The following is a 115,343-nucleotide window of genomic DNA, read 5'->3' on the forward strand; positions in this document are numbered from 1 at the left end:
GCGGCTCCCTAATATTCTCTGGTTCAACCACCAACCAAGGACCTTTTAATGGGGATAGCGCAAGCAATAAAATTAATTTTTACGACGAAACGCAAACCAGCAATAAGTTTTTCGACAATCAAAACACCACGCCAACTAACACCGTGCGTACTGCGTTTGTGCGTCCAACAGAACTGGATAGCCCAGAAACTTGCACCAGTAGTTATAGAAACTTTGCAAATCCCAATAGTTATGACTTTGGTGATGCGCCTGCCAGTTACGGCGATGCCAGCCATGTGATTGTCGCGGGTCTTAAATTAGGTACGAATGCGCCCGATTCAGAAAGTGCCAGTCAACCCACTCACAACGCCAGTGGTGATGGCGCTGATGAAGATGGCGCACCCAAAGCGCCATCCAATAGCAGCATCACACGCTTTCCGTTGCTAAAACAAACCGATACCAGCTATAGCAGCACTTTCAAAGTGACCAATACCACGGGAACCGCAGGTAAGCTCTACGGTTGGATCGACTTCGATAAAAACGGCACGTTTGAAGCGGATGAGGCCACTTCGGTCAATGTTCCCACCGGCGCTAATGACAGCAGCGTTACCCTCAACTGGAGCAGCATCCCTGCGGATATTAAACCCGGTACAAGCTTTATCCGCTTGCGCCTGACCACGGATACGGCGGTAACAACCAGCACCCCAACCGGCAATGCCAGCAATGGTGAAGTGGAAGATTTCCCCATTGCGATTGCATTAAGCCTGCCCCCCAATAGCCCCAGCGTCAGTGTTACCAAAGGTACAACACCGACCTCATGCACCACCACCGTCTTTAGCGACAACTTTAATGATTTGACCGGCGGACAGTATTTTGCAGAAAACCGTCCGGGCGCTACCCCGATACGTAACTGGGTAGCCAGTGGCGGTGGGGCAGACACCCGTAATCGCACAGATGGTATGCACAATGCTACCCACGGCACATCTATTTACATGGATAGCGGAGCCATTCGGCGTATTTTTCCAGCCATACCCGATACGCCCAGTGTCGACAGTAACGGCGTGATCACTACCCCCCCAACAGCGCTTGAATTGCGCGACACTGCCGATGACTTAACACCCAACACAACCAGTGGTGATTCACACTGGGGGCCACTCCCACCCAGCCTCTCGCGCACCCTCAACACGACAGTGGGGCAGCGCTATCGGTTGTATTTCGAATTATTGCCAGAAAATGATGGCAATGGCTGGCGTAACGGGATGCTGCGGGTCGATACGCCCAGTGGTTCCGTACACTTGCAAACCCCCGCAGGCACTGGCAGTCCTTACCTCTATCAAGTGGATTTCACTGCCAATGCAGCGACCTCAACCATCAGCTTTGTCAACTACAGCCGCTTAGCGATTGACGACAACTGGTGTGATCCCCTGACAACAGCATGGTGTACAATTGATGGTTTAAGCACGACACCGAAAACCAGCGAACCCATGATTGATAACGTCGTGGTGGCGTTAGAATCTGCTTGTGTATCGACCAGTACGCAAGACTACGGTGATGCGCCTGCCTCATACGGCAACCCCAGCCATGTCATCACACCCAACCTGATGATTGGCAATCACGTTGATACCGAGAGTGGAGCGCTGCACAGCGTTAATGCGGATGGCGATGACAACAATGGCAGCACGGATGATGAAGATGGCTTGCATAATCCGGCAATTATTCCTACCACTCAGGGGCAAACGTACACCCTAACGACTTACGTCAAAAACGAGACCGGTTCAACCGCCTACCTGAGAGCTTATCTAGACTTTAACCGCGATGGTGACTTTCTGGATGCGGGAGAACAGGCTGATACCCAGCATGTTTACTGGAACGGTTATTTTCAATCGACATTCACCGTTCCTGCTGGCACAACGGCGGGCACAACCTACGCCCGTTTACGCTTAAGCCAAACCAAATCAGAAGCGGAAGTATCCATCGGCTCGGCGACCAGCGGCGAAGTGGAAGATCACAAGCTAACGATTTCTGCTGGGCCTTTTTATGATTTCGGGGATTCCCCAGCCAGCTATGGCAGTGCTCGCCATACCATTCTGAACAGCTTGTTCTTAGGTGCAAACCGCCCAGACAGTGAAACAGCCAGCCAATACAGTTACAACGCTATCGGTGATGGTGTAGATGAGGATGGTGCACCCAAACAATACAATAATCCTACTATCACACTGTTCCCGATTTTAAAAATGACCGCTACCAGCTACAGTGTTGACATTAGAACAACCAACACCACTGGCTCAGCAGGCAAACTGTATGGCTGGATAGATTTTGACAAGAGTGGCACATTTGATGCGGATGAAGCAGCTTCCGCCAACGTCGCTAATAACACCAATGGCACGGTGACACTAACCTGGAACAGTATTCCAACGGATATTAAGCTGGGTACAACATTTATCCGCTTGCGCCTGACGACTGATCCAGCCGTTACCACCAGCACGCCAGCCAACAATGCCAATAATGGTGAAGTGGAAGACTTTCCGATTGCGGTGGCAATAGACGTGCCGCCGGATAGCCCCGATGTCACCATCGTGCGCGGTGACGGCCAAACCTGTAGCAGCACGATTTTCACCGACAACTTCGATGATTTAGCCAGCGAACAATATTTCGGCGCGAATACGTCTGCGACACCGTTTGTGATCCGCAACTGGACAGCCACTGGTGGTGGTAGTGATACCTATGCGCGTACCGTGGAAGTTTCCCCGTTTGCGGCAACTCAGGGGCGCTCAATTTACTTCGGCAATGGCATGATGCGCCGCTTTTACCCCGATACCAGTGCAGTATTAGCATTTGATGGTAACGGTAGGATGCTGGAACCACCGGATGCGGTGGAGTTGCGTGATGACGTTGATGATGTCAGCCCCGGTGTCAATATTCATGAATCTCATTGGGGTCCAGAACCCGTCACGCTATCGCGTACCTTTGCGTCAACGGCGGGGCAACGTTACCGCCTGTACTTCTCTGCCATTCCTGAAGGCGGTGATTGGAACTCCGGCATTATGCGGGTGGATACCCCTAGCGGTTCGGTACACTTCAAAGCACCGGGCAAAGATGAGGGAATCCAGAAATACCGCATCGAATTTACTGCAACAGGTGCATCATCCACGATTCGTTTTGTCAACTACGGGCATATTGGCACAGATGGCGGCTGGTGTGATCCCAACTCCATCATTTCCGGGCCCTGGTGTACGGTAGGTGGTTTCCCAACGGATAAAAAAGGCAATGAGCTAATCATTGATGATGTCACGGTGGCTCTGGCATCCGCCTGCCCCACTAGCGGTATTTCCGGCACGGTGTATACCGACACTAACGGCAACAATGCTTTCGACGGGGCAACGGAAACCGGTTTGGCGAATATCAGTGTTTCGCTGTATGACAACAATGGTACAACCGCTACGACCAGCGATGACAACTTGATGGCAACCACGAGTACCGCCGCCAATGGCACTTACAGTTTTGCCAGTATCAGCCCGACACTGCGTTATCGGGTTGAAGTCGATTCCCGCGATGCTGACCTTCCTGCCAGTGCAGTGATTGGCACGACCAATCCGTTAGCCAATATAGCGGTTACTGCTGGCAACACACTCAGCAACCAAAACTTTGGGTTTGATTTGGCATGTAATGCCAGCGCGGGTCAGTTTGGTGGAATTGCCTTCCGCGATTACAACCAAAACGGGATTCGCGAACCTCAGGAAGAAGGGATTGCCGGTATTACTGTTACCGCTTACAACAGTGCGAATGCGGTAGCCGCTACCGCGACCACGGATGCACGCGGCTGGTATACCTTGAATGGGTTGACGAATGGCACGCAATACCGACTGGAATACACCAATTTACCCAGCGGGCTTTACCCCGGTGCAGCAGGCACGGATACCGCGAGTACCGTGCGTTTTGTTACCGCCAGTGGCAGTTGCGCGGCGAACTTAGGCATCAGTGACCCTATCGAATATTGTCAAGCAATCCCGCCGGTTGCGGCATTCAACTTCGTTAACGGCAACCCTAGCATTGCCGATATTGGTAACTATGCCAGCCTGTTCACGTTCCCTTACGATGCGACAGGGGGTGCTTATGACCAAACGCCACCCGCGATTACCAAAGCGAACACCAGCCAAACGGGTGCACTGTGGGGGCTGGCTTACCAGAAAACCACCAAGACGTTGTATGCATCGGCGGCGATGCGACGCTTCAGTGGTTTCGGTGCATTAGGTACGGGTGGTATTTACAAGGTTGATATGACTGACCCTAATGCGGCTTATACCGGCGCATCCACTTACGTTGATTTGCGGGCGATTGGTATTGACACCGGCAATGATGTGCGCGTGGCTACTGACAGTTGTAATAATCTTGCCACGGGTGTTTGGTCGCCATCACACGACGTTGCCGCGTGGGATAAAGTTGGCAAAGTTGGGGTGGGTGACATCGACTATGACGAACCCAATAACCGTTTGTGGCTAATCAATTTGAATGACCGCAAGCTTTATGGGATTGGCAATGTCAGCCCCACCACTGCGCCCACCGCAGCGAATGTACTGGGTGGCTATGCAGTCAACCTGCCCTCCCCTTACGCTTGTACTTCCGGGACATTCCGCCCTTGGGCAGTGAAATACCACCGGGGTTATGTGTATGTGGGCGGTGTGTGTGATGCTGCAACTGACCCTTACAATTTAAGTAAAGTCCGAGGCTACGTATTGCGCTTTAACCCCGCGAATACAGCGGCTGGTTTCAGTCATGTGAAAGATTTTGCCATTAACCAACCGCGCAGTGGCTTTGGGTATACCAATATTGGCGAATGGTCAGGTTGGTTGCCGCAAGCGGATGCTGTCAACGTGCGCCCGCAATTCCATTCCCCCATCGTGGGCAACCTCGAATTTGATACCGATGGCTCGATCATTGTGGGGATTATTGACCGTGCGGGTCTGCAAAAAGGCACGAATTCGTATGACGAACCTGCGTGTGGTGATCCAACGATTGATTATGTCGACACAATGGGTGACGTATTGCGTTTGTGCAAAACCGATACCGGCTATTTAAATGATTCTGAACCGGGTTGTAGCACCGCGATTGCCACCAACAGTAAAACCACGGATGAATATTATTGGGGTGATTTAGGTCCATCCAATAATGCCTGGGAGGGCATGAATGAAATCGCCGCCGGTGGTTTAGCACTTGCGCCGGGTAAGGAACATGTGTTGGCTTCCGCTTATGACGCAAATAGCTGGGGTTCTAATGGCGTGGTGTGGTTAAACAATCGCACGGGTGCTAAAGACAATAGCTACCACGTGTCATGGTCAACGCTCGGCAAAAGTACCGGCATGGGTGAACTGGAAGTGCTGTGTGATCCTTCCCCCGTTGAAGTGGGCAACCGCGTATGGCTGGATGCGGATAAAGATGGCCTGCAAGATGCAAACGAAGCAGGCATCGCCAATGTCACCGTCACACTGGCTTGCGGCGCGGATAACGCCACGACTACGACCAATGCACAAGGCGAATACTACTTCTCGAATAAAGCGGGCGGCAATGCCACCTTCATGGGCAGCGGTGAAAGCTGTAGCTTGAGCGTCAACACTACGCAAACCAGCCTCAATACTTACACCCTAACCACACAAAACGCCGACAACAAAACGGATAACAACAGCCAAACAGATATTCGGGATTCGGATGCAACGGTTAGCGGTGGCAATGCGGTCATCAATTTTACAGTGGGTAGTTCAGGGCAAAATAACCACGGCTTAGACTTCGGGTATCAAGCGAATACCAGCACAGAGCCACCAACCTCATGGACAAGCCAGCGCATCATTGATGACTGCCACGGCACATCCTCCTACAACCCCAATGGTGCAGACGGTGCAGAAAACGCCCCCTGCCAAAGCTATGCGCAGGATATTTATGAAAACTGGAATCCAGCCGTTGCGGGGGCAGGCGACACAGACATTAAGCAGTGCCGCTTGGGTTACTACGACGGTACTGAACAATATTATTTCTTCGCCTGGCAATTCCGTGAAAACTGGAACTATGACAATACGGGGGCAAGCCGCGAGTATCATCTGGAACTGGACACTGATCACGATGCTACGTCACCAGAAACCCCCGCACGCAGCGATTTGTTTATACGGGTGCAACCGCGCAGTACTTACCAAGGCAGCACATGGCACGCCGTTGGCAATGGCGATGCCATCATTTACAAGGATGCTAACAACGATGTCGGTTGTGCGAATCCGGGACAGAAAGACACCAAAGGCTGCTCAACAGGGTATGAAGCTGATTATTCCATCAACCAAGGGGATGCATTTGTCCGCATTTTGAACGGACAGGTGGAATTGGCTATCAAGGCGGGTGTTGTCGATGGCCTGAATAACGTTAAAGCGCGTTGCTATGCCTCACAAACCAGCACGTTATCCAAAGACAAGTTGGACTGGCATGACCAAAATGATGCATCAGATTTGAGCAGCTATACTTTTGATTCGACAGGCTTTGCGGAAGTCGGGCCGAATGCAACCGCAGGAACTATTTCAGGCACGGTCTACACCGACAGTAATGGTAACGACACCTTCGACTCCGCAACAGAAGCCGGTATTAATGCGATCAGCGTGACCCTGTTGAATGCAGCGAATAACGCGACGGTTTCCACTACCGACACAGCCGCGAATGGTGCTTATAGCTTCAATAACATCAGTTCCACACTAACCTATCAGATTCGGGTGAATACGGCAGATGCTGATCTGCCAGCAGGCGCTATGCTAGGAACAATCAACCCACTGACTGGGGTTACGGTCACGGCAGGCGGCACAACTGCCAACAAGGACTTTGGCTTTGATCCAGCCCCAACGACCATGGCAGAGTGCCTTGGTGTATTTCCCGGCCCAATCAATATCCATGACCCGGCTGGCTCCATCACGTTGGGAAGTTCAGGGAAAATCTACGGGACAACCAACAATACCCTCATCACGCCGACGCTGATCGACACCACAAACACCAAGTGTGATGCTGCCACTTGCAAACAGTCAGGGACTGTTGCCAAGAAGCTGGCTTTCAATGTTAAACGCGGCGATGGTTCCGACGGCCCCCTGAATATTGCTGGCTCATCAACCATCAATATTGTTGGGGACAAAAACTATTCTGCCGTGACAGTGGATTCGGCGGTGACAATTAACATAACCGGCCCTGCCATTATCCATATCGTTGGCAACCTTGATGGCGGGGTCAAAAACAGTAATAGCTCCACCACGTTCAATATTACGGGTGATGTAGAGATTCATGCTGACAAGATAAAGCTTGGGTCATCCAACAAATTCGAGCTTGGAACTACTGGTTCCCTCCGCCTGTTTGCCAACTCCATTGAAGCCACGAGTTCCGCCGGTAATGCCGGTGTCCCTGCTTGGCGTTTTGGCGTGTTCTCCAAAGGCGACATCACTGTTGTCTCTTCTCCAAAACTGAATGGCTACTGGTATGCAGGTGGTTCAATCATTGGACAATTAAGCTCTGTGACCATGAGTGGTAGCTGGACTGCCGCCTCAGTCACAGCAGGATCATCCATGAACCTGACCTACGCAGGGGACAATAACACCCTGTGTGCGCTTTTGGCACAACAAACGGGGGGCATTACAGGCAAAGTCTTTGAAGACATGAATTACGGCGGTGGCGCAGGTCGTCCATTCGGCACTGCGGGGACAGTGGGTGTCTCTGGCGCACGGGTTGAGCTGTATAATGCCGCCGGTAACTTCATGAGCAGCACTACCACCGATACTAGCGGTGTTTACAACTTTACTAGCGTTACTGATGGGGCATATTACGTGCGAGCCGTCAATGATACGGTCAAATCGACCCGTACTGGCGCAAATGGCACGGAACGTGGCATTCAAACCTTCCGCACCGATGGTACAACCGATGTCGTCAACGAAATTGGTGGGCGCAAACCAAGCAGTGCGGATGCACCCGCAAATACCACTAACCAGACGCTGAACACTGCTACCTTCACCCTCTCCGGTGGTGGTCAGGCACAATCCGTCCAACCGATAACGATCGCAAGCACTGACATTACCGGCGCGAACTTCGGCTTCAACTTCAACACCGTGGTCAACACCAATGACAGCGGGCAAGGTTCATTACGCCAGTTCATCCTCAACGCCAACCTGCTAGGCAACGACAGCACACTGGCACAAACCGGGCGCACCGCTGGCAAAGACAATGCCATTTTGGAATTATCCACCAGCGACCTTAACTACAATGCCGCCAACCAATACTGGAGCATTGCGGTACAAAGCGCCCTGCCCGCGCTGGGTAATGACATTATCCTCGATGCCTCTACCCAACCGGCGCGGACGACTGCCCCCACATTCACCTTCGCCAACCGCCCCGTCATTGAATTGAATGGCAGCAACGCCGGAGACTACACCAATGGTCTTGCATTAAATGGCGCGACCAATGGCAGCACGGTGAAATACTTCGCGATCAACCGCTTTAAAATGGCGGGTATCCAAGTGGTGCAATCTAAAAACAACCTGATTGCCTCAAACTACATCGGTACTGACCCAACAGGTGCTATCAACCGGGGCAATGGCGATAGCGGCATCACCGTTATTAGCCCCTTAGGACCAAACTTAATCGGCGGTAGCAGTAGTGCTGGCAATCTGATTGCCTACAACGGCGGGGATGGCATCAAAGTCGGCGGCACAGATGGCACTAAAGCGACCAGCATGTTAGGCAACAAGATCTACGCCAACGGCAAATTAGGCATTGACCTCGGTGGTAACGGTATTACCGTGAACGATGCCAATGATGCAGACACCGGTACTAACGACCTGATCAACTTCCCCATGCTCGCTACTATCACTGAAAGTGGTGGCAACCTCACCCTCAAAGGGTGTGCGCCTGCGGGAGCAACCATTGAGCTGTTTGAAGCCGATGTCAGTGCAGGCGGCAAAGCCACGCCGGGTGCTAACAAATTCGGTAAATCCAAGGACTACGGCGAAGGCCAGACCTACCTTGATACTTTCGTGGAAGGCAGCGCCAGCGATACCGACACCGCAACGTGCGCCATTGCCACCGACACGGATGGCAACAACCACACCGGCATGAACGCCTTCACTATCACCATTCCAACTCCGGCAGGGTTTGTAACGGGTGACAGCATGACCGCCACCGCCACACTCAGCAATTCCGGCACTTCAGAATTCTCCCCCACTGTTCTGCTGCTGGAAGCGTACAATGTTGCCGGTAAAATCTACGAAGACGTGAATTACGGTGGCGGCAATGGGCGGGCGTTCAATGCGGCAACGGCTGGCATGACGGGTATCAGTGGTGCCAGCGTCGAGCTACGCGATGCCAGCAATAACGTATTCGCCACCACCACGTCGACAGCCGACGGTAGCTATACCTTCACCAACATTCCAGTGGGTGTATACAGTGTGCAAGTGGTGAATGCCAGCGTGCGCTCGACCCGCTCCGGCTCAAACGGTTCCGAACGCGGGGTGATCACCTACCGTACTGACGGCGTGAACAATGTGAGTACCGCGAGTACGGCATTCAGCCAAGCCATTACGTTAAGTAATGCCAACCTCAGCAATGTCAGTTTCGGCTTCAACTTCGACACCATAACCAACACCAATGACAGTGGAGCAGGTTCTTTGCGCCAGTTTATCCTCAACGCCAATGTGTTGGGTGATGATAGTTCATTGGCACAAGTCGGGCGCACCGCAGGTAAAGAAAATGCGATTCTGGAACTCTCCACTACCGACGATCCGAATTACAACACAGGTTATTGGAGCATTCCTCTGCAAAGTGCTTTGCCCCCAATTACTGCACCGATTGTACTCGATGGTGCACTGCCACAGGGATCTAACAGCAACCCAACATTGGAGCTAAACGGCACGAATGCCGGTGGTGCTGCTAACGGTCTTGCCTTGAGTGCTGGAGCCAGCAGCAGCACCCTGCGCAAACTGGCAATCAACGGTTTTAGCGGCGCGGGTATTTACTTAAACGGCAGCGACAATAATTACCTACTCGCCAATTATATCGGTATTACCCCAGCAGGGATTCCACGCGGTAATACGGGTTCAGGGATTCGTCTGGATACCGCCAGCGCTAATAAAATTGGCAGTACTATCAACGGTGATGGCAATATCATTGCCAACAACACCGGTAACGGCATTACGATTGCAGGCTCAAAAGCAGATACCCTGCTGAACAGCATTCTAGGCAACAGCATCTACGCCAACGGTGGGCTGGGGATTGATTTGGTTGGCGGCACTGAAATTGGCAGTGTCACAACGAATGACACTAAAGATATCGATGAGGGGCCCAATCACCTGCTTAACTACCCTGAGGTTAAAGTCAATTCCTTCGGTGTTAATGGTACGAAGATCGTGACCTACGACTTTAACCTAGATGTGCCAGCCGGTGATTACCGTCTCGAATTCTTCGTCAGTGCAGACAAGGATGATTCAGGCCATGGTGAAGGGCAAACCTTTATCGGTAGCAAGGACATCAGTCACCCCGGAACCGAGTCACTGAATTTCAAAGGTACGTTCAATGCCAATATGACAGTTGCCAAAGGCACATTTATCAGTGCGACACTCACACAGAAAAGCAACGCTACCACGTTCGGCTCAACCTCAGAGTTTTCCGGCATCCAAGATGGCATCACCACACAGGTGTGCGATAGCCTGATTACCGGCACGGCGGGCAATATAGTGATTGATGAGACTAACACTGCAACTATTATTCAATTATTAGAAGCCAAAGATAGCAATGGCAACCCAATTACTTACGTTATTAGTGGCGGTGCAGACGGTAACTTCTTCACCATAGTCAACCCGACGCCCGGTGCAACGCTGGATTGTGCAACCGTGAAGTTCCTGACCAGCAATGTCATTATTACCAAGTCAGCCCGCGATAATAACGAAGCTGAAGCACGTGCAACCCTACCGGGGACTTTACCACCTGCTGGGAACTATGAGTTGCCGCTGGATAAGGATCAGGATAACGTCTATGAATTGCAAATTACCGCAACCACTGCGGATGGCAAGAAATACGTGCGTGATCTCAATGTACGCGTCATGGATATTAACGAAGCCCCTAGCATCACCTCTGCATCACTGGTACTTACCAATGAGGACAGTAATGCGGATGTCATGATGGTTCAAGCGCAAGACCCTGATGTGGGTGACAAACTAACTTACCGTATTAGCAGCGGTGCGGATAGCAGTCATTTTGAGATTAACGCCACCACTGGGATTCTGCGCTTCCGTGCTATCCCTGACTATGATGCGCCGATGGACGCCAATCGTGACAATACCTATGAAATAGAAATCACCGTGACTGACAAAGGTGGCTTGAGTAGCAAAAAACTGTTCCAAATCAGGATTGTGAACAACACGGCTGACGATGGCGTAGTGATTAATGTCCGTGCCTTATTACAAGGGCCTTACGACAACAAAACAGCGCTCATGTCAGCAAACTTGAACACTCTCGGCTTACTACCGAACAAACACCCCTACCAAGCATTCGGTCATGCGGGGGCTGAAACCCTCAGTACCATGCTGAAGGAAACAACCGGCAATAATGCGGTAGTGGATTGGGCATTGGTTGAATTGCGCACAAGTCCGGGCAGTGTGGTAGCCAGCCGTGCTGTTATCCTGCAACGGGACGGCGATTTGGTTGACGCTCAAACAGGCTCACCTAACCTGCACTTCGCTAACATCAAAGCAGGTAACTACTACGTTAGTGTGCGCCACCGTAACCACTTAGGTGTTGTCAGTGCCAGCCCGGTCAGTTTGGACAACAGTGCGAAAATGCTCGACTTTGCTGCCAGCTCAACCGTTGTCAGAGGCGAAGAGTCACGCTTCGTCAGTGGCAAACTGGCATGGATGTGGGCGGGTGACATTAATGGTAGCCATACCCTAACGGCTAATGGCCCCGGCAACGATGTCACTAGCCTGTTAAGTGGGGTGATTACCAGTATGGATAACCTCCAAGGCAACACCAACCACATTTTGTCCGGTTATCTGGCTACTGACTTAAACTTTGATGGCAAAACGCTATTCACAGGCCCCGGTAACGATACCAGCTTGTTGGTGGGCAATATTCTGTTACACCCACTCAATACCGGGTTTGCCGCTAATTACATTGTGAAAGGTGGATTGCAGTAATACGCTGCACCTAACGTAAAAAAGGGCGGTTCGTTAATGTACGAATCGCCCTTTTTTCATGCGCCTAGCGAAGTGTTCTTACTTATCACTCACCAAACGGGTATAACAAACCCAGTTTGCAGTTGGATAGATGGATAAACCATCCTGCACTTCACCGTGCAACCTTAAGGCAACTAAAATGCTATTTTCCAGATTAGGGCGCGTTTGAACGCCATCTATCAGTGGCATTGTGAAATCAACCCCTTGATAATTATGTTCAGCATCCACACCAGTATTCGTATTCATGGAACAGTAAGCTGACTTTCTGGCAATCTGAGCCGTATCAGAAAAAACTGACAAATTAATATGCGGGGGAGTACCACCTGTATTGATTTGCGCAATACTTCCCAACTCACCATTCACGGGTAAACGCCAAGTACCTTTCCTGCCACAGATACCTTGGCTATTGATTGTTTCCATATAGCTGTACGCGTCACAAGAACCGAGCACTGCACATAATGTGGAACCGTCATAACCGCTCACGGTTCCCCAATAGCCGCTATAGTTATGAAAGTGCCGATAACGCCAGTCTTTATCCCGCAAACCACCATCATTGGTTTTGATTTCCCAGACTAAATTGGTTTGTATGTCTTTAACGCATGAATAGTTCGTAGCGGTCGCTGCCAGAGGCTTGCCGGTATTGTCCAACTTAACATAACGCCCTGCTACCCTCTCAGCATTAGCAGGTATTTCAGGAATAGTTGCCATTGACGACTCAAGGTCAATGGCTGCTTTTATCTGATATACCGCCGTATATGTATTCTGCAAGATTGTTTCAGTGGCATCGTGAGCCGTTTTTGCTTTGGCAGCAGCAGCTTCAGCGTTTTTAATCGCCTGCTCTATGGTAGCTAAATCCTGCGAATTTTGTACCTTAGCTTTTTCTTGTTCGGCGATGGTTTGTTGGGCTGTTGCATTAATCACTTCTTTAGCAGCTTGTGTCACATAGCCCTTAATATTGGTCATTGGCTGTGATTGTGCTATTGCTGGGTAAGGTGCAGCGGCTTCTCCTGCTTGTTGAGCCAAATTTGTAATAGCACCATTGGCTTCTTTCGCAGCTTGTGCTTCACTCACTACTTTAGCGATTACCGTACTAAGCGACTCCTGAGCCTTAGCCAGATTCGCTGCTAAGGTAGCGGCTGCTTGTGCTGCGGCTGCTTGTGCTGCGGCAGCTTGTGCTGCGGCTGCCGTCTGATTAGCAGCAGTCTGGGCAGAGGTTTCAGTAGCGGTGGAAGTGTTAGCGGCAACTTGAGTCGTTGACTGGGTTGCTTCTTGTGCTTGCGTTGAAGTACCACCACCTCCGCCACAACCTGTTAACAGTGATACAGTCAGAATACTAGTCATCAACAACACATTATGCTTACGGTGCGAACTGTTAAACAGATTAACAACCAATGGGTTTGTGTTCATTACGCTATCCCTCGATGAACAATGAAACTTTGGGGTAAAATAGCCAAGGCTATGTGGTCAGAACCTTCTTTGATAGAAATAATTAAATCACCAATAGATGGTTTAATATGTGTTAGCGATCAACATTTTCATTTAAATTTATTATCGTAAATACATTAATTTTATTAATTGGCGGGTTTGAGCCGCTATACGGCACAGAATCAAAATGAAAAGGGCGGCCTGTTAACAGGTCGCCCTTACAGTGACAGTATACAAATTTACTGGGTCACCAACCGAGTGCTGCAAAGCCAGTTAGCAGCCCCATAAGCATAATCCTTCCCATCAGCCACTTCACCGTAGTGACGTAATGCCACAGCAATACTGAGTTCGAGGTGAGGTCGGTCATGTGGCAGATTTGGTAAAAATTCGTTACCAAAATCCACACCTTGGTAGTTACATTCGATGCGCCCATCAGGATTACGTGGGACAGGATTAGGAATGGGGTTGTATCCACACTGGGTTACATCCGTAATCATGTTTTCAGAACAATAAGCCGCTTTCGCATCAGGGAGATCTTTGAAAATACTTCTTTCAATATGCGGTGGGCGTTCATCTGCATTAATCTGGGCAATAGAACCCAATTCGACCATTTTAGGTAGACGCCAGTTATTCTTACCACATAGCCCAACCTGCTGATTCATCATGTCAATGTAGCTGTAGGGATCACATGAAAATATACCGTTGCAAAGCGTTTTCCCGTATAAATCCGTTGTAATGGCATAACCACCAGAATTATGCATGTGTTTATAACGCCAACTTTTATCGCGTGGACCAGGGTTCTTAGGATCATCGGTTTTCATTTCCCAAATTAAACCGGTGGTGTTGTCTTTTACACAAGCCCAAGACGGCGCTGAAGCTGGCAATGTGTTACCACCGGCATCCAATTTGGTATAACGTTTAGCTGCATCAGCCACTTTCATGGCAGCCGTTAGATTCGTAACTGCCGTTTGAGCATCCTGCAAGGCTTGTTCTGCGGCTAGGCGTGCTTGTTCTGCCAAGGTAGCAGCCTGCTGCGCTTGCTGGGCTGCTTTTTGAAGTAACGCTAAATCTTGAGAAGCTTGGGTATCGGCTTGCAACTTAGTGACCAGTGCTTGCTGTGCCTCTGCCTGTGCTGCGCTTTCAGCCGCCTGTGTAACATAGCCTTTCAAGGTGTTAAGCGCAGCCACAACATTCGACTCTTGATAAGAGGTCGCTTGTTGTTCCACGGGTGTGGCTAGTGCTGCCACTGCGGCACTGGCTGTTTTTGCATCACTAGCACTTTTAGTAACTTTAGGAACGGTCGTACTGATGATCTCTTTAGCAGAGGCAACGGTTTGCGCGGCGGCAGCGGCTTGTGCAGCCTGATCTTCTGCTGACAGTCCACCGCCTCCACCGCCACATCCCGTTAAAACGGATAGTATGACGACACTAATCAACACTCTATTCATATCCATAGCTTATCCCGCATAAGTAGTTAATCTTAGTTTATGGCATTAATAGGGCATTATATTAAATTAATGGGGAAAACATTAATCAAATATATTAATGGCTAGTTTGACCGGGTATCCGGTTCGGTAGTGGCACAAACCCCCACAACCTGCTACTTTATTGCGTCCCAATCAGAACTAGCCAAAGACAGCCATGCAACCAAGAAAAATACTGATCACCAGCGCCCTGCCCTATGCCAACGGCCCCATCCATATTGGTCACATGGTTGAATACATTCAGACTGATATTTGGGCACGCTTCCAACGCCTGCGGGGCAACGAATGCCACTATGTGTGTGCTGATGACACCCACGGCACACCGATCATGCTGCGAGCCCAGCAGGAAGGCATTACCCCAGAACAACTAATTACCCGCATCGGTGCAGAACACCAACGTGATTTTGCAGGTTTCACTATTGCCTTTGACAACTACTACACCACGCATTCGGATGAAAACCGCCACTTTGCCGAATTCATCTACAAAGCAGCGCGTGATAACGGTCATATTGAAAAGCGAATCATAAAACAAGCTTATGATTCGCAAGCACAGATGTTCCTGCCCGATCGTTTTATCAAAGGTGAATGCCCTCGCTGCGGTGCAGCAGACCAATACGGTGATAACTGCGAAGCCTGTGGAGCCACCTATTCGCCTACCGACCTGAAAAACGCAGTTTCAGCGATTTCAGGTACGACACCGATTGAAAAAGAAACTGAACATTATTTCTTTAAGCTGGGGCATTTTGAAACGTTCTTACGCGAATTCCTCGCCAGTGGCGCGGTACAAAAAGAAATTGCCAACAAGCAAATGGAATGGTTTGAATCCGATCAAGGACTAAGTGATTGGGATGTTTCCCGCGATGCACCTTATTGGGGCTTTAAAATCCCCGATACCGACGATAAATATTTTTATGTATGGCTGGATGCACCGATTGGTTATTTAGCCAGTTTCAAGAACCTGTGTGACCGCATTGGGCTGAATTTCGATAGCTTCTGGAAACCCGAATCCACCGCCGAGGTGTACCACTTCATTGGTAAAGACATCGCCTATTTCCATACGCTGTTTTGGCCTGCCCTGTTGCACGGTGCGGGCTTCCGTACCCCCAGTGCCGTACATTGCCACGGCTTTTTGACGGTAAATGGCGCGAAAATGTCCAAATCACGCGGCACATTTATCCAAGCGGAAAGCTACCTCAAGCACTTAAACCCAGAATGGTTACGCTACTATTTCGCCAGCAAACTCAGCAATGGCGTGGATGACATCGACCTTAACCTCGAAGATTTCGTGGCACGGGTGAACAGCGATTTAGTCGGTAAAGTGGTTAACATTGCTTCACGTTGCGCGGGTTTTATCAACAAGCGTTTTGACAACAAACTGGCTGATACGCTGCCCGACACCGCGTTATATCAGGAATTCAGCGATGCCTCTGAACGCATCGCTGAACTTTACGAAACCCGCCGCTACGGTCAAGCCATGCGCGAAATCATGGCCTTAGCCGACAAAGCCAACCAATACGTTGACGAACAAAAACCGTGGGTACTCGCCAAAGACCCAGCACGCCTTGCTGACGTACAAAGCGTTTGCACCCAAGGCATCAATATGTTCCGTGCGATTGTTGGCTACCTCAAGCCAGTGCTGCCACAACTGGCTATCGACGCAGAAAGCTTCCTTAATGCGGGCGAACTGACCTGGGCAAGTGTGGCTACTCCCCTGACTAGCTGCGAAATCACGACATTCAAAGCCCTGATGACCCGCGTTGAACCGGCGATGGTCACGGCGATGCTCGAAGACAATGCTTCGGCTACGCTCAGCAACCAAAGCAGCTCCCTGAGCGAAGCCGAAGGGAGCGACAGCAAACATCTAAGCGCTGATCCCATCAGCCCCACGATTGACTACGATGATTTTGCTAAAATTGACTTACGCATTGCCAAAATCGTTAAAGCAGAGCACGTCAAAGGCGCAGACAAACTGGTACAATTGACCCTTGATCTAGGCGGCGAAACCCGCAATGTCTTTGCTGGGATAAAATCAGCTTACGACCCAGTCGACTTGGAAGGCCGCTACACCGTCATGGTTGCTAATCTCGCGCCACGCAAAATGCGGTTTGGCGTTTCCGAAGGGATGGTATTGGCAGCAGGCCCCGGTGGCAAAGATCTATTCATCCTGACACCCGACACAGGTGCAGAACTTGGAATGCGCGTAAAATAACGCAAACAATAAGACGACATTAAACATTATGTTAGGGAAGTTCTTTAAACCTAAATGGCAACATCATGATGCCAATGTTCGCTTAAAATCACTGAGCAGCCTTGCAGGTAACAGTGTGGAACTAATCAAGATTGCGCAGAGCGATCCTGATAACGATGTACGCATGGAAGCGATTACCCGGTTACAGCACCTCCCGACATTGGTGCAACTGGGGCATACTTCTGGCTCTATTGGTGAACGATCCCGCCAACGCGTGATTGCTTTAGCGGCAACGGATCACCATCATGACTACCTGCTAACAGAGGTATTCGCATGGCTGCAAAATCCAGCACTACTGCGTAGCATTGCCCGTGATCAGCTCAGGGGTGTTAAATTGCGCCACCAAGCCATTGCTAAGCTTGATGATCAGGAATTATTGTTCGCAATTGCCAGCAACGATACCTCTAAAGAAATTCAGTACATCGCCGCTACACAAATCCACGATCTTGAAAAGCTTAAAACATTAGAAAAAATTCACGGCAAACAAAACAAGCGTTTACGTCAACTCCTTAAAGAACGTGAAGACGCAGTTCAGCATGTGTTACAACAACAAGCGGCGATCGACGCGCTCTGTACTGAAGCAGAAAATCTCGGTCAAACCGGACGTTGGCTACAAGATAAAACGCACGCAAAAGTGCTGGAGCAACGCTGGCAAAAACTCAGTAAAACCACTAACGATACCCAACAACAACGTTTCCAACAGGCATTGGCAGACTTTCAGCAACACCTGCAAACATGGGAAACACGACAAGCCCAGCAACAGCAACAACTTGCTGAGCAAGCCGCCGCACAAGCGCGTCTCATAGCGGAAGCCCGACAACAGGCAGAGGCCAGCGCACAAGCCGCTCAAGAACAACGAGAGCGCGAACAACAGCGCGAAGCCGCCGCACGTAATCAGCGTCAGCAACAACAAACTCAACAACAACAAGCGTTACAAGTATTACATAACACCCTGAAAACACTAGAAGCTCACCTAGAGACTGAACAATACAGTGAAGCCATTGAGGTACATAAATCACTCAGGGAAAACCTCAAAAATGCAGCGCATCTCCCCAGTAAAGAACAGGCATTTTTCCAACGACGTCTCCAAGCACTAGCGCCTTTCCTACGCGAAATACAAGACTGGCGGCGCTGGGGTACTGATCAAGTACGTAAACAACTGATCGAAACGGCAGAACATTTGCGTGCTGACGAGGAGCTTGACCCGCAAGAACGTGCTAAAAAAATTCACTCCCTGCGCGAAGAATGGCGCAAACTCTCACAGCTTGAACCCGGTCAACAACATACCCTTTGGAAAGCGTTTGATGCCAACGCCACGGCGGCCTACGAACCCAGCAAACAATACTTTGCCGAACAAGCACAGCAACGCAGCGCCAACCTAGAGCAACGCAACACTATTTGCGCCCAACTCGAAACACTAAATGCTGCAACTGACTGGGAACACGCTGACTGGCGGGAGCTACAAACCACGATGAATGAGTGTCGCAAACAATGGAAAGCGGCAGGAACGGTCAGCCACAAAGATTGGAAAAGTGTCAATGAACGCTTCAATAACGCAATGGATGCACTCGAAACACACCTCAAAGTAGAACGTAACCGTAACTGGCAGGAACGCACCCAATTGCTTGAACAAGCCAAAGCCTTGCTAGATTCACCTAATACCGCCCAAGCCATTGAGCAAGCCAAAGTTTTACAAACACAATGGCACATTACGCTCAGTTCACGCCCTGCCGATGAACAACGTTTGTGGAAACAATTCCGCGAACCGATGGACACCCTATTTGCCCGCGCCCGCGAAGAACGCCAGCAGCAACAGCAAGAACGCAATGCCCAACTGGCTGAAACAGCACGCCAGGCAGAGGAACAACGTCAACGCGAACTGGAACGCCACCAACAGCAACTCACAGCATTGGAAGCACTTGCCGTACAATCCACCCTTTATAAACAAGCAGATACCAGTGCCGACGAACAGATCAGCAACCGCAGCACGGGTGAGTTACTCTGTTTGCAACTGGAAATTCTCTTAGGGCTAGAAACCCCCGCTGAATTTCAAACAGCACGCCTAAAATACCAGGTGTCGCAACTCGCTGAGACCATGAGCAGTCGTAAAGATAATCACGCCCCCAACACTCATGCGCTATCCGTATTAAAACAATGGTATGCCTTGGGAGGAATGCCCGCGACTGCACTGGCAAGCCAGACAGCGCGGATCGAGACTGTTAAGCAGGCTCTGCAATTTCTGTAACGGCCGTAAAGCACTGCATTAAGTCAGCCAACAACTGAGTGACTTCCCCGGTCATGAGGGTGAATTCGATATCCAGTTTTTCAGCGTGAGATTGCGGGTCGGCATCCTTCAGGTTGTCGGCCAGCACATCCAAGAAGCGCACCTGACGCACCCCTAAATCTTCGGTCAAAACGAAACTAATCTTGTCTGCCCAGATTAAAGCGAGTTTAGATACCGTTTTACCCGCTGCCAGATTCGCTTGAACTTCTTCTGCCATCAGTTCATGGCGCTTAAACGTCGCCACACTTTTTGCTTCGCCCTGCCCTTTTAATTCGCACGCTTCGCCCAAGGTAAAGGGCGCAGGCAAGGTGTGATCATCCGCCAGCCATTGCGTCATCAGCACGGCTGGACTCATATCAGTTTTCGGAGGAGTAACAGGCAAACTGCCCAAGGTATTGCGCAACAAATGGGTTAACCGTTCGGCAGGCGTGTTGGAAGAGCTGTTTATAATCATCCAGCCATTGGATAAATCCAACCAAGCATCCATTTTTTTGGTGCGAGTAAATGCCTTAGGGAGTAATTCAAATTCAATTTCATCGCGCAAATCTTGCTTTTCGCGCTTGCCCATCTTACGGGCTTCTTTTTCTTCGATTTCGGCAATCAAGGTATCGAGTTCTTCACGCACCACCGAAGCCGGAAGCAGCTTTTCCTGATGCGCCAAAGTCAGCAGCATACAACCGTTCGCCGCGAGTACCAGTTGCTCACTGTTACGCCCAAACGGCGACACCCAACCGCTGGCTTCCCGTAATTCATTGCCACACCCTAGAAAGGGTTTACTTTCAAGGGCTTCGTGTAGTGCTTCGGGCGTGAGGGTAAAATCACTGCTCAAACGCAGCAGATACAGGTTTTTGAACCACATGAGGATGCCTTTCTATAATACTTAGGAAGGCGGATTATGCCGGAAAGCCGTTCAGACTTAAACAAACGGCAACGTACCAAACTGACCCCATGGATTAGGCTGACCTAACCAACGTTGGGCAACCGTACCGTAAACTGAACGGAAATCAACCGTGTGTTGCGGATTGCCATCACCATCTAAATGACTAAGATCCAGCGGCTCACCATACAGTCCACCGCGAACCTTGCCTCCCATGACCAATTGCACCCCAGCAGTACCGTGATCAGTACCTTTGCCGTGGTTTTCCTGCACACGCCGCCCAAACTCTGAGTAAGTCATGAGCATGACATCATTCCAGCGCCCGCCGCGTTGCATCGCTTGTGCAAACGAATCCAGCGCTCCCGCCAATTGATGTAACAAGTTACTTTGTACCGCATTTTGGTTACTGTGCGTATCAAAGCCATCCAAAGTCACCATATACACCGCAGCATCGACGCCGGTAAGGATCATTTTAGCCACCGCTTCCAAATCACGCCCTAACTTACTGGTGGAAAAAGGGATTCCCAACGTCACCGGGCGCTGTAATTTATTACTTAATTGTTCACCTGCCGCATACAACTGGTGATGCACATTAGTCACATGCGCCAGTACAGAATTCGTGGCAACCGGCTGAATATCTTCCAACAAACTGATTTGGCTGAGAAACGATTGCGGGCTTTGCATCGCAATGGTATTGCAATTTTTTCCGGACATCGGGCCACTATTTTCGCCAATCGCAATCCCGTGCAAACCGGGCTTACATTCGGGCAGTAAAGCACCTAACCAGCCAGTATCGGTATACTGACTGGCATCCACAGCGGTTTCCCAAATATCACTGGAGCGAAAATGAGACAGCGTTCCATGCGGATACCCCACACCTTGCACCCAAGCCATGTTACCGTTGTCCCACCAAGGTTTGAGCGCCTTCAGGTAAGGGTTTAAACCATGACTTTCTCCAATATCCAACACCTGATGCTTGGGAACACCAATACTAGGACGGTATTGGTAATACAGCGGGTCAGTATGCGGAATCAGGGTATTCAACCCATCGTTCCCCCCTGCTAACTTCACTAACACCACAATACGCTGTTGTGGACGCGCAGGTACTGCCAACACTTCCGCTGGTAAAGCCCCCAACCACGGCAACAATGCTGCCATTCCCATAAATTCGCGACGGTTCATGTAATCAACATCCGCATAAAGTGTATCAGGTGACTTGAAACGCTGGATCAAGCAATAAAGAGCGCACTAAACGCCGTGCTCCCGGTATTTCCGGCAAGGGTTTTAATGGCTTAACGGGCAATAACCATTCGACCAATTGCCCGGCAGGCACATCGGGGAGTTTTACCCCATTAGCGACTTTTTCATTTAAATTGCCGCGTGACAATTTAGAGAGGTAAGCATTGCGCACCAGCAAGGTTTGGGTACTGATCCAGTGTTCACCGCCCGCCCAGCCTTTGACGTTCGGCGGGTCAAATAATTCTTGCCCCAATAAACGGCACAGATTCAGCATTTCCTGGGTAGATTCGCGGGGATACGGCAACATGCGTACTGTGCCAATCACCAATTCCACTGGGGATTTTACCAAAGTACCACGGTTTGCCGTTGCCCAGAATGCTTCACTGTTCAATACCGTGCGCATTAAACCCTTGATGTCGTAATTCGATTGCCGTAATTGTTGCGCCCAAGTACGAATCAGTACCGGATCAGGCCGATTGCTGACGAACGCCAGCCAGAATTTTTCCGTCAGGCGTTCAGCAGTGCGGGGGTGTGCTAACAACAGCTTAACAATGTCATCGCCGTTGAAATGCCCGGTTTTGCCTAAAAAGGTGAGTTGCCCTGCGGAGTGTTCGTCAGTACGAATCACAAACTTACCCGTTTGATGATCGACGCGCCAGCCCGTAAAGGCTTGCGTTGCCGCTTTCACATCGGTTTCACGGTAATGCCCCCGTCCGATGGTAAATAACTCCAATAATTCGCGGGCAAAATTTTCGTTGGGCTGATTTTTGTTATTTTGATGCCCATCTAAATACATCAGCATAGCAGGGTCACGCGCAATGGCTTGCAATAATTCCGCAAAACTCCCCAGTGCATGACGGCGGAATAACAGATTTTGTTGGTGTAACAGGCTGGGCTGCAAGGTCTTTTGAATGGAGGATGTGAAGTGATTGTGCCAAAACAACGTCATGCGTTCGAGAAATGGCGTTTTGCTAGTCAACATCTGCTCTACCCACCACGCCTGCAAGCTTTTGCCCTCGCGTTGTGAGATGGCCCAGGCAGAATTACGACTTTTCATATCGTTCAAACGCATCGGTTCTAACTTCAGCCAAGGCGTCATGGCTGGAGCAGGTTTCAATGCCTCAGGTTTTGGATGCAACACCAATTCGACAGCATCTTGTGTAGAGCGACCTTCCAAGTGTTTGATAGCATCCCATTCTGCGCCTAAGCCAGTGCGTGATACCAGATGTGCTGCATCTTTAAAAGCAAGTAATCCCATAACCTTACTGCGCTAGAAATAATATTAATAGTAACGTAACTGAAGGGTAAGTTTAGACCAAATTTTAATCTTAACGGCAGATTAATAAGATTATTTTTCAAGCTTTATGCCGCTAAGCGAAATGAAAAAGGCGATAAGCGATACTAGTGATGCCAAAGCACTGATGAATAACTCAGTCGTTTTACGCAGCACCCGCACCGTACCCAACGCACTTTTCCCTAAAAACTTCATGATACCCTTGGTGTGCACGCCATACTTTAGGCTAATTTTTTCCAAACGGATTAAATCTTCGCCACTTTCAACGTATTTCAACAAATGTACGGCATCAGCAGTAGAACTGGCCTTGCGAATGCTATTCACCTGTTCCGCCGTTTGTTTCAGTGCACGCACCGCTTGCGGGTTATAAGCCTTTAATCCTGCTTTACTGATACCATCCAGATTTTTTTCAATACGCGCTGCTAATAGAAATCCTTTATAGTCGAACACATCTGAACCCTGCCTGAGCAGAAAGCGCTGAAATCCCGGTGTTAGCCTGCCAGCGCGTGCTGCCAATTTTGTGGTAGAAATACCACTTTTTGCGGGCGAAGCTACTCCTGCACTCGCCACGGTCGCTGCGGTTAACCCCACACCGACACCCGCCAAGGTGACAATCAATTCGTTGACTGGCTCACCCTTGGCATACAATTGATATTGCTCCCACAAATCGCGGGCATCCCCGACCACGGTGAAATCGGCGGTAATTGCCCCCGCCACACCTGCGCCACTGCTGGCTTCACCGTCTAAAAAACCACTGGCGAAATCATTGACAGTACGGCGAGCGGTATTGAGCGGTGATTCCAAACGTTGCAATTCTGCCTCAAATTCAGCCGGATCAACGGCGTAACCGAAGGTATCAGCAAGACTTAAATACATCCGCGCATCGGCGGGATTGTTGTTGGCAATGGCTTCCTGCACTTGCTGGCGCACCTCTTCCGCACTGACTTGATGCAACATTAATTGCGCCACGTCTGCCGCCATTTCATCGTATTGCCAATAATCCAGCAATGCCTTCAAACTGCCGACTAATAGCACTAATGACACCAATAAAACGGTAAAATTCCAAATTTTCATTATCTTAGTCTAGCGCATTCCCAGCGTTTGACGTAAACCTAAGGGGTCATTGGGGTCGACACCTTCCATAAATGGCTTACGGCGGTCGTTATTGGTAATCTGGTAAACCTTGCCGATCCAATTGCTGTAAAACACTTTGGCGGTATCGCGCCAAGTATTGTGCAACATCGGCAGCAACAAGGTTTCGGGGAACTCCGGCAAGGGCTTGCCTTGGCGTTTGGCGGCTTCCTGTGCCAAGCGGTATTCGGTGAGAATCGCTTTGGCTTTGGGGCGCAAATAGTTTTCGGGAAAGGGCGGGTAATCCTCCCGTATCCCGTCAAACCAACGCAGGGTTTCACGGCGGTATTCTTTCAGCAAACTTACCTGATCGTATTCGGGGTGCGCTTGCAAAAAAATCATGCGGAACAGATCAGGGCTGACCGCCATGTGTACGCCCGCCTCCTGACTTTCCACCAATATTTGCACACCGACAGCTTCCAGTTCCGCACGGTCAATTTGATTGAAACGCGAATGTGGCACGTCAAAGCGCGTATTCAAATCATTCACCAGCGGGTGTTCCGGCATAGTCACGGCATGGCTGTACACGCCCCAACGCTTGAATCCCAGCGGGCGGCGGCGGATTCCCCACAAATGTTGCACCAGCGCATGGCTTGCCAAACACGAACACAAGGTAGAGGTGACATTTTCCTGCGCCCAAGCAACCACCTCGCACAAACCATCCCAAAACGGTTCGTCTTCCAAATGTTGCGCGGCAGGGTTTGCGCCGGTAATGATCAGCGCATCCAAACCTTGTTCCTGCAAATCGGCAAACTTTTCGTAATACTGGTCGAGGTAGGCTTGCGCTTTGGCACTGCGCGGCAAACTGTCCAGCGTAAACGGGTGGATATGAAATTGCGCAATCAGATTGGATTCGCCTACTAACCGGAAAAACTGGCGTTCGGTTGCTGCCAACGCCGCATCCGGCATCATATTGAGGAAACCGATATGCAGCTCGCGAATATCCTGATTGAAGGCGTAATCTTCACTCAGAATGGTTTGGCCTTCTTGACGCAGGCGTTCAAACGTTGGCAATGCAGTGTGTGCAACTAATGGCATAGGAATCCCTCCCCTTACCCAGCAATCTTAAGCATGACGCGCAATCGCCATTTCAATCAAGGCATTGAAATCGGCTTCATCACGCACTTGCGCGGCTTCTTCCGACGTAACCGTGTAGCCGTAGTCGTGCGCAATCGCCTCGTAACGCGGCAAACGTGAATGGAACAAACGCGGGAATACCCAGCGGGTGAAATCATCCGGGATCATTTCGGCAGCGTATTGCAGCCCTTGTTCTTGCAGGTATACCGCCAAATGTTCGCGCAAGAAATTCGGGCGGTAATACAACGGCTTCGGGTCACTACGGGCGCGGTCGATTAGCTTTTGCTCTTCATCTTTAGTGGTGACTTTGATGTACAGAATCAGGGTATTTTCTGCCAACAAATCAAACACGCCCGGTTCTTCCAACTCGCACAAGCTGCCGCCTGCGTCATTGACGAAATGCGAATAGCCGTAAATCGTTTGGGCTTTGCGAATGAATTCCGGCACGTCACGCATGGCGGCAATTTCGGCTTCGCGGTATTGCGCTTGGCGTTGAATGAACGCATCCAGCGGTACGCCGCCGAGTTCGGGATTGCCTAATTTGCCAACGAATGACAGCACCGGCCCCAGATCATTCACGCGGATATTGTTGCGGATGTAGATCCAATCATTACGCAATAACTCGCGCAAGAACGGCACTTTCATCGCCTGTTCTTTAATCAAATCAAGAATGTCTTCATCCAGATAGCACGTACCAATGCGGTAGTCACCGGAATAGTGGAACCAGTTATGGTTACGCAGCATACTGGAAATATGGGTTTTACCAACACCAGACATGCCCAACAGCGTGACTTTTTTGTGTTCCCATTGGCGGTATTCTTCTACGGTTAAACGCACACTAAATCTCCGTACAGGTAGTTTCTTATAGGGCAGATACTTTAGCATAACCGGATTGTTTTGCCGTGTTAAACTGCACGCCCACGATACACTCATGAACACGATGAAAATTGGCGCTTACACACTCGATAACAACCTGATTGTCGCCCCAATGGCAGGCGTGACCGACCGCCCGTTCCGTACCTTATGCAAACATTTTGGTGCAGGTCATGCGGTCAGTGAAATGATGTCGGTGGATGCGACCTTGTATGCGCAGAAAAAATCCTTGTACCGCGCCGATTTCGAGGGGGAACTTGCGCCGATTTCGGCACAGATTGCGGGGTCTGAACCGGAAATGTTGGCGGAAGCAGCGCGTTATCAGGTGGCGAATGGGGCGCAGATTGTAGACATCAATATGGGCTGCCCTGCCCGCAAGGTTTGCCGCAAGCTGGCAGGCTCGGCTCTATTGAAAGATGAGGATTTGGTTAAGCGGATTCTGGATGCGGTGGTGTCTGCGGTGGCTGTGCCGGTGACGTTGAAAACCCGTCTGGGGTACGTCAATGGCGAGGAAAATATTCTGCGGGTTGCGGACATGGCGCAACAGGCGGGCATTGCGGCACTGGCGATTCATGGGCGCACGCGCGAACAAATGTACACAGGTGAGGCGCGTTATGAGCTGATTCGCGAGGTGAAACGCCACGCCACGATTCCCATCATTGCCAATGGCGACATTGATAGCCCGCAAAAAGCCAAAGCGGTGCTGGAGGCGACTGGCGCGGATGCGATTATGATCGGGCGGGCAGCGCAGGGGCGACCGTGGATTTTTCGGGAAATCGCGCATTATTTGCAAACCGGCGAGGAATTGCCGCCGCCGAACATTTCCGAAGTCCACGCGGTATTGCTGGGGCATTTAGATGATCTGTATCAGTTTTACGGGGAATATTCGGGGTGTCGCATCGCCCGCAAGCATATTGCTTGGTACACCAATGGGCTGCATGACAGCAATGCGTTTCGGCAGGCGATGTATGCGCAGGATAGTACGGCGGGGCAGGCACGGGCGGTGGATGCGTATTTTCAGGCGTTGTTGGTGCGGGATGAACGGCTGAATTATGAATCGAGTTCAGGCCAGAAATCATCAGCCATAAACTGCTCGTAATCCCACGGACACGTTTCGGGGAATATTTCCGGCGCAAGCCCAGTTTCACGTACTGCACCAGACACCGCATAACGGTAAGCAGATTCAATTAAAGCAGACAGCTTGCTTTTTAAACCGGGATTCTCTTTGAGATGCCCGACAATCCGTTGACGCTGTTCAATGATCGTAAATTTCCAGCTTCGCCCCTGATATGCTGGCTGATATTGCCATTTCAACAGGTGCATGAGTAAGGTTTCTAAAAAAGACTGCAAGGCACGTTTTTCCGACTTACTCATGTCCTCAACTTCCTCGATGATGTGTTCCCAGTCCACTTGGTCAAACTTGCGTTCGCGCAGTAGCGCTGCCTGTTGCAAAGACCATGTGTAGAGGTCTTGATCGTAAGCGACATTCGCCATGTTGACGCCTCCTCAATAATTGCTGATAGGCGAAGAATAACATAAATGGGTGAAGAAACCCCATCGGCAAGCGTTCGGCTCTGCCTACTAGCATACCGTGGGGCATTAGCTTTTCGCCGTAATGCAAGACACCACGGACAGGGCAACAGTCTGGTCAAGTGTCGCTGCTGCTGACATTTGAGCTAGGAGAGGACGAGGCGGAAGCCTATGTTGTTGTTCCGATTATCCGGCGTGTTGTTGTTACGGTTATCAGTACCTTTAAAACGCCGTTGCAGTAAATCATGCAGAATCTGATGGTCAATGCTGGGGAAATAGCCGGAAATATCGGTTTTGACGAACCACGGGTAACGCCGCAGGTTGGCTTGCACTTGGGCAATGGCACGGTGTACGCCCTTGCCCGGGCGGCAGGCGTAGGTGGTGGGGACGAGGGTACGTTCAAACACCGGCTCGGCAAGGTTCATGATGGCGTGGTGCAACACCCGGTCTTCAAAACAGGCTGCGTGGATCAGGCGTTCTTTGGGGTCGTGGATGTGGAATTCGCGGTAGCGGGCATAGGGGGCTTTAGCCTGCAAAATGTCTGCTGCCAGTTTGTTGAGGTTGTAGTCTAGCCGCTGAGTGAAGTGGATAACATCGGGGCGGTGGTGTTTGCCGCGTGCGGCTTTCCACACTGCCAGCATCAAATTGTCGATGGCGGCTATGTCAGCCAGCCGGATGCAATGACGTTTCATCGGCTTGGGTTGTCCGTGTAGGAGCTTGCCCTGCAAGCGATTCCCCCGAAGAATCGCCAGCAAGGCTGGCTCCTACAGAAGAAGGAGGGGCAGCGGATGACTGGAACTCGGTTTTCAGCAGGGTGAGGAAGCGTTCGCCGTATTTTTCCAGCTTAGCGTCACCCACGCCGTTAATTTCACCCAAGGCGGCGGCAGTCGTCACGCGCTTTGTCACCATATCTGCCATTTGGGCATTGGAGATGATGGCATAGACCGGGGTGTTTTCGGCTTCGGAGATGGCTTTGCGCAAGTCCCGCAGTTTGGCGTAGACAGCGAAATCTTCTGCACCCAGAATCTCACGGTAATCGACTTGCCCGCGTTTATCGACCGCTTTGGTGGGTTTGCTGGGTGAAGATGAAGGCTCCAGATAGGTCACGCACACTGACCAGTAGCAAAATTCACTGCGCTCGACAAAGCGTTTATCCACTGACACCAGCCGATGCCGGGTGCAGAAATCGTCGATGGTTTCCTGATCGCTATCAGGCTCCAGCGCATCCACGCTGAAAAACTGTAATTTCATAACCTCTCCCTTCCTTGGTAAAAATAAATTGATCATTGCTAAAAAATCCGCGACGCAAGGGGCTAAAGCCCCCTGCACCCCCAAAGAGTGGCGTGCCCTGCTCCACCAAATGCTGGGCTACTCTGATAACGCCCTGCATTTGGCTACGCTGGTCACGCCACAAGAGCCGCCCCGGCGGCCTGTGCTTTTCCTGAGCAGCAGCCTATTGACCTGAGACGAGGCGGAACCCGAGGCTGCTGCCCCGATTACCCGGCGTGAAGCTGAAGCGGAGAGCGGAACGCACGAACCGTGCATCGTCGTACCAAGAACCACCGCGCAACACGCGGGAGGCGCTCCCACCAGATTCCCAAGCACTACCATCCACTGGCGCACCTTTGTAATCACCGTGCCAACTGTCCTGTACCCATTCCCATACATTGCCGTTCATGTCATTAAGACCATAGCCATTCGCTGCAAATTTTCCGACAGGCGCGGTATAAACCCATTGATCCTTACCGCTCGCCAACCCATCACAACATTCATCCTTGCCATAATTGGCAAACTCATGGCTGGCTTTTTTACCCCAATGATAAGCGCTATCCGTACCACCTCGCGCTGCATATTCCCATTCTGCTTCAGTCGGCAGACGGTAAGGTTTACCCGTTTCCTTACTTAACCACTGCGCGTAAGTATTGGCATCATTCCAGCTCACACCGACTATCGGATAATTGAAATCGGACAAGCCCACACCTAGTTTTTTATAATAATCAGGTGCATTCGGCTCCAACCATTCAGGAGCAGGGCAAACACCGACATCCACACATGCCATGTATTGACCTACTGTCGTTTCAGTTTTTGCCATTTGGAAAGCACTAATAGTAACTTCGTGAGCAGGTGTTTCATCACCACCACATGCCGCTACGCCCTCTACATTGTCGCGCCCATCCACACAACCCATGGTGAAAGTGCCCGCAGGGATAGGGAGCATAACTGGCTCAACAACTTGGCTGTTCCCCGCAACAGGAAGCGAAGCAGGCGGCTCAACCACAACAACAGGCTCTGGAGCAGAAGCAGGCTTTGGAGCAGGTGGCTTCGGCTGCGGCATCACACATTTACCTTTTTTCCAATCACCGCCTTTCTTTTCACACTTTTGCTGTAATTCAGCAACGCGGGCAGCTTCGGCTTTTGCAGCAGCGGCTTTGGCTTTATCAGCAGCTTCTTTAGCTTCACGCTTTACCTTTTCATCATACTGGCGTTTTTCTTCAGCCGCTTTTTCCTGCTTTATTTTCTCAACATCCTCAACAGCAAGCTTATCGAGGTCTGTTTCAGCACACACAACGCCAACACTCAAAATCAAAGTAGCAAATAAGTAAGCGCCCCAACCATGCAGGCGGGAAGATGGTTTAAGGACATATTTTGGGGTCATCAACTGCCTCCTTTAATTGCTTGTATAGATCGTTAGCTTTAACGTTATCTCGCTCAGCCGAGTCTTTATAAAATTTACAACTGGCTTTTATGTCTTTATCTGCGCCTCGCCCCTTCTGATAAACAATCCCCAACAGATACATCGCCTCACTTTCCCCTTTCTTTGCCAGATCAATCAGACGATCAACAGCCGAAGGCCATGCAGTTTCGTCGTCTGCTGCCAGCGTGGCTTTGGCTTGGGCCAATTCATTGGCTTGGGCTTCTTTTGCCTTGCGTTCAGCGTCGGCTTGCACTTGGGCAGGGTCAATGGTAACGGGTGGGGTAGCCACTGCTGTAGAAGCCTGCCTTGCAGGCGATTCTTCCTTCACAGGGTCAATTTGCGTGGACTGCCAATAAATACCACTACCGCCAAGCACCGCAGCAGAGATAAAGAGTGTCGGCAACCAAGGGAATTTTTTAGGCGGCTCTGGCTGCCGAGACGGTGGCACAGACTCACCGGTTTGCACAAACTTGATGCCGCGCAGTAAGCGCTGGAAATTCGCGTCATCCGCACTGCCCCGCCACTGACGCAAATCGGCGATCTGAATCGCATTAAACGGTGTCGGTATCTCGGTATCCTTACCCAGCACACTGATGAGATTGCGCTTGTTAAATGCCCACAAACATTCTGCCCGCACGTAATCAGATGCCACTGAGTTCGGCGTCCACACCGCCACTGTGCAGCTTGCCCCGTGTAACGCCTTTTGAATCACATCCTGATAATGTTGCCCCGGCAGGATTTCAGGATCCCACCACACTTCATAGCCGTGCGCTTCCAACCCTTTGGCAAGCCGTGCAACCCACTCACGATCTTTGGAACTGTAACTGATAAAAATGTCGGTCATTTGCTTAACTGATAGCCCGTTGCTGATAAACGGATAGTAAACGATATTAAGCAAAATGACCCATACAAAATTGGGGGTGTGAACAAAAGTGTGACGTTGCTCCAGCCATGACACTCCGAACCATCCCCCCATCCACGACCCATCCCCCGCAAGGAGGGTGTCGCAAAACCCCGAAGAAAATCCTCCCCCAGCCCCTCCTTTTGCAAAGGAGGGGAGTAAGACAATGTATCTACTTGATTTTTCAAGGTTCTGTCTGGCCTCCCCCTTTGAAAAAGGGGGATTGAGGGGGATTTTCTTCGGAGCATTCCAGTGTTGCGACACCCTCCTTGCGGGGGATGGTTCGGAGAACAGTAGTCAAAATTGGAGAGGCTTAATCCCCATTCAACCCCAACGCTTCCCGCACCAACGCCTGCTGCTGGCGCTGGTGCATATACAACGATCCCACCGCAGGCGCTGCCATCGCCGGGCGGCTCACGCACACCACTTCGGTATAATCATACGCCTCGAAACGGTGTTTAATGCCGTTCCACGCGCCTTGATTGACCGGTTCTTCCTGACACCAAATCACAGTTTTGACGTTCGGGTAATACTCCATCACATCCACCAATTCTTGCGCGGGGAACGGGTAAAGCTGTTCCAAGCGAATGATGGCAGTATCCGTCAACGCCTGTTTGCGGCGCTCTTCCAACAAATCGTAGAACACCTTGCCACTGCACAAAATCACCCGCTTCACCTGCTCTTTCGCGTCCACATCAGTGATGTCCACATCATCCAGCACCACTTCAAACTGCCCCAAGGTGAAATCTTCCAACGGGCTAACCGCCAACGGATGGCGCAACAAACTTTTCGGCGTAAACACAATCAACGGCTTGCGGTACTTGCGCATCATCTGCCGCCGCAACATGTGGAATACCTGCGCGGGATTGGACGGAATGCAAATATGCATATTTTCCTGCGCCGCCAACTGCACAAAGCGTTCCAAACGCGCCGACGAGTGTTCCGGCCCCTGCCCTTCCAAGCCGTGTGGCAAGAACATCACCAGCCCGCACAAGCGCTGCCATTTCTGTTCGCCGGAACTGATGAACTGGTCAATTACCACCTGCGCCCCGTTCACGAAGTCGCCGAATTGCGCCTCCCAAATCACCAAGGTTTCTGGTTCAGCCGTCGCATAACCGTATTCAAACGCCAACACCGCCTCTTCGGAGAGCACCGAGTCGATCACGGTAAATTTGGCTTGGAAATCAGCGGTATGTTGCAACGGAATCCACTGTTCACGGCGTTGCTGGTGGTGCAATACCGCGTGGCGATGTGAAAACGTGCCGCGTCCGCAATCCTGCCCCGACAAACGCACGTCAAAGCCTTCTTCCACCAAGGTCGCATACGCCAGCGTTTCGCCGAAACCCCAATCCGCAGGCTGTTCGCCGCGCCCCATCGCCGCACGCGTTTCCAGAACTTTGAGCACACGCGGATGCACCACAAAATCGGCGGGAATATTGCTGATCCAGCGAGCGCTAATGCTTTGAATGCGTTCTGCGGTGCACGTCGTGTCAATGTGTTGTCGCCAGGGTTGCCCAACATACACTTTCCAGTGCGTCTGCAATTCGGCGGGCAAACCCGTGCGCGTTTGGCTGTTACAACAGGTCACACCACCATTCGACAGTTTGGTGCGGTAAGCGTCAATCAAGCCTTTCGCCCCGCCTTCACTCACGACACCCGCTTCCGCAAGGCGCATCGCGTATTTGGCACGGGTTGTCGGTAAGCTACGAATCGTGCTGTACATCACCGGCTGGGTCATGTTCGGCTCATCGGCTTCGTTATGCCCCAAACGGCGGTAACACACCAAGTCGATTACCACGTCTTTCTGGAACAACTGGCGGTATTCGAGCGCTACTTGCGTGACATAGACCACGGCTTCGGGGTCATCGCCATTGACGTGGAAAATCGGCGCATTGATCATTTTCGCCACGTCGGTCGGGTAATACGTCGAACGGCTATCCGACACCGTGCTGGTGGTGAAACCAATCTGGTTATTGATCACAATGTGAATCGTGCCGCGAGTACGGTAGCCACGGGTTTGCGCCATGTTAAAGGTCTCCATCACCACGCCCTGCCCTGCAAACGCGGCATCACCGTGGATCGAAATGCCCAATACCTGGTCGCCGTCTTTGTCTTCACGCCGGTCTTGGCGGGCGCGTACCGAACCTTCCATCACCGGGCTGACGATTTCCAGATGCGAGGGGTTGAACGCTAACACCAAGTGCATCGGGCCGCCTTCGGTGCTGACGTTGCCAGAAAAACCTTTGTGGTATTTGACGTCGCCGGTGTATGTTTCCTCAACCTTGCCCTCAAATTCGCCAAACAAATCGCCCGCAGGCTTGCACAGCACATTAGTGAGCACGTTTAAACGCCCGCGATGCGCCATGCCGATCACGATTTCCTGCAAGCCTTGTTTGCCGCCTTCGTGGATCAGGGTTTGCAAGAGCGGAATCAAGCTTTCACCACCTTCCAGCCCGAAGCGCTTTTGCCCGACGTAACGGCGGTGCAGGTATTGTTCAAAACCTTCGGCGGCGGTGAGTTGTTCGAGGATTTTGCGGCGTTCAGGGTGGGTCAGTTTGCCACGCCCCATGTTCGGTTCAATGCGTTGTTGCAGCCAGCGTTTTTCTTGCACATCCAAAATATGCATGTATTCAAAACCGATGGTGCGCAAATACGTTTCGCGTAGTGCGTGGACGATATTGCCGAGCGTCGGTTTGGCGGTGAGATTAAAAGTGCCGGGATCAAATACCGTGTCAGGGTCGACATTTTCTAAGCCATGATGTTCCAGCATTAACTGGGGCACACCAACGGTATAGGCGTAATCACCTAACGGATTAGTGTTGGCCTCCAGATGCCCCAAATAGCGGTACGCATTGATCAAGCGCGAAACGTGTAATTGTTCACTACGCTGTGCCAACACTTTACCGTTGCCACTGCTGCTTGGCTTATGGGAGACAGATGTAGCATCTAAGCGCTGAAAGTAGGCTTGCCATTGCGGGTCAAGACTTGCCGGATCTTGCTGGTATTGCGCATAGAGTTGTTCAAGGAAAAGGGCGTGCTCCCCGTCGAGGAAAGATTCATCCATCATACCCGATTGTCCATCCGTTTAATGTTTCTTATGCATTGCTATGAATGGCTGCATTATAGCCCACGTTAGCCGGATTGGTAGCGGGTATTCAGTTTCCCTTTGTCAATACACTTGCCGGGCAAACAAGCGCTCAAGCCGGTGCTGAAAACGTTGTACCCGTTCGCCACGCTGTAGCTGCGGAACATATCCCACCCGCCGTGTGCGTAACCCCTGCCGGAACAGCAGGGGAAGTTTATCATCGTATTTGACGGTTTCTGTTGTAAGACTCATGTTGCGCCACACTCCTGTTTATCATTTTGCTAAATGCTTTTATAAGCATAACGTGCAAATGTGCAGAAAGTGTGTAGAGCCGATGGAAGGTTTTTGCAGCAGCCCTTATTTGCGGTTAGCGGCTGATTCTAAGGGACGAATGTCGGTCGCCACTTTGTCTAATACGCCGTTGATAAACTTGTGTGCTTGTTCAGCACCGTACTTTTTTGCCAGATTCACGTATTCATTCACCACCACTTTGTAAGGGGTTTCAAGGTGGTTTAACAACTCGCACGTCGCCACCCGCAATACCGCGTGTTCAATCGGGTCAACTTGTACCAAACTACGGTCAAGATGCGGGGTAATGCGGTTGCTTAGCTCGTCACCGCCCTCAATCGCACAGCGCAGTAGTTTATGGAAAAATGCCGGGTCAGATTTGCGAAAATCTGCCGCTAATTCCAGTTCTTCTTGAAAATACAGGTAGATGTCCTGAAAGCTGTTACCGGTGATCAACCACTGGTAAGCACCTTGCATCGCCAGCCGCCGCGCTACGCGACGACGGGCAATTAACTGCTGGGACTCAGAGAGGGGTTTGCGTCCTGCCATGTTATGCGGGTTTCCTGATCTTACGCAGCAAAGACACCATTTCGATGGCTGACAACGCCGCTTCTGCGCCTTTGTTGCCTGCTTTAGTGCCTGCCCGCTCGATGGATTGTTCGATGGTATCAGTGGTCAATACACCGAAAATAACCGGCAGCTCGTGTGTCAAACCCACTTGCGCCAGCCCTTTGGAGGCTTCACCCGCTACATAATCAAAATGGGGTGTGCTGCCACGGATAACCGCACCCAAGGCAATAATCGCATCGTAATCACCGTTAGCTGCCATAGCCTGTGCCACTAAGGCCAATTCATAAGCACCCGGTACACGCACGACGTCGATGTCTTCCTCTTTCACGCCGCCATGACGCTTAAGCGCATCGACCGCACCGGAAAGCAGGCTTTCGACGATAAAACTGTTGAAACGCGCAACCACGATGCCGTATTTGGCTTCTTGCGGGGCAAAATCACCTTCGATGACATTGAAACTCATTGAACTATCCTAAACTCATTGCAAAAGAACGATTAAGTAGGACTTAATCCTGAACATAATCCACAATTTCCAGACCAAAACCGGCAATACCGTGTAAACGGCGGGGAGCACTCATGACACGCATCCGATGCACACCCAAATCCGAAAGGATTTGCGCACCAATGCCATAGGTTTTCAATTCAGCCGGAGATGAACGGGTATTGTCCTGCACAACTGGCTGAGATTCAAACCCTTTCAAACGATTTAACACATCTTGTGTTTGGATAGGCTCACGCAGAATGACGATAACACCCTTACCTTCCTTTTGGATGCGTTGCATGGCACTGCGTAACGGCCAACCACAACCCGGTTCATTCAAGGCCAATAAATCACACAATTCGTTTTCCAAATGCACCCGCACCATCACGGTATCATCAGCGGCAATGTCACCGTTAACCAAGGCTAGGTGAATGTCGTGTTTGGCTAATTCTTTGTAAGCCACCAGATGGAACGCACCGTATTCAGTTTGCACGTCTTTCTCAAACACGCGCTCGATACTTTTTTCATGCTGCACCCGGTAACGAATTAAGTCTTCGATGCTGCCCATTTTCAAGCCGTGCTTCTCGGCGAAAATTTCCAGGTCGGGGCGACGTGCCATTGTGCCGTCTTCATTGAGGATTTCTACAATCGTTGCCGCAGGCTCGAAACCGGCTAAACGCGCGTAATCACAACCTGCTTCGGTATGCCCTGCCCGTGTCAATACACCCCCTGGTTGCGACATCAGCGGAAAAATATGCCCAGGCTGTTCAATATCGGAGGGCAACGCATTCGGCGCAACCGCTGTACGGATGGTGTGCGCACGGTCATACGCTGAAATACCCGTGGTCACGCCTTCCGCCGCTTCAATCGAAACAGTGAAGTTGGTGGTGTGTGCCTCATCCGTGCCGGAAATCATCAACGGCAGATTTAACTGCTTGCAGCGTTCACGGGTCAGCGTCAGGCACACCAGACCACGCCCTTCTTTCGCCATGAAATTGATGTCTTCGGGGCGCGTTAACGAGGCAACCATTAACAGGTCGCCTTCGTTTTCGCGATCTTCGTCGTCCACGATGACGACCATTTTACCTTCGGCGAGGTCTTTAAGGATTTCTTCTGTGGTGTTGAATTGCATGGTTTCTCACTTCATAAAGCCGTGTTCGGAGAGGAATGCTTCGGTAATGTTGCTGCCGCCGGTGCTGGAATAGGCGGCTTTGTCGCCTAGCAACAGGCGTTCGAGGTAACGGGCGATCACATCGACTTCCAGATTCACCTGTGTGCCGCTGCGGTAATCAGCAATAATGGTTTCTTCCAGCGTGTGCGGGACGATATTAAGTTCAAAGGTGCTGCCATCCACCTTGTTGACGGTGAGGCTCGTGCCATCGACGGTGATTGAACCTTTCGCCGAAATGTATTTGGCGAGGTGGTATGGGGCGCGAATGCTGAAACGCACCGACCGCGCATCGTCGTGACGGCTAATGATTTCACCCAAACCATCGACGTGACCGCTGACCAAATGCCCACCCAAACGGGTTTGCAGGGTCAGGGCTTTTTCCAGATTTACTTTTGAACCGCGTGACAACTCACCAAGGCTGGTCAGGGATAAAGTTTCGCGGGAAACGTCGGCGCTGAAACTGCTGCTATCAAAAGCAATCGCGGTCAGGCACACGCCATTCACCGCAATGCTATCGCCAAGGGCAACATCACGCATATCCAATTTGCCGATAGCAATCGTCAGGCGCATATCGCCACCGATAGGCTGCATATCGCGGATGGTGCCGATGGATTCGATAATGCCAGTAAACATGCAGGTTAACCTCTGGTTTTGGGGCTGATAATCATACGCCAATCTTGCCCGACTGCGCGAATATCACGAATTTCCAGCGGAATGCGTTCACGCATTTGGGTAAGATGCGGTAAGTTAAACAAAGCACGGGCGTCAGACCCCATCAAATGCGGCGCAAGGTAGATCACCAGCTCGTCAGCAAAGCCTTGTTCCACTAATGCACCGCTGAGGGTTGCTCCGGCTTCAACATGAACTTCGGTAATGCCATCGTCTACCAAAGCAGTCATGACATTGGCAAGCACGAGTTTATCGCCGGAAAATCGGCGGATTTTAACACCTGCCGCTTCCAATTGGGTAATTTTCGCAAGGTTGTCGCTACAGGTGTAAATGAGAATGTCGCCTGACAATTTGAGCATGGCAGCATTCAAGGGAAACTGTAAACCAGAGTCCAATACTACCCTAACGGGTTGACGTACTTCACCACGAATACCCAGCGCGTCTGCCGTTAAGCGCACATTGAGGGAGGGATCATCCGCCAACACCGTACCAATACCGGTCAGAATTGCGCCAGCTTGCGCTCGCAGAAACTGCACATCACGCCGCGCTGCCTCACCCGTGATCCAGACACTTTCACCCGATGCCATCGCGGTACGTCCATCCAAACTCATGGCCATTTTAATGCGAATGTAGGGGCGGTTGCGTTCCATACGCGAGATAAAACCGGGGTTAAGAGCGCGGGCATCGCTTTCTAACAAACCGGATGCGGTGACAATGCCCGCTTGTTGCAAAATCCGTAAACCGTTGCCTGCCACCAGTGGATTAGGGTCAACCATGGCAACCATAACGCGGGCAACACCTGCTTGCACCAACGCATTTGCACACGGCGGGGTACGCCCGTAATGCGAGCAAGGCTCTAGGGTAACGTAGACATCTGCACCATGTGCTGATTCACCCGCCATGTGCAGGGCATGGACTTCTGCATGAGGTTCACCAGCACGTTCATGCCAACCTTCACCAACGATTTGACCGTTACGCACAATCACACAACCGACACGCGGATTAGGCTGAGTGCTATACAAGCCACGTCGCGCCAGTTGCAGCGCCCGTGCCATGTAGCGGTGGTCTTTTGGGGTAAAACTCATGCCTTGGGGGGGACGGGCAGTAAGTTAATCTGGCGGTTGCGTTGCTCTGGCGTGGGGTCACTTTCCAAATGCTCAATCATGCTACGAAATTCCTCAATCGCATCAAAACGGCGATACACCGATGCAAAGCGAATGTAGGCAACTTCATCCAATTGACGCAATTCATCCATGACCAATTCACCGATCATGGATGAGGGTACTTCACGCTCCCCGCTAATGAGAATGCGTTTGCGGATGTGACTTAACGCGGCCTCAATACGATCAATCGACACCGGGCGCTTTTCCAATGCCCGCATAATGCCACCACGCAGCTTGTCATCATCAAAGGGTTCACGCGCTGCATTGGATTTAATCACACGCGGCAACGTCAATTCTGCCACTTCATACGTCGTAAAGCGCTCATCACAAGCCGAGCAGCGCCGCCGACGCCGCACTTGGTCGCCTTCGTTCGCCAAACGCGAGTCAATGACCCGCGTATCATCAGCACCGCAAAAAGGGCATCGCATCAGCAGTTACGCCGGATGATCGCCAAATGTACCGGAACGGTAAACGGGGAAACGTTCACAAATATCAAGCACCTGCCCTTTTACCCGATTGATAGTGGCGACATCTTCAACATTAGCTAACACATCCGCAATCCAGTTAGCCAATTGGGTACATTCAGCTTCTTTGAAACCACGGGTGGTAATAGCGGGTGTACCGATACGAATCCCACTGGTGACGAACGGTGATTGAGGGTCATTGGGTACGGAGTTTTTATTAACCGTGATGTTCGCAGCACCCAGCGCTGCATCTGCTGCTTTACCGGTAATACCTTTGTCGATTAAATCAATCAACATCAAGTGATTGTCTGTGCCACCCGACACAATTTTATAACCACGCCCCATTAAGGTTTCTGCCATGATTTTGGCGTTCTTGGCCACTTGCTGTTGATAAATCGTGAATTCAGGCTCCAGCGCTTCCTTGAAAGCCACTGCTTTTGCCGCAATGACGTGCATCAAAGGGCCACCTTGAATACCTGGGAAAACCAATGAGTTGAATTTCTTTTCCAGATCAGGGTTGGCTTTGGCGAGAATAATACCCCCACGCGGGCCACGCAAAGTTTTGTGCGTGGTGGAGGTTGTTACGTCAGCAATTTGCACCGGGTTGGGGTAAACACCCGCAGCGACCAAACCCGCCACGTGCGCCATATCAACCATCAAGTATGCGCCAACTTTGTCAGCGATTGCGCGGAATTTGCCCCAGTCAATCACACGGGAATAAGCCGAAAAGCCAGCCACAATCATTTTGGGCTTGTGTTCCAATGCCAGACGCTCAACTTCGGCATAATCAATGTAGCCGTCATCGGTAATACCGTACTGGACTGCATTGTAGATTTTACCGGAGAAGTTAACTTTTGCACCGTGGGTCAAGTGACCACCGTGTGCCAAACTCATGCCTAATACCGTATCACCGGGGTTTAACAGTGCCATGTAAACCGCAGAATTGGCTTGCGATCCGGAATGCGGCTGCACATTAGCATAATCAGCACCAAACAATTGCTTCACACGATCAATAGCCAATTGTTCCGCTTTATCAACGTATTCGCAACCACCGTAGTAACGCTTGGCAGGATAACCTTCTGCATATTTGTTAGTGAGCACCGAACCCTGCGCTTCCATGACGCGCGGACTGGCGTAGTTTTCAGAGGCAATCAGCTCGATGTGCTCTTCCTGACGGCGCACTTCGGACTGCATAGCACTCCACAATTCATCATCGTAACCTGCGATTGTCATCTGGCTGGAAAACATGCCGCTTTTCTCCTGCACGTTGAAAGCTAAAAAAGCGTTATAGCATACCACTGTTTTCAGGCTCAACCTATGCTGTTTTGTAAACTGACATGCCTCTCAAACCAAAATTATCGACGGTTTAGTACATGCTAACCGGTGGTTTAGCTTCCGGTGGTGTTTCATCTTTTGGAGTTTCTGCATCTGGCCCATCAAACTTTTTGCCAAAAATCACGGAAGGCTCGCCACTACGATTATAAAAATGCAGGGTATTGCCAATCGTTTCCACACTACCAGCACGCTGGAGTGTGCGCAGATAAGCCCCCTCCCAATCACCAACATTGATGGTTTGCTTACCTGCCTCAGGGCGCACAATCGGGCAACCGTTCCGCCCTTTATCAATGCTTGTGATCATAAAACCGGTATGCCCAACCTGTTTAAAATTAGCGTTGTAATCATTACATCCAGCAGAACCCGATAACGCCACCTCACCTACTTTCATACTGATATTCAATTCATTAGGTACTGTGTTGCCATACACCGATAGCAAACGCCATTCTGTATTCAGTAGCGACGGCCCGCCACTATTCAATGGACAAGCACCTGCTGGCAATGGCGTGACAGAAGTATCAGGGGGGGTAGTCGTATCTGCATGAACGCAAACACTACCTAATACTAAAGGAAGCAGCAGCAAAACGCGGCGAACCTGAACAAAAAGACAAGACTGGGCAGCATTCATTTTCATAAGTTTCCCTCAATCATTGGTGATGGTTATGTGGGGTGAATGATACGTCACATGTATATGACACCCTACTAAGTATAGGAACAATGCTAACCTTTCACCACATTGAATATTTTCTACCCCCTAGTGTTGTATTTATACAACACCTTATTAGCAAGCAACGGCTGGCAATGCCACTCCCAAACGCTCACTCAAACGTTTCCAATCAAAAAATGGTCCTGGATCCGTTTTACGTTCCGGTGCAATATGTTCATGCCCCGTAATATCGGTCAAGTTCAACGTTGGATAAGCATCCACCAAAACGGGGAGAAATGTTTCAAGCTGAACATATTGCGCCTCCGTAAATGGTTCAAAATCTGAGCCTTCGATTTCGATCCCCACCGAAAAGTCATTGCAGCGCTCCCTGCCTTTGTAGCTAGAAATACCAGCATGAAAAGCACGCTTATGGAAAGGTACATACTGGACAAGCTCGCCATTTCGCCGAATCAGCAAATGGCTTGCCACCCGCAAATGGCAAATATCCGCAAAAAAAGGGTGAGCGGTAGGGTCAAGCTGATTGGTAAACAAATGGTCGATCCACGGCCCGCCGAATTCGTAGGGTGGCAGACTAATGTTATGCAAGACGATTAATTCAGGGATGCAACCTTGCGGGCGTTCGTCATAGTTAGGGGATGGACATTGGCGTGCATCGTCCAATAAGCCAGTTTCTCGGTCTATATTCAAGGTTCATCCTCGGCTGGCTGTGATAGAGCAGTTTGAATCGCTGTGTGAATACGGGCAGGCAACGGCTCACAATGCAATTCGCAGTGGTAACGCCCATCAACGTACAAAAAAATAGCGGGCAAATGGAAAATATCGAACGCATTCACCAACCCACCGTTGTGAACAGCATCCACTTCAAATAGCGGCAAGGGTGGGTATTCGTGCAAGTAGCGTCCCAAGGCCAAATTGAGATTGCGACACGCGCCGCAGTTGGGTGCTGTGAAAAATACCAGTGCAGCGCCGGGGGTTTCCGCCAGCACATGGTGAAAGTTCAGATCAGTCAGGCTTACAATGTTTTTCATGCCGCGCATTATACATCCACTCGCGGGTAGAAACCGACAGCGTGTACAGCCTCTAGCCGAAATTTGCTATAATCCCAAATCTTTCTCACCGATTGGCTAACCCGCATATTCCGACCCTATGAACGGACTCAACCCCCAACAACAAGCCGCCGTCACCCACCTCGGCTCTCCCCTCCTAGTCCTCGCAGGCGCTGGCAGTGGCAAAACCCGCGTCATTACCCAGAAAATCGCCTGGATGATCCGTAAAGGCGTGCATTCTGCCGACCAAATCGCGGCAATCACCTTCACCAACAAAGCCGCCCGCGAAATGCGCGAACGTGCCACCCAACTCCTGACCAAAGAAGAAGCCAAGGGACTCACCGTTTCCACCTTCCACACCCTTGGTTTAAACATTATCAAGCGTGAAGCCAAACGCCTCGGTTACAAGAAAAATTTCAGCATCCTCGACGCGCAAGACAGCGAAGCCATCCTCAAAGAACTCGCCCACAAAGAGGACGTAGAGGAAGCCGACAACCTGCGTTGGATTATTTCGCGCTGGAAAAACGATTTCATCTCCGTCGAGCAAGCCGCATTACTGGCAAATACTACCGATGAGAAACTCGCCGCGATTTTATACGAAAAATACCAGCGACAGATCAAAGCCTACAACGCCGTCGATTTCGACGACCTCATCGTGTTGCCCGTACAACTTTTCGAGCAACACCCTGACGCACTGCAATACTGGCAAAACAAATTACGCTACCTGCTAGTGGACGAATACCAAGACACCAACGCCTGCCAATACCGCCTGATCCGCTTGCTGGCAGGCATTCGCGGCGCACTCACCGCCGTGGGTGACGATGACCAATCCATCTACGCATGGCGCGGCGCACGCCCCGAAAACATTGCGCAATTGCAGCAAGACTACCCCATGCTCAAGGTCGTCAAGCTGGAGCAAAACTACCGCTCCACCAGCCGCATTTTACAAAGTGCCAATAAACTCATTGGCAATAACCCACATTTATTCGAGAAAAATCTGTGGAGTACCCTCGGCGAAGGCGACCCAATCCGCATCATGCCCTGCCGTACCCCCGAACACGAAGTTGAAAAAGTTGTCAGCGAAATCCTCAAAGCCCGCTTCCGCGACCGTGCTGATTTCAAGGATTTCGCTATCCTCTACCGTGGCAATCACCAAAGCCGCTTGTTTGAAAAGGCTCTGCGCGAAAATAATATCGCCTACAAAATCAGCGGCGGCACCTCGTTTTTCTCGCGAGCCGAAGTCAAAGACATCCTCGCCTACTTGCGCCTGATCGCCAACCCGGATGACGATGCCGCCTTCTTACGCATTATCAACACCCCCAAACGCGAAATCGGCACATCCACACTGGAAAAACTCGGCGAATACGCTCACGAACGCAAAACCAGCCTACTCACTGCCGCGCAAGAACTCGGCTTTGCCCAGCGCGTGTCCGCCAAAGCCACCCAACGTATCGAAACCTTCTGCTTCTGGCTACACGAAGTCACCCGCGCCGCTGAAAACGCCGACCCCACCAGCATTGTCAAACAAGTCATCAACGACATCAGCTACGAAGACTGGCTCAAGAACACCTGCAATACCCCCAAACAAGCCGAATCGCGCATGAAAAATGTCTGGGAAATCGTCGAATGGATACGCAAACTCCACGATGATGGCGCTGGCAAAGAAACCCTGAGCGACATCATTGCGCACATGAGCTTAGTCGACATGCTGGAGCGTAATAGCGAAGAAAAAGAACAGGATGCCGTCGCCCTCATGACCTTACATGCTGCTAAAGGACTCGAATTTCCCAATGTGTTTTTGGTCGGTGTTGAAGAGGAACTTCTGCCCCACGCCAATAGTGTCGACGAACACAGCATCCAAGAAGAACGCCGTCTTGCCTACGTCGGTATTACCCGCGCTCAGAAAAACCTCACCATCAGCTACGCCAAAACCCGTTCGCGCTACGGTGAAGCCTCCACGGTCGAACCCAGTCGCTTCCTTGAAGAATTACCGCCAGAACATCTGGAATGGGAAGACAAAAAAGCCGCGATCACACCAGAGGAGCGTCAAGAGACTGCACGGGCGTACATTTCTAACTTACAGGCATTGCTGGGGGATTGATTGGCTAATTGGCTGGGGCGCGTTGGATCGCGCCCCACTCCACCCATTTTTCAATCACTTTTTTACCTTTGAAACGCACCAAAAACCATTCCGAACCATCGTCATTTTCACGGTAATCCAACAGCGTAACGGTATCGCCTTTGATCAAATACTGTTTGGTTTTGCTGGCAGTATTGGGCTTGCTATACAGCACGGCTTTAGCAACAGTGATCTTGCGGGTAGCCGCAACACTTTTATCATCAACGTCAGAGGCATCTTGTGTGTCCGCCACGACTTTCTTAATAAGCTTGCCTACCGAATTATAGATTTTGACGAAAAATAAATCGCCTTCTGTCCCCACCATCGTGCCTTCCGACCACACATAGGGCTTGCCTTTATTGAAACGGTAATCCGTGCTGTACCAACGCGGCCCCGAACGTTGTGCCGTGCTGAGAGTTTTGGTTTCAGGGGTCAAGGTAGGGTTGCTGATGGTTTCTTGGTATTCCTGAAACTTACCCGTTGCTTTATTCCAAAGATACAGGCGGTAAAATAGGTTTACGCCACCGTAGCCAACACCATCCAGTATGGCAACATCGCCCAGCCCATCAAAGTTAAAGTCGGCTTGTAATACTAAACCATCAATCGTTTGACTGCCTTCTGGTACATCGGGCATTTCCCCCAATGCTTGGGATTTACCACTGGGCAGTTTGGCACTAATGGTATTGCCTTGCTGAGAAATCACCACTTCTGACTTAGCGGTGGGCGAGAACGTGACAGGTAATGTGGCGTAGCCTTGGGGTGTCGTGAAGGCTACAGCATTCAGGCTCACCCCCAATAAGACTAACCCAAGGTTGATAGGCATCTGCATACTTGCACCTCATGACATTATATGACTGGATATATGACTGGATAGAACTCGACCTGCCTGCCTGTTTAGACCCCAAACATTCACTTCGTTCAGATTAATCTGGGTATAATACTGCAAGTGCTGATTCTTTGGCGTGTACCGTTGGCGATGACTGGAAATCTTGCAGTGCCTGCCACAAACCAGCACCTTTCCAACCACCACTACTGCGCCCGTATAACACCGCATTCAGCGCATCAATCTCAGCCTGTAAACGCGGGGATGCCTGCGCACGCAATGTCGTCAGCACGGCGGGGCGGATATTCAAACCCACATCAATCCATTGCAACAAAGCTGCGTGAGTCGCTTGCGGTTGATTGTGTTGACACGCCTGTTCCAAACGTTTCCACACTGCCTTAACGTCTGGTTTATTGGAAACCTGCCCCCCCCCGCTACGGAAAGACCACCAGCGCCACCCTAACCAAGCAAGAGATACCATACTCCACACCAACAATAACGCTGCTGCGAACCGACGCCATGAAAACCATGACGCCTCAGTTATCACCTTATCCGACACCAGGGCGGGGTTAGATGGAGAAGGCGTGATGGCCTGAGGCTGACTAGGTGTAGGTATTGCGCCTGCGGGGGCAGCCTGACCACCTGTCACCACCATTTTCACTGGCTCAACCCGTGCGGTTTCCTGCTGGCTCGTACTGGTATTCCACCAATCCACTGCCACACCCGGAAACGCATACTCGCCATTGTAAGGTGCAACGACCACCCATTTTTCCTGACGCACCCCAACGACACCATTTTTGCCAGCATCATTACGTAATTCTGGCTGGTCGGTATAGGCTTTGATGCCGTTAGGCACGGCTATTTCCAACTTAGGTAACTGCTCGGCAGCCAAACCATCTGCAACAATCGCCAAGGTCAGCGTCACAGGTTCACCGGCTTTCAGTTTGTCTGCCGGGATTTGCCAGTGAGCATTCAACGTGAGGCTATTCGCGGGCAACCATTGCTTGCCGGTGTAATTCGCAGGTTGTTCCTGAATGTGAAGCGTCAATGGTTCAGAAAAACGGCGAATGCGCTTGCCACTCAGACCAAATGGATCAAAATTGCTACTCGCAGCGCCCGGTTCGGCAAGCACGCCTTCAAAGGTAGTACGCCCCAGCGTCAAGCTGCCACTTTGCTGCGGGATCAACGCATAACGGCGTTCAATCACTTGATAGTTACGCCCGTTACGCAGCATCGTGGTATTGCGTGTATTACCAACTTGCTGGATGTTACCTTTACCACTGTCAATCGGTGGATGACTCAAACTGGCCTGTGACTCCAGTGGTGTGATGTGAAACATGCGTTGGGTAATGATGGTTTGCTGTTGCACAAACGGCTGTTGCGGCTCGGCGGTGAGTTCAATGAAAATATCGGGTGTACCGCCAGCAGCAGGCTGAGGTTGTTCCGTGACTTGCAAATCCAGTGCCTGGCTTTGATCACTCCCAAATGCAATGGCAGGAATCGGCAATGTCCCTGTTTTACGCGGGTATAAACGCAATTCCCATTGCGTATTGACCGTGCTAACACCATTAATGACCGTGAAACTGTTGCTTTGCGAACGCCCGCGTATCTCAAAATCCTGTTGCAAGGGGGAAAAATCGGGTTCGCCTGAGACCATACCGTCCACCGTGAACGTGAGGACGACTGGATCACCTAAAGCCACAGGGTTACGATCAAGCTGAGCAATAATAGTAGCAGCATTGATACTCAGTGACAGACACCACAACATCGCAAACAATAACCACCTTACCATTCATCACCTCGCGTTTGCGCACCCCGTTGTTGGTATTGATACTGAAATTTACGTCGCCACAAACCGGAGGGATCATCAGGAATACGCCGTAACCATTGTTCCGTCGCCTGTTCTTGCTCACGCTGTTGCGGATCTTCTTTGCCTTCCGCTTCGTCTTGCTTTGCCTTATCGGCTTGCTCTGGCGCGTCTTGTTGCTGTTCCTGTTGCTTGGCTTGTTCCTCAGCCGCCTTAGCTGCATCTGCTTGTGGTTGCTGTTCCTCAGCAGCCGATTGCTGCTGTTGTTCTTGACCTTGCTGGCCTTGCTGACCTTGTTGCTGTTGTGCGTCTGCACCAGACTGTTGCTGATTTTGCTGCTGGTTTTGTTCAGGCTGTTGCTGGGGGTCGCTTTGCTCCTGTTGCTGTTGTTTTAACGCATCCTCAAGGATTTTTAGGTTATGTTGCGCATCAGCATGATTCGGATTAGCCGCCAACACTTGCTGATAAGCCGCTATCGCCTCTTGAAATTTACCTGCCTTGGCTTGAGCATTACCGTAATTGTATTGTGCATCAAGGCTATTTTGCGTGGCATACAGTTGCGCTGCTGTGGCGTAATCCTTATTTTTGTAGGCAGCAGCACCTTTCCAATCAGGATTTTGAAATAAACCAGCAGCACGTTCTAACTCACCATTCTCCAGCGCGGCTTGTGCTTGTTGGTCTGGTGTTTGCCACAATTCATCCCAACTAAAAGCGTAGACGGGTTGCTGTTGTGGCAATAAAACGCAGACCACGACAACCCCCAACCAACCACGCCGAAATGCTAACGCCACAACAGGCAACAGCAACAATACCAGCCAGTACCCCTCATTGACCCAAGTATCGGTCTGCAAACCTTTGGCTTGGGTCAACATACCCTTGTCAATGGTCTGCCAACGTTGGCTCAACGCACTCACATCAGCATCGCCCAAGGCTGCTTTAACGAATATACCGCCTCCGGCATCAGCAATCCGTTCCAAATCATCCAGATTGACCTTAGCAATTACCGTTTTGCCAAAACTATCGAGCAGGAAACCACCTTTAGCACGGGCAATCGGCGATCCCTCTGCTGTACCTAACGACAATACCGATACCCGGTAGCCCAAACCTCGCACTTCTTCAGCGGCGGAAAGCGCGGCTTGCGTATCCGATACTCCGTCAGTAATCAGTAAAATATCGCCCTGCTTCATACCCGACTGTTGCAATAATTCGACTGAGCGTTGAATAGCAGGCGTTAATAAACTACCGGGTGCAGGCATGATTTCAGGTGATAGGTTTTTGACTTGTTCTTCAATCGTATCAATATCGTCTGTTAGCGGTGTAACGGTAAAGGCATCCCCCGCAAATACCACTAATCCATTTTGTGCATCTTTGCGGGAATGGAGAATATCCAGCAGTTTAAAACGCGCCAAGGTAATCCGGTTGGGTTTTTCATCTTCAGCATACATAGAAGCAGAAAAATCCATCGCTACCACCAAGGCTTGTTGATTGCGAAACACCGGAACTTCCCGCTTATCCCACGCAGGACCTGCCATGGCTAAGATGCCGATCAGTAACACCAACGAGAGCCAGACCAATGCCCCCCACCCCAAACTGCCTGCTGAACCACTCAATACAAACGGCATCAATTGCTTATCAACAAGCCGCTCCCAGCCCCCTTGCTGGCGAGCATGGAATACTTTTATGCCCCAAACCAGCGGAATGACACCTAACAACCATAACCATTCCGGGTGCAGAAAATGCAAATCGTTCACCATCATGCTATCCCTCCCGCCCTATCCGCAACGCGACGGTCAACAATGACAGTAATAACGCTACCAACAATGGCCAACGAAATAGTTCTTGCTGCGGACGCCATTGTTGCGCTTCTTTTTCTACAGGTTCTAACCGATCAAGTTCCTCATAGATTTTGTGGAACTCTTCAGTATCGCGGGCGCGGAAATACATCCCCCCCGTGCTAGAGGCAATCGCTTTCAAAGTGCGCTCATCCAAATCCGCTGAAGGATTCATGAGTTGAAAACCGAACACACTGCGCATCTGATCACTTTCCGAACCGATTCCCACCGTATAAATTTTCAAACCCACGGCTGCTGCCATTTCAGCCGCCTCTAAAGGGCTAACACTACCGGCCGTATTCGCGCCATCCGTCATCAAAATTAACACCCGATTTTTTTCCGGGCTATCTTGTAAGCGTTTGAGCGCAAGGCCGATCGCATCGCCAATCGCGGTACGTTCACCTGCCAAACCGATTTGCGCTTCGTTCAACAATTGCAATACAGTCTGACGATCAAAGGTTAACGGTGCTTGTAAATACGCTTGGTCACCGAATAACACCATACCGATACGATCCCCGGTACGCTTGCGGACAAACTCGCCAGCCACGGCTTTGGTCGCCACCAGTCGGTCAACCACCTGTCCGTTAAGGATAAAATCTTGTTCTTGCATACTGCCGGACAAGTCCACCGCTAACATCAGATCCCGTCCTGACACTGGCATCGCCAAACTATCACCAACCCATACCGGACGTGCAGCCGCCGCTACCAACATGACCCAAGCCACACTTGCCAGCAATAAGGCCAGCAATCCAAACCACGAACGCCCCAATACCTTGCCACCTTGCTGAAAATCCTCCAAAAAGGGGACTTTCAAGGCAAGGCCTTGTTTGGGTTCAGCAGGCTTTAACCACCAACGCACCAACAGGGGCAAAGGTAACAACAAAAACATCCACCACCAGAGAAACTCATACATGCTGTTTCCCTCGTTGCAACTTGATCCACTCACGAATGGCTTGCAACACCGCCTTCGTTTCGGCTTGTGTTTCGGGGCGATACGGCACTTCTGTCAACAAATGTGCCAACTTTCCACTGAATAGCGGTTTGCCCGCTTTTTCATCTAAAAACTTGACCCAAGCTGCGCCTGTCAAACCAGAAACCCTTTGTCGCCCGTATTCGCTAATCGCCACACGACGCAATAGCACCGACAATTCACGCAACAACGCTTTCGTATTAGCCCCGTATTGACCTTGTAAACGCTCCAACTCCAACAAAGCTGTTTCCAAACGCTGTTCGGTGCGTTTTTGCTGCTGCCAACGCCAGAACAACCACACAATGACAAACAGCATCAAACCAGCCATGAACCACCATCCTATTGCTGGCGGCCACCAACTAACGGGTTCAGGCAGGTGAATATCGCGTAACGGTAATTCATCCGGGTTCATCGCAACCCCCGTGATACTTTCAGCAAACGCTCATTGTCGCTATCAGCAGTGGATAATTGTACTAACGGAATACGCTGGCTACGGCTAAACTCCTGCAATATTTTAGCGGATTGGGCAACCCGATTGAGGTAACGTTCACGCCACAGCCGCAACCCCAAATTCAGTAACACATGACGTTTGCCATCAGTCAAACGCAGACTACCCGTCTTGGGCAGATGCTCCTCAAACGGGTCATGAATCGAAATCAAGGTCAGTTGGGAATGTTGTGCGATCATCGCCAGTTGCCGCAAAGCACCGGGAGTGACCTGCCGAAAATCGCTCAGAATAAAAAGCTGACTACCGGGTTGTGTCACCCGCCGTAACCGTGTCCAACTGGCTTGCAAATCGCTTCGACTGAGCGTAGCCGAAGCGCGGGTCATATCACTCAACTGGCGCAACAGATGCAAAGCAGCGGAGCGACTACGCGATGGCTTGAATTCGGCATGTTGACCATTTTGCAAAATCCCGCCAATGCGGTCACCATCATCAAGGGTTTTCCACAACAGCAATGCCGCAATTTGTGCTGCCAACACGGATTTAAAACGCCCACGGGTAGCAAAAAACATCGACGGACGTAAATCCACCCACAATAACACCGGCTTTTCACGTTCTTCCTCAAACACTTTGGTATGCACACGTCCACTACGTGCCGTTACCCGCCAGTCAATGGTACGAATATCATCACCCGGCTGGTACATCCGTGATTCCGCAAAGTCCATGCCCCGACCTTTGTGGACTGAACGGTGCAACCCTGCATGACGTGAACGAATGTGTTTTTTCGCCAAATGCAGTGTCCGCACCTGCCCTTGCAAACGCAATAGGGATTGCAAGGAGCTAAACACAATACCCTCACCTGCCTGATTGTGGGTACGTTCAACCGCTGCCTGTGCCATCAGGGTACTGCCACCAACGCGAGTAATTCATCAATAATATGATTAGCCGTCATGCCATCGGCTTCCGCTTCAAATGTTAGCAGCAAACGGTGGCGTAATACGTCATGCGCCACAGCCTGGACATCTTCCGGGCTGACAAAATCACGCCCCGCCAACCACGCATGAGCGCGGGCGCAACGATCCAAGGAAAGCGTCGCTCGCGGGCTACCGCCATAAGCAATGCTACCCGCTAAAGATTTGCCGTAACGTTCAGGGTTGCGGGTAGCCAGTACCAGTTGCAACAAATACGTTTCCACTTTGTCGGTCATGTAAATATTCAGCACATCCTGACGCGCCATTGCCACATCTTCTCGGCTAACCAAGGGTGCAACCGCTTCTTTTTCATGACGGACTTGTTGCATTGCTTCTTTACGCCCCAAATGCAGGATGACTTTTTCTTCTGCCGGGGTGGGGTAATCCACGATAACGTGCATCAGGAAACGGTCAAGTTGAGCCTCTGGCAAATGGTAAGTGCCTTCTTGCTCAATGGGGTTCTGGGTTGCCATAACCAAGAACGGCTCCGGCAATTTCCATGTCGTACCCGCGACCGTGATCTGACGTTCTGCCATCGCTTCCAATAAAGCGGATTGCACTTTTGCCGGGGCACGGTTGATTTCATCGGCAAGAATCAGGTTATGGAATAACGGGCCTTTTTGAAAGTGGAATGAGCCATCATTGGGGTGAAACACTTCCGTACCCGTAATATCCGCTGGCAACAAATCAGGGGTGAACTGGACGCGATGAAAATCCCCTTCGATACCCTGCCCTAACATCTGGATAGCACGGGTTTTTGCCAAGCCCGGTGCTCCCTCTACCAACAAATGCCCATCTGCTAATAAAGCAATCATGAGTCGGTTGATCAGGGATTTTTGTCCAATGATTTTGCTTTGCAAATACTGGGACAACTTGTCAAAGTTTTCTTTTTGGTTCATGTTCGCAGGTCATTATGTGGGTGTAGGGCGGAATATACGCGCCCCGTTCCCGTGGTTTCAAGTTAATCATCGTTAATTCAAGTGTGAAGATTATGACCATCCAGACTCAAATTGAACAGAAAATCCAACAAGCTATGCAGCCTGACTTTCTCGAAGTCCTCAATGAAAGCCATATGCACAACGTACCACCCGGTTCCGAATCGCACTTCAAAGTGACTGTTGTGAGCGCACAGTTCAACGGAAAAATGCTGATTGCACGCCATCGACAGATTAATGGCATTTTAGCAGAAGAACTAAATGGCAAAATTCATGCATTGGCACTGCATACGCTGACACCAGAAGAACATTTTGCCAAAGGTGGGAAGGTGGCGGAATCGCCCTTGTGTATGGGTGGCGGCAAGGCATAAAAAAAGCGGGGTTGTTGGCTCAGGACAACCCCGCTGGGAGATGCTGCCCTGTTTGGAGGAGTCTGGGCAGCAATGCGAAAATGTTTGTGTTATCTATTATCTTTCAATCTACATAGCCATTTGATGCGCCATGCTCGGTCTTAGTTCCCTGGCTGGGAACATTCTGGCAATTAAACTGGCGGTTTCGCCCATCTGGTAAGATTTACGCGGCAGTTCATGGCCTTCCATTAAACTGTCGAGCGTAATGTCTTCCATGAAGCGGTAAAACTGACCGCTCAGGTCTGACCACATTTGTTGCACTAAATGCTGACTACGTATCTCCGTACCTTGCAGAGAACTCAAATCGGTCACAACATCATCCTCTGCGGCCTGAATGATGTCAGCTAAGGTAATCTCATCAGCATGGCGGCTTAAACGATAACCGCCCCCTGGGCCACGAATCCCTTCGACTAAGCCTTCATGACGTAACCGGGCAAATATCTGTTCCAGATAAGACAACGAAATCCCTTGCTGTGCTGCCAGATCACCTAAGCGCACTGCACCTTCGTCATCGTGGATAGCCAATGCCAGCATTGCCATGATGGCATGTTGACCTTGTGTGGATAGTTTCATGTCTGTCTCCTAATGAGTTCTTGTCATTCATCTCTGACAAGCACTATACGAGAACCACACACTAAGAAAAAGTCGAAATTTTTATCTAAATAACTCGAAATAAACGAACTGTTTTCTTGATAACATTACAATTATTTAACCTTTTCGTAACATCTCCAGATTACGCTGCGCATCAGCATTGCCTTTGCTGGCGGCATCCATAAACAATTTTTCAGCTTTTTTACTGTCTTTCTTAACGCCTTTTCCCAATACAAACAGTACACCCAAGTTGTTTTGGGCTTCCGTGAACCCCGCCTTGGCGGCTTTATCATACCAGTAAGCGGCTTGTTTATCGTTTTGCGTAACACCGCGCCCGTCTTCATATAGCAGACCGAGATTGTATTGGGCTTTGGGGTAATGCTGCTTAGCAGCTTGCTCATACCAATACGCAGCTTCGCGCAAATCCGCAGGCAGACCACCAAGGCCGTCTTCATACAGAGTACCTAGCATCAATTGCGCTTGCTTATCACCTGACTCGGCTGACTGACGCAAGACTTCAGGTTCAATGCCAGTGAGATCAAGCTTACCTGCCGTATTCTGATTTTGATCGGCGGGTTGCGCCATTATGGGCTGAGATACCCGCGTGGTGACCGGTTCCGGGCGACTGGCGGAATTAACCACCGGAATCGGTGGCATTGCTGCGGGGGACTGCTGCTGTAGAGACGCAAAATCTTGCGTCTCGGTACGTTGCCCCGGTTCTTCCATTTTCAGGTTATTAGAGGTGACAATCGCTTGCGCGGGTGCACCACTATCCAAGGAAAGCAGCGCTAAGCGGGCAGCAACATGACCTTGTGCCGCAGCTTTCTCAAACCACTGGCGTGCCTGATTATTATTGGCAGGGACATATTGCCCATTCGCATACAATAAGCCCAAACCGTATTGGGCTTCCATATACCCTGCTTGCGCTGCACGTTGTTGCCAATCCAAAGACTTTTTGAGGTCGGCTTGTGGATTTTCATCATTACGGTACAACATAGCTAACTTGTATTGCGCTTTAGCATCACCGCTCTCCGCAGATGCCTGTAATGCAGCAAAATCCGTGCCCACATTACTCTCTGTTTTGCGGCGATTGCGATACCAATTTTCCACGCTAGAACCTTGACTGGATGTTGCCGCAGGCTGTGTCGCCGCTACTTCAGGTGCTGCATTAGCATTCCATGGTGGCGGAGCTTCACCCATGTTAACCGGCTGTACGGGTGCAATTTGCGGGTTCGCAGTAACAGAAAATGGCAATATAGCACTCGCCGTCATCCCCAATAACAAGACTTTTATTATTCTCATGGCAGCCCCGATACTCGATAAAGAATTTATGATTATAAATATAATAACTAACGGTTATTTTGCAGACCATCACCCTAACCCCAGATGAATATTCTTTTTTAGCAAGTACTTGTTATCAATACTTCGGACAGTTTATGCATGATTAAAAACTGATGTTACGCAAACACCTCTCCCGTCCGGTATATTTCAGTTATGAATCAAACACGCCTTGACCTCTACACTGACATACCGATGCAATCTTTATCCGCCCACAACCCCATTTCCTCGGAAGCTTCTCGCTAAACCACACAGTACGGCGTAGAGTCATGATCATAATCACAAAACTTTTATGACTGGAGGGAATTCCGCGTGAACTCAATACCATCCTTTCCCATGACCTCGCGACCACGCTTGCCAGGCTTCAAGCTAATGGGCATTGCCCCTGTGATCGTTATCCTGCTCGGCATTACCGCTTGGTCATCGTGGTACACCGTCCCCAGTGATTCCGTCGCCATCGTGCAACGCTTCGGAAAATTTAAGGCGGAAGTCCAACCCGGTTTGCATTTTAAAATTCCCTTGGGCGTGGATGTCGCCACCATTTTGCCGGTCAAACGCCAATTAAAACAGGAATTCGGCTTTTATACCGAAGGTGCAAGCAATGTCGATCAATACTCCGACAACCCGGCGGCGGAATCACCGATGGTCACAGGCGATTTGAATGTGGCACTGGTGGAATGGGTGGTGCAATACCGCATTGCCGAACCCACCAACTATTTGTTTGCGGTGCGCGAACCGGGCATTACTTTACGCAATGCCTCGGAATCGGTCATGCGCGAAGTCGTGGGTGATCGCACCGTCGATGAAGTGCTCACCATCGGGCGGCAAGAAATCGAAGCCGAAGCCTTGGTCAAACTCCAGCAACTCGCCACCCTTTACCTGATGGGTGTGAGCATCGACCAAGTGCAATTAAAGAACATCAACCCACCACGCCCAGTACAAGAATCCTTCAATGAAGTCAACCAAGCGCAGCAAGAAAGAGAAAAGCTCATTAACGAAGCCCGCCGCGATTACAACAAAGTCATCCCCTTAGCGGAAGGTGAAAAAGATCAACGCATCCGCGAAGCCGAAGGCTACCGCCTCAAGCGCGTCAACGAAGCCGAGGGCGACGTAGCACGTTTCAACGCGGTGTTTACCGAATACCAAAAAGCCCCCGACATTACCCAACGGCGTTTGTATCTGGAAACCATGCAAGCCATCTTACCCCGCATTCAAAACAAAATCGTGGTAGACGAAGGCATGAAAAACCTGTTACCCCTGCTCAACCTCAACACCTCACAGAAAACCCCAGCGGAGGCAGCACCATGAACCGTTTACTCCTAGTGCTTGCCGGTTTGCTGGCGTTTGTATTGTTTAATGCGTTCTATACCGTGGGAGAAGCGCAGCAAGTGATCCTGACCCAATTCGGCAAACCGGTGAAAGAACCCGTGACCGAAGCAGGCTTGAAACTAAAAATCCCGTTTATTCAAGAGGTAAACCGCATCGACAAACGGGTACTGCCGTGGGATGGCAGCCCTTCGGATATGCCGACCAAAGACAAACTCTACATCTCGGTGGATTTGTTTGCCCGCTGGCGCATTGTGGAACCACTCCCCTATTTCCTGCGGTTACGCGACGAACGCAGTGCCTTATCGCGTTTGGATGACATCCTCGGCAGCGAAACCCGTAACGCGGTTGCCAAACACGAATTGATTGAAATGGTACGCACCACCAAAGGGCGTGTGCCCCTCAAAGACCCGACTTTAGTGGAAGGCGCGGCAAATAGCGCAGATACCAACAATGTGGTGGGTTCACTTGTGCCAATCCAAAAAGGGCGAGTCTTGGTTGAACAAGAAATCTACAAAGCCGCTGCCGAAAAGCTCAAAGTATTCGGGGTGGAATTGCTGGATATTCGTTTCAAGCGCATCAATTACAACGCCAGTGTCGAACCCAAAATCTACGAACGCATGATCAGCGAACGCCGCCAAATTGCCGAACGCTTCCGCTCTGAAGGCAATGGCGAAGCGGCACGGATTCGCGGCAATATGACCCGCGACCTGAACCGCATTCAATCCGAAGCTTATCGCCAAGTGGAAGACATTCGCGGCAAAGGCGATTCGGAAGCGACCGCAATCTACGCCAAGGCTTATAACCAAAGTCAGGCGGCGGCTGACTTTTACGCCTTCACCCGCACCTTGGATGCTTATCAGGCAGTGATGACACCGGATACCAGCCTGATTTTGTCGACCGATAGCGATATTTTCCGCTTGCTGAAAGGCACATCCTCGTTACCGACTACCTTTGCCGCGCCATCGTCTGGAGATTAGCGTTTACCCAATAGTAGGCTGCCGTCAATAGGCACATAACGGGTCGCGGCATTAACCATTACTTCGACATGGCGGCTTGTACTGCCCGCACAGTGGGGTAGAGATGTTCCACTTCGTCTTCGATCCGGTTGAATACCAGTTGGAACATTTCACGGGTATCTTTCACGAACTGGTCATGGTCATTGATGCGCAATTCCTTATTCTTGCTCCAGCGTTTGAGGTACTGCCCAAATACCCGCTTGATTTCACCCGAACCAGAAAGGAATTTATTCGCTGTATTGCGGATGTTCTGATCACTATGCAATAACATGGACTGGTACAGTTCACGCTCTTCCAGATCCAGATGCTCTTTCACCTGGTCAACGTAAGAGAAAAATAAATCACACGTGACTTTCAAGTCGCAAACGGAACGCTCGTCAATCAAATGACAAAGTACGTTGGAAAGCTCGGTGATTGTGTCATTCTGCTGATTAAGTTCGGTAAATGAAATCATGGTATTGCCTTTCGTTATTTGCTAGGAGTGGGAGAGCGCCAATATGGTTTAGCTTTTGCCACCTGTTGGTAGATATGCGCTGCGAATCTAGCGCATAGCCGCAGATTTCACAACATCCGTTTCAGGAACTGCTCGGTAAACCAAGCACCACTGCCTACGCCGTCATGAGACATGACATTTGACGAACAACAGGAGGTCATCACCCAATGGCTCAACTGAACGACGACAAAACCACCATCAAACAATTGCTGGAAAAGATTGCCAGCATCCCCTCCGCCTCTGGGAATTTGGAACTGGAAACCATCTTTGACGACAACCAGAGCCGCTACCAAGTCATTGCCCAAGGCTGGCAGGGCAAGCGGCGCACCCACGGCTGTTTGGTTCACATTGACCTGAAGGGTGAAAAAGTCTGGTTGCAACATGACAGCACGGATGCGGAAATTGCCGAGTCACTGGTCGAACGGGGCATTCCGAAAGAACGCATCGTGCTGGGTTTTTTACCCGAATCAGTCCGCCCCTACACAGGGTATGCCGTGAATTGAAGAAGGTGAGGCTGCTGCTGCGCATCAGGGGGAAGGGAAGAAAAACCCTCCATCACCGTTTGTGCATTCATGGCTAACCTCATGACGACAACGATTTTTTACATGATTGGTACTGTATCACAACATCCGCTTCAGGCGCTCCCCCCGTAAACGACCCCTCTGTTTTAGCCACTTGCTCCGGCGTGCCTTGCGCAATAATGTACCCGCCATGCACGCCCGCGCCGGAGCCAATATCCAGCACATGGTCGGCGGAACGGATTGCGTCTTCGTCATGCTCGACCACGATCACGGTATTGCCAAGGTCACGCAGGCGGAACAGCGTTTTCAGCAAGCGGGCGTTGTCGCGCTGGTGCAAGCCGATGGACGGCTCATCCAAATCAGTTTTTACGTCGAGTACGTGTATTTAAAACTGCATTAACTCGCAAATTTGAACTCCATATTTTGTCCAGTTAAATATTCATTCTCCTGATGCACACCGCTACGTTCCAATACGCGGTATACAACCTCTGCCACCACTTGAGCCAACCGACAAGGCACTGCGTTACCAATTTGCGAAAAAACCTTACTTTGCGAACCACAAAATCGGTAATCCGCTGGAAAACCTTGCAACAACGCAGCTTCATCAACGGTTAACCGCCGTAGGGACATCGGGGCATCATTCGTTCCGTGCGGCTTTCCTCCTTTCATCAGATGGCGGTGATAGTCCTCAACCCACGGTTTAGCAGCGTCGAATAAATGGGCTTCATCAATAATGGGAGTCCTATTTCCTCCCATACTGGCTGGTAAAGTACTTGCCCAACCATCAGGGTTAAGCGGGCGACCTTGACCATTAAACAACATACCCGCATAAGGTGACTGCCTTAACACAGGCTTTAATGCCAAGGTAATTTTCGCTTTGCATACTTTATTGTTTGTTTGTGTCCCTGCTTTTCCCAATGGGGATAAAACTTCGCGCAGCGTCGGGGGTGTAGCCTGATATTTTCTGAAAGAAGCGGCATTAATTGGATTAACACCCTGTTTGAAACCAATAAAAAATACACGTTCGCGTGATTGCGGAATTCCCAAATCTTTTGCGTTCAAGGTTGTCACTGTCACCGCGTAACCCGCATTGGAGAAACGTGCCATGAGTTTCCTTCTGACTTCGGCGAACTTTTCCAAACTACCTAATGCCTTGACGTTTTCCATCACAAAAGCACGCGGTTTGATGAGATCAACCACATCAGCAAAACTGAAGATTAATTGGCTTCTAGGATCGTCGGCATCCATTTTTCCTGCCACCGAAAAACCTTGGCAAGGGGGACCACCGAACACAACATCAATATTTTTAAAACCGCCTAATGCCTGTAAATTGGAAGTAATATTCCCCTCGTAAAGCGTTGTCTCAGCGTGATTCGCCCTGAATGTCTGGCAGGCATAAGTATCTATTTCATTGGCCGCGATGACCTCGAAACCTGCCCGTTTGAAACCGACATCCATGCCACCTGCACCCGAAAACAAGGAAACAGCTTTCATATTGAAATATTCCATTTACGAATAATTTGTGAATCATAGCATCATCCACTTTATGAAGAAAGACAAGTCCATCCACGACCTACGGTATCACTCGCTGATCGAAGCCCTTACCAGCGAGCGCAAGCGTTTGAATATTTCTCAAGCTGATCTAGCTGACAAAGTAGGCATGAATCAGTCAGACATATCCAAAATCGAGCAACTTGAACGACGGTTGGATGTCTTGGAATTTGTGCGTATTCTGGAAGCTTTCCGAATCAGTGAAAACAAACATTTTTCTGAAAAAATAACCGCTTTACTAGGCATGGAAATTTAATGAACGTATCAGAACGCAACGAAGATGCCAAATACTATGTCAACGCTAAACTACTGCGGGCTAAGACATTACAGGAATCTGACTTTCATGATTTACTCACAGGAACGCCTGAAGTCTGTAACTTGCTGACAAACTTGATAGAAATCCATGCCAAGGGCTTTCGTGGCGTTGTTTTGACCGCTTTAGTGGGCATACACATTAACCCAGAATACGACCCACTCAACGATTTTTACGGATGTAATCCACGAGCCATTTTTGAGGAAGGCATTTGGTATGCTTTGACTGAAAAAGGTATTCCTTGCGGCAAGTCAGACCCGCTCAATGTGGCAAAAAACATCAGCCAACTGAATGAAGCTTGGGCAAAAGGTAAACGTCCTGAAGCCGCAGCTTTAGCCGCTGTCCATTTTTTGCGGATAGTCATGGAGAGCAAAGGCAAACAACGAGCCATCCTGATTGATTATTTCTTTTTCAGGCTGCTCAGCTACACACAACAGCTCAACCAGCAAGTCGTTGTCACAACCAGCACTGTCGGGGAAAGCACGCGGCAAATAGCGGGGAAACTCGCAATATTCTGCGTTGAATACCCAGAAGCCGGAAACGTGCCACAGTTTGTGATTGCCAAGTTATTGGCATCGTTGTATGCAGATTCCACCATCACTGTTCATGGCGGGGATGAAAGCGTCTTCGGCACGAATACCACATCAAAGAAACCCGCCGATATTTGGACGAGTCAAAGTGCGGAAATCCTGAATCTGTATGAAATCACCGTCAAAAAGATCAATCTGAAAAGGCTTGATGACTGCATTGATGCTCTACGAGGACTTAGCAGCTTGGGCAAACCTGTTACCTTCATCTGCCGCATTCCCGAAGACACCACAGAACTCGCCCTAGACGGAAACACACGTCATTACAAAGGAAAAACCTTTGATTTTATTGATATAAGGGAGTTTATCTTTGTGATTTCAACATTACTAACACCTGCGCAAATGCTGAATTTCTTGGAAGAACTTCAGGCATTTGTGACAGACATCAATATTTCCACCAAGACGAAACAAGGCTGGAACAGCATCTTCCAACAAAAGGACTAACCACCGAAGTAAAGTTCATTCGCCCCGAAAAACGGGGCAGTTTTGGTGTATCACAACATGCGTTTCAGGAACTCCCCCGTAAACGACCCCTCAGTTTCCGCCACCTGCTCCGGCGTACCCACCGCAATAATATGCCCACCCCGACTCCCGCCTTCCGGCCCCAAATCCACCACCCAATCCGCCGTCTTGATCACATCGAGATTATGCTCAATCACCACCACGGTATTGCCACCATCGCGCAAGCGGTGCAGCACTTGCAGCAACTGGTCAACGTCGTGGAAATGCAGCCCCGTGGTCGGCTCATCCAGAATATAAATCGTCTTGCCCGTGCCGCGTTTGGACAGCTCTTTCGCCAACTTCACACGCTGCGCTTCACCGCCGGAGAGCGTGGTGGCATTTTGCCCCAGCGTGATGTACGACAACCCCACGTCCATCAGCGTTTGCAGCTTGGTGTGAATCGACGGCACGGCGGCGAAAAATTCGCAGGCATCTTCCACCGTCATCGCCAGCACTTCACTGATGTTCTTGCCCTTGTAGCGGATGTCGAGGGTTTCGCGGTTGTAACGCTTGCCGTCGCACACTTCGCAGGTCACATACACGTCCGGTAAAAAGTGCATTTCGACCTTGATCACACCGTCGCCGGAACAGGCTTCGCAGCGCCCACCCTTGACGTTGAACGAAAACCGCCCCGGCAAATAACCGCGTGAACGTGCTTCTTGCGTCGCCGCAAATAGTTCGCGAATCGCGGTAAACACGCCCGTGTAGGTGGCGGGATTGGAACGCGGGGTGCGTCCAATCGGGCTTTGGTCGATGTCGATAATTTTATCGATTTGCTCCACGCCCAGCACTTCGCGCACCGGGGCAACTTCCACGCTGCTGTCGTGCAGATGCCGCGCCAGAAACGGGTAAAGCGTGCGGTTGATCAGCGTCGATTTGCCCGACCCCGACACGCCGGTGATGCAGGTCAACAGCCCCAGCGGAATTTCCAGCGTCACGTCGTTGAGGTTATTGCCGGTCGCGCCGATCAGCTTGATGGTGCGTTCGGGGTTGAACGGGGTTCTTGTGCTTGGCATGGTGATTTTGCGCCGCCCGGACATGAATTGCCCCGTCACCGAATCCGGCGTGGCAAACACTTCTTCCGGTGTGCCTTGCGCAATAATGTAACCGCCATGCACGCCCGCGCCGGGGCCAATATCCAGCACATGATCGGCGGAACGGATCGCGTCTTCGTCATGTTCGACCACGATCACGGTATTGCCAAGGTCACGCAGGCGGAACAGCGTTTTCAGCAGCCGTTCGTTGTCGCGCTGATGCAAACCGATGGACGGCTCATCCAGCACGTACATCACCCCGACCAGCCCTGCGCCAATCTGCGACGCGAGGCGGATGCGTTGCGCTTCGCCGCCGGAGAGCGTTTCCGCGCTGCGGCTCAGGGTCAGATAATCCAGCCCGACATTGACCAAAAATTCCAAGCGCAAGGCAATTTCGCGCAAAATCTTGTCGGCAATTTGCCCCTGCGTCCCCGGCAAATTCAGGCTGCGGAAAAACGCATGGCTTTCGCCAATCGGTAAATGCGTGATCGCGGGCAAATTGCGCCCCGCGATGAACACGTTCCGCGCCTGTTCGTTTAAACGTGTGCCGCCGCAATCGGGGCAGGCACGGCTGGCGAGGTATTTCGCCAACTCTTCGCGCACCGCACTCGAATCCGTTTCGCGGTAACGGCGTTTGAGGTTGTTTAATACGCCTTCAAAGGTGTGCGAACGGGTGTAAATTTGCCCTTTTTGCCCGACGTAGGTGAATTCCACCTCCTCCAAACCGCTGCCGTGCAAGATCAGTTTGTGGACAGACGCGGGCAATTCCTCCCACGGCTGTTCCACGTCAAAGCTGAAATGGTCGGCAAGCGAGGTGAGCATCTGGAAGTAGTAAGCGTTGCGCCGATCCCAGCCACGTACCGCGCCACCCGCAAGGCTCAGCGACGAATTTGCCACCACCCGTTGTGGGTCGAAAAACTGTTCCACGCCCAAACCGTCGCAGGTCTGGCACGCGCCAGCAGGTGCGTTGAACGAGAACAAGCGCGGTTCGAGTTCGGTCAGCGACCAGCCGCAATGCGGGCAGGCGTAGTTGGCGGAAAAAATCATGTCTTCGCCGTCACCGTCCATCCACGCCACTGTTGCCAACCCGTTGGCGAGTTTCAGCGCGGTTTCAAACGACTCCGCGAGGCGCAATTGCATGTCGTCGCGCACTTTGAAACGGTCAATCACCACTTCGATGGTGTGTTTCTTGCGCAATTCCAGCGTCGGCGGCACGTCCAGTTCGTAGACCACGCCATTCACCCGCGCCCGCAAATAGCCTTGCGCCCGCAACGAATCAAACAGTTGCACATGCTCGCCCTTGCGTTCGCGCACCACCGGGGCAAGCAACATCAGCTTGCTGCCTTCGGGCAAACTCAATACCTGATCGACCATCTGGCTGACGGTTTGCACTTGCAAATCAACGTGATGCGTCGGGCAACGCGGCACACCCGCCCGCGCATACAGCAGACGCAGGTAGTCGTAAATCTCGGTGATCGTGCCGACGGTGGAACGCGGGTTGTGCGAGGTGGTTTTCTGCTCAATGGAAATCGCCGGAGAAAGCCCTTCGATATGGTCAATGTCCGGCTTTTCCATCATCGACAAAAACTGGCGGGCGTAGGCGGACAGCGACTCAACGTAACGCCGCTGCCCTTCCGCAAAAATCGTGTCGAACGCCAGCGACGACTTGCCCGAACCCGACAAGCCCGTGATCACAATCAGCTTGTCACGCGGCAGGTCAAGGTCGATGTTTTTCAGGTTATGGGTGCGTGCGCCGCGAATTCGGATGAATTTTTCCATGAGTGCAAGCTCGTGCCGAACAAAAAACGAAGTTTAGCAGGTTTTGGCAGAAAGGGAGATTTCCCTACTAAATCACCAAAAATGTTTGGTGTTGGGGACGCTCACGCTTTGTGAGTGTTCGCCTACTTTATGAAAGAGATTGAAGAAAAATCTTGTTCAAAAGGTCTGTGATACTAACGAAGTTGCAGCAGCTCCCTGTACGTTTTTGTATCTGCTATTTGTAAGAGTAGTGTCTTTAAGAACTATTACCTAATGCTGCAACAGTGCTAACTTCTTTTCTCTATGGGAAATTTAAAATGATAATAAGATATTCGTCTTTGTCTACTAATGCGTTTTTTCATTTCTGTCTCTTCTTGCTTTTTATATTATCTTCTGTAGCTCGCTTCTGCGAAGCTCCCACCTGCGGTAGGAACTTGTTCATCAGACCAAAGATAACTAACTTTTGGCTTCATATATTTAAAGCTCTATTAATAATATATGATGGGAATGCTAGAACTGCTTTTAGCTTTAACTTTCCGCTTTTTGTATATAACTTATGTGCTGTGACACCTTCATCTAAACATATCTTTTTACACTTGTGACTGACACGAAGTATATAACCTTTATCTAAACATAGTTCTTTAATAGCTTTATTTTCTTTGATTAGCTTTAATAGGTATCCCCTAACTGTATAATATTCATCTTTCATAATTATCTCCCTGTTGTTATTTTATACTGATGCTTATTATAAAAATGTCAAATAATTTTTGACCCAGTTTGAATAAACTCTTAGTATATATTTATGAAATCCAACTCCTATAGGGGGTTAAGGTAAATGAGTTGTGTAAACGAGCAAGTCGTCGACGCTGCGAAGCTTTGGCTTCTTGACTAAATGACTGTCAGGTTATTTTGCGTACCACAGGGAGAGAGTGTTTAACGACCCTACTGAAAGCCGAGCTACGGTAGGAGGAGAGTCTCGTTAGAGACGAGCCTAAGCTAAATGTTCGACAAAGATAAAATGAGGCAGGAGATAGTATATGAATAATAATTTTGGAACAGGCATATGGAACAACCTGAAAAATTCTTATGTTTATGGTTCTGCCATTATAGGCACAGGCATTGGCGTTTATGAGGCTAATACAATTCCTAACATATATGGCAACTCTTTTGAGTTAGGTGCGTTAGGCGCAATCACAGGAGCTGTAATAGGCAAAGGGCTTAAGCATCTTAGTGAGCGACCTGTAGGCTTACCGTTCTGGAGATGACAGAAACAAATAAGGGGAATTCATTTCCCCTTATTTCTGTTGCTAAAGTCTATACCTAAATACCTATCGACTCTGGAATTAAGTAAATACTCTAATGATTCTCCTGAATCTATTCTATTCTTTGGTATGTTAGGCTTATATTTTCCATACTTAGATTGTACAGATTGTAATGAATCTGAATATCTACTTATAGCAAGGCTGGGATTACTGTAGCTTTTAGTATTAAAGATAAAATGTTCTCTGCCTTTTATGTGGCAATTTAGGTAGAACTTTTCTGCAAGTGATAGCATTTTGTCATTCATCTCTTTGTTTCTTATACCCTGAATACAGACCTACTGTCAGAGCTGAAGATGTAGCTGCTGCTGCTACTACCATGTGCTTCCATGACCAGTTAGCAAACTTTGTTCCAAGATAACCACCTGCAACAGTAGTAAATTTATTAGTGGCTTTATTAAATCCTCTTTTAACTGACTCTGTTAGCTCTTCTGCAACTGGTGGGGTTGACCTTGGCGCTTTTCCTTTTGCTGTTGCTGTTATGCCTTTGGATTCTTGATGTGCCATATCCATTGAAATACTATTATTCATAGAGCGAACCCTATCAGAGCCAGATCTACCATTCCTTTTCATATAATCGGCAAGATGGTCATCATAATTAAACCTTACGTTCTCCATTTCCATGCTGTATCTATTAGAACTATTATATATATCGTTTAACGTTTTTGGTTTATTCTGCTTCTGCTTATTTCTCTTCTTCATTACTTTCAACTCCTTATAGTATTTTTAAAAATTTATATATTATATTTTTAGACTAAGGCTTTTAAGTAAAAAAGGGAAATGTTTTCGCAGCCCCCACCCTATCACATATAAAACCCATTATCCTTTGAATACGAACCTGGTGTGATTATGTAGGTTCTTATACTCCACCGTGGGCGTATCTTTAAAACAGCCCCCTCCGGTTTGTTTATAGCCATTATCCATATCTAATCACATCAAACTGTTTATCAAATTCAATATAACCTTGGAGGTTATTTATATGTTTACGTCTATCAAAAACTTCTTTTTTTCTATTTATGAAACCATGAAGAGAAAAATTATTGGTGTTTATATTCGTTGTAAGAACTGGTTAGTGGATACACTAACAGGTGAAATTATTTATGATATTAACAACATAGATGTTAACCCAACCTTTTGGGATGCTGTCTGTAGAGCAAGCAGCAATGTTGTCTTAGGTAAGCGTGCTGCACATGCTGAGACTGATACAACCAAGAAGCGTGTTACAGGCGCAGTGATAAGAAATGCAACCATTGGCATTGGTGCTACTGGTGTTGCTGCTATAGCTACTTTGTTTGGAGCTACCTTTATTAGTGGATTCTGGACAACTGTCATTACCTTCTATGGCGTTGCCTTTGTTGCCAATCTGGTATTGGAACTGTTCAAGAATTACATGCTTAAGAAAATTGATGCAGTTATGAAAGATGCTTTGTCAGCCTTTGCTGATGGAGATGAATCTGTTTCTGAATAAAATTCAACTGTCTCAATGAATGCAAGCCCTATGGGAGAAATCTCATGGGGCTTTTTTTTGTCCGCAACAAATGAATGAGGAATATATCATGTCTAATGTAACAACTACTACTCCTGTAAACGAGCAAGTCGTCAAGGCTGGCGAGGCTCTGGCCTCTGGCCTAAGTGTGAGTTCTTTAGAACAAACTAAGAAACGCACTGCTTCTAAAAAACAGAAAGCCAATGGCATCAAGCTATGGAATTCTATTAAAGATGAAGTTTGCTTAACTGATGATTTTAATCTTGAAGGTGAACTTAAAGCTAAAGCTGATAAGTATCTACATGCGCTTAAAATAAAAGTATGGAGATTATCATTAGCTAAAGGCAACACAGATGATGCGTTGAAAATTGTTTTTGGTTACAACAAAGCTGTTAATGATTTGTTAGCCAAAAAACTTGAGCCTGCAAGGGAAGATTTAATAGAGAACGTTCCTGCTCCTGTTTTCACTCTTATTGAAGAATGCCCGCCTGATTCTCAGGAAGGCTAGGTGAGCATTCTCTAACACAAACGTCCCCAACACCAACCACCGTTGGTGATTGGGTAAAGAGCTATCCCTAACTTAATACGACACAACCTCAGCTTTGCTCAGGTTGCGCCTCACTGTGTCCGTCATTTGGAGATTAACTATTATGAATGCAATTGTTAAAACAAATATTGAACCTGTAGAACTCTGGAAGCTAGTTATTGATGAAGTCATTTTTTATAGTGAATTCAAATTAATTGGCGACTCTAAAGAAAAAGCTGATAAACAGTTGGCAACCTTGAAACGTAGCATTATGAATGTAGCTAATACTGGAGGAACAAGGCAGGAAGCCTTACCTCTTGTATATGCTTATAATTCTGCAATTACTGATATTGTATCTAATGTTATAGAACAAAGCAGAGATGATTTTGAAAAAAACGAACCTGTTGTTGTTGAGTCTATTCCGGCGTTCATGCAACGCCTCAAGGAGTACATACGGGTCAGGAACTACAGCTACGAAACTGAGAAGACCTATCTTAGCTGGGTACAGAAGTACATTGAGTTCAATGGACACAAGCATCCTGCCAAGTTGAACCACCTACACATAGAGGCATACCTGAACTATCTGGTGAACAGAAGGAAGGTAGCCCTTGCTACCCAGAAACAGGCATTCAATGCCATTATGTTTACCTACAACCAATTTCTAAAGGCAAAGCTAGAACCTATTGATAGTGTCAATAAAAGTAAGAAACCTAAAAAGCTACCTGTAGTGCTATCTACTAATGAAGTAAAAGCTGTCTTTACTCAGCTAAGAGGCATACATTATCTAATTGCCCGTTTGCTATACGGAACTGGTTTACGCATCAGTGAGTGTATGAGTCTTAGACTAAAGGATATTGACTTTGACCGTAGTGAAATCTTTGTGCATCGTGGCAAAGGTGCTAAAGATAGAGTAGTGATGTTACCTAAAAAATTGATACCCGAATTGAAAGAACACATTGCAAAGGTGGAAACTTTGCACCTTGAGGATTTGGATAAGGGTTATGGTTCTGTATACATACCAGAGGCATTGAACCGTAAGGCTTCTAGTTATGCAACTGATATAGGTTGGCAATGGCTGTTCCCTTCTGCCAATCTTTCAGAAGATGTTTATGTTTCTGGTATCATTAGACGGTGGCATATACAGGAGTCAACTATACAGCGTGAACTCCGTAAGGCTGGACAAGCTGCTATGGTTAAGAAGAACGTTTATCCTCATATCTTAAGGCACAGCTTTGCTACCCATCTGGTGCAAGGGGGAACAGACATACGCTCCGTACAAGAGTTGCTTGGACATAGCGATATATCCACTACTCAAATCTACTTACATCTTGCTGGTAGTGCTGCCAATGGTGTTGCCTCTCCATTGGATAGCATCTTATGAATCTGATTTAACAGGAATGTTTGCCTGTCATCCTTACGGATGCAGGCAACAGTAATGGTTAAATATGGCAACTATGACTTGTATCCACTAAGTGAGGTGATGCCCAAGCCTAGTTTGGTATGTTCGCGTCAAAGAACGCTCACCTACCCAAGAACGCAGAAGCTAAAGCTCCTGCTAAGAAAGAGCAGCAGCTTTGCCCCTGCCCCATTCCATAAGACCGACACCCATGCTAAAGCATGGAAGTCTGTACTTGTGGTGACATGAAAGGCTTACACTTCTTCAACTTGCATCTGATGACAAGGTGAGGAATGGAAAGCTTCGCTATCCATAATTTGTTAGCTTCCGTCTATGCTTCGTAGCCAAGAACCTGATTCCATTACATTACGCTTCTATCCTTCCTCGCAGGTCTACGGTTAGCCATAAAGTATGGGAACTAACAACTGTATGTAGATAGTGGTAGTCCTTACTTCGCACATGCTCGTCAGTCCTTACGCTTCATTACATTTCATCAGATTCTTGACTCCTTCACATAGACTCCAGATCCTTTAGTGTCTTCGCTTTCGCTCAGATATGTTTGTCTTGCCTGACTGCTGTCGCAGTCAAATAGAATTACAAACATCTGATATAAATAACATTTAATTATTTTATGGAAAGAAGTGATGCCTTGGGGTAGACTTTCTGTAGAAAGCTTTACTTAAAATTTGGAGTTCTAATGAAACCAGTGGTTGTGCAACACTTGACTGAAGATGATACTCACAAAAAAGCAATTAATGATTACTGGGAGCTAACTGAAGAAGACAAGTTTAATTTTAAAATTATTGATATAACAAATAAATATGATCTACAACCACCTCAAATCAGTGAACTGATTGACATCAAAGCTATAGCATACTCAAGTAAGTATGCTTGTGAGGTTTGTAAAAAACCTTATATATTTAGAAACAGATCGCATTTTAGCAAAACTGGTAAAAGTTTTAAGTGGACATGCGAAGAGTGTCATGAATCTGCCAATAGTTATCAAATAAATCAAAAGTGTAGAATTTTAGAAAAGAACTTTACAGACGCAATGGATACTTCTGGAAAAATTGATGTGACAGATAGAAGTTTAATAGAGCTATTGTATTTAATATCAGTTATCAGGTATTCAGGAACTAATTTAAAAACCGAGATAACTCCTTATGAATCAATTGATGGATTAAGTTTATCACCAAGCTCAGAAATAGATTCGCTAATATATAAAACACTTATTGATAAGAAAATCATTGCAATAAATCCAATTAAGAACATAGAAAGAGTCCAATACATAGACTCAGAAAATATTGATTATGATTGGCAAAAAGTTTCTTGGGTAATAACTGTTCATGGGTATGCCACAGTTCTTGAGAAGACAATTGAAAAAATAGAAAACAAACTCATCAATAAACAATGGTCAGGAATCCAATTTGATGAAGCTAAAAATATTACTGAATTTCTTTTAATAAATGAAGCAATAAATTTTGCCTACAAACTATCAGGTAAAAACAATTTTTATATCTCACAGGATCACTATCTTAGTATATTTGAATTTTCTCGCAAGCTCATAAGAACTCAAACTATTTCTCAAATTTGTATGTTGATATATCAAGCTGGCATGTTTGCAAATAACTTCTTTCTTGAGAAGAAAAGAGACGCAGAACTTGCTGGAAGTGTTTTTATAAAAACACTGGATACAAAGGCGAAAAATGTAATTAATGAACAAAGAGAAGTAAAGCCATTGAATCTAAGTTCTAAGCACAACTCCACTATAAATAAGCTATGGTTTAATGAAATATTATGCTTTGAAGGACAGGAGTTCAATATGATTGCAGACGACTTACTCTAATGCCGTAGGTGAGAATTCGTTAGAAACTGTGAAACAGTATTGTGCATCAGCTTCAAACCCTTACTGGGCTTATGTTTGAGACTGCACGGAAGTGGACGGAAACATCACAAGCGTTTGATTTAAAACATAAACGCAAATCTACGCTGAGTCATAGCTGCTTGATTATCAATCTCCTAAAAAGTCAGGAGCGTATACCCAAGCCACAAAGACTTGTGCTTGGAGGACGATTCGCTACCCAAGCCTGCGGTTGGGGACGTTCGATAGAACGCTCCCTAGGCTAGAGGTCAGAGCCTCGCAGCGTCGAGGACGTGCTCGTTTACGTTCTCCTTTAACTCGTCTCCAATGAGACTCGAAGCTAAGAACATTGCGTCAAGCGCAATGAGGGTTAACATTTGGAATTAATATTAAGACTTGTATAGCCTGCCCTAGCGGGCGGCTGGTTCGCTTTGCGAGGAATCAACATTTGGAATTTAGCATTAATAGCTTACTATAAAAACCTTTCTTTGAATACCAAAATACTCAGATACCTTTAGAAGTGTCTATTTTAAGCTTGTCTGTTTATGGGCGATTTCTTACCACTACTTGTGGTTTTTTTGTTGGGTTTTTTGGTAAACCTATCCTGAAATAAACTTACCGCAGGCGAGAGCTTCGCAGAAGCGAGCTACTGATATTGTCGTGATGACAACATCCATCCTATTGAAACTGGACTTGAATTTACTATCCATACTTGACGTTAGGGATACTCATACAGTGAGTGTCCATCTCTCAATACCTATGGCATGTATTTTTAGTTTAAGTCCTTTTCTATAAACTGGAAAATAATTACAGATAATACTTTAATTGGAAGAAACATAATAATGAATAATACAAATAACACTATCCCTACATGGACACATAGATACGGCACAAAGAATACTCGTGGTGGTAGTCTTGAACTACTGCTACCTGATATTTCTATTTTGAAATATTACTTTAATATTAACAAAAACAAAGGCGTTATTAAATGGCGCGTAGGAAGCCATAAGGGCTTACCTGCTGGATATGCCGAAAAGGCAAGATGGAAGGTAGGGCTATATGACTCTACTGGTAAAAGAGCTGTATATTCAGTTGACAAAATCATTTTCTACGCATCTACAGGATTACGCCCAGATGGAGGTAATATCATTCATCTCAATAATGAAAACTTTGACGACAGGGCAACTAATCTTAGGTTCGTTGAATCCAATGCAACTGATTTTATGTATATCAACAAGACTGAAGGGGGCAAACATAAGGTCAAGATAAGTACATGCCTTAATTACGAACGTTTTACTAGACATCTTGGTACGTTTGATTCTATTGAAGAAGCTGAACAGATACGTAATGAATTCCTTTTGTTAGAAGATTTGTTCCATCTGGTACAACATGAGTATCCACATCTGAGAGATAGTAATCCATATGATGCTGATAATGATTATGAAACCATTGATTCAATTAATATTAGTGTTGCTAAAGATTCCTTGCCGCCGCCAATTACTCCGACACAAGACACATATATCTATACTAGAAGTAGAGAAGAAAACTATATCATTCTAAAGGAAAGAAGTATGTATCAGGCTTTTGTTGTTATAGGTGAAACATTCATTTCTATTGACGAACCATATAAAGACTTTCAAGACTGCCTTAGTGTTCTCAAGAACATTGTTATCTAAACTTTAATAAGTGTCCCTGTATCTCTATCTGATATGGGGATTCTTTTTGATATTAATGTGTATTAAATGCTTCTTGTGCTTAGCTGTATTAAACGATTAGGCATCTACCTATACGACCATAGCTCTTATGTTTATATCGTCTATAAAACGATTCTGGTGGCTTCCGTCCAGCAATGCGTAAACGCAATGCTTCTATATGTACTCCGAACTGAAGAATGGGAAGTGGTGAACCACATCCCTGAAGAAATGACCACCCACATTTATCGTGATTATCATATCTAAGTTATTTATAACATTAAGTTAGAGTATATCGCATTTGGATTCATTAGGTGTGGCATATGCGCTCCCGATAAGGCGGGAACGTAATAGCTATTTGATAATGCCGCCCACATTTTTGTGGACGGTAATAACTGCTTGATAATTTGGATAAAAGCAAATCTGCTTTGTTCGCTTGTTATCTGCTTCTTTTGTTTTGGTCAGCCCTTGCGGGCTTCCCTTCCTGTTGCTTTTGGTTATTGGCTCTTGCCCTGCGCCCATGTGTGGGCTTGGTCAACTTGTTCTGCTGTTTGGGGTTGCAGTGCTTGTGCTTGGACTGACTGGAAGGATTAAACTGGGGATTGTTCCACTGATAGACCCCTACGGAATCCTAGAGATTAGGAAGGAGCGGATACATGAGAGATTTGGTAGTAACGGTAAAAATTACCGGAAAACGAACACCTAGACAGCGAGGCTCAAAATAGGCTATCAAGTATCAACTCTGATGCTTTGGCATGATCTATCTGCATACTTTCTATACTGGCTACTATTACATCAACACCATTTATCCCGTTTAATTTTAGGTCTTCTGGTAGTACAAAATTTGTTAGTGGGTTATCTGTAATGACATAAGGGCGCGAAATATCAACACCAAGGGCATCCTTAATAGCATTAATATATTTACGTCTAGTCTTCTCATCTGGTATCAACAGTTCAATTGAAAGACTACCAGTCTTCCAAGCAATGTAGGTGTTTCTTATTTTCCAGTCCTCTATTAGCAATACATTTTCTTCTTCATGTTTCATTAGCCTTAACTTTTTCCTGTAGTTAAAGTAGGTAGTGATAGCCGTATCAGGCATCCAATCTTGTAACGAGGTTAATCCTAACTTATCTAATTCTCTCTTATGAAGGATTAGCTCTATTCTGATTTTGTCTTCCATGTAATCAATCTGATGGGCTGATAAATGCTGTAGTTTTCTTTTGCTTTTGCGCTCTGTGAATTTGTCATAGATACGATAGGCATAGTCTGAATGTTTATAATTTCCAACGTATAGTGTGTTCGGCTTTTTTGTTATAGACATAATCGTATCCAGCTTAGTTTCAAGAACAGACAAATATTCTATTGGATTGGAAATTGTAGCCATTGAATTTATGTCAACATCGTCTATAAGAATTTCAGAGGCGTTAAGTTCTACTGGGTATAGCTCTAGTCTATCCAATAAAGATAATGCCTTATGGAATGTTTGTTTTACCAGAAAGTGCATATCTGAACTACCATAAAGGTTATGATTAAATAAGTATTTATTGGGGCTACATCGAACTTGGAGAATCGTAAACTTACCATCCGCGTCTTTTAATGACCGTATATCTAAGGCATCTTCTTTACTTGAACTAGTTTCAAGGGTAATACTTTTACATGATTCCTTTATTATATCTCCAGTATCTGGGTCTACTTCTATTAGGATAGAAGAGGAAATAGGTAAATGTTCTCCCACTGGTATACGGTAGTGTAATTTATCTATCATTACAGGTGAGAGAATATCATGGCTGCTTAGGTCATAGTATCTTGCACCTAATAGATGCTTTTTAATGATTTTAGATAAATGTTCTGGACATATAGGCATATCCTTATTATGATTCATATATTGAATCTCCTAATTTGTTCAACTTCTTCTTTATGAGATTTAATGTTTTCAAACTGTACTTTATTTCAATACCCAATAGTCTTAGACCACTACTGGGTATTTTTTTATTGATGCAGGATGCAGCCATGAACTAAATAACTACTAAACTAGTCTTCGTTATCGTATCCATCAAGCAATGCCATCATTCTATCGAGATTTTCCGGTTCATCATCTTGATTAGCAAAAGCACGCTTCTTGGCAGCTTCCTTACTATAATTAGCACTCACATCATTTTCACTCTCATAACCTACAAATATGAGAATTATAAGAAAAGGAATAAGTGCTAATCCACCAGTTAAAAAACTAAGAACAAGACCAATTACAAAAAAGCCTTTCATAAAACATTCCCATAAAAATTAGTAAAGATATTTTTAATAACAGGAATAATTCCGCCTCCTAACAAATGCTACAACTTAAAATGGATAGCCAATAAAATGAATGGTAAAGCAATTAAGGCTGTACCACCAGTTGCAATAACAACTAAAATATAACCAAACCAAGCAGCTCCTGACATAATTTAACCTCTAAGATTATAAATCTGTTTGATAAAACAGCCTGTGGCTTCCTATTTGCAAATGAGGGTTTCTCTACATTCTAAACCACAGGCTTGGGAATCAATCAGTCAATGGTGGACAGAACAAACTCTTCAAATTTTTCAGATTCATGTTTATGTAATAGCTTGGTGTAGCTACTAAACAGTTTCTTATATTTTGTTTCCAATTCTGTATTTACTTCCTTATTCACCAAAGTCATTCTATAACCTTTTTGTTCTAACCAAGTTAAAAGAGTTGAGACTCCAGTAGTCCCACTAGATTCTAGTTTACAGTAATCAGTTATATTTAAACCTGAGGAAAGATATGCTTGAATTATCTGTTCTTTCTCTTCATCTGTTTTACGGACTGCCATAAGTGCTATTCCTTTTGTTGTGAAACCCCATAGCCTACATTGCCCATAGGGTCTCTAGCAAAAGTGTCTGACAAGTGGTTATGAGATTAGTTTGCCGCTAAATTTCTTAACTTCTCTTACGTCTTTAATGAGTTGGTATAATTCGTTTAACTTATAGTCAAGATTATTATCAACTGATGTTTGTGCCTGACCACCACCAAGATTAAGTGAAGCTACGTTAAGGGCTGTGCATTCGTTAAGTAGCTTTCTGATAGTAGCAATCTGTGTATTAACAGGAACTACTGTTACTGGTGCTGTAGGAACGCGCTTAAGTTCTTCCATACGTGCTTGTTCTGCATGATATTCAGCTAATTGTTGTTGTCTAATGGGACTATACTGTTCTAAAGTTTTGACGTTTGGGTTCATAGGTTAGTTGCTCCTTGTAAATATTGCTTTTGTTCTTCGTTTTCCAATAATTTAATAGCATTTTCAACTGTAATAATTTCTACAGGATTATATCCTTTATCTCCAAGCTGAAGTGTCTGAAAGATTAAATCTTGATGTGGTCTTTCCTTTAGCCTTAATGAGTGTAGGGACACATACTGAACTTCATCAATAGTAATGAAGGTGTATTGAACCCTTTTGAAATAGGCAATTCTTGTATCGTTCATAGTGCAAGCTCCTTATTGTGCCGGTGAGTTTCTGATAAAGTCATAAACTTCTTGTTGAGTTTTTAGCATATCGGAACCAATAGCCATAATAAGAAAGTCGTGAAATCTATCTCTCTTTGCCAAGAGTTCACCTGATTGACTATCCCAACTTTCATTGCGTGGAATAAACTTAGACTTGATAGCTTCTGACAAATTAGAATAAACATGAGAAGGAGCATTATAGCCTTTGAGAATTTTATTTTTGTAGACATCTGTAAGTGCCCTAAATGAAGTAGCTGACTCATCTCTGTTCTCAAGTAGGCGATTATTGATAATGATGTTATACAAATCAATTTTGAAATCAGGGTCTAGTGTCGCTGCCGCATCTAAGAAAATGTGTATGTTAGCGTATGTGCCACCACCATAGCGTCCAGTCTTAGTTTTCAGAACAGTAAACAGCTTCCTGTTTCTTATTTTAATAATCCCATGCTCATGCTGAATATTGTTTTCTAATACACTGGAATCCAGTAGGTTAGAATTACCATAACGTTTTTCAAGAGCGAGTATGAGTTCAACTGTATCTGGTTTAACGAGGTAGTTATCTAACCTTAAAGATGGTAATCCTTTAGATTCTCTAATGGCATTGCCCTTATCCCACATATCGTTGAGTCTACCCAACTTAGTTTCTGTTTCTATTGTAAGTATGTAGTCATCATAGACTGGTATTGATAAAGTTCTATTAGTCATAATAGAATTAACTCCATAGGATTTTTTGGCAATCCTACAAACCTATGGCTACATTTGTTCTGAGAAAACTTATATAGCCTTTTTTATGCTTATAGTTATTTAACTATTCTTAGTAGAAGTAATTAACCTTCTAACCACTATATTTACAGATAAATAGATAATGTCAATAACTATTATTGATGTTTCTGGCAATAAAAAAGGGCGGACTATGCCACCCTTTTCATAATAATACTGTATAAGTTAAAACCTGTAGGAACTATTGCATATCAATTGATTAGCATTAGTACATGATAGGACTTTCTATTTTTTTGATATAGTACGAGACAAGCCTTGCAGGAAACGAGAGATAAGCATAAAGACCATAATAGCTGGTATTGCAATACCGAAAATTGTAATCATAATAACTTCACTCCAATATAAAAAATCTTGAGCATAAACTTAAAAACCAAAGTGGCTTAATGGCTCATACATTTATGATACGCATTCGTCTTCCATAACTTCAAGTGCCATCGTTACTTTCTTATGAAACTGTACTAGAGTATTGCCATGAACGTTTGTAATTAACTGTATAACACTTTCTTCTTCTGGTGTTTTGAATGTAAACATATCATTCTGAGGATATATGTGCCGTATTAGCTTTACACATTCATTAACAGAATCATCAGGTACTTCAGAACCTCTTGCACTTAACATTCCAAATAATATGCCAAGTCGCCATGTTAATGTTTTTGCGCACATTATATTGGTTGCAATTCCAATGAGAGGGATGTAACCAATAACCTTGTCGAAAGCAATATCATAGACCAGCTCTTTTCCGATTTTTGTTACTATTGTTTCAACATCTGCTGATGTAATTTCGGGATACCCGTACATTTCCCTGATGCTGTTCCATAGTCCATAGTATATTTTCAAAGCATAAATATCAGCGCCTACTGAAGTAAATGTGCCAAGTATTCCACCCAGACCTTGTATTACTGTGTTCTGATTGGCTGTATTGTTGATTAGCGTATAAACTTCTTTGGCTTTTTTTTCTTTACTTAGTTGTTGGTCGGATATGGGCATATTTACCATAATTTCCACTTTTTGTATTGTTATGTTAATGAAGAACGAAGCTTTACAGTTTTAAGTGTATTTATTTGAAGCAAACTATTCTAATAAGTTAGTAGTTCATAAAGTTGTGTTGTAGCTTACGTGCAAGCTCTTTTGCTTTTGGGTATTCATCACCAGCAACGGTAAATACAACAGAAGTAGGAGCTTCAGTAGAACAGGTAACTGCACCTTTGTAATTCCCATTAACGTAAACGGTCATTCTAGCCCGTCGTTGATATCCGCAAACAAATCCGAGCGCAATGGCTTATCCGCAAACCGTTGTTTCCAACATCTTGGCGTAAGGTCTTGCACCTGAGAAGCGGGATGCTCACTAACGCGCAACAGAACATCCATCAGATAGACATACGGGTTAATGTCATGCAGGCGGCAGGTGGTGATCAGGCTTTGGATGATGCCCACGTGTTCCGCGCCGAGTTCTGTCCAGCAGAACAACCAGTTTTTCCTGCCCATGGGGATGGGCCGCAGGGCGCGTTCGATGTGGTTGGTATCCATTGGCACGTCGGGATCTTCCAGAAACACGCGCAGTTCGTGTTCGCGGCGGATGACATAACCAAGGGCTTTGGTCAGCGGGTTGGAGGGGACTAAATCGGTACGTTGTAATTGGGTTTGGCACCATTCAAAGAACTGGTCGACCAACGGCTTGCTGTGGGTGAGGCGGTAGGTACGTTTGGCTTCCCCGTCGAGTTTTTTCTCGTTAATCTGGGCTTCGTGCTGATAGAGTGCCGCGATAGTGTCAAGGGCTTGGCGTACTGCTTGTGGTTCAGCGGTTTCGGCGGCAATGAAGGTGCGACGGCTGTGTACCCAGCATTGGGCATGGGTAATCTTGTCATTGGCGTTGACGTAACTGGCATAAGCACGGTAACCGTCGCTGAGCAGTGTGCCGCTGAACTGTTGGCGAAGAGTCTTTTCAATGTGTTGCCGCCCACGGCTGGCGGAGAAGGTGAAGACGATTTCGTCCTGATCCCCGTACAGCGGCCAGAAGTAGCCTTGCTTCATCTTGCCGTTGCCTGCGGGGCTGGCTTTGATGGGGGTTTCGTCCATCGCCAGCAGCTTGCTTTGCAGTACACTGGCGAGTTGCGCTTCGGCAATGGGTTTGAGCAGGTCGATGGCACGTTTCACCGCATTGGTCAGCGTCGTGCGGCTGAGGGTGATCCCCGCTTGGGTCAGGCGTTGGTGCTGGCGGTACAACGGCAGGTGGTACTGGAACTTGTCCACCAACATCCCCACCAAAAAGCTGACATCGGTGACACTACGTTCCAGCACGTTGGCGGGTGCAGGGCTGGGAAGTGGTGGGTTGCTGAGCGAAGCCGAAGCACTGCCCTTACGTTTGATGACCGGGCGCTCGTATTGCAGGATGAGGTAGCTGGCAGGGCGTTGCGCCACCCGATGGGTCACCTGGGTGCCGATCACCTCATACTGGTCAGCCTCTTCCCCCTGAAGTTCCGGCGGGGTGAGGTGAATCACCTTGACCGGGACATCGGCGGTAAAGCGTAACCCGCTGTCATTCACGCAGTCATCGGGGCGCAGCTTGGGGGCTTTGCCGCGTTGGTAGGTGACGGTAATGCTTTCACCCTCGGGTGCGGCAACCGGGGTGGCGGCGGGGGCAAACAACGGCAACTGCGCCACCGGTATCTCAACCGGACGCTTTTCCGATTTGCTGCCAAAGACCTGTTGCCTGAACCACGCCAGTTGGCGTTTTAATTCAGAAACTGCCTGTTGCAGGACGGCATTGTCTGCACGTAACCCCGCATTTTCCTCACGCAACGCCAGCATTTCCGCCACAATCGGCGGCATGGGAACGCTGGTGTCAGACGGGGTGGATGGCTTTAAAATCATGGGCTTGTTATACCAGAATGTGGCTGCACAGGATACTGGTAACGCTTGAATTGTCTGGATTTTTGCACCTCAATGCCTGCTAAAATCAACTGCAAATCCGTCCGGGTCAGTTCGCGCTGCCCGCTAGTTGTCGGCTGCACCCGGTATTGCCCCTGCTCCAAGCGTTGGCTCCATAAGCAATAGCCGCTGGGTTCAAAATAGAGGATCTTCATCTGGGTTTTACGCAGGTTCACAAACACGAAATAATGCCCACTCAGGGGATTTTGCCCTAACTGGTTTTTCACCAAAGCGGTCAGCCCCGTAAAGCTTTTGCGCATGTCGGTGGCTTGGGTGCATAGCCAGATGCGGGCGGTGGCGGCGGGGGCAAACATCAGCGTTGGCTCAGGCGTAGTTCAACACCATTCCCCAAACTCAGCACAATGTGCCAGCCTTGCCCCAGCGCGGCATGACCCGCCGATAATGCTCCCAAGTCGATGAAGGTATTGGCGGGAACGGCTGGTTCCTCCACGCCATCTGCGGAGCGTAGACGCTGCCGCCATTGGCAAAAACTGGCGTAACCGATACTGTGCTGTTCACAAAATGCCGGGGCGGATAAGCCGCTGGCTTGCCATTGGCTAATGAGGGTTTGCCATTCGCTGGCACGGCGGTGAGGGCGTTTCATTGAGGTTTCCTTCGGTTGTTCAGGTTGGAAACCAGTTTAGGACGTGGAAATCGCGAGGGCTAGACGTGCTGAAATGGTCGCTTACCCATTAACACCAACTCTATCTTCTCCTTTATATGTTCCACTGCTAAGTTCAAAACCACTTTCTTTTAGTGAATACTCAGCTCGTTTCAAACAGTTGATGCCATCATACTGAACTAAATAGAGTTCCAGTTTTGGAGCTTCTGCTATGGCTTGGCTACTGATGAGTAAAAATGTGGAAAGAAGATAAGGGGTAATCTTCATACTTGTTTTCCTTTGTTTTTATAAATGACACTGCCCTGCATACTGTCATAAGGATAGGCTTGTAGCAACTTTACTTGACAAGTGGTTGACCCCTTGGAGGTTGCCCCAAGGACAGACACAACAGAAAGATTAGCCTGTCACTGCGTGCAGGCTATCCCAAGGATTGTGCGAGGTGGTTTTCTGCTCAATGGAAATCGCCGGAGAAAGCCCTTCGATATGGTCAATGTCCGGCTTTTCCATCATCGACAAAAACTGGCGGGCGTAGGCGGACAGCGACTCAACGTAACGCCGCTGCCCTTCCGCAAAAATCGTGTCGAACGCCAGCGACGACTTGCCCGAACCCGACAAGCCCGTGATCACAATCAGCTTGTCACGCGGCAGGTCAAGGTCGATGTTTTTCAGGTTATGGGTGCGTGCGCCACGAATTCGGATGAATTTTTCCATGGGGTGTGCAAGCTCGTGCCGAACAAAAAGCGAAGTTTAGCAGGTTTTGACAGAAAGGGAGATTTCCCTCTTCATGATGAAAGAAGAAGAATCTTGTTCAAAAGTATGTGCTACTAACGAAGTTGCAGCAGTGCTATTAGAATTTTTGTATCTGTTCCTGATAAAGTTTCCTACTTACAACTGTTACCTGATGCTGCAACAGTGCCAACCTGAAAGGTTCGCTCATTTATAGAAGAAATTTAAGGGATTTTCTTATCATACATCTGGTAGTTTTTTAGTTAGAAAAATAGATCAATATACAAGATGTAGTGTCTTGTATAGCTATAAAGCCTTATTGATACTATATATGGTATTTGATAGTTGTATAAACGAGCAGGTCGTCAGAGACTCCCCGCCTGCGGTAGGCGCGTCTAGCGACTTGCCGTCTTCGATAGGCTCGTCAAGAGACTCTCCGCCTTCGATAGGCACTAGCGTCCCGCCTGCGGTATAATGTAGCCCTTAAGAAATTTATAAAGAATCTTAAAAGTAAACGGTCATTCTAGCCCGTCGTTGATATCCGCAAACAAATCCGAGCGCAATGGCTTATCCGCAAACCGTTGTTTCCAACATCTTGGCGTAAGGTCTTGCACCTGAGAAGCGGGATGCTCACTAACGCGCAACAGAACATCCATCAGATAGACATACGGGTTAATGTCATGCAGGCGGCAGGTGGTGATCAGGCTTTGGATGATGCCCACGTGTTCCGCGCCGAGTTCTGTCCAGCAGAACAACCAGTTTTTCCTGCCCATGGGGATGGGCCGCAGGGCGCGTTCGATGTGGTTGGTATCCATTGGCACGTCGGGATCTTCCAGAAACACGCGCAGTTCGTGTTCGCGGCGGATGACATAACCAAGGGCTTTGGTCAGCGGGTTGGAGGGGATTAAATCGGTACGTTGTAATTGGGTTTGGCACCATTCAAAGAACTGGTCGACCAACGGCTTGCTGTGGGTGAGGCGGTAGGTACGTTTGGCTTCCCCGTCGAGTTTTTTCTCGTTAATCTGGGCTTCGTGCTGATAGAGTGCCGCGATAGTGTCAAGGGCTTGGCGTACTGCTTGTGGTTCAGCGGTTTCGGCGGCAATGAAGGTGCGACGGCTGTGTACCCAGCATTGGGCATGGGTAATCTTGTCATTGGCGTTGACGTAACTGGCATAAGCACGGTAACCGTCGCTGAGCAGTGTGCCGCTGAACTGTTGGCGAAGAGTCTTTTCAATGTGTTGCCGCCCACGGCTGGCGGAGAAGGTGAAGACGATTTCGTCCTGATCCCCGTACAGCGGCCAGAAGTAGCCTTGCTTCATCTTGCCGTTGCCTGCGGGGCTGGCTTTGATGGGGGTTTCGTCCATCGCCAGCAGCTTGCTTTGCAGTACACTGGCGAGTTGCGCTTCGGCAATGGGTTTGAGCAGGTCGATGGCACGTTTCACCGCATTGGTCAGCGTCGTGCGGCTGAGGGTGATCCCCGCTTGGGTCAGGCGTTGGTGCTGGCGGTACAACGGCAGGTGGTACTGGAACTTGTCCACCAACATCCCCACCAAAAAGCTGACATCGGTGACACTACGTTCCAGCACGTTGGCGGGTGCAGGGCTGGGAAGTGGTGGGTTGCTGAGCGAAGCCGAAGCACTGCCCTTACGTTTGATGACCGGGCGCTCGTATTGCAGGATGAGGTAGCTGGCAGGGCGTTGCGCCACCCGATGGGTCACCTGGGTGCCGATCACCTCATACTGGTCAGCCTCTTCCCCCTGAAGTTCCGGCGGGGTGAGGTGAATCACCTTGACCGGGACATCGGCGGTAAAGCGTAACCCGCTGTCATTCACGCAGTCATCCGGGCGCAGCTTGGGGGCTTTACCGCGTTGGTAGGTGACGGTAATGCTTTCACCCTCGGGTGCGGCAACCGGGGCGGCGGCGGGGGCAAACAACGGCAACTGCGCCACCGGTATCTCAACCGGACGCTTTTCCGATTTGCTGCCAAAGACATGTTGCCTGAACCACGCCAATTGGCGTTTCAATTCAGCTATATCCTGTTTCAGGGCAGCATTTTCCTCACGCAACGCCAGCATTTCCGCCACAATCGGCGGCATGGGAACGCTGGTGTCAGACGGGGTGGATGGCTTTAAAATCATGGGCTTATTGTACCAGAATGTGGCTGCACAGGATACTGGTAACGCTTGAATTGTCTGGATTTTTGCACCTCAATGCCCGCCAAAATCAACTGCAAATCCGTCCGGGTCAGTTCGCGCTGCCCGCTGGTTGTCGGCTGCACCCGGTATTGGCCCTGCTCCAGGCGTTGGCTCCATAAGCAATAGCCGCTGGGTTCAAAATAGAGGATCTTCATCTGGGTTTTACGTAGGTTCACAAACACGAAATAATGCCCACTCAGGGGATTTTGCCCTAACTGGTTTTTCACCAAAGCGGTCAGCCCCGTAAAGCTTTTGCGCATGTCGGTGGCTTGGGTGCATAGCCAGATGCGGGCGGTGGCTGCGGGGGCAAACATCAGCGTTGGCTCAGGCGTAGTTCAACACCATTCCCCAAACTCAGCACAATGTGCCAGCCTTGCCCCAGCGCGGCATGACCCGCCGATAATGCTCCCAAGTCGATGAAGGTATTGGCGGGAACGGCTGGTTCCTCCACGCCATCTGCGGAGCGTAGACGCTGCCGCCATTGGCAAAAACTGGCGTAACCGATACTGTGCTGTTCACAAAATGCCGGGGCGGATAAGCCGCTGGCTTGCCATTGGCTAATGAGGGTTTGCCATTCGCTGGCGCGGCGGTGAGGGCGTTTCATTGAGGTTTCCTTCGGTTGTTCAGGTTGGAAACCAGTTTAGGACGTGGAAATCGCGAGGGCTAGACGTGCTGAAATGGTCGCTTACTCTTAAAAGGAAGAATAATAAGAATGAGAAAACTAACTACAAAAGAATTTATCAAACGCTCAAGAGAAGTACATAGTGACAGGTATGATTACAGCAAGGTGGAATATGTTAATAATAAAACTAAAGTTGTGATTATTTGTCCTGAACATGGAGACTTTGAGCAAAGTCCCAATAGTCATCTATCTGGTATAGGTTGCCCTCATTGTGCAAATGAAAGTAAAAAACTAACACAAGAATCATTTATTCAGAAAGCTAATGAAGTACATGATAATAAATATGACTACTCAAAAGTTGAATATACTCATAGTGCTACTAAGGTAGAAATTATTTGCCCTATTCATGGAGCCTTCGAGCAGACTTCTTATAATCATCTACGTGGTAGTGGATGCCCACATTGTGGCTATGAAAATACTGGTTGGACTAAAGCTAAGTTTATAGATATATGTGAGTCTAAAAAGTAAGCGACCATTTCAGCACGTCTAGCCCTCGCGATTTCCACGTCCTAAACTGGTTTCCAACCTGAACAACCGAAGGAAACCTCAATGAAACGCCCTCACCGCCGCGCCAGCGAATGGCAAACCCTCATTAGCCAATGGCAAGCCAGCGGCTTATCCGCCCCGGCATTTTGTGAACAGCACAGTATCGGTTACGCCAGTTTTTGCCAATGGCGGCAGCGTCTACGCTCCGCAGATGGCGTGGAGGAACCAGCCGTTCCCGCCAATACCTTCATCGACTTGGGAGCATTATCGGCGGGTCATGCCGCGCTGGGGCAAGGCTGGCACATTGTGCTGAGTTTGGGGAATGGTGTTGAACTACGCCTGAGCCAACGCTGATGTTTGCCCCCGCAGCCACCGCCCGCATCTGGCTATGCACCCAAGCCACCGACATGCGCAAAAGCTTTACGGGGCTGACCGCTTTGGTGAAAAACCAGTTAGGGCAAAATCCCCTGAGTGGGCATTATTTCGTGTTTGTGAACCTACGTAAAACCCAGATGAAGATCCTCTATTTTGAACCCAGCGGCTATTGCTTATGGAGCCAACGCCTGGAGCAGGGCCAATACCGGGTGCAGCCGACAACCAGCGGGCAGCGCGAACTGACCCGGACGGATTTGCAGTTGATTTTGGCGGGCATTGAGGTGCAAAAATCCAGACAATTCAAGCGTTACCAGTATCCTGTGCAGCCACATTCTGGTACAATAAGCCCATGATTTTAAAGCCATCCACCCCGTCTGACACCAGCGTTCCCATGCCGCCGATTGTGGCGGAAATGCTGGCGTTGCGTGAGGAAAATGCTGCCCTGAAACAGGATATAGCTGAATTGAAACGCCAATTGGCGTGGTTCAGGCAACATGTCTTTGGCAGCAAATCGGAAAAGCGTCCGGTTGAGATACCGGTGGCGCAGTTGCCGTTGTTTGCCCCCGCCGCCGCCCCGGTTGCCGCACCCGAGGGTGAAAGCATTACCGTCACCTACCAACGCGGTAAAGCCCCCAAGCTGCGCCCGGATGACTGCGTGAATGACAGCGGGTTACGCTTTACCGCCGATGTCCCGGTCAAGGTGATTCACCTCACCCCGCCGGAACTTCAGGGGGAAGAGGCTGACCAGTATGAGGTGATCGGCACCCAGGTGACCCATCGGGTGGCGCAACGCCCTGCCAGCTACCTCATCCTGCAATACGAGCGCCCGGTCATCAAACGTAAGGGCAGTGCTTCGGCTTCGCTCAGCAACCCACCACTTCCCAGCCCTGCACCCGCCAACGTGCTGGAACGTAGTGTCACCGATGTCAGCTTTTTGGTGGGGATGTTGGTGGACAAGTTCCAGTACCACCTGCCGTTGTACCGCCAGCACCAACGCCTGACCCAAGCGGGGATCACCCTCAGCCGCACGACGCTGACCAATGCGGTGAAACGTGCCATCGACCTGCTCAAACCCATTGCCGAAGCGCAACTCGCCAGTGTACTGCAAAGCAAGCTGCTGGCGATGGACGAAACCCCCATCAAAGCCAGCCCCGCAGGCAACGGCAAGATGAAGCAAGGCTACTTCTGGCCGCTGTACGGGGATCAGGACGAAATCGTCTTCACCTTCTCCGCCAGCCGTGGGCGGCAACACATTGAAAAGACTCTTCGCCAACAGTTCAGCGGCACACTGCTCAGCGACGGTTACCGTGCTTATGCCAGTTACGTCAACGCCAATGACAAGATTACCCATGCCCAATGCTGGGTACACAGCCGTCGCACCTTCATTGCCGCCGAAACCGCTGAACCACAAGCAGTACGCCAAGCCCTTGACACTATCGCGGCACTCTATCAGCACGAAGCCCAGATTAACGAGAAAAAACTCGACGGGGAAGCCAAACGTACCTACCGCCTCACCCACAGCAAGCCGTTGGTCGACCAGTTCTTTGAATGGTGCCAAACCCAATTACAACGTACCGATTTAATCCCCTCCAACCCGCTGACCAAAGCCCTTGGTTATGTCATCCGCCGCGAACACGAACTGCGCGTGTTTCTGGAAGATCCCGACGTGCCAATGGATACCAACCACATCGAACGCGCCCTGCGGCCCATCCCCATGGGCAGGAAAAACTGGTTGTTCTGCTGGACAGAACTCGGCGCGGAACACGTGGGCATCATCCAAAGCCTGATCACCACCTGCCGCCTGCATGACATTAACCCGTATGTCTATCTGATGGATGTTCTGTTGCGCGTTAGTGAGCATCCCGCTTCTCAGGTGCAAGACCTTACGCCAAGATGTTGGAAACAACGGTTTGCGGATAAGCCATTGCGCTCGGATTTGTTTGCGGATATCAACGACGGGCTAGAATGACCGTTTACTCTAAAAACTCACATGGAACTCTATACGTTCTTGAATGTTATAACGAAAATGAGACTTTCATTAAGTTTGGAATTACAAGTAGAACAATTGAGAGACGATACAGTGATAAAATCAAAATGCCTTACAGCTATAGGATATTAGCTGAATGTACTGGCACACCTGAAATGATTTATAACTTAGAGGTTGGACTAAAGAATGAAATGAAGCTTCAGCACTATACACCACAAATTGAATTTAATGGATATGCTACTGAATGCTTTGTAAGAACTGAAGAAGAATGATATTGTGATTTGGGGCGAGGAATCGCCCCATAACAAATTCACTTTTTTCTTTTGTCTTCATAACGTTTACGTTCTGAGTCTGAAGGTTGCCTTTCATCTGGAAATGGCCACATAACTTTATTTAACATGTTTACCTCTTGGATTTTTTGCTTCTGTCTCTTTTGATATTGCTTCTTTTATAATAGATTCGTCGAATAAGTAAACACTTTTAGTTTTTGTTATTTGTAGTTTCTCTATTTTTATACCCCTATCGGCACAAATCTTTCTACATCTATCCCTTACGGCTAATTGATACATTTTACATCTTACAAGTGGAGCATAAGCTTGTTTGTTAATTATCTGGTTCTCAAAGAATTGTTTTATTGTTATTGAATTCATTTAGATATACTTCCTTTAGAGCCTCTAAGGGATATGATGAGACTTGAGCCACTTGCAAAATTACATTTTCAGCGTGAACCTTCCTTCATCTGAAGGAAAAAAGAAGTGTGGGCTGCCGTTTTCGGCGATAATAGAAGCATCAAAACAACCATTAAGCCCACGCTATGAATTCTACCGAACGCGCCCTGATTGCACAACGCTGGAGTTTGCTGCAAATTGAAATACTGCCTTGCTTCAATGATGCCTTTGGCACATTGACCCCCAAGCTTGAAAAGCTCATTCACGTACTGGAGCTGACGCGCATTGAAGATTTTGTGCGCTCTTTTCGTGATGGGTCTGGACGGCCAGCGACGGAGCGATCTTGGTTTGCCAATGCTTTTGTCGCCAAAAGCGTGCTCAATATTGTCAATACGCGAGCACTCATTGACCGGCTGCAAAACGATCGCTCCCTGCGACGCATCTGCGGGTTTCCCCTGACCAAGAAACTGCCTTCCGAATCCACCTTTTCACGTGCCTTCGCTGAATTTGCTGAACAGCGTTTAGCGGAACGTGTGCATGAAACGTTGGTGAAAACGTATTTGGGCGATGCGCTGATCGGCCACCTGTGTCGGGATTCAACAGCCATTGAGGCACGTGAACGGCCTGTTGCCGAGGAAAAGCCAAAGAAAAAACAAGGGCAAACACGGATTCAGCGCCAACGGGAACAGTCACTTCAGCAAGCACTCGATGAGATACCGGTTCAGTGTAACCGGGGGACGAAGAAGAATGCCCAAGGCTACAAGCACAGTTGGAACGGCTACAAACTGCATATCGATACCGCCGATTGTGGTGTCCCGATAGCAGCCATTCTGTCTTCCGCCTCCTTTCACGACAGCGGGGCAGCCATCCCACTCTCTCAAATCAGTGCCCAACGTGTCACCAGTCTCTACGACCTGATGGATGCGGCCTATTGCAGTGCTGATTTGCACGAATACAGCCGTCATCTGGGGCATGTCCCTCTGATTGATCACAATCCTCGCGGCGGACAGAAAGAAGCGTTTGAACCTGCTGATGCCGAGCGTTACAAAATTCGCAGCACCGTAGAACGAACCAATGCCCGCCTGAAGGATGAATTTGGTGGTCGGAATGTGTGGGTGCAAGGTGCGCAAAAAGTTTACAGCCACTTGATGTTTGGGATTTTGGTGTTGAGTGCTGATCAACTGATGCGTGTCTTGTTATAAAGCGACTGGGTTTGAAAAAACACGGGAAGACTGACTGAAAAACAGGAGCAGTCGCATCGGTATGGGTGAAATTTAGCAAAAGTTACGGTAAAACTGAAAAAGCTCAGGTTTCGTTGGTCAAATTGAGTAAAAAATCGGCTGAATATGCGGCGTTCGGTCAATGCTGAAAATTGAGCAACTCAGTTTGTCGGATTTTGCAAGTCGCTCACTTGCTTACCGTGATTCATTTTAATAGAGTTTCTACTGCTTTTAACATAATGCCAATTATTTTCTTCACAATAATTTTTAGCTAATTTTGAGAACTTAACTATATTACCTTTAGGAACTGTCCCGAAATAACTTCCCTCTTTTCTGCTAACAGCGAAAGGGGGAAGATAGCCCCTTGTAATGCCAATCAACACCGAGGATGAGCCAATGGATGTTTACCCATCAGCCATAGAAAAACAAATGCAGCGGTTCTACCAATCGCTCAATGAGCGTGACCGCCGCCGCTACGCCGCCGTGGAAGCCGTCCGGCTTGGGCACGGGGGGCAGGACTACATTTCCCGGTTATTGGACTGTGACCCCAAAACCATCCGCCACGGGTTGACGGAGTTGGAATCGGAAGATGGCTTGCCCACCGTAAGGCAGCGAAAAAAAGGGGCGGGCGCAAACGGCTGAACGCTACGCACCTGCAATTGGATGAGCATTTTCGCCAAGTTTTAAAGGATCATACGGCAGGCGACCCCATGCGGGAGGCGGTGAAATGGACGAACCTGTCACGTCGGCAGATTGCCCGGCGGATGCAGGCATTGGGGACATCGGCTGGGAAAAACGTGGTGTCGCGCCTATTGCGGGAGCACGGCTACCGCCGCCGCAAGCCCCAGAAGAAACGCACCATGGGGCAACACGCTGACCGTAATGCCCAGTTTGAAAAGATTGCCCAACTCAAACAAACCTACCTGCAAGCAGGCAAACCCGTGATCAGCATTGACACCAAAAAGAAGGAACTGCTGGGCAACTTTTACCGTGAAGGGGTAACGGATGCCGTCGAACCCACGGAGGTCAATGACCATGACTTCCCCAGCTATGGCAATGGTCAGGTGATCCCCCACGGCATCTACGACCTTGCCCGCAACGAAGCGGCACTGCACCTGAACACCAGCCACGACACCACCGAGTTTGCCTGCGAAAGCCTTGGCTTATGGTGGCGTGAGCAAGGGAAACCCAACTACCCCGAAGCTGACGAGCTGTTGGTCTTATGTGACGGTGGTGGCAGCAACAGTTCCTCTGCGTACCTGTTCAAGCAAGACTTGCAGGCATTGGCGGACAGCCTGAACCTGACAATACGCATCGCCCACTACCCGCCCTATTGCTCCAAATACAACCCGATTGAACACCGACTGTTCCCCCATGTGACCCGTGCCTGCCGGGGTGTGCCGTTGGAAACGGTCGAAACCGCCAAACACTACATGGCAAAAACGGAAACCACCACTGGCTTGAAGGTCGCTGTCCGCATCATCAGTAAAGTTTTTGAAACCGGGCGCAAGTATACCCAAGCGTTTAAGGATAACATGACCATCCAGTTCGATGATTTCCTGCCAAAATGGAACTACACCGCTACCCCTCAGTCCCCCTGATTTCGGGAAGTTATTTCGGGACAGTTCCTTAGAAAGAAGATTGGGCGCGATTTTTTTATTCTTAACAAGAATAGCTAAGAACTGTCTGACGGTATAGTACTTATCACTTACTTTCTTACCGCTTAGTATAAGAGTAAGCGACCATTTCAGCACGTCTAGCCCTCGCGATTTCCACGTCCTAAACTGGTTTCCAACCTGAACAACCGAAGGAAACCTCAATGAAACGCCCTCACCGCCGCGCCAGCGAATGGCAAACCCTCATTAGCCAATGGCAAGCCAGCGGCTTATCCGCCCCGGCATTTTGTGAACAGCACAGTATCGGTTACGCCAGTTTTTGCCAATGGCGGCAGCGTCTACGCTCCGCAGATGGCGTGGAGGAACCAGCCGTTCCCGCCAATACCTTCATCGACTTGGGAGCATTATCGGCGGGTCATGCCGCGCTGGGGCAAGGCTGGCACATTGTGCTGAGTTTGGGGAATGGTGTTGAACTACGCCTGAGCCAACGCTGATGTTTGCCCCCGCAGCCACCGCCCGCATCTGGCTATGCACCCAAGCCACCGACATGCGCAAAAGCTTTACGGGGCTGACCGCTTTGGTGAAAAACCAGTTAGGGCAAAATCCCCTGAGTGGGCATTATTTCGTGTTTGTGAACCTACGTAAAACCCAGATGAAGATCCTCTATTTTGAACCCAGCGGCTATTGCTTATGGAGCCAACGCCTGGAGCAGGGCCAATACCGGGTGCAGCCGACAACCAGCGGGCAGCGCGAACTGACCCGGACGGATTTGCAGTTGATTTTGGCGGGCATTGAGGTGCAAAAATCCAGACAATTCAAGCGTTACCAGTATCCTGTGCAGCCACATTCTGGTACAATAAGCCCATGATTTTAAAGCCATCCACCCCGTCTGACACCAGCGTTCCCATGCCGCCGATTGTGGCGGAAATGCTGGCGTTGCGTGAGGAAAATGCTGCCCTGAAACAGGATATAGCTGAATTGAAACGCCAATTGGCGTGGTTCAGGCAACATGTCTTTGGCAGCAAATCGGAAAAGCGTCCGGTTGAGATACCGGTGGCGCAGTTGCCGTTGTTTGCCCCCGCCGCCGCCCCGGTTGCCGCACCCGAGGGTGAAAGCATTACCGTCACCTACCAACGCGGTAAAGCCCCCAAGCTGCGCCCGGATGACTGCGTGAATGACAGCGGGTTACGCTTTACCGCCGATGTCCCGGTCAAGGTGATTCACCTCACCCCGCCGGAACTTCAGGGGGAAGAGGCTGACCAGTATGAGGTGATCGGCACCCAGGTGACCCATCGGGTGGCGCAACGCCCTGCCAGCTACCTCATCCTGCAATACGAGCGCCCGGTCATCAAACGTAAGGGCAGTGCTTCGGCTTCGCTCAGCAACCCACCACTTCCCAGCCCTGCACCCGCCAACGTGCTGGAACGTAGTGTCACCGATGTCAGCTTTTTGGTGGGGATGTTGGTGGACAAGTTCCAGTACCACCTGCCGTTGTACCGCCAGCACCAACGCCTGACCCAAGCGGGGATCACCCTCAGCCGCACGACGCTGACCAATGCGGTGAAACGTGCCATCGACCTGCTCAAACCCATTGCCGAAGCGCAACTCGCCAGTGTACTGCAAAGCAAGCTGCTGGCGATGGACGAAACCCCCATCAAAGCCAGCCCCGCAGGCAACGGCAAGATGAAGCAAGGCTACTTCTGGCCGCTGTACGGGGATCAGGACGAAATCGTCTTCACCTTCTCCGCCAGCCGTGGGCGGCAACACATTGAAAAGACTCTTCGCCAACAGTTCAGCGGCACACTGCTCAGCGACGGTTACCGTGCTTATGCCAGTTACGTCAACGCCAATGACAAGATTACCCATGCCCAATGCTGGGTACACAGCCGTCGCACCTTCATTGCCGCCGAAACCGCTGAACCACAAGCAGTACGCCAAGCCCTTGACACTATCGCGGCACTCTATCAGCACGAAGCCCAGATTAACGAGAAAAAACTCGACGGGGAAGCCAAACGTACCTACCGCCTCACCCACAGCAAGCCGTTGGTCGACCAGTTCTTTGAATGGTGCCAAACCCAATTACAACGTACCGATTTAATCCCCTCCAACCCGCTGACCAAAGCCCTTGGTTATGTCATCCGCCGCGAACACGAACTGCGCGTGTTTCTGGAAGATCCCGACGTGCCAATGGATACCAACCACATCGAACGCGCCCTGCGGCCCATCCCCATGGGCAGGAAAAACTGGTTGTTCTGCTGGACAGAACTCGGCGCGGAACACGTGGGCATCATCCAAAGCCTGATCACCACCTGCCGCCTGCATGACATTAACCCGTATGTCTATCTGATGGATGTTCTGTTGCGCGTTAGTGAGCATCCCGCTTCTCAGGTGCAAGACCTTACGCCAAGATGTTGGAAACAACGGTTTGCGGATAAGCCATTGCGCTCGGATTTGTTTGCGGATATCAACGACGGGCTAGAATGACCGTTTACGTTCAAACCGATGAAAAGTATTCCGCATACATGGGGTATCAAACCCAGATACGCGGAAAAAGTGATGCTCAACATCCGTCATGAGTTCGGTAATATCACCACGAATGAACTTTTGTATATACTCGGTTTTCTCAACTTTGACGATTATTTATAAGCCTTTGCCGAGTTCCAGATAAGACGCGCCACCCAAGAAAAATGAGTCGTGTGCCGCTTTAACCCGAAGCCGGGTGTGAACAAAAGTGCGGTAAACCTCATGCCGCCTCAGCGGTGTTTCGCCAATAATGCTTCCATTGCTGGTTTCCCCGCATGACCCTCAACGCCAACATATCCGCCGCATTATCACTTTTCCACCATGCCCCCGATTTTTTTAAGCGTTGCTGGATGATGTAACGGTGTGCACTTTCTATTTCGCCCGACCCCACGGGCAATCCGAGGGATTTTGCTGTCGGGTAATCCAGTTGCTCAATGCGGTTGCTCAGGTAACGGTGACAAGCTCGTACTGGGGCGTTACTGTCTTCTACCGTTTCTGCTTCGAGGAAAGGTTTCAGTGTGTCGATGACCGCTTGAGCTTGACCATCCTGTAGGGCTTTTTTCTGTTTGGCAAACCATTTATCCTTGTCCTTGAGGCATGAACAGCTTGCGGATGCTGCTGATAGGTATTCACAAACATGATAAAAATCAATCAGGTAATGTCCTTGTGTGCCAAATTGTTCATCCACTTGACGGTTGATCCAGCTTGCCCCATCACCCACCGCATGGAGGAACGTGCTTTTTCCAAATCCAGCACGGCAGGCGGTGTCGAATAAGATTTTTCCAGCATCTTCTACCGTGCCACCGAATATTGCGCCAAACGTTGGCGTAGCACTGCCTTTGGCGTGGGCAAGACACAGGCGGGCTTCTTTCCAGCTTTCCTTTTTGCCTTTGCGCTTGTCGGGGGCTGTTTCGTCAATCTCGACGATGGGGATCATGCTGCCGTCCATTTCGGCAATGACATAGGCTTTTCCCAACGTGCTTGGATAGTCTTTTATCAACACTTGGGATTCATGGATGCGTTTGGCGTGACCTTCGGTGATGTGTCGGATGCTGCTGGATGCCAGCCGTATCCCGTAATGTTCTTCTAATTTATCAGGCACTTGAGCAAATGAACAGTCCGCCCCAAAGTCCGTCACCGCCCGTTGCAGCGGGAGCGAACAGCCTCGGCAAACAACCTCGGCACTCTGGCTAAAGGGGCGGACACGCTTGCCGGGAATCCGGTAGACCGGTTCGCTTATGTGGATTTTTCCGTAGGTCGTGTGCCAATGACAGTTTTTTTTCCACTCTTTACATACTTCCCAATGCCTTCTTCACAGGCTGGGGCTGTGCATTTTTCTACACGTTTGTTTGCCCATGCAGTGATCGCATCATTTCCCATTTGGCGCAGTTCTTCTATCACCCGCTGTTCGGCGTCTGCTGCTTTGATAATGTCATCACCGGCATTTTCAACCACCTCGATTAGCCCTTCCATCCGAGCTTTTAATGCGGGGTTGCGGTTCAAGGCTTCTAAAAGTTTTTGGTCGCGGGAGCTAACTGTCAACATGGGAAAGTCCTTTTTCTCTGGTTTTAGGGGATGCCATCTTAGTCTACAGGACACCGCACTTTTGTTCACACCCGCTTTGGTCAGCGGGTTGGAGGGGACTAAATCGGTACGTTGTAATTGGGTTTGGCACCATTCAAAGAACTGGTCGACCAACGGCTTGCTGTGGGTGAGGCGGTAGGTACGTTTGGCTTCCCCGTCGAGTTTTTTCTCGTTAATCAGGGCTTCGTGCTGATAGAGTGCCGCGATAGTGTCAAGGGCTTGGCGTACTGCTTGTGGTTCAGCGGTTTCGGCGGCAATGAAGGGGGTGTGAACAAAAGTGCGGTGTCCTGTAGACTAAGATGGCATCCCCTAAAACCAGAGAAAAAGGACTTTCCCATGTTGACAGTTAGCTCCCGCGACCAAAAACTTTTAGAAGCCTTGAACCGCAACCCAGCATTAAAAGCTCGGATGGAAGGGCTAATCGAGGTGGTTGAAAATGCCGGTGATGACATTATCAAAGCAGCAGACGCCGAACAGCGGGTGATAGAAGAACTGCGCCAAATGGGAAATGATGCGATCACTGCATGGGCAAACAAACGTGTAGAAAAATGCACAGCCCCAGCCTGTGAAGAAGGCATTGGGAAGTATGTAAAGAGTGGAAAAAAAACTGTCATTGGCACACGACCTACGGAAAAATCCACATAAGCGAACCGGTCTACCGGATTCCCGGCAAGCGTGTCCGCCCCTTTAGCCAGAGTGCCGAGGTTGTTTGCCGAGGCTGTTCGCTCCCGCTGCAACGGGCGGTGACGGACTTTGGGGCGGACTGTTCATTTGCTCAAGTGCCTGATAAATTAGAAGAACATTACGGGATACGGCTGGCATCCAGCAGCATCCGACACATCACCGAAGGTCACGCCAAACGCATCCATGAATCCCAAGTGTTGATAAAAGACTATCCAAGCACGTTGGGAAAAGCCTATGTCATTGCCGAAATGGACGGCAGCATGATCCCCATCGTCGAGATTGACGAAACAGCCCCCGACAAGCGCAAAGGCAAAAAGGAAAGCTGGAAAGAAGCCCGCCTGTGTCTTGCCCACGCCAAAGGCAGTGCTACGCCAACGTTTGGCGCAATATTCGGTGGCACGGTAGAAGATGCTGGAAAAATCTTATTCGACACCGCCTGCCGTGCTGGATTTGGAAAAAGCACGTTCCTCCATGCGGTGGGTGATGGGGCAAGCTGGATCAACCGTCAAGTGGATGAACAATTTGGCACACAAGGACATTACCTGATTGATTTTTATCATGTTTGTGAATACCTATCAGCAGCATCCGCAAGCTGTTCATGCCTCAAGGACAAGGATAAATGGTTTGCCAAACAGAAAAAAGCCCTACAGGATGGTCAAGCTCAAGCGGTCATCGACACACTGAAACCTTTCCTCGAAGCAGAAACGGTAGAAGACAGTAACGCCCCAGTACGAGCTTGTCACCGTTACCTGAGCAACCGCATTGAGCAACTGGATTACCCGACAGCAAAATCCCTCGGATTGCCCGTGGGGTCGGGCGAAATAGAAAGTGCACACCGTTACATCATCCAGCAACGCTTAAAAAAATCGGGGGCATGGTGGAAAAGTGATAATGCGGCGGATATGTTGGCGTTGAGGGTCATGCGGGGAAACCAGCAATGGAAGCATTATTGGCGAAACACCGCTGAGGCGGCATGAGGTTTACCGCACTTTTGTTCACACCCTCTTCCTTGGCATCATTCGACAGATTAACATCAGCAAAGAGCTTTTCACCCAACATTTCCTTGCTGGAAAGCGGCGTTGGCGCAGGCGTAGCAGCAAGCGGAATACCTGACAGCAACAGCGTAAGCGGGAGGATAACCTTGATCATGCCAAATTCTCTGAACCAGTGATAAGCTGCCAAGAATAACTGAGAAACACTTGCATTTACAAATGATAATGTTTATCATAACGCTCATTATCAAGAATGATTACTGTTTAGGGGATGACGTATGTACGTTTGCATTTGCCACTCTGTGACTGACAAAGCGATCAAGAAAGCCGTGAAACAAGGTCACGACACCTTAGAAGCGATTCAGCAAGCGTTGAAAGTCGGCACATGCTGTGGGCGATGCAAAGGTCATGCCTGCGAAGTCATCGAAGAAACCCTAAACCCCGAAACTTCCCTGTTTAACCTCAACCTGATGCAAGGTGCATTCGCATGATGACTGGAGCGATTAATCTGGAAGAATTGATGCGCGGTTGCAAAAAAATCATCCTTCAGCACGGCAAGCGGCCTTACTGCCTGACCATTACCCGCCGGGGCAACCTGATCCTCACTTCGGCGGATGATGACGCAGACAAACAGCCCGTCGCAACCTCCACTCCCCCAAAGAAACAACCATGAAACAACGCCTCAACCAAATTGTCAGCAGCATCCTGCTGGGTGGAATGCTTTGCAGCGCACCACTACTTGCCAATGCTGAAACCGTCAACGCCAAAGCCGTCATGGAACAGTACGTCAACCTTGCCAGCGCCAATTTCAGCGACACCCTCGCCGCTGCTAAAGTATTGCAAGAAAAAGTCGATGCTTTCATTGCCAACCCCACGGCTGACACCCAACAAGCTGCCAAAGACGCATGGCTTGCCGCCCGCAAACCTTACAGCCAAACCGAAGCCTTCCGTTTCGGCAACCCCAACGTGGACGAATGGGAAGGTCAAGTTAACGCATGGCCGCTCGATGAAGGTTTGATTGATTACGTCAAAACCGATACTTACGACCATGAGGAAGGTAATAAATTTGCCACTGCCAATATTATTGCTGGCACAGACAAAATTGATGCGGAACTGCTGAAAGCCTCGCAAGAAAAAGGCGGTTCAGAAGCCAACGTTGCCACCGGCTACCACGCCATTGAATTCCTGCTGTGGGGACAAGACTTCAATGCCACCCCGAAAGATTCCGGCACACGCGGCAGCTTAAGCCTAGGGCAATCGCTTGAATAATCGCCTTACTTACATGACTTGCTCCAGCAGTTGTGCCAGATAGTCAGTTGACCACCCTGCCTGTTTACGACGGACTTTGAGGCTATGTTTGTTGGTTTTGTCATTGCGCAGCAGGTTAGTACCCATGTGGCGCAGGATGGCGAGATTATGTGCGCCATGGTTGCTACGGTTTCTCGCCAAATCTTCCCGCATCAGGACATCCAGCACCCAATGCAACTTGTTTTCGATTGCCCAGTGGGAGCGGACGGCATATTGTGCGGCCTTGGCGATCATCGCCAGTGAACAGATGTAGTGGCGGATGGAATAGGTGGATTTTCCTGCTTTTTCGACCCAGGACTCGATACAGATGATGCTGGCAAGTCCTGCCCATTCCTGCCGTTGTTCCAACCAAGCAACATCGGTGCAAATGCGGCAACGGCGGGTTTCGAGCCGCCCGTGGTCTTTTTCCACCTGGGTGTCTTCATCCAGCACATAACCGGCAGGCGGCTTTTCGAAAAACAGGGCGATGTCTTCTGCTAACGTTTTCTGATTGTCTTTGACTGCCAGTAGGTAATCACCGCCTGCTTCCACGATTTGCTTGGCGATGGCCTTTTGTGTCCCCATCGCATCAATGGTGATCAAGCAGCCTTCAATGTCGAGCTTGCGTAGCAAGGCGGGGATGGCAGTGATTTCATTGGATTTCTGGTCGGTGGCTTCCTGCCCCAGCACTAGATTTTGCTGGTTTGCCCACGCTGACACCAGGTGCAGAGGGTTCTGCCCGTTGCCACCACTGCGCCGTGAGGTTTTGCCGTCAATGTTCAATAGGTCAGCCTCCCCTGCGGACAGGCTGTTTGTCCAACGGATAAACAGTTCCGAAAACAGCTTAGCATTCAGCGCGTTGAACACGTCACTCACCGTGTCATGGCTGGGAAAGCCCCGTGCATAGGGATAATAGCGGCGCAGGAAATCCGCGTTTAGCTTTGCCCAGCGCACCATTTCCACCACATCGTCTGCCCCTGCTAAGCTGCCTGCCAAACCCAGCAATAGGATTTCAGGTAGGGGGTAGAGAACTTTGGCTTGCTGGCGTGGGTCTTCTAAAACTGACAACTGTTCCAGTAGGCGGCTGATAGCGCTGGACGGCAAGTTCGGCATCGGTTTTGTCCTTTCGGGAAAAACCTTATTTATGCATGTTTTGCAACCAAACTTTCAAGCGATTGCCCTGAGCTTAAGCCTTGGCGAACTTGCAGGCGAACGCATGAACGTGGCACTGTTGGCACATTCACAGGAAGACGAACATTCCTGCTTCAGCGACAACACCCACAACGACATTGCCGAAAATGCCCGCAGCATCCAGAACATTTTCAACGGCACGTACACCCGCACCGATGGCAGCAAGCTGGAAGGCGCAAGCCTCGCGCAACTGGTTGCCGCCAAAGATGCCAAAGCCAGCTAAACCTTAGTCAGCAAACTCGCGGATACGCAACAAAAAGCCGAAGCCATTGTGGAAGCAGCGAAAAACGGTGAAAATTTCGACCAGCAAATTACCCCCGACAACAAGGACGGTAACAAACGCATCAAAGCCACGATTGCGGCGTTGCGCAGCCAAACGGGTGACATCGAAGCGGCTGCCAAAGCCGTCGGCGTGGACAGCCTTAACCCGGAGAGCAGCGACTCATTTGGTGGATAAATGCAATCGACCCTAGCCATTGCCCTGAGCAGCCTACTTATTATGCTGCCAGAGCTAGCCAACAGCGATACCCCCTCCCGTTCCCTGAGCGTAGCCGAAGGGAACCCACAACAGCACGAAGATTTCGCCATCGGTGGCGCATTCTTCCAACAACCGTGGGTGAGTGCGCCCGCATCCACCACCGCACGCGATGGGCTGGGGCCATTGTTCAAAGCCAATAGCTGCATTGCCTGCCATGTGCAGCACGGGCGCGGGCATCCGCCGCTAACGGCAACCGAACCGTTCCTCTCGACTATCGTCAAACTCAGTATCCCTGCCACCACAGCAGAACAACCGATGGTAGCCAAAACCCTAGGCGTCGCGCCCGAACCCCTTTATGGCGATCACCTGCAACCACTCGGCAACAAAGGTTTGCAGGGCGAAGCCACCCCACGTTTTAGCTACACCGAAGTCCACGGGCAATTTGCCGATGGTGAAACTTACACCCTGCAACAACCTAAGCTGCATCTCGATAGTTTGAACTACGGCGCAATGCACCCCGACGTACAGCACTCCGTGCGCGTTGCCCCGGCATTGTTCGGCATGGGCTTGCTGGAAAGCGTCCCCACCGCCGAAATTCTCGCCAATGCCGACCCCGACGATAAAAACGGCGACGGTATTTCCGGCAAAGCCAACCAAGTGTGGGACATCCAGCAACAGCAAATCGTACTGGGACGGTTTAGCTGGAAAGCGAACCAACCCAGTATTGCCCAGCAAAGTGCGGATGCCTTCCGTAACGACATTGGCATTACCAATACCCGTTTTCCCGAACAGCCCTGCACGGCAGCGCAAACCGATTGCCACCACCTGCCTGATGGCGGCAAACCCGAAATTCCTGATGACCTGCTGGATAAAGTGGTATTCCACGTTAACGCCCAACCTGTGCCGCCACGCCGTGATGTAACTGACCCACAAGTGCTGCAAGGCGAACGCCTCTTTAAGCAAAGCGGTTGTGCCCGTTGCCACGTCCCTACTTTTCCCGCCTTAGCCCAGCAAGCACACCAGCCATACAGCGACTTATTACTGCATGACATGGGCGCAGGCTTGGCGGACAACCGCCCCGAATTTGCTGCCAGCGGACAAGAATGGCGCACGCCCCCGCTATGGGGCATCGGTATCACCGCAACGCTCAGCGGACATACCCGCTTTTTGCATGACGGACGCGCCCGCAACTTGCTCGAAGCCATCCTTTGGCACGGCGGCGAAGCTGAACCTGCCAAGCAAAACGTGCTTGCCCTCAACAAACCAGAGCGTGAAGCCTTGTTGCGCTTCCTGAACTCGCTGTAATGAGAATGACGATGTTTAAACAGATTGGCTGCTGCCTACTCCTGCTTCCTAGCCTGTTATTGGCAAACGAGGCTCCACCAGTCGAAACAGAAGTCAAAGAAGTGGTCACGACTATTGCCCCCGCAACGCCAATTCCCGACGTAGACAAATTGCTGGTGCACGTTGTCGATGGCGCAATCATCCCGCTGTACCGCGAGTTGGATGTCACTGCCAACACCCTCACCCAACGCAGCAAAACCTTTTGCAGCGAACCCAATGCCGAAAACTTCAAGGTTTTGCGCGAAGGTTGGGGCGAAACCCTATTAGCATGGCATCGTACTGATGCTCTCATGTTTGGCCCCGCCATCGAAGACCAAATTGACTTCAAGGTCAACTTCAATCCCCCCAAAAAAGCGGTGATCAACGGTTTATTAAACGCTACATCCCCGTTGACCGTGGAAGCAGTGGAAAAAGCAGGCGTAGGCGGGCAAGGCTTAGGCACACTCGAATTCCTGCTGTTCGACCGTGATAAAAGCGATGCTGACCAGCTTGCCGCCTTCCAAGGTGACACAGGCAAACGCCGCTGTGCTTACGTGCAAGCCGCCAGCGAGCTATTGCAAACCACGTTGCACACCATTGCCGAGGCTTGGATCAACGACAAAAACGGCTACGCCACTGCCTTCCGCACTGCCAATAAAGGCAATGCCACTTTCGCCAGCTCACGTCAAGCAGTGGATTTACTGGTGGGTAAGCTGTTTCAGTCCGCCGAGAAGTTCAGCAAAAACCGCATCGGCAATCCACTTGGCAAAGGCATTGACCTCAATACCGAAGGCAAACAAGAGGTGCTGAACACCTCCAACGCCTATCAGTTAGAAGCATGGCGCAGTGGCTATTCCGTGCAAGTCGTTCGCGCCAATGTCGAAGGAATGCTGCGTATTGTAAAAGACGGCGGTATTCTGCAATGGCTGCGTGACCATAACCAACGTGAGATCGAAAAGTTCGTCGCCGATGCGATGGAAATGCGGCTGGATAATTACCTCAAACTGCCGGTTCCCGACAGCGATCCGTTTGAATTGATCAAGACGGGCAACAGCAAAGCACTCGACGGTTACTACTACATGGGCAACGACATCCAAATGGGCATCAAACGTCAGCTTGCCAAAGTCATGGGTGTACAACTCGGTTTTAACGATAATGATGGGGATTAAACCATGAATCGCCGCACCTTTTTATTGCTCGCCACGGCAGGCACATTCGGTGCAACCTTGGGTGTGAATAAGCTGATGAAACTCACCAGTGCTGCCCCCCCCTGCGCGACAATCCTGTATTCAGCCAGTGATAATCCGGCAGGCAGGCATTTCCTCACCCGACTGGATATTGCCAGCGGCACTACCGATTCACAAGCCGTGCCGTTTCGCGGTCATGGCATGTTACCACTGCACGATGGGCGGGTAATTCTGTTTGGCAGACGCCCCGGCTTTGAATGCGCAGTGGTCAATTGGTCTAACGGTATGCAGCGCATCCCTGCTACTGCCGGACACCATTTTGATGGTCACGGCTGCCTGTCTGCCCAAGGCGATGCGCTATTCACCACCGAAAACCATTTTGACGCGAAACGCGGTGTACTGGGCATCCGCGATAGCCAAACCTTCCAACATCTGGGCGAATACGACACCTTCGGGCTTGATCCGCACGAAGTCCAACTCATGCCTGACGGCAAAACACTGGTCGTCGCCAATGGAGGCATCGAAACCCACCCTGATTTCGGGCGGCGCAAACTCAATCTCGACACCATGCAACCCTCCTTGGTGTATATCGACGCTGCCAGCGGCAAAAAAATCGACGAATACCGCCTGCCCGACCGTTACCTCAGCATTCGCCACCTGATCACCACCGCCGATGGCAATGTCGGTGTAGCGCTGCAATACGAAGGTGACTTATACCGCCAGCAACCTGCTTCGTTAGTGGCATGGCAAGAACGTGGCGGCGATTTGCAATTGCTCGACATTAGCACTGCGGATGTGGCACGTTTCAGCGGCTATATGGCTGATTTGGCGTATGACCCGCAGCAACACATCCTTGCGGTATCCTCACCTCGTGGTAATCACACCAGTTTCTGGAGTACCCGCGAACACCGTTTCCTGCACGCGCATCCCCTACCGGAACCAAGCGGCATTGCGTTTCTGGCGGATAAGCAACAATTTCTCGTCTCGGATGCCACCGGCGGCATACACACTTTTCCCTCAACCTTACAACCTGCATCAGCCAGTCTGCTGCACCACTATCCTGACACCTTGTGGGATAACCATGTGGTGCTGTCATGAAAACGGACAAGCCAATGCCCTTAAAAAGCGATAATTTTGGAGTCCCAGCATGAAAAAGACCTTACTCAGCCTGATGATTGCAGCCAGCATTGCCACGCCCGCTTTCGCCGAAACCACCTTGAGTGGCGTGGTCGAAGTCGAAGCCGGATTCGTCAGCAATGATGACGGTGATACCAGTGACCTCACCGTACCCACCGTGGTACTAGGCATCGACAATAAATTGAATGACAAGATCGACGGACATCTGCTGTTCCTCTACGAACAAGGTGAAAACGACGACAATATCGCCGTGGATGAAGCCACTGTCACCTTCCACCCGCGTGAAGGCACTGACATTACCGCCGGGCGCATGTACGTACCTTTCGGCAAATTCGACAGCAAGATGGTATCCGCCCCCTTAACGCTGGAACTGGCAGAAACGCAAGAAGAAGCCGTACAACTGGGCATGAGTGCCGGGGCAATGTCGGGTTCTGCCTACGTTTTCAAAGATGACGAAAACGGTAGCAAAAAAATCGACTCCTACGGTGCAAATCTGGATTACAGCACCGATAACGTGAGTGCAGGCGTCAGTTACCTCTCTGACGTGAACGATAAAGCCGCAGCGGGTGTCGGTGTCCATGCTTCCGGTAAAGTGGGGGCATTCAACCTTATTGCCGAACACATTGCCGTTGAGGAAATCACGTTGGCAGACGATACCACCACCACACCTTCTGCCAGCAACCTGGAAGTCGGCGTTGATCTCGGCAACGACCGTATTCTGGCGCTGGCCTATCAACAAACTAAGGATGCCGAAGCATTGGAACTGCCCGAAACGGCGACAGGTATCGCTTACCGGATGCCCGTTTATGAAAAAGCCAGTTTCGCGGCGGAATACATGAATAACGAAGGCTATGATGGGGCGAAAGAAGATGTCGTCACCTTACAAGTGGCTTACGAATTTTAGCCCCCTAATGAAATAATGAGAATTGCTTGCATTATCAGTAGAAATATAGATAATGCGAACTCTTCTTATTCATGTTTGCAATAGAGGCAGACCCTATGTTCAAAAAAATTGCATTGTCATTATTGCTTGTCAGCATTGCCACCCCTGCATTCGCTGATGGTGAAGTCAACGTCTATTCCGCCCGTAAAGAACAACTGATCAAGCCATTGTTCGACAAATTTACTGAACAGACCGGCATTAAAGTTAACCTTGTGACGGGCAAAGATGATGCGCTCTTGGAACGCCTTAAACTTGAAGGGGAAAACACCCCTGCCGATCTGCTGATGACGGCGGATGCAGGTCGTTTATACCGTGCCGTAGAAATGGAACTGACTCAACCAGTCGAATCCGAAATCTTGAAAAAAGAAATTCCTGAAAACCTACGTGACCCTTCGCATCAGTGGTTTGGCCTCACGTCCCGCGCCCGCCCGATCTTTTACGTGAAAGACAAAGTGAAACCGGAAGAACTTTCCACTTACGAAGATTTGGCTGATCCGAAATGGAAAGGTCGCATTTGTGTACGCTCTTCCGACAATATCTATAACCAGTCAATGCTGGGTTCGATGATTGCAGTGAACGGCGCGGAAAAGGCGCAGGCATGGGCTGACGGCTTGGTGAAAAACTTTGCGCGTCCACCCGAAGGCGGCGACCGTGACCAAATCAAAGCAGCAGCGGCTGGGCAATGCGACATTGCGCTTGCCAACACCTACTATTACGGGCAAATGCTGACGGGTGAAGAGGCGGAAGACAAAGCCGCTGCGGAAAAGGTCGCAATCTTCTGGCCTAACCAAGCCGAAGGTGATCGCGGCGTACACATCAACATCAGCGGTGCTGCGGTAACTAAAACCGCCAAAAACAAGGATAACGCCGTCAAACTGATGGAGTTCTTGGTTAACGATGAATCGCAGCAATGGTACGCCGAAGCCAATCAGGAATACCCCGTGAAAGCCGGTATTGCGCCCAGTGCGATGCTCAAAGGTTGGGGCGAGTTCAAAGCCGATAGCCTGAACTTGTCTGAACTCGGCAAACACAATGCCGAAGCCGTGAAAATCATGGACAAAGCTGGGTGGAAATAAAACCCCTGCTCTGGCGTGCCGTGCTGTTGGGCATGGCATTGCTGACTGCTTTGCCGATCCTCGCGGTGTTCGGCTACGTATTCGTGCCTGCGCCCGAAGTTTGGCAGCATTTGCGCGAAACGGTGCTTACCGATTATTTGCTGAATACGCTCTGGCTGGTGTTGGGCGTGGGGTTTGGCGTATTGCTACTGGGGCTTCCGGCTGCATGGCTGAACAGCATGTGTGAGTTTCCGGGGCGACGCTTTTTTGAGTGGGCATTGCTGTTGCCGATGGCGATGCCTGCTTACATTATTGCCTACACCTACACGGGAATGCTGGATTTTTCGGGGCCAGTGCAAACCTTGTTGCGCGAGCTGACGGGCTGGGGGTATGGCGATTATTACTTCCCGAATGTGCGCTCCCTTGGCGGTGCAATCACCATGTTGTCGCTGGTGCTGTTTCCGTATGTGTATTTGTTGGCGCGGGCAGCGTTTCTGGAACAGTCGATTTGTGTGCTGGAAGTGAGCCGCACGCTGGGTTCAAACCAGTGGCAAAGTTTCTTTCGAGTGGCGTTGCCGTTGGCGCGTCCGGCAATTATTACCGGCTTGTCGCTGGCGTTGATGGAAACGTTGGCGGATTTTGGCACGGTGCAATATTTCGGCGTATCAACCTTTACCACGGGCATTTTCCGTACTTGGTTTGGGCTGGGCGATCACGCGGCGGCATCGCAATTGGCAGCGTTGCTGATGGGGTTTGTGTTTGTGCTGATTCTGTTGGAACGTTGGTCGCGCAGTCGGGCGCGGTATCACCATACCTCTAGCAAGTAGTAAACGGTCATTCTAGCCCGTCGTTGATATCCGCAAACAAATCCGAGCGCAATGGCTTATCCGCAAACCGTTGTTTCCAACATCTTGGCGTAAGGTCTTGCACCTGAGAAGCGGGATGCTCACTAACGCGCAACAGAACATCCATCAGATAGACATACGGGTTAATGTCATGCAGGCGGCAGGTGGTGATCAGGCTTTGGATGATGCCCACGTGTTCCGCGCCGAGTTCTGTCCAGCAGAACAACCAGTTTTTCCTGCCCATGGGGATGGGCCGCAGGGCGCGTTCGATGTGGTTGGTATCCATTGGCACGTCGGGATCTTCCAGAAACACGCGCAGTTCGTGTTCGCGGCGGATGACATAACCAAGGGCTTTGGTCAGCGGGTTGGAGGGGACTAAATCGGTACGTTGTAATTGGGTTTGGCACCATTCAAAGAACTGGTCGACCAACGGCTTGCTGTGGGTGAGGCGGTAGGTACGTTTGGCTTCCCCGTCGAGTTTTTTCTCGTTAATCTGGGCTTCGTGCTGATAGAGTGCCGCGATAGTGTCAAGGGCTTGGCGTACTGCTTGTGGTTCAGCGGTTTCGGCGGCAATGAAGGTGCGACGGCTGTGTACCCAGCATTGGGCATGGGTAATCTTGTCATTGGCGTTGACGTAACTGGCATAAGCACGGTAACCGTCGCTGAGCAGTGTGCCGCTGAACTGTTGGCGAAGGGTCTTTTCAATGTGTTGCCGCCCACGGCTGGCGGAGAAGGTGAAGACGATTTCGTCCTGATCCCCGTACAGCGGCCAGAAGTAGCCTTGCTTCATCTTGCCGTTGCCTGCGGGACTGGCTTTGATGGGGGTTTCGTCCATCGCCAGCAGCTTGCTTTGCAGTACACTGGCGAGTTGCGCTTCGGCAATGGGTTTGAGCAGGTCGATGGCACGTTTCACCGCATTGGTCAGCGTCGTGCGGCTGAGGGTGATCCCCGCTTGGGTCAGGCGTTGGTGCTGGCGGTACAACGGCAGGTGGTACTGGAACTTGTCCACCAGCATCCCCACCAAAAAGCTGACATCGGTGACACTACGTTCCAGCACGTTGGCGGGTGCAGGGCTGGGAAGTGGTGGGTTGCTGAGCGAAGCCGAAGCACTGCCCTTACGTTTGATGACCGGGCGCTCGTATTGCAGGATGAGGTAGCTGGCAGGGCGTTGCGCCACCCGATGGGTCACCTGGGTGCCGATCACCTCATACTGGTCAGCCTCTTCCCCCTGAAGTTCCGGCGGGGTGAGGTGAATCACCTTGACCGGGACATCGGCGGTAAAACGTAACCCGCAGTCATTCACGCAGTCATCCGGGCGCAGCTTGGGGGCTTTACCGCGTTGGTAGGTGACGGTAATGCTTTCACCCTCGGGTGCGGCAACCGGGGTGGCGGCGGGGGCAAACAACGGCAACTGCGCCACCGGTATCTCAACCGGACGCTTTTCCGATTTGCTGCCAAAGACCTGTTGCCTGAACCACACCAGTTGGCGTTTTAATTCAGAAACTGCCTGTTGCAGGACGGCATTGTCTGCACGTAACCCCGCATTTTCCTCACGCAACGCCAGCATTTCCGCCACAATCGGCGGCATGGGAACGCTGGTGTCAGACGGGGTGGATGGCTTTAAAATCATGGGCTTATTGTACCAGAATGTGGCTGCACAGGATACTGGTAACGCTTGAATTGTCTGGATTTTTGCACCTCAATGCCTGCTAAAATCAACTGCAAATCCGTCAGGGTCAGTTCGCGCTGCCCGCTAGTTGTCGGCTGCACCCGGTATTGCCCCTGCTCCAGGCGTTGGCTCCATAAGCAATAGCCGCTGGGTTCAAAATAGAGGATCTTCATCTGGGTTTTACGTAGGTTCACAAACACGAAATAATGCCCACTCAGGGGATTTTGCCCTAACTGGTTTTTCACCAAAGCGGTCAGCCCCGTAAAGCTTTTGCGCATGTCGGTGGCTTGGGTGCATAGCCAGATGCGGGCGGTGGCGGCGGGGGCAAACATCAGCGTTGGCTCAGGCGTAGTTCAACACCATTCCCCAAACTCAGCACAATGTGCCAGCCTTGCCCCAGCGCGGCATGACCCGCCGATAATGCTCCCAAGTCGATGAAGGTATTGGCGGGAACGGCTGGTTCCTCCACGCCATCTGCGGAGCGTAGACGCTGCCGCCATTGGCAAAAACTGGCGTAACCGATACTGTGCTGTTCACAAAATGCCGGGGCGGATAAGCCGCTGGCTTGCCATTGGCTAATGAGGGTTTGCCATTCGCTGGCACGGCGGTGAGGGCGTTTCATTGAGGTTTCCTTCGGTTGTTCAGGTTGGAAACCAGTTTAGGACGTGGAAATCGCGAGGGCTAGACGTGCTGAAATGGTCGCTTACAGCAAGTATTCGCGCATTCCAAAATTCCGTTTGCGTAGCTGGACGGCGGTGGTGGCAGTGTTGGCGTGCGCCCTGCCCTTGTTGTTGGGGTTTGTGATTCCGGTGGGGCAATTGCTGCATTGGAGCATTAAAGTTGCCAGCAAGGGGTTGGATAGTGATTTCATTAATCTGGTGTGGCACAGCTTGATGTTGGCGAGTTTGGCGGCGGTGTTTGCGCTGTTGCTGGCGTTGATTTTGGGTTATGGCAAACGGCTGAATAATGATCCGCTGGTGAATATTGCAGCGCGGATTGCGGCAATGGGGTATGCGATTCCGGGGACGGTGATTGCGATTGGGGTGCTGATTCCGTTTGCCTGGGCAGACACGCAACTCAACCACCTGAGCAAGCAGTTTTTCGACACCAATGTAGGCTTATTGCTGAGTGGCACGCTGTTTACGCTGCTGTTTGCCTACAACGTGCGCTTTTTGGCGGTGTCGCTGCAAACGGTGGAAGCGGGTTTGGGCAAGATTAAACCGACGCTGGACAATGCGGGGCGTTCGCTAGGCTTGAGTCCGTTGGGCGTATTGCAGCGGCTGCATTTGCCGTTGATGAAAGGCTCGTTACTCACCGCGATTTTGCTGGTGTTTGTGGATGTGTTGAAAGAGTTGCCTGCCACACTGATTTTGCGCCCGTTCAATTTCAATACGCTGGCAGTGCGGGCGTATGAATTGGCGTCGGATGAACGGCTGGCGGATGCGGGTTTGCCCTCGCTGATGATTGTGGCAGCGGGGATTATTCCGGTGATTTTATTGAGCCGTTCGATTAGTAAGTCGCGGGCTGGGGAACATTGATGAGCAAGTTAATCCTGCAAAACATTCACATCGAATACGGCAGTAATGCGGTGGTACACGATGTCAATCTGACGGTGGAAGACGGGCAAATCGGTTGTTTGCTGGGCCCCAGCGGCTGCGGCAAGACGACCTTGCTGCGGGCAATCGCCGGTTTCGAGCCTGTCACCCGTGGCACGATTACGCTCAAAGATCAGGTGATCAGTGCGCCCGATGTGTATTTACCGCCGGAAAAACGCAATATCGGCATGGTGTTTCAGGATTACGCGCTGTTTCCGCACCTGAGTATTGCCGACAATATCACCTTCGGGATTCGCAAGCAGTCGGGCAAAGATAAGACGCGGCGCGTGGCGGAATTGCTGGAATTGGTGAATTTGCCCGGTTACGAAAAGCGTTATCCGCACGAATTGTCGGGCGGGCAACAACAGCGGATTGCGTTGGCACGCGCCCTTGCGCCGCAACCCCGTTTGCTGTTGCTGGATGAGCCATTCGGTAGTCAAGACGTGGAGTTGCGCGAAATGCTGGCGCGGGAAGTGCGCGATATTCTCAAGCGCGAAGGCATGACGGCGATTCTGGTGACACACGATCAGCACGAAGCGTTTGCGATGGCGGATGAAATCGGCGTGTTGCAGAGCGGGCGTTTGCAGCAATGGGACACGGGTTACAACTTGTATCACCAGCCGGTGAATCAGTTTGTGGCGGGGTTTATTGGGCAAGGTGCTCTCATTGCTGGCACAGTCTTCAACCATGACACCGTATCGACCTTACTTGGCGCAGTACGGGGTGAAGTACCGCTTGAGTGCCAGCCAGAATGCCCGGTGGATGTCTTAATCCGCCCCGACGACCTGCGCTTAGTCGCGGATGCGCCCCGTAAAGCCAAAGTCGTTTCACGGGTATTCAGAGGTGCAGAATATCTGTATGTACTGGGTTTGCAAGATAATAGCCAACTACTCGCGCTTGCCCCTAGTCACCAAGAATACGCCATTGGGGAAACCGTGTGTTTCGAGTTAGATATGCAACATCTGGTAATATTACGGCGCAACTCTATTTAACTGACCCGCACTTTACAATTTACTAAATGCTGCTGCAATATCATCTACCGTTAACATTCGTGTCGTTTGCATTGGCGGTAATTGTGATACTTGGTATTCCTCAGGGATATGCAACGTCAGCGTCCAGGTATTCACATTAAACGAGGCTTTTTCTTTGGATAATTCCACTGCTTTCGGAAAAGTATATAATGGCGAATAAAAGCAAATTTTATAAAAGCCTGATTGAAGTTTAATTTTCCGCAGATTGAATGTTGTTTCTGAAGGCTCTGCAACTTGCTTAAAGGCAATCTGCCCAACTTCACTGGTATCAAACGCCAGCCAATCACCCGAAGCCCAACCCAATTTTCTAAATAAACCTGCGCCAAAAGACAAACACAAATTATCCCGACCGCCAACGTATTCCATATCTAAAATAATATCAAAACTTCCTGAAGAAGATTTCTTACTCATTCATCGCCTCAACTGACCTATTCAAACAGGGTTATTACCATCTATTGCTCTTTGATTTTAACTGAACTCAGCATTTAATATTATGGTGCGTTTAACCTTAAAACACTCAAGCTTAAGAACACAGGAGCAGATTAAACCAGCGTAGCCGCTTCAGCAGGAAGCATTCCAAAGAGTAACAGGCCGAACTCAAAAATAAAAGAGCTAACAGCCACTTCCTTGCATCACAAGGTTTGCCGCTGCCCCTGGAAATGCCTATGATGCTGTAAATGATTAACCCACCCTCTAATAACCATGCTGTATTTGTGTGAAAAACCCAGCCAGGCGCGGGATATTGCCCGTGTTTTAGGCGCAAATGGGCGCGGTGATGGCTACTTACAGGGCCAAGGAATTCTTGTGACCTGGTGTTTCGGGCATTTGCTGGAACACGCTGAGCCAGAGGCCTATGGCGAGCAATATAAACGCTGGCATTTTGCCTCCCTACCCATTTTGCCGCAGCAATGGAAACTGGAGGTCAAAAAATCCGGTGCAAAGCAATTTAAAGTGATCAAAACACTCCTCGCCAAAGCCCAGCATGTCGTCATTGCCACCGACGCTGACCGCGAAGGTGAAATGATTGCCCGCGAAGTGCTCGACATCTGCCGTTACTATGGACGAGTGTCACGCCTGTGGTTATCAGCGTTGGATGATGCCAGCATCCGTAAAGCGTTGGGGCAACTCAAACCGGGAGCGGAAACCGAAAAACTCTACCAAGCCGGTTTAGCACGCAGTCGGGCTGACTGGCTCGTGGGCATGAACTTGAGCCGTGCTTACACTCTCGCTGCCCAATATAATGGGCAACTCGGCGCAAAAAGCGGGGCGTTAAGCGTAGGACGCGTGCAAACCCCAACCCTGCGGCTGGTCGCTGATCGGGACGAACACATCAAACACTTTGAACCACTGGATTACTGGGATGTCAGTGCCGCTTGCTTGCCGCCTGAAGCCGAGCAAACTTTCAAGGCCAACTGGATTCCCCCCAAAAGCAAGCAAGGCATTGATGATGAAGGCCGCTGCATTGATAGCGCCTTAGCAGAACAGGTGGCTGCAAACTGCAAAGCACAGGCAGCTAACGTGCTACGTTGCGACACCGAGCGCAAACGGCAGAATGCCCCTCTACCCTACGAGCTTTCCGGTTTGCAGGTCGAAGCCTCTCGGCGCTGGGGCATGAGTGCTAAACAGGTACTTGATGTTGCCCAAGCCTTATACGAAACGCACAAACTTACCACCTACCCCCGCACGGATTGTGGCTACTTACCGTTTTCGCAACATGCCGATGCACCGAATGTCTTCCAGGCACTGCTCCAAACCGACCGCAACCTAACGGAATTAGTGGCACAAGCCAATCCCAAGCTCAGAAGCAAAGCGTGGAATGACAGCAAAGTCACTGCCCACCATGGGATTATTCCCACTGCGGCCAAAGGCAGTATTGAGCGTTTATCGGAAGCCGAGTTTTTTATTTACGACTTGATCCGTAAACGTTATCTGGCACAGTTTTTCCCCGCCTACGAATACGACCAAAGTGTGATCGAACTCGATTGCCAAGGCTGGTTATTTCGCGCATCCGGGCGGGTAGATCGTGTTGTGGGCTGGAAAATCGCTTACCAAGAACCCGGTGATACGAGTGTACCGGATTCACCTGAGAGCCAAGCGCTACCCACGCTAACCGTCGGTGACAGCGTACTTATTCAAGACACCGAATTGCTCAAACGTCAAACCAAACCGCCGCCACCGTATACGGAAGGCACACTCATCCAAGCCATGAAAGGCATCGCTAAGCTGGTCGAAAACCCCAGACTCAAAGCCATTCTCAAAGAAAATGCCGGAATCGGCACTGAAGCCACCCGCGCTGCTATTATTGAAACGCTATTACAACGCAAACTCCTAGAGCGCGAAGGCAAAAAGAAATACCTGCGCGTCACCCCCAAAGGTATTGCCCTGATCAGCATGTTACCCAATGCAGTCAAAGACCCCGCACTCACCGCCGCATGGGAACAAGCACTCGAAGCCGTTGCTAATGGGGAAATGCTGTTAGAACAATTTATGGAAAAACAGCAAAACTGGCTATTAAAAGTCCTGGCACGCGCCAAAGCCAGTGTGGGTACATTGCCAGAAATACCGACGGTATTACCTGCACCTCCCGCCGCTGACACACCAGCAAGTGTGGACGAAAAACAAACCTGTCCCGCTTGTGGCAAACCCATGGTCAAACGTGAAGGTAAATACGGCGTATTTTGGGGATGCAGCGGCTTCCCCCGATGCAAAACAATTGTGAACATTCGCAAAGGAACCCCGCATGTTAACGCTAAATAACCCAGCTTTGTTACGCACCGAATGCTACCTCAATGGTGAATGGGTAACCGCAGATACCGGCGACACCCTCAGCGTGACTAACCCAGCTACAGGCAAAATCATCGCCACCGTACCCGCTTGCAGCGCGGCGCAAACCCGTGCCGCTATTGATGGCGCAGCCCTTGCACAACCCGATTGGCGCAAACGCACCGCCGCCGCCCGCGCTAAAGTCCTTCATGCATGGCATCAACTCATACTGGCGCATCAAGAAGACCTTGCCCAACTCATGACTGCCGAACAAGGTAAACCACTGGCGGAAGCACGCGGCGAAATTGCTTATGCGGCTGCCTTCATTCAATGGTTTGCCGAAGAAGGTAAGCGCACTTACGGTGATGTGATTCCCTCACCTTTTCCCAATAGCCGGATTGTGGTCATCAAAGAACCCGTCGGCGTGTGTGCCGCGATTACCCCATGGAATTTTCCCACTGCGATGATCACCCGCAAAGTTGCGCCCGCTCTCGCCGCAGGCTGTGCGATGGTGGTCAAACCTGCCGAACAAACCCCCTTATCAGCATTGGCATTGGCAGTGCTTGCCGAGCAAGCCGGTATCCCTGCGGGCATTTTCAACGTAATCACAGGCGACCCTCGTGTCATTGGCGGCGAACTGACGGCTAATGAAAAAGTGCGTAAACTGAGCTTCACCGGCTCCACTGCCGTCGGACGCTTACTGATGCAGCAATGCGCCCCAACCCTGAAAAAACTGTCCTTGGAACTGGGAGGCAATGCTCCGTTTATCGTGTTTGATGATGCCGATCTTGATGCTGCCGTGGCGGGTGCTATGGCCTCGAAATACCGCAATTCCGGGCAAACCTGCGTGTGTGCTAACCGCTTTTTGGTGCAAGCCAGCGTCTATAACGCCTTTGCGGAAAAACTCGCACAAGCCGTGACAACCCTCAAAGTCGGGCATGGTACAGAGGTTGACGTTACGCAAGGCCCTTTGATTGACGAAGCCGCTTTGTGCAAAGTCGAAAGCCTGATTGCCGATGCTGTCGCAGGCGGGGCAAACATTCTTAACGGGGGGCGGCGACATGCCTTGGGTGGCACGTTTTATGTTCCCACCGTGCTGACTAACGTATTACCAACGATGCGGGTTGCTAAAGAAGAAATTTTTGGCCCTGTTGCCCCACTATTCAAGTTTGAGACAGAGGCAGAGGCTATCCAGATGGCTAATGATACCGAATTCGGCCTTGCTGCTTATGTGTATGCGCGTGATATTGGGCGGGTATGGCGCGTCTCCGAAGCCTTGGAATACGGCATGGTGGGCATTAACAGTGGCGTTATTTCCACCGAAGTCGCCCCCTTTGGGGGACAAAAAAGCTCAGGGCTAGGGCGTGAAGGTTCTAAATACGGTATTGACGAGTACATGGAAATCAAGTACCTGCACATGGGACTTTAAAGGCTCGAATAGGCCAGTAAACGCCGTGGAATCAGTACGCCATGAGTCGACTCACACAAGCCAATGAATTCACCAAAGTCGCTGTAAATGCGCATTAATTCAGCCGCCTCATGATCAGTCCGCACCTTTTGACCTTGCCGCAGACGGGTAATCACCGCATCGTCGACAGTAATCGCAGGCAAATGGGGTAAGGCGGTATCCAACGGCAACAGCACTGCATCCAAGGCTTCAACACTTTGCTCTGCTAATGTGCGCAGCTCTTCCAATCTGTACATGCGGAATGCGCCAAACGGGTCAACAGACTCACGCCGCAACATGGAAACATAGGCTCCGCACCCCAGTCGTTCACCAATGTCTTCGACCAGCGTGCGAATGTACGTGCCTTTGCTACACACAACATCCAACGTGAGGGTGTTTTCGGTGCGTTCCAATACGGTCAAGGAATGAATGGTGATGTCACGGGCAGCACGTTCCACTTCCAACCCCTGACGTGCCAGCTTATAAAGCGGCTGCCCATCTTTTTTCAGTGCGGAATACATCGGTGGAATTTGGCTAATCCCGCCACGAAATTGCACCAGCACGGCTTCTAATTCGGCATCACTGGTGTCAGGAATGGAGCGCGGATTAAGTTTTTCACCTTCAGCATCCCCTGTGGTACTCACATACCCCAGAGTTGCCGTGGTGACATAACGTTTATCAGAATCGAGTAAGAAAGCGGAAACCTTGGTGGCTTCACCAAAACAGACTGGCAACATACCCGAAGCCAGCGGATCCAAACTGCCCGTATGCCCTGCTTTTTCAGCCTGAAACAGAAAACGTGCATCCTGCAATGCTTTATTACTGGACACACCCAAGGCTTTGTCCAGCAACAGAATACCGTTAAGTTTACGAAAGCGATGGCGACTCAAGATTCAGCCGTGCCTGTGGTAGTACCGTCATCAGGGTCAGACTCGTCGTCATCATGCCGATCAGAAGCCACCGCTTTAGCGATCAACGCTGATAATGCATTCCCTCGTGACTGGGTATCGTCGTAAAAGAAATGCAACGCTGGGGTCATCCGCAATTTCAACAAATGCCCCAACTCACGGCGCAAAAAACCCGCAGCGTGATTGAGTGCTTCTTGCGCTTCCAAACCCTGCTCAGCTTGCAAGGCATCAAACCAGATTTTGGCATGTGCGAAATCTTTTGAGACCTCCACATCTAACAACGTCACCATACCCACACGTGGGTCTTTAACCCGATCACGAATCAGCAACGCCAAATCGCGGCGGATCTGTTCACCAACCCGGTCGGCACGGGCAAAGCCATGAGGGTGCGAATGGTGTGGCATAGCTTAAATCTTCCGTGCCACTTGAATGCGTTCATAGCATTCGATCTGGTCGCCTTTACGCACATCATTGTAGTCTTTGACCGCGATACCGCATTCTGTCCCCATGTGGACTTCTTTCACGTCATCACGGTGGCGACGCAAGGATTCCAGTTCGCCGTTGAAAATAACCACATTATCACGCAGGACGCGAATCGGCAGACTGCGACGCATCGCGCCATCCACCACCAAGCACCCAGCCACTTGACCCAATGCTGAAGAACGGAATACGTCGCGAACTTCTGCCAAGCCCACAAAGACTTCGCGAACTTCAGGTGACAACAAGCCACTCATCACCGACTTAATGTCATCAATGACTTCATAGATAATGCTGTAGTAGCGGATAGTGACACCGTTATCAGCAGCCGTCTTACGAGCTGTCGCGTCAGTACGCACATTAAAAGCGATCATAGTAGCACGAGATGCAGAAGCCAAATCCACATCACTGGCACTGATACCACCGACACCGGCAGCGACCACACGCACTTCAACTTCATCTGTTGACAGATTTAGCAATTCATTGCGCAAAGCTTCGACACTGCCTTGTACGTCAGCTTTGATCAGGACATTTACCTGAGCACGCTCACTGGCCTTCACTTGCGTGAAGAAATCTTCTGATTTACTGACGTGTTGTGCCGCGAAGCG

Annotated in this window: 104 protein-coding genes and 7 pseudogenes (2 of these 111 running past the window's edge); 44 read left to right on the forward strand and 67 right to left on the reverse strand. The window is 49.7% G+C overall.

Features of this window, described 5'->3' with window-relative positions:
* A protein-coding gene (locus tag QJT81_16135; protein WGZ93323.1) for an SdrD B-like domain-containing protein crosses the window boundary here: on the forward strand, window positions 1-12,170 show its 3' portion. It extends 847 nt beyond the left edge of the window; 12,170 of the gene's 13,017 nt are visible here — the last part of the coding sequence; the start codon falls outside the window, past its left edge; its stop codon occupies window positions 12,168-12,170.
* 78 nt (window positions 12,171-12,248) lie between these two features.
* On the opposite strand, the gene QJT81_16140 is transcribed toward QJT81_16135, so the two are convergent.
* Window positions 12,249-13,616: a DUF1566 domain-containing protein gene (locus tag QJT81_16140; protein WGZ93324.1), complete on the reverse strand. Its 1,368-nt coding sequence runs from the start codon at window positions 13,614-13,616 to the stop codon at window positions 12,249-12,251.
* 257 nt (window positions 13,617-13,873) lie between these two features.
* Window positions 13,874-15,088: a DUF1566 domain-containing protein gene (locus QJT81_16145; protein WGZ93325.1), complete on the reverse strand. Its 1,215-nt coding sequence runs from the start codon at window positions 15,086-15,088 to the stop codon at window positions 13,874-13,876.
* A 187-nt stretch (window positions 15,089-15,275) separates the two neighbouring features.
* Here QJT81_16145 and metG point away from each other — a divergent pair, with 187 nt between their 5' ends.
* Together metG and QJT81_16155 are read left to right on the forward strand one after the other, a co-directional pair.
* A complete protein-coding gene (metG, locus tag QJT81_16150; protein WGZ93326.1) occupies window positions 15,276-17,327 on the forward strand; it encodes a methionine--tRNA ligase in 2,052 nt (683 codons plus the stop codon).
* 115 nt (window positions 17,328-17,442) lie between these two features.
* On the forward strand, window positions 17,443-19,611 hold the full coding sequence (locus tag QJT81_16155; GenBank protein WGZ93327.1) for a DUF349 domain-containing protein: 2,169 nt from the start codon (window positions 17,443-17,445) through the stop codon (window positions 19,609-19,611).
* Here QJT81_16155 and QJT81_16160 read toward each other — a convergent pair.
* The 6 genes from QJT81_16160 to QJT81_16185 all read right to left on the reverse strand — a co-directional run bounded on the left by QJT81_16160 (window position 19,586) and on the right by QJT81_16185 (window position 26,105).
* Window positions 19,586-20,509: a recombination-associated protein RdgC gene (locus QJT81_16160; GenBank protein ID WGZ93328.1), complete on the reverse strand. Its 924-nt coding sequence runs from the start codon at window positions 20,507-20,509 to the stop codon at window positions 19,586-19,588. The genes QJT81_16155 and QJT81_16160 overlap by 26 nt on opposite strands.
* Window positions 20,510-20,566: 57 nt before the next feature.
* Window positions 20,567-21,709, reverse strand: coding sequence for a DUF1501 domain-containing protein (locus tag QJT81_16165; GenBank protein WGZ93329.1), 1,143 nt, complete (start codon window positions 21,707-21,709; stop codon window positions 20,567-20,569).
* A 25-nt stretch (window positions 21,710-21,734) separates the two neighbouring features.
* Window positions 21,735-23,024 carry a DUF1800 domain-containing protein gene (locus QJT81_16170; GenBank protein WGZ93330.1) on the reverse strand — a complete coding sequence of 430 codons (1,290 nt, stop codon included), beginning with the start codon at window positions 23,022-23,024 and terminating at the stop codon, window positions 21,735-21,737.
* Between the two features lie 90 nt (window positions 23,025-23,114).
* Complete coding sequence (locus tag QJT81_16175; GenBank protein WGZ93331.1) at window positions 23,115-24,134, reverse strand: hypothetical protein; 1,020 nt, start codon at window positions 24,132-24,134, stop codon at window positions 23,115-23,117.
* Between the two features lie 9 nt (window positions 24,135-24,143).
* Window positions 24,144-25,229: a homoserine O-succinyltransferase gene (locus QJT81_16180; GenBank protein ID WGZ93332.1), complete on the reverse strand. Its 1,086-nt coding sequence runs from the start codon at window positions 25,227-25,229 to the stop codon at window positions 24,144-24,146.
* A 27-nt stretch (window positions 25,230-25,256) separates the two neighbouring features.
* Window positions 25,257-26,105, reverse strand: a complete 849-nt coding sequence (locus QJT81_16185; protein ID WGZ93333.1) for an ATPase — start codon at window positions 26,103-26,105, stop codon at window positions 25,257-25,259.
* 103 nt (window positions 26,106-26,208) lie between these two features.
* Between QJT81_16185 and dusB the strand changes: the two genes are divergently transcribed.
* Complete coding sequence (gene dusB, locus QJT81_16190) at window positions 26,209-27,240, forward strand: tRNA dihydrouridine synthase DusB (GenBank protein ID WGZ96507.1); 1,032 nt, start codon at window positions 26,209-26,211, stop codon at window positions 27,238-27,240.
* On the opposite strand, the gene QJT81_16195 is transcribed toward dusB, so the two are convergent.
* The 17 genes from QJT81_16195 to QJT81_16275 all read right to left on the reverse strand — a co-directional run bounded on the left by QJT81_16195 (window position 27,192) and on the right by QJT81_16275 (window position 42,188).
* Entirely contained in the window at window positions 27,192-27,635 is a 444-nt protein-coding gene (locus tag QJT81_16195) for a DUF29 domain-containing protein (protein ID WGZ93334.1), read from the reverse strand. The two genes, dusB and QJT81_16195, sit on opposite strands and share 49 nt — an antisense overlap.
* Before the next feature lie 182 nt (window positions 27,636-27,817).
* Entirely contained in the window at window positions 27,818-28,363 is a 546-nt protein-coding gene (locus tag QJT81_16200; GenBank protein WGZ93335.1) for a hypothetical protein, read from the reverse strand.
* Window positions 28,335-28,922 (reverse strand): HRDC domain-containing protein, encoded by a 588-nt coding sequence (locus tag QJT81_16205; protein WGZ93336.1) that lies wholly within the window; start codon window positions 28,920-28,922, stop codon window positions 28,335-28,337. Before QJT81_16205 ends, QJT81_16200 begins: the two co-directional genes overlap by 29 nt.
* Before the next feature lie 202 nt (window positions 28,923-29,124).
* Window positions 29,125-30,327 carry a formylglycine-generating enzyme family protein gene (locus QJT81_16210; GenBank protein ID WGZ93337.1) on the reverse strand — a complete coding sequence of 401 codons (1,203 nt, stop codon included), beginning with the start codon at window positions 30,325-30,327 and terminating at the stop codon, window positions 29,125-29,127.
* Window positions 30,305-31,210, reverse strand: a complete 906-nt coding sequence (locus QJT81_16215) for a TIR domain-containing protein (protein ID WGZ93338.1) — start codon at window positions 31,208-31,210, stop codon at window positions 30,305-30,307. The genes QJT81_16210 and QJT81_16215 overlap by 23 nt, the downstream gene beginning before the upstream one ends.
* Window positions 31,211-31,580: 370 nt before the next feature.
* Window positions 31,581-34,334 (reverse strand): 2-oxoglutarate dehydrogenase E1 component, encoded by a 2,754-nt coding sequence (locus QJT81_16220; GenBank protein WGZ93339.1) that lies wholly within the window; start codon window positions 34,332-34,334, stop codon window positions 31,581-31,583.
* A 102-nt stretch (window positions 34,335-34,436) separates the two neighbouring features.
* A complete protein-coding gene (locus QJT81_16225; GenBank protein ID WGZ93340.1) occupies window positions 34,437-34,604 on the reverse strand; it encodes a hypothetical protein in 168 nt (55 codons plus the stop codon).
* Window positions 34,605-34,709: 105 nt separating this feature from the next.
* A complete protein-coding gene (nusB, locus tag QJT81_16230) occupies window positions 34,710-35,189 on the reverse strand; it encodes a transcription antitermination factor NusB (GenBank protein ID WGZ93341.1) in 480 nt (159 codons plus the stop codon).
* Between the two features lies 1 nt (window position 35,190).
* The gene (ribE, locus tag QJT81_16235; GenBank protein ID WGZ93342.1) at window positions 35,191-35,673 is read right to left on the reverse strand and encodes a 6,7-dimethyl-8-ribityllumazine synthase; all 483 of its coding nucleotides are present in this window, start codon (window positions 35,671-35,673) and stop codon (window positions 35,191-35,193) included.
* 43 nt (window positions 35,674-35,716) lie between these two features.
* Window positions 35,717-36,823, reverse strand: coding sequence for a bifunctional 3,4-dihydroxy-2-butanone-4-phosphate synthase/GTP cyclohydrolase II (gene ribBA / locus QJT81_16240; GenBank protein ID WGZ93343.1), 1,107 nt, complete (start codon window positions 36,821-36,823; stop codon window positions 35,717-35,719).
* Window positions 36,824-36,829: 6 nt separating this feature from the next.
* Window positions 36,830-37,495 (reverse strand): riboflavin synthase, encoded by a 666-nt coding sequence (locus tag QJT81_16245; GenBank protein WGZ93344.1) that lies wholly within the window; start codon window positions 37,493-37,495, stop codon window positions 36,830-36,832.
* A 5-nt stretch (window positions 37,496-37,500) separates the two neighbouring features.
* On the reverse strand, window positions 37,501-38,616 hold the full coding sequence (gene ribD / locus QJT81_16250) for a bifunctional diaminohydroxyphosphoribosylaminopyrimidine deaminase/5-amino-6-(5-phosphoribosylamino)uracil reductase RibD (protein WGZ93345.1): 1,116 nt from the start codon (window positions 38,614-38,616) through the stop codon (window positions 37,501-37,503).
* Entirely contained in the window at window positions 38,613-39,122 is a 510-nt protein-coding gene (nrdR, locus tag QJT81_16255) for a transcriptional regulator NrdR (GenBank protein WGZ93346.1), read from the reverse strand. Before nrdR ends, ribD begins: the two co-directional genes overlap by 4 nt.
* Window positions 39,123-39,128: 6 nt before the next feature.
* Complete coding sequence (gene glyA / locus QJT81_16260) at window positions 39,129-40,406, reverse strand: serine hydroxymethyltransferase (protein WGZ93347.1); 1,278 nt, start codon at window positions 40,404-40,406, stop codon at window positions 39,129-39,131.
* A gap of 118 nt (window positions 40,407-40,524) precedes the next feature.
* Window positions 40,525-41,127: an META domain-containing protein gene (locus QJT81_16265; GenBank protein WGZ93348.1), complete on the reverse strand. Its 603-nt coding sequence runs from the start codon at window positions 41,125-41,127 to the stop codon at window positions 40,525-40,527.
* 147 nt (window positions 41,128-41,274) lie between these two features.
* Entirely contained in the window at window positions 41,275-41,847 is a 573-nt protein-coding gene (ampD, locus tag QJT81_16270) for a 1,6-anhydro-N-acetylmuramyl-L-alanine amidase AmpD (GenBank protein WGZ93349.1), read from the reverse strand.
* Window positions 41,844-42,188: a protein disulfide isomerase family protein gene (locus tag QJT81_16275; GenBank protein ID WGZ93350.1), complete on the reverse strand. Its 345-nt coding sequence runs from the start codon at window positions 42,186-42,188 to the stop codon at window positions 41,844-41,846. The genes ampD and QJT81_16275 overlap by 4 nt, the downstream gene beginning before the upstream one ends.
* A gap of 118 nt (window positions 42,189-42,306) precedes the next feature.
* On the opposite strand from QJT81_16275, the gene rep reads away from it, so the two are divergent.
* Window positions 42,307-44,307, forward strand: coding sequence for a DNA helicase Rep (gene rep / locus QJT81_16280; protein ID WGZ93351.1), 2,001 nt, complete (start codon window positions 42,307-42,309; stop codon window positions 44,305-44,307).
* A 4-nt stretch (window positions 44,308-44,311) separates the two neighbouring features.
* On the opposite strand, the gene QJT81_16285 is transcribed toward rep, so the two are convergent.
* The 7 genes from QJT81_16285 to QJT81_16315 form a co-directional block, all read right to left on the reverse strand.
* A complete protein-coding gene (locus tag QJT81_16285) occupies window positions 44,312-45,154 on the reverse strand; it encodes a hypothetical protein (protein ID WGZ93352.1) in 843 nt (280 codons plus the stop codon).
* A 94-nt stretch (window positions 45,155-45,248) separates the two neighbouring features.
* Window positions 45,249-46,940: a BatD family protein gene (locus QJT81_16290; protein ID WGZ93353.1), complete on the reverse strand. Its 1,692-nt coding sequence runs from the start codon at window positions 46,938-46,940 to the stop codon at window positions 45,249-45,251.
* Window positions 46,934-48,712, reverse strand: coding sequence for a VWA domain-containing protein (locus tag QJT81_16295; GenBank protein ID WGZ93354.1), 1,779 nt, complete (start codon window positions 48,710-48,712; stop codon window positions 46,934-46,936). The genes QJT81_16290 and QJT81_16295 overlap by 7 nt, the downstream gene beginning before the upstream one ends.
* A gap of 1 nt (window position 48,713) precedes the next feature.
* Complete coding sequence (locus QJT81_16300; protein WGZ93355.1) at window positions 48,714-49,700, reverse strand: VWA domain-containing protein; 987 nt, start codon at window positions 49,698-49,700, stop codon at window positions 48,714-48,716.
* The gene (locus QJT81_16305) at window positions 49,693-50,169 is read right to left on the reverse strand and encodes a DUF4381 domain-containing protein (protein ID WGZ93356.1); all 477 of its coding nucleotides are present in this window, start codon (window positions 50,167-50,169) and stop codon (window positions 49,693-49,695) included. Before QJT81_16305 ends, QJT81_16300 begins: the two co-directional genes overlap by 8 nt.
* On the reverse strand, window positions 50,166-51,101 hold the full coding sequence (locus tag QJT81_16310) for a DUF58 domain-containing protein (protein WGZ93357.1): 936 nt from the start codon (window positions 51,099-51,101) through the stop codon (window positions 50,166-50,168). The genes QJT81_16305 and QJT81_16310 overlap by 4 nt, the downstream gene beginning before the upstream one ends.
* Window positions 51,101-52,072 carry a MoxR family ATPase gene (locus QJT81_16315; GenBank protein WGZ93358.1) on the reverse strand — a complete coding sequence of 324 codons (972 nt, stop codon included), beginning with the start codon at window positions 52,070-52,072 and terminating at the stop codon, window positions 51,101-51,103. The genes QJT81_16310 and QJT81_16315 overlap by 1 nt, the downstream gene beginning before the upstream one ends.
* 92 nt (window positions 52,073-52,164) lie before the next feature.
* Between QJT81_16315 and QJT81_16320 the strand changes: the two genes are divergently transcribed.
* The gene (locus QJT81_16320) at window positions 52,165-52,479 is read left to right on the forward strand and encodes a BolA/IbaG family iron-sulfur metabolism protein (GenBank protein ID WGZ93359.1); all 315 of its coding nucleotides are present in this window, start codon (window positions 52,165-52,167) and stop codon (window positions 52,477-52,479) included.
* Between the two features lie 108 nt (window positions 52,480-52,587).
* On the opposite strand, the gene QJT81_16325 is transcribed toward QJT81_16320, so the two are convergent.
* Both QJT81_16325 and QJT81_16330 read right to left on the reverse strand, forming a co-directional pair.
* Window positions 52,588-53,091, reverse strand: a complete 504-nt coding sequence (locus tag QJT81_16325) for an Rrf2 family transcriptional regulator (GenBank protein WGZ93360.1) — start codon at window positions 53,089-53,091, stop codon at window positions 52,588-52,590.
* 135 nt (window positions 53,092-53,226) lie between these two features.
* Entirely contained in the window at window positions 53,227-54,411 is a 1,185-nt protein-coding gene (locus tag QJT81_16330) for a tetratricopeptide repeat protein (protein ID WGZ93361.1), read from the reverse strand.
* 372 nt (window positions 54,412-54,783) lie between these two features.
* Between QJT81_16330 and hflK the strand changes: the two genes are divergently transcribed.
* Window positions 54,784-55,755, forward strand: coding sequence for an FtsH protease activity modulator HflK (hflK, locus tag QJT81_16335; GenBank protein WGZ93362.1), 972 nt, complete (start codon window positions 54,784-54,786; stop codon window positions 55,753-55,755).
* A complete protein-coding gene (gene hflC, locus QJT81_16340; GenBank protein ID WGZ93363.1) occupies window positions 55,752-56,753 on the forward strand; it encodes a protease modulator HflC in 1,002 nt (333 codons plus the stop codon). The genes hflK and hflC overlap by 4 nt, the downstream gene beginning before the upstream one ends.
* A 58-nt stretch (window positions 56,754-56,811) precedes the next feature.
* Here the strand turns inward: hflC and QJT81_16345 are convergent, their stop codons facing one another.
* Entirely contained in the window at window positions 56,812-57,246 is a 435-nt protein-coding gene (locus tag QJT81_16345; GenBank protein WGZ93364.1) for a hypothetical protein, read from the reverse strand.
* Between the two features lie 206 nt (window positions 57,247-57,452).
* Between QJT81_16345 and QJT81_16350 the strand changes: the two genes are divergently transcribed.
* Window positions 57,453-57,788 (forward strand): XisI protein, encoded by a 336-nt coding sequence (locus QJT81_16350; GenBank protein WGZ93365.1) that lies wholly within the window; start codon window positions 57,453-57,455, stop codon window positions 57,786-57,788.
* 79 nt (window positions 57,789-57,867) lie between these two features.
* Here the strand turns inward: QJT81_16350 and QJT81_16355 are convergent, their stop codons facing one another.
* Together QJT81_16355 and QJT81_16360 are read right to left on the reverse strand one after the other, a co-directional pair.
* A complete protein-coding gene (locus tag QJT81_16355; GenBank protein ID WGZ93366.1) occupies window positions 57,868-58,164 on the reverse strand; it encodes a hypothetical protein in 297 nt (98 codons plus the stop codon).
* A 38-nt stretch (window positions 58,165-58,202) separates the two neighbouring features.
* Window positions 58,203-59,300: a DNA cytosine methyltransferase gene (locus QJT81_16360; GenBank protein ID WGZ93367.1), complete on the reverse strand. Its 1,098-nt coding sequence runs from the start codon at window positions 59,298-59,300 to the stop codon at window positions 58,203-58,205.
* 28 nt (window positions 59,301-59,328) lie between these two features.
* Between QJT81_16360 and QJT81_16365 the strand changes: the two genes are divergently transcribed.
* Both QJT81_16365 and QJT81_16370 read left to right on the forward strand, forming a co-directional pair.
* A complete protein-coding gene (locus QJT81_16365) occupies window positions 59,329-59,613 on the forward strand; it encodes a helix-turn-helix transcriptional regulator (protein WGZ93368.1) in 285 nt (94 codons plus the stop codon).
* The gene (locus tag QJT81_16370; protein ID WGZ93369.1) at window positions 59,613-60,701 is read left to right on the forward strand and encodes a hypothetical protein; all 1,089 of its coding nucleotides are present in this window, start codon (window positions 59,613-59,615) and stop codon (window positions 60,699-60,701) included. Before QJT81_16365 ends, QJT81_16370 begins: the two co-directional genes overlap by 1 nt.
* Window positions 60,702-60,751: 50 nt before the next feature.
* Here QJT81_16370 and uvrA read toward each other — a convergent pair whose 3' ends face one another.
* Together uvrA and QJT81_16380 are read right to left on the reverse strand one after the other, a co-directional pair.
* The gene (uvrA, locus tag QJT81_16375; protein WGZ93370.1) at window positions 60,752-63,571 is read right to left on the reverse strand and encodes an excinuclease ABC subunit UvrA; all 2,820 of its coding nucleotides are present in this window, start codon (window positions 63,569-63,571) and stop codon (window positions 60,752-60,754) included.
* Window positions 63,572-64,019: 448 nt separating this feature from the next.
* Window positions 64,020-64,259 carry a hypothetical protein gene (locus QJT81_16380; protein ID WGZ93371.1) on the reverse strand — a complete coding sequence of 80 codons (240 nt, stop codon included), beginning with the start codon at window positions 64,257-64,259 and terminating at the stop codon, window positions 64,020-64,022.
* Between the two features lie 328 nt (window positions 64,260-64,587).
* Between QJT81_16380 and QJT81_16385 the strand changes: the two genes are divergently transcribed.
* Window positions 64,588-64,815 (forward strand): hypothetical protein, encoded by a 228-nt coding sequence (locus QJT81_16385; GenBank protein WGZ93372.1) that lies wholly within the window; start codon window positions 64,588-64,590, stop codon window positions 64,813-64,815.
* Between the two features lie 294 nt (window positions 64,816-65,109).
* Here QJT81_16385 and QJT81_16390 read toward each other — a convergent pair whose 3' ends face one another.
* Entirely contained in the window at window positions 65,110-65,571 is a 462-nt protein-coding gene (locus QJT81_16390) for a hypothetical protein (protein ID WGZ93373.1), read from the reverse strand.
* 277 nt (window positions 65,572-65,848) lie between these two features.
* Between QJT81_16390 and QJT81_16395 the strand changes: the two genes are divergently transcribed.
* The 5 genes from QJT81_16395 (at window position 65,849) to QJT81_16415 (ending at window position 71,814) form a co-directional block, all read left to right on the forward strand.
* Window positions 65,849-66,337 (forward strand): hypothetical protein, encoded by a 489-nt coding sequence (locus QJT81_16395; protein ID WGZ93374.1) that lies wholly within the window; start codon window positions 65,849-65,851, stop codon window positions 66,335-66,337.
* An 88-nt stretch (window positions 66,338-66,425) separates the two neighbouring features.
* Window positions 66,426-66,863 carry a hypothetical protein gene (locus tag QJT81_16400; protein ID WGZ93375.1) on the forward strand — a complete coding sequence of 146 codons (438 nt, stop codon included), beginning with the start codon at window positions 66,426-66,428 and terminating at the stop codon, window positions 66,861-66,863.
* Between the two features lie 142 nt (window positions 66,864-67,005).
* A complete protein-coding gene (locus QJT81_16405) occupies window positions 67,006-68,262 on the forward strand; it encodes an integron integrase (protein ID WGZ93376.1) in 1,257 nt (418 codons plus the stop codon).
* Window positions 68,263-68,974: 712 nt separating this feature from the next.
* Complete coding sequence (locus QJT81_16410; protein ID WGZ93377.1) at window positions 68,975-70,123, forward strand: hypothetical protein; 1,149 nt, start codon at window positions 68,975-68,977, stop codon at window positions 70,121-70,123.
* An 857-nt stretch (window positions 70,124-70,980) separates the two neighbouring features.
* Entirely contained in the window at window positions 70,981-71,814 is an 834-nt protein-coding gene (locus tag QJT81_16415; protein ID WGZ93378.1) for a hypothetical protein, read from the forward strand.
* Between the two features lie 731 nt (window positions 71,815-72,545).
* On the opposite strand, the gene QJT81_16420 is transcribed toward QJT81_16415, so the two are convergent.
* The 16 genes and pseudogenes from QJT81_16420 to QJT81_16495 all read right to left on the reverse strand — a co-directional run bounded on the left by QJT81_16420 (window position 72,546) and on the right by QJT81_16495 (window position 83,186).
* On the reverse strand, window positions 72,546-73,712 hold the full coding sequence (locus QJT81_16420; protein ID WGZ93379.1) for a phage/plasmid replication protein, II/X family: 1,167 nt from the start codon (window positions 73,710-73,712) through the stop codon (window positions 72,546-72,548).
* A gap of 149 nt (window positions 73,713-73,861) precedes the next feature.
* The gene (locus QJT81_16425; GenBank protein ID WGZ93380.1) at window positions 73,862-74,092 is read right to left on the reverse strand and encodes a hypothetical protein; all 231 of its coding nucleotides are present in this window, start codon (window positions 74,090-74,092) and stop codon (window positions 73,862-73,864) included.
* Window positions 74,093-74,372: 280 nt separating this feature from the next.
* Window positions 74,373-74,660: a hypothetical protein gene (locus QJT81_16430; GenBank protein WGZ93381.1), complete on the reverse strand. Its 288-nt coding sequence runs from the start codon at window positions 74,658-74,660 to the stop codon at window positions 74,373-74,375.
* A 78-nt stretch (window positions 74,661-74,738) separates the two neighbouring features.
* Window positions 74,739-75,065: a hypothetical protein gene (locus tag QJT81_16435; protein WGZ93382.1), complete on the reverse strand. Its 327-nt coding sequence runs from the start codon at window positions 75,063-75,065 to the stop codon at window positions 74,739-74,741.
* Window positions 75,062-75,310 (reverse strand): hypothetical protein, encoded by a 249-nt coding sequence (locus QJT81_16440; protein ID WGZ93383.1) that lies wholly within the window; start codon window positions 75,308-75,310, stop codon window positions 75,062-75,064. Before QJT81_16440 ends, QJT81_16435 begins: the two co-directional genes overlap by 4 nt.
* Before the next feature lie 12 nt (window positions 75,311-75,322).
* On the reverse strand, window positions 75,323-76,036 hold the full coding sequence (locus QJT81_16445) for a KilA-N domain-containing protein (protein WGZ93384.1): 714 nt from the start codon (window positions 76,034-76,036) through the stop codon (window positions 75,323-75,325).
* A 471-nt stretch (window positions 76,037-76,507) separates the two neighbouring features.
* Entirely contained in the window at window positions 76,508-77,107 is a 600-nt protein-coding gene (locus QJT81_16450; GenBank protein WGZ93385.1) for a hypothetical protein, read from the reverse strand.
* Between the two features lie 88 nt (window positions 77,108-77,195).
* On the reverse strand, window positions 77,196-77,345 hold the full coding sequence (locus tag QJT81_16455) for a hypothetical protein (GenBank protein WGZ93386.1): 150 nt from the start codon (window positions 77,343-77,345) through the stop codon (window positions 77,196-77,198).
* Entirely contained in the window at window positions 77,342-78,982 is a 1,641-nt protein-coding gene (locus QJT81_16460) for an IS66 family transposase (protein WGZ93387.1), read from the reverse strand. Before QJT81_16460 ends, QJT81_16455 begins: the two co-directional genes overlap by 4 nt.
* On the reverse strand, window positions 78,979-79,353 hold the full coding sequence (gene tnpB / locus QJT81_16465) for an IS66 family insertion sequence element accessory protein TnpB (GenBank protein ID WGZ93388.1): 375 nt from the start codon (window positions 79,351-79,353) through the stop codon (window positions 78,979-78,981). The genes QJT81_16460 and tnpB (QJT81_16465) overlap by 4 nt, the downstream gene beginning before the upstream one ends.
* Entirely contained in the window at window positions 79,353-79,643 is a 291-nt protein-coding gene (locus QJT81_16470; protein WGZ93389.1) for an IS66 family insertion sequence element accessory protein TnpB, read from the reverse strand. Before QJT81_16470 ends, tnpB (QJT81_16465) begins: the two co-directional genes overlap by 1 nt.
* An 81-nt stretch (window positions 79,644-79,724) precedes the next feature.
* Complete coding sequence (locus tag QJT81_16475) at window positions 79,725-79,928, reverse strand: hypothetical protein (GenBank protein WGZ93390.1); 204 nt, start codon at window positions 79,926-79,928, stop codon at window positions 79,725-79,727.
* Window positions 79,929-80,087: 159 nt separating this feature from the next.
* Window positions 80,088-80,372 (reverse strand): annotated as a pseudogene (locus QJT81_16480) (excinuclease ABC subunit UvrA).
* 533 nt (window positions 80,373-80,905) lie between these two features.
* Window positions 80,906-82,444, reverse strand: a pseudogene (locus tag QJT81_16485) (IS66 family transposase).
* 77 nt (window positions 82,445-82,521) lie between these two features.
* Window positions 82,522-82,896 carry an IS66 family insertion sequence element accessory protein TnpB gene (tnpB, locus tag QJT81_16490; GenBank protein WGZ93391.1) on the reverse strand — a complete coding sequence of 125 codons (375 nt, stop codon included), beginning with the start codon at window positions 82,894-82,896 and terminating at the stop codon, window positions 82,522-82,524.
* Window positions 82,896-83,186, reverse strand: a complete 291-nt coding sequence (locus QJT81_16495) for an IS66 family insertion sequence element accessory protein TnpB (protein ID WGZ93392.1) — start codon at window positions 83,184-83,186, stop codon at window positions 82,896-82,898. Before QJT81_16495 ends, tnpB (QJT81_16490) begins: the two co-directional genes overlap by 1 nt.
* Window positions 83,187-83,294: 108 nt before the next feature.
* Here QJT81_16495 and QJT81_16500 point away from each other — a divergent pair, with 108 nt between their 5' ends.
* From QJT81_16500 to QJT81_16520, 5 genes and pseudogenes are all read left to right on the forward strand, one after another.
* Window positions 83,295-83,732, forward strand: coding sequence for a DUF723 domain-containing protein (locus QJT81_16500; GenBank protein WGZ93393.1), 438 nt, complete (start codon window positions 83,295-83,297; stop codon window positions 83,730-83,732).
* 81 nt (window positions 83,733-83,813) lie between these two features.
* On the forward strand, window positions 83,814-84,104 hold the full coding sequence (locus QJT81_16505; protein ID WGZ93394.1) for an IS66 family insertion sequence element accessory protein TnpB: 291 nt from the start codon (window positions 83,814-83,816) through the stop codon (window positions 84,102-84,104).
* A complete protein-coding gene (tnpB, locus tag QJT81_16510) occupies window positions 84,104-84,478 on the forward strand; it encodes an IS66 family insertion sequence element accessory protein TnpB (protein ID WGZ93395.1) in 375 nt (124 codons plus the stop codon). Before QJT81_16505 ends, tnpB (QJT81_16510) begins: the two co-directional genes overlap by 1 nt.
* A 77-nt stretch (window positions 84,479-84,555) precedes the next feature.
* A pseudogene (locus QJT81_16515) lies at window positions 84,556-86,094 on the forward strand (IS66 family transposase).
* Window positions 86,091-86,384: a hypothetical protein gene (locus QJT81_16520; GenBank protein WGZ93396.1), complete on the forward strand. Its 294-nt coding sequence runs from the start codon at window positions 86,091-86,093 to the stop codon at window positions 86,382-86,384. The pseudogene QJT81_16515 and the gene QJT81_16520 overlap by 4 nt, the downstream one beginning before the upstream one ends.
* A gap of 117 nt (window positions 86,385-86,501) precedes the next feature.
* Here the strand turns inward: QJT81_16520 and QJT81_16525 are convergent, their stop codons facing one another.
* The gene (locus tag QJT81_16525; GenBank protein ID WGZ93397.1) at window positions 86,502-86,762 is read right to left on the reverse strand and encodes a hypothetical protein; all 261 of its coding nucleotides are present in this window, start codon (window positions 86,760-86,762) and stop codon (window positions 86,502-86,504) included.
* A gap of 164 nt (window positions 86,763-86,926) precedes the next feature.
* Here QJT81_16525 and QJT81_16530 point away from each other — a divergent pair, with 164 nt between their 5' ends.
* The 6 genes and pseudogenes from QJT81_16530 (at window position 86,927) to QJT81_16555 (ending at window position 92,100) form a co-directional block, all read left to right on the forward strand.
* Entirely contained in the window at window positions 86,927-87,982 is a 1,056-nt protein-coding gene (locus tag QJT81_16530; protein ID WGZ93398.1) for a transposase, read from the forward strand.
* A gap of 387 nt (window positions 87,983-88,369) precedes the next feature.
* Window positions 88,370-88,642 (forward strand): hypothetical protein, encoded by a 273-nt coding sequence (locus QJT81_16535; protein WGZ93399.1) that lies wholly within the window; start codon window positions 88,370-88,372, stop codon window positions 88,640-88,642.
* Between the two features lie 17 nt (window positions 88,643-88,659).
* On the forward strand, window positions 88,660-89,601 hold the full coding sequence (locus tag QJT81_16540) for an ISAzo13 family transposase (GenBank protein WGZ93400.1): 942 nt from the start codon (window positions 88,660-88,662) through the stop codon (window positions 89,599-89,601).
* Window positions 89,602-89,819: 218 nt separating this feature from the next.
* Window positions 89,820-90,110 carry an IS66 family insertion sequence element accessory protein TnpB gene (locus tag QJT81_16545; protein ID WGZ93401.1) on the forward strand — a complete coding sequence of 97 codons (291 nt, stop codon included), beginning with the start codon at window positions 89,820-89,822 and terminating at the stop codon, window positions 90,108-90,110.
* The gene (tnpB, locus tag QJT81_16550) at window positions 90,110-90,484 is read left to right on the forward strand and encodes an IS66 family insertion sequence element accessory protein TnpB (protein ID WGZ93402.1); all 375 of its coding nucleotides are present in this window, start codon (window positions 90,110-90,112) and stop codon (window positions 90,482-90,484) included. The genes QJT81_16545 and tnpB (QJT81_16550) overlap by 1 nt, the downstream gene beginning before the upstream one ends.
* 77 nt (window positions 90,485-90,561) lie before the next feature.
* Window positions 90,562-92,100: pseudogene (locus tag QJT81_16555) on the forward strand (IS66 family transposase).
* Between the two features lie 259 nt (window positions 92,101-92,359).
* On the opposite strand, the pseudogene QJT81_16560 reads toward QJT81_16555, so the two are convergent.
* A pseudogene (locus QJT81_16560) lies at window positions 92,360-93,684 on the reverse strand (UPF0236 family protein).
* 375 nt (window positions 93,685-94,059) lie between these two features.
* Between QJT81_16560 and QJT81_16565 the strand changes: the two are divergent.
* Window positions 94,060-95,384 (forward strand): annotated as a pseudogene (locus QJT81_16565) (UPF0236 family protein).
* Here QJT81_16565 and QJT81_16570 read toward each other — a convergent pair.
* Complete coding sequence (locus QJT81_16570) at window positions 95,326-95,556, reverse strand: hypothetical protein (GenBank protein WGZ93403.1); 231 nt, start codon at window positions 95,554-95,556, stop codon at window positions 95,326-95,328. The pseudogene QJT81_16565 and the gene QJT81_16570 overlap by 59 nt on opposite strands.
* 121 nt (window positions 95,557-95,677) lie before the next feature.
* On the opposite strand from QJT81_16570, the gene QJT81_16575 reads away from it, so the two are divergent.
* The 3 genes from QJT81_16575 to QJT81_16585 are packed head-to-tail and all read left to right on the forward strand — an operon-like array spanning window position 95,678 to window position 96,668.
* Window positions 95,678-95,890: a (2Fe-2S)-binding protein gene (locus QJT81_16575; GenBank protein WGZ93404.1), complete on the forward strand. Its 213-nt coding sequence runs from the start codon at window positions 95,678-95,680 to the stop codon at window positions 95,888-95,890.
* Entirely contained in the window at window positions 95,887-96,072 is a 186-nt protein-coding gene (gene hemP / locus QJT81_16580; GenBank protein WGZ93405.1) for a hemin uptake protein HemP, read from the forward strand. Before QJT81_16575 ends, hemP begins: the two co-directional genes overlap by 4 nt.
* Window positions 96,069-96,668, forward strand: coding sequence for an imelysin family protein (locus QJT81_16585; GenBank protein ID WGZ93406.1), 600 nt, complete (start codon window positions 96,069-96,071; stop codon window positions 96,666-96,668). Before hemP ends, QJT81_16585 begins: the two co-directional genes overlap by 4 nt.
* Window positions 96,669-96,677: 9 nt before the next feature.
* Here the strand turns inward: QJT81_16585 and QJT81_16590 are convergent, their stop codons facing one another.
* Complete coding sequence (locus tag QJT81_16590; protein WGZ93407.1) at window positions 96,678-97,799, reverse strand: ISAs1 family transposase; 1,122 nt, start codon at window positions 97,797-97,799, stop codon at window positions 96,678-96,680.
* A 31-nt stretch (window positions 97,800-97,830) separates the two neighbouring features.
* Here QJT81_16590 and QJT81_16595 point away from each other — a divergent pair, with 31 nt between their 5' ends.
* From QJT81_16595 to QJT81_16630, 8 genes and pseudogenes are all read left to right on the forward strand, one after another.
* Window positions 97,831-98,100 carry an imelysin family protein gene (locus QJT81_16595; protein WGZ93408.1) on the forward strand — a complete coding sequence of 90 codons (270 nt, stop codon included), beginning with the start codon at window positions 97,831-97,833 and terminating at the stop codon, window positions 98,098-98,100.
* Between the two features lie 48 nt (window positions 98,101-98,148).
* The gene (locus QJT81_16600; protein ID WGZ93409.1) at window positions 98,149-98,334 is read left to right on the forward strand and encodes a hypothetical protein; all 186 of its coding nucleotides are present in this window, start codon (window positions 98,149-98,151) and stop codon (window positions 98,332-98,334) included.
* 42 nt (window positions 98,335-98,376) lie between these two features.
* Window positions 98,377-99,660, forward strand: coding sequence for a di-heme oxidoredictase family protein (locus tag QJT81_16605; protein ID WGZ93410.1), 1,284 nt, complete (start codon window positions 98,377-98,379; stop codon window positions 99,658-99,660).
* Between the two features lie 11 nt (window positions 99,661-99,671).
* Entirely contained in the window at window positions 99,672-100,847 is a 1,176-nt protein-coding gene (locus QJT81_16610) for an imelysin family protein (protein ID WGZ93411.1), read from the forward strand.
* Between the two features lie 3 nt (window positions 100,848-100,850).
* Window positions 100,851-101,963, forward strand: a complete 1,113-nt coding sequence (locus QJT81_16615) for a DUF1513 domain-containing protein (GenBank protein ID WGZ93412.1) — start codon at window positions 100,851-100,853, stop codon at window positions 101,961-101,963.
* A gap of 49 nt (window positions 101,964-102,012) precedes the next feature.
* On the forward strand, window positions 102,013-102,906 hold the full coding sequence (locus tag QJT81_16620; protein ID WGZ93413.1) for an LbtU family siderophore porin: 894 nt from the start codon (window positions 102,013-102,015) through the stop codon (window positions 102,904-102,906).
* A 95-nt stretch (window positions 102,907-103,001) separates the two neighbouring features.
* Entirely contained in the window at window positions 103,002-104,021 is a 1,020-nt protein-coding gene (locus QJT81_16625) for a Fe(3+) ABC transporter substrate-binding protein (protein ID WGZ93414.1), read from the forward strand.
* 32 nt (window positions 104,022-104,053) lie between these two features.
* Window positions 104,054-104,824, forward strand: a pseudogene (locus tag QJT81_16630) (ABC transporter permease subunit).
* 10 nt (window positions 104,825-104,834) lie between these two features.
* On the opposite strand, the gene QJT81_16635 reads toward QJT81_16630, so the two are convergent.
* The 3 genes from QJT81_16635 to QJT81_16645 are packed head-to-tail and all read right to left on the reverse strand — an operon-like array spanning window position 104,835 to window position 107,136.
* Entirely contained in the window at window positions 104,835-106,475 is a 1,641-nt protein-coding gene (locus tag QJT81_16635) for an IS66 family transposase (protein ID WGZ93415.1), read from the reverse strand.
* Window positions 106,472-106,846: an IS66 family insertion sequence element accessory protein TnpB gene (gene tnpB / locus QJT81_16640; protein WGZ93416.1), complete on the reverse strand. Its 375-nt coding sequence runs from the start codon at window positions 106,844-106,846 to the stop codon at window positions 106,472-106,474. The genes QJT81_16635 and tnpB (QJT81_16640) overlap by 4 nt, the downstream gene beginning before the upstream one ends.
* Window positions 106,846-107,136 (reverse strand): IS66 family insertion sequence element accessory protein TnpB, encoded by a 291-nt coding sequence (locus tag QJT81_16645; protein ID WGZ93417.1) that lies wholly within the window; start codon window positions 107,134-107,136, stop codon window positions 106,846-106,848. The genes tnpB (QJT81_16640) and QJT81_16645 overlap by 1 nt, the downstream gene beginning before the upstream one ends.
* Before the next feature lie 43 nt (window positions 107,137-107,179).
* On the opposite strand from QJT81_16645, the gene QJT81_16650 reads away from it, so the two are divergent.
* Both QJT81_16650 and QJT81_16655 read left to right on the forward strand, forming a co-directional pair.
* Window positions 107,180-108,052 (forward strand): ABC transporter permease subunit, encoded by an 873-nt coding sequence (locus tag QJT81_16650; GenBank protein WGZ93418.1) that lies wholly within the window; start codon window positions 107,180-107,182, stop codon window positions 108,050-108,052.
* Window positions 108,052-109,101, forward strand: coding sequence for an ABC transporter ATP-binding protein (locus QJT81_16655; GenBank protein WGZ93419.1), 1,050 nt, complete (start codon window positions 108,052-108,054; stop codon window positions 109,099-109,101). Before QJT81_16650 ends, QJT81_16655 begins: the two co-directional genes overlap by 1 nt.
* Before the next feature lie 12 nt (window positions 109,102-109,113).
* Here the strand turns inward: QJT81_16655 and QJT81_16660 are convergent, their stop codons facing one another.
* Complete coding sequence (locus tag QJT81_16660) at window positions 109,114-109,551, reverse strand: hypothetical protein (protein WGZ93420.1); 438 nt, start codon at window positions 109,549-109,551, stop codon at window positions 109,114-109,116.
* Window positions 109,552-109,842: 291 nt separating this feature from the next.
* On the opposite strand from QJT81_16660, the gene QJT81_16665 reads away from it, so the two are divergent.
* Both QJT81_16665 and QJT81_16670 read left to right on the forward strand, forming a co-directional pair.
* Window positions 109,843-111,897, forward strand: coding sequence for a DNA topoisomerase III (locus QJT81_16665; protein ID WGZ93421.1), 2,055 nt, complete (start codon window positions 109,843-109,845; stop codon window positions 111,895-111,897).
* Window positions 111,881-113,332 carry an NAD-dependent succinate-semialdehyde dehydrogenase gene (locus tag QJT81_16670; GenBank protein WGZ93422.1) on the forward strand — a complete coding sequence of 484 codons (1,452 nt, stop codon included), beginning with the start codon at window positions 111,881-111,883 and terminating at the stop codon, window positions 113,330-113,332. Before QJT81_16665 ends, QJT81_16670 begins: the two co-directional genes overlap by 17 nt.
* Here QJT81_16670 and truB read toward each other — a convergent pair.
* The 3 genes in view from truB to infB are tightly spaced (at most 3 nt apart) and all read right to left on the reverse strand, a layout consistent with a single transcriptional unit that may run on beyond the window.
* Window positions 113,329-114,240, reverse strand: coding sequence for a tRNA pseudouridine(55) synthase TruB (truB, locus tag QJT81_16675; protein WGZ93423.1), 912 nt, complete (start codon window positions 114,238-114,240; stop codon window positions 113,329-113,331). The two genes, QJT81_16670 and truB, sit on opposite strands and share 4 nt — an antisense overlap.
* Window positions 114,237-114,662: a 30S ribosome-binding factor RbfA gene (rbfA, locus tag QJT81_16680; GenBank protein ID WGZ93424.1), complete on the reverse strand. Its 426-nt coding sequence runs from the start codon at window positions 114,660-114,662 to the stop codon at window positions 114,237-114,239. Before rbfA ends, truB begins: the two co-directional genes overlap by 4 nt.
* Before the next feature lie 3 nt (window positions 114,663-114,665).
* Window positions 114,666-115,343 carry the 3' portion of a translation initiation factor IF-2 gene (gene infB / locus QJT81_16685; GenBank protein WGZ93425.1) on the reverse strand. The gene runs 2,274 nt beyond the window's last position, so 678 of the gene's 2,952 nt are visible here — the last part of the coding sequence; its start codon lies beyond the right edge, outside the window — the gene reads right to left on this strand; the stop codon is at window positions 114,666-114,668.

This window comes from Candidatus Thiothrix putei (assembly GCA_029972225.1).
GTDB lineage: Bacteria > Pseudomonadota > Gammaproteobacteria > Thiotrichales > Thiotrichaceae > Thiothrix > Thiothrix putei.

What these genes read in the sequence shown, in the direction of transcription:
- rbfA (WGZ93424.1), bottom strand. Translation starts at nt 114,662, where the DNA reads ATGCCACACCATTCGCACCCTCATGGCTTTGCCCGTGCCGACCGGGTT.
- QJT81_16590 (WGZ93407.1), bottom strand. Translation starts at nt 97,799, where the DNA reads ATGCCGAACTTGCCGTCCAGCGCTATCAGCCGCCTACTGGAACAGTTG.
- QJT81_16520 (WGZ93396.1), top strand. Translation starts at nt 86,091, where the DNA reads ATGACCGTTTACTCTAAAAACTCACATGGAACTCTATACGTTCTTGAA.
- QJT81_16610 (WGZ93411.1), top strand. Translation starts at nt 99,672, where the DNA reads ATGTTTAAACAGATTGGCTGCTGCCTACTCCTGCTTCCTAGCCTGTTA.
- QJT81_16415 (WGZ93378.1), top strand. Translation starts at nt 70,981, where the DNA reads ATGAATAATACAAATAACACTATCCCTACATGGACACATAGATACGGC.
- QJT81_16225 (WGZ93340.1), bottom strand. Translation starts at nt 34,604, where the DNA reads ATGAGTCTTACAACAGAAACCGTCAAATACGATGATAAACTTCCCCTG.
- QJT81_16290 (WGZ93353.1), bottom strand. Translation starts at nt 46,940, where the DNA reads ATGGTAAGGTGGTTATTGTTTGCGATGTTGTGGTGTCTGTCACTGAGT.
- QJT81_16450 (WGZ93385.1), bottom strand. Translation starts at nt 77,107, where the DNA reads ATGGTAAATATGCCCATATCCGACCAACAACTAAGTAAAGAAAAAAAA.
- QJT81_16575 (WGZ93404.1), top strand. Translation starts at nt 95,678, where the DNA reads ATGTACGTTTGCATTTGCCACTCTGTGACTGACAAAGCGATCAAGAAA.
- QJT81_16175 (WGZ93331.1), bottom strand. Translation starts at nt 24,134, where the DNA reads ATGAAAATTTGGAATTTTACCGTTTTATTGGTGTCATTAGTGCTATTA.
- rep (WGZ93351.1), top strand. Translation starts at nt 42,307, where the DNA reads ATGAACGGACTCAACCCCCAACAACAAGCCGCCGTCACCCACCTCGGC.
- ribD (WGZ93345.1), bottom strand. Translation starts at nt 38,616, where the DNA reads ATGAGTTTTACCCCAAAAGACCACCGCTACATGGCACGGGCGCTGCAA.
- QJT81_16595 (WGZ93408.1), top strand. Translation starts at nt 97,831, where the DNA reads ATGCATGTTTTGCAACCAAACTTTCAAGCGATTGCCCTGAGCTTAAGC.
- QJT81_16245 (WGZ93344.1), bottom strand. Translation starts at nt 37,495, where the DNA reads ATGTTTACTGGCATTATCGAATCCATCGGCACCATCCGCGATATGCAG.
- nusB (WGZ93341.1), bottom strand. Translation starts at nt 35,189, where the DNA reads ATGGCAGGACGCAAACCCCTCTCTGAGTCCCAGCAGTTAATTGCCCGT.
- QJT81_16370 (WGZ93369.1), top strand. Translation starts at nt 59,613, where the DNA reads ATGAACGTATCAGAACGCAACGAAGATGCCAAATACTATGTCAACGCT.
- QJT81_16305 (WGZ93356.1), bottom strand. Translation starts at nt 50,169, where the DNA reads ATGAACCCGGATGAATTACCGTTACGCGATATTCACCTGCCTGAACCC.
- QJT81_16200 (WGZ93335.1), bottom strand. Translation starts at nt 28,363, where the DNA reads ATGAAACGTCATTGCATCCGGCTGGCTGACATAGCCGCCATCGACAAT.
- tnpB (WGZ93402.1), top strand. Translation starts at nt 90,110, where the DNA reads ATGTTTGCCCCCGCAGCCACCGCCCGCATCTGGCTATGCACCCAAGCC.
- QJT81_16295 (WGZ93354.1), bottom strand. Translation starts at nt 48,712, where the DNA reads ATGATGGTGAACGATTTGCATTTTCTGCACCCGGAATGGTTATGGTTG.
- QJT81_16330 (WGZ93361.1), bottom strand. Translation starts at nt 54,411, where the DNA reads ATGAGAATAATAAAAGTCTTGTTATTGGGGATGACGGCGAGTGCTATA.
- QJT81_16430 (WGZ93381.1), bottom strand. Translation starts at nt 74,660, where the DNA reads ATGGCAGTCCGTAAAACAGATGAAGAGAAAGAACAGATAATTCAAGCA.
- QJT81_16570 (WGZ93403.1), bottom strand. Translation starts at nt 95,556, where the DNA reads ATGATCAAGGTTATCCTCCCGCTTACGCTGTTGCTGTCAGGTATTCCG.
- QJT81_16615 (WGZ93412.1), top strand. Translation starts at nt 100,851, where the DNA reads ATGAATCGCCGCACCTTTTTATTGCTCGCCACGGCAGGCACATTCGGT.
- QJT81_16300 (WGZ93355.1), bottom strand. Translation starts at nt 49,700, where the DNA reads ATGTATGAGTTTCTCTGGTGGTGGATGTTTTTGTTGTTACCTTTGCCC.
- QJT81_16170 (WGZ93330.1), bottom strand. Translation starts at nt 23,024, where the DNA reads ATGGGATTACTTGCTTTTAAAGATGCAGCACATCTGGTATCACGCACT.
- QJT81_16425 (WGZ93380.1), bottom strand. Translation starts at nt 74,092, where the DNA reads ATGAAAGGCTTTTTTGTAATTGGTCTTGTTCTTAGTTTTTTAACTGGT.
- QJT81_16285 (WGZ93352.1), bottom strand. Translation starts at nt 45,154, where the DNA reads ATGCAGATGCCTATCAACCTTGGGTTAGTCTTATTGGGGGTGAGCCTG.
- QJT81_16475 (WGZ93390.1), bottom strand. Translation starts at nt 79,928, where the DNA reads ATGAAGATTACCCCTTATCTTCTTTCCACATTTTTACTCATCAGTAGC.
- QJT81_16420 (WGZ93379.1), bottom strand. Translation starts at nt 73,712, where the DNA reads ATGAATCATAATAAGGATATGCCTATATGTCCAGAACATTTATCTAAA.
- QJT81_16440 (WGZ93383.1), bottom strand. Translation starts at nt 75,310, where the DNA reads ATGAACGATACAAGAATTGCCTATTTCAAAAGGGTTCAATACACCTTC.
- QJT81_16665 (WGZ93421.1), top strand. Translation starts at nt 109,843, where the DNA reads ATGCTGTATTTGTGTGAAAAACCCAGCCAGGCGCGGGATATTGCCCGT.
- QJT81_16585 (WGZ93406.1), top strand. Translation starts at nt 96,069, where the DNA reads ATGAAACAACGCCTCAACCAAATTGTCAGCAGCATCCTGCTGGGTGGA.
- hflC (WGZ93363.1), top strand. Translation starts at nt 55,752, where the DNA reads ATGAACCGTTTACTCCTAGTGCTTGCCGGTTTGCTGGCGTTTGTATTG.
- QJT81_16455 (WGZ93386.1), bottom strand. Translation starts at nt 77,345, where the DNA reads ATGACCGTTTACGTTAATGGGAATTACAAAGGTGCAGTTACCTGTTCT.
- QJT81_16445 (WGZ93384.1), bottom strand. Translation starts at nt 76,036, where the DNA reads ATGACTAATAGAACTTTATCAATACCAGTCTATGATGACTACATACTT.
- QJT81_16145 (WGZ93325.1), bottom strand. Translation starts at nt 15,088, where the DNA reads ATGGATATGAATAGAGTGTTGATTAGTGTCGTCATACTATCCGTTTTA.
- ribBA (WGZ93343.1), bottom strand. Translation starts at nt 36,823, where the DNA reads ATGCAATTCAACACCACAGAAGAAATCCTTAAAGACCTCGCCGAAGGT.
- QJT81_16400 (WGZ93375.1), top strand. Translation starts at nt 66,426, where the DNA reads ATGTCTAATGTAACAACTACTACTCCTGTAAACGAGCAAGTCGTCAAG.
- QJT81_16195 (WGZ93334.1), bottom strand. Translation starts at nt 27,635, where the DNA reads ATGGCGAATGTCGCTTACGATCAAGACCTCTACACATGGTCTTTGCAA.
- QJT81_16160 (WGZ93328.1), bottom strand. Translation starts at nt 20,509, where the DNA reads ATGTGGTTCAAAAACCTGTATCTGCTGCGTTTGAGCAGTGATTTTACC.
- QJT81_16310 (WGZ93357.1), bottom strand. Translation starts at nt 51,101, where the DNA reads ATGGCACAGGCAGCGGTTGAACGTACCCACAATCAGGCAGGTGAGGGT.
- QJT81_16535 (WGZ93399.1), top strand. Translation starts at nt 88,370, where the DNA reads ATGCCAATCAACACCGAGGATGAGCCAATGGATGTTTACCCATCAGCC.
- QJT81_16320 (WGZ93359.1), top strand. Translation starts at nt 52,165, where the DNA reads ATGACCATCCAGACTCAAATTGAACAGAAAATCCAACAAGCTATGCAG.
- QJT81_16350 (WGZ93365.1), top strand. Translation starts at nt 57,453, where the DNA reads ATGGCTCAACTGAACGACGACAAAACCACCATCAAACAATTGCTGGAA.
- QJT81_16545 (WGZ93401.1), top strand. Translation starts at nt 89,820, where the DNA reads ATGAAACGCCCTCACCGCCGCGCCAGCGAATGGCAAACCCTCATTAGC.
- QJT81_16385 (WGZ93372.1), top strand. Translation starts at nt 64,588, where the DNA reads ATGAATAATAATTTTGGAACAGGCATATGGAACAACCTGAAAAATTCT.
- uvrA (WGZ93370.1), bottom strand. Translation starts at nt 63,571, where the DNA reads ATGGAAAAATTCATCCGAATTCGCGGCGCACGCACCCATAACCTGAAA.
- QJT81_16405 (WGZ93376.1), top strand. Translation starts at nt 67,006, where the DNA reads ATGAATGCAATTGTTAAAACAAATATTGAACCTGTAGAACTCTGGAAG.
- QJT81_16210 (WGZ93337.1), bottom strand. Translation starts at nt 30,327, where the DNA reads ATGACCCCAAAATATGTCCTTAAACCATCTTCCCGCCTGCATGGTTGG.
- QJT81_16390 (WGZ93373.1), bottom strand. Translation starts at nt 65,571, where the DNA reads ATGAAGAAGAGAAATAAGCAGAAGCAGAATAAACCAAAAACGTTAAAC.
- QJT81_16345 (WGZ93364.1), bottom strand. Translation starts at nt 57,246, where the DNA reads ATGATTTCATTTACCGAACTTAATCAGCAGAATGACACAATCACCGAG.
- QJT81_16435 (WGZ93382.1), bottom strand. Translation starts at nt 75,065, where the DNA reads ATGAACCCAAACGTCAAAACTTTAGAACAGTATAGTCCCATTAGACAA.
- QJT81_16660 (WGZ93420.1), bottom strand. Translation starts at nt 109,551, where the DNA reads ATGAGTAAGAAATCTTCTTCAGGAAGTTTTGATATTATTTTAGATATG.
- QJT81_16605 (WGZ93410.1), top strand. Translation starts at nt 98,377, where the DNA reads ATGCTGCCAGAGCTAGCCAACAGCGATACCCCCTCCCGTTCCCTGAGC.
- tnpB (WGZ93395.1), top strand. Translation starts at nt 84,104, where the DNA reads ATGTTTGCCCCCGCAGCCACCGCCCGCATCTGGCTATGCACCCAAGCC.
- QJT81_16500 (WGZ93393.1), top strand. Translation starts at nt 83,295, where the DNA reads ATGAGAAAACTAACTACAAAAGAATTTATCAAACGCTCAAGAGAAGTA.
- nrdR (WGZ93346.1), bottom strand. Translation starts at nt 39,122, where the DNA reads ATGCGATGCCCTTTTTGCGGTGCTGATGATACGCGGGTCATTGACTCG.
- QJT81_16620 (WGZ93413.1), top strand. Translation starts at nt 102,013, where the DNA reads ATGAAAAAGACCTTACTCAGCCTGATGATTGCAGCCAGCATTGCCACG.
- QJT81_16460 (WGZ93387.1), bottom strand. Translation starts at nt 78,982, where the DNA reads ATGATTTTAAAGCCATCCACCCCGTCTGACACCAGCGTTCCCATGCCG.
- QJT81_16645 (WGZ93417.1), bottom strand. Translation starts at nt 107,136, where the DNA reads ATGAAACGCCCTCACCGCCGTGCCAGCGAATGGCAAACCCTCATTAGC.
- QJT81_16395 (WGZ93374.1), top strand. Translation starts at nt 65,849, where the DNA reads ATGTTTACGTCTATCAAAAACTTCTTTTTTTCTATTTATGAAACCATG.
- QJT81_16495 (WGZ93392.1), bottom strand. Translation starts at nt 83,186, where the DNA reads ATGAAACGCCCTCACCGCCGCGCCAGCGAATGGCAAACCCTCATTAGC.
- QJT81_16360 (WGZ93367.1), bottom strand. Translation starts at nt 59,300, where the DNA reads ATGAAAGCTGTTTCCTTGTTTTCGGGTGCAGGTGGCATGGATGTCGGT.
- dusB (WGZ96507.1), top strand. Translation starts at nt 26,209, where the DNA reads ATGAAAATTGGCGCTTACACACTCGATAACAACCTGATTGTCGCCCCA.
- hflK (WGZ93362.1), top strand. Translation starts at nt 54,784, where the DNA reads ATGACCTCGCGACCACGCTTGCCAGGCTTCAAGCTAATGGGCATTGCC.
- QJT81_16205 (WGZ93336.1), bottom strand. Translation starts at nt 28,922, where the DNA reads ATGAAATTACAGTTTTTCAGCGTGGATGCGCTGGAGCCTGATAGCGAT.
- QJT81_16505 (WGZ93394.1), top strand. Translation starts at nt 83,814, where the DNA reads ATGAAACGCCCTCACCGCCGCGCCAGCGAATGGCAAACCCTCATTAGC.
- QJT81_16380 (WGZ93371.1), bottom strand. Translation starts at nt 64,259, where the DNA reads ATGAAAGATGAATATTATACAGTTAGGGGATACCTATTAAAGCTAATC.
- QJT81_16215 (WGZ93338.1), bottom strand. Translation starts at nt 31,210, where the DNA reads ATGACCGACATTTTTATCAGTTACAGTTCCAAAGATCGTGAGTGGGTT.
- QJT81_16265 (WGZ93348.1), bottom strand. Translation starts at nt 41,127, where the DNA reads ATGAAAATGAATGCTGCCCAGTCTTGTCTTTTTGTTCAGGTTCGCCGC.
- QJT81_16410 (WGZ93377.1), top strand. Translation starts at nt 68,975, where the DNA reads ATGAAACCAGTGGTTGTGCAACACTTGACTGAAGATGATACTCACAAA.
- QJT81_16655 (WGZ93419.1), top strand. Translation starts at nt 108,052, where the DNA reads ATGAGCAAGTTAATCCTGCAAAACATTCACATCGAATACGGCAGTAAT.
- metG (WGZ93326.1), top strand. Translation starts at nt 15,276, where the DNA reads ATGCAACCAAGAAAAATACTGATCACCAGCGCCCTGCCCTATGCCAAC.
- tnpB (WGZ93391.1), bottom strand. Translation starts at nt 82,896, where the DNA reads ATGTTTGCCCCCGCAGCCACCGCCCGCATCTGGCTATGCACCCAAGCC.
- QJT81_16220 (WGZ93339.1), bottom strand. Translation starts at nt 34,334, where the DNA reads ATGATGGATGAATCTTTCCTCGACGGGGAGCACGCCCTTTTCCTTGAA.
- QJT81_16525 (WGZ93397.1), bottom strand. Translation starts at nt 86,762, where the DNA reads ATGAATTCAATAACAATAAAACAATTCTTTGAGAACCAGATAATTAAC.
- QJT81_16165 (WGZ93329.1), bottom strand. Translation starts at nt 21,709, where the DNA reads ATGAACCGTCGCGAATTTATGGGAATGGCAGCATTGTTGCCGTGGTTG.
- QJT81_16180 (WGZ93332.1), bottom strand. Translation starts at nt 25,229, where the DNA reads ATGCCATTAGTTGCACACACTGCATTGCCAACGTTTGAACGCCTGCGT.
- QJT81_16635 (WGZ93415.1), bottom strand. Translation starts at nt 106,475, where the DNA reads ATGATTTTAAAGCCATCCACCCCGTCTGACACCAGCGTTCCCATGCCG.
- ribE (WGZ93342.1), bottom strand. Translation starts at nt 35,673, where the DNA reads ATGAGTTTCAATGTCATCGAAGGTGATTTTGCCCCGCAAGAAGCCAAA.
- QJT81_16470 (WGZ93389.1), bottom strand. Translation starts at nt 79,643, where the DNA reads ATGAAACGCCCTCACCGCCGTGCCAGCGAATGGCAAACCCTCATTAGC.
- QJT81_16315 (WGZ93358.1), bottom strand. Translation starts at nt 52,072, where the DNA reads ATGAACCAAAAAGAAAACTTTGACAAGTTGTCCCAGTATTTGCAAAGC.
- QJT81_16530 (WGZ93398.1), top strand. Translation starts at nt 86,927, where the DNA reads ATGAATTCTACCGAACGCGCCCTGATTGCACAACGCTGGAGTTTGCTG.
- hemP (WGZ93405.1), top strand. Translation starts at nt 95,887, where the DNA reads ATGATGACTGGAGCGATTAATCTGGAAGAATTGATGCGCGGTTGCAAA.
- QJT81_16140 (WGZ93324.1), bottom strand. Translation starts at nt 13,616, where the DNA reads ATGAACACAAACCCATTGGTTGTTAATCTGTTTAACAGTTCGCACCGT.
- QJT81_16625 (WGZ93414.1), top strand. Translation starts at nt 103,002, where the DNA reads ATGTTCAAAAAAATTGCATTGTCATTATTGCTTGTCAGCATTGCCACC.
- QJT81_16670 (WGZ93422.1), top strand. Translation starts at nt 111,881, where the DNA reads ATGTTAACGCTAAATAACCCAGCTTTGTTACGCACCGAATGCTACCTC.
- tnpB (WGZ93388.1), bottom strand. Translation starts at nt 79,353, where the DNA reads ATGTTTGCCCCCGCCGCCACCGCCCGCATCTGGCTATGCACCCAAGCC.
- QJT81_16325 (WGZ93360.1), bottom strand. Translation starts at nt 53,091, where the DNA reads ATGAAACTATCCACACAAGGTCAACATGCCATCATGGCAATGCTGGCA.
- tnpB (WGZ93416.1), bottom strand. Translation starts at nt 106,846, where the DNA reads ATGTTTGCCCCCGCCGCCACCGCCCGCATCTGGCTATGCACCCAAGCC.
- QJT81_16275 (WGZ93350.1), bottom strand. Translation starts at nt 42,188, where the DNA reads ATGAAAAACATTGTAAGCCTGACTGATCTGAACTTTCACCATGTGCTG.
- glyA (WGZ93347.1), bottom strand. Translation starts at nt 40,406, where the DNA reads ATGTTTTCCAGCCAGATGACAATCGCAGGTTACGATGATGAATTGTGG.